Genomic DNA, 111,571 nt, shown 5'->3' with positions numbered 1-111,571 from the left:
GGTGTCGGACGATGCCAAGCAGGCCTTTAACCGCAAGCGGCCCTATCAGTCGCAGGTCGAGGGCCTGCCGCAGATCGTCGCCCTGCTGCCGACGGATAATCTGAAGCACAGCCCGTCCTATCCCAGCGGCCACACGGCCTTTGCCTATGAGACGGCGCTGGTGCTCACCGCTCTGGTGCCGGAAGAGCAGGACAGGATTTATGCGCGGGCGGCTGAATATAGCCACAACCGCCTCATCGTCGGCGTGCACTTTGCCAGCGATGTCGAACAGGGCCGCGTCAGCGGCGAGCTGATTGCGGCGGCTTTCATGCAGAAAGACGACTTCCGCGAAAAGCTCGACAAAGCGCGACCGGAAATCCGCAAGGCGCTCTGCCGCTGAAAAGACTGCGCGGCAGATCAAACCTCGAAATAATACGACGACTCCCAACTCTCACCCTTCCTAGCTGAAGGGGAGAGTTGGGTCGCCGCAAACCTATGCCTAGACAGGCACCGGCTCGCGACGGAAACGTCGGAACAGATTTGCGAAGAAACCGGATTGCTCGCTTCCACTATCGCGAGACGACGAGCCCGGTTGATCCGCAACTTTCGGCCCTGTCGCGCGCTCTGCAGCCGCGACAATGGCCTCGACAATCTGGCCGGCCAGCGCCACCGGCAGATCGTGGCCCATACCCGCAATGACGCGAAGCTGCGCATCGGGAATGACCTTGGCCGTATCCTCGCCCGCTGCAACCGGCACGTAGATATCCGCGCCGCCATGCAGAACGACCGTCGGCGCCTTGATCGTCGCCAGAGCCTCGCGACGATCGCCGCTCGCGATGACCGCCGCCATCTGGCGCAGCGTGCCTATCGGATAATAGGAGCGCAGCGCGTCACGCAATGCCCACTCCCTGAGCACCGCCTCGTCGGTCTTGTAGTCGGGGCTGCCGATCAACCGGCTAAGCTCCAGATCGCGCGCAACGATGCGTTCGATATCGCTCGCCATGGGCGCGGTGGCGAGAAGCAGACGCTGCACGTCTTCATTGGCAGGCGGCAAATCGGGATTGCCGGTCGTCGACATGATCGACGTGAGCGACAGCACGCGCGCCGGATGCTCGACGGCGATCGTTTGCGCGATCATGCCGCCCATCGCCGCACCGGCGATGTGAGCTTTCTCGATTTTCAGCGCATCGAGAAGACCGACCGCGTCCGACGCCATGTCGCTGAGCGTATAGGACACGAAATCGGATTTGCCTTCCGTCAATGCGGCCAGAGCATCGGCATAGCTTAGAATTTTCTCCGGGCTGACCTTGCTCGAATAACCCGCATCGCGGTTATCGAAGCGAATAACGCGGTATCCGCGTTTCGCGAGCTTTTTGCAAAGCTCGACCGGCCATTGCGTCAGCTGCGCACCGGCGCCAGCGATGAGAAGAATTGCCTCGTTCTTTGCAGAACCAAAGGTCTCATACTCGATCGTGATGGCATTTGTCTTGATACGGGGCATATCTTTCCTCCCTCCGCGTCGATACGTGCAACAGCCTATATCGGCACTGAGGGAGGAAAGTTGAACGGGGCATAAAGGCATAGCGCATGGCTTATAAGCAATGCGTCACTCGGCGGCGGCTTTTCTCTCCGCTGCGATTGCGTGATCCGCGATCAATTCGACAAAACGCGGGCAAAGCTCGGCGGGCAAATCGTGTCCCATGCCTTCGATCATCTCAAGTTTTGCACCGGGTACGGATTTTGCCGTATCGGTGCCGCCATCATGCGTGACCAGCGGATCGGCAAGCCCGTGAATGACCAGAAACGGCACACGCACGTTTTTCAGCCGTTCCACGCGGCTGCCATCGCCGACAATGGCGGCATATTGGCGCGACGCGCCTTCCGGATAGTACATATGGTCGAATTCAGCGGCGCAGCGCGCATAAAGCGCCTCGTCGCTCATGGGATAAGCGGGGCTCTGATAAACGCGCCGCCCTTTCATGCGATGACGAATGACCGTTTCGCGATCTTCCGATGCGGGCTGCTCCTGCAAGGCCACCATTGCAGCCTCGCTCGACTTGGGCAGATCGGGATTGCCCGTCGTCGACATGATCGAGGTGACGCTGATGAGGCGATCGGGATGATTGATCGCCATGGCCTGCACGATCATGCCGCCCATGGAAATGCCCATGACATGCGCGCGCTTGATGCCGAGTGCATCGAGAAGGCCGATACCGTCCGCCGCCATGCTGGAAAGCGTATAGGGAATTTCGGGCGTCTTTCCCTCGCGCACCGCCGCCGCAACAGCGCCGATGGAAGGAATGCCCTTCAGCTTCTCGCTTTTCCCGACATCGCGATTGTCATAACGGATGACGCGAAAGCCGCGCGCCTTCAATCCATCCATCAATTCCGGCGGCCAGCTCATCATCGTCGAGGTGTAGCCATTGACGAAAAGGATCGGCATGCCGTCGGCGGGCCCGCGATCCTCATAATTGATCGTGATGCCGTTCGCTTTTACCTGCTGTTGCGTCATGCGCTCACTCCGCCGCTTTGGATTTCGCGGCGCGTGACGTCGCCGTGGTGATCGCATCGGCGAATGTCTTGACGAGTGCGATGGGGAAGTCGTGGCCCATGCCGGGAACGACGATGAGTTCGGCGCCGGGAATATTGGCCGCCGTATCCTTGCCGCCATCGACGGGAACCAGCGGATCGTCGCCGCCATGCAGCACGACGGCGGGGACATTCAGCTTCTTCAGCTTTTCGCGCCGGTCGCCATTGGCAACGATGGCTGCCATCTGGCGCGCCGTGCCGACGGGATAGAGCGAACGCTTGACGTCACGCCCCACCCATTCGCGCAGGATTTTCTCGTCGGTCGGGAAACCGGGGCTGCCAATCACCTTCCAGGCATTGATGCCGCGCGCGATGGCCGCTTCGAGATCGCCCTCTGGCGCAGGCGTCATCAGCACGGCCATGGCTTCGGGCTTTGCCTGAGGCAGCGTCGGATTGCCGGTGGTCGACATGATCGAGGTGAGCGAGAGAACGCGGTCGGGATAGTTGATCGCGACGAGCTGCGCGATCATGCCGCCCATCGAGGCGCCTGCAATATGCGCGCGCTTGATGCCGAGCGCGTCGAGCAGGCCTATGGCGTCCGCCGCCATATCGTCGAGCGAATAGGGCGCCCTTGCGGGCTGGCCCGACATCAACGCGCCGAAAATCGCCGCCATGTCCGGCATTCCGGCCGCATCGAACTTCGTCGAAAGGCCGACATCGCGATTGTCGAAACGAATGACGCGATAGCCGCGATGAACAAGCTCGTTGCAAAGCTCCGTCGGCCACATGGTGAGCTGCCCACCGAGCCCCATGATCAGAAGCACGGTTTCGCGGTTAGCAGGGCCGAAGCTCTCATATTCGATGGTGATGCCGTTCGACTGAACCTGCGGCATGGATGCCTCCCTGATGGCTTTGTTGGATTTGCCCGAAACTCTAGCAGCGGACTTGCATTGGAGGCAGGTAAAACGCATTCTTAATGAACAACATTAAAAATCAGTCCGGGGGACGGCGGGATGACGGACGGCATCGCGGAAATGAAGGTCTATGGGCTCGATTTGTCCTATTTCACGGGCAAATTCGAAGCCTTCCTGAGGTACAAGGAGATTCCGCATCGCCGCGTCGAACTCTCCGCCTCGACCATGCGCCTCGTCGCGCGCAAGACGGGCCTTGCGCAGATGCCCGCCGTTGAAATGCCCGACGGCAGATGGATGAGCGACAGCTCGCCCATGATCGAATGGCTCGACGCGGCCTGGCCCGGCCCCGCCGTTCTGCCTGCCGATCCGGTGCAGCGGTTTTTCTCGCAGCTTCTTGAAGACTATGCGGATGAATGGCTCTGGCGACCGGCGCTTCATTATCGATGGAGCTATCAGCCGGACGCGCGACTGATGAGCCACCGCATCGCGACCGAAATGCTGCATGACGTGCCGGGCCCGCTCTGGCTGCGCCGATGGGGCATCTATCGACGCCAGCTTCACCGCTACATTCATGGTGACGGCGTCACGGCGGCGACGCGCGAACACATTGAAAGCATCTATTCCCGCAACCTGCGACAGCTCGACAAGATATTCGCCACGCGTCCCTATCTGCTCGGAGAGCGTCCGACGCTTGCCGATTTCGGTTTCTTCGCATCGATGTTCCGCCATTTCGGCCTCGATCCGACGCCTGCCCGCATCATGCGCGATGAAGCACCGCATGTTTACGAATGGCTGGCGCGCCTGTGGAACGCACGCGCGACGCGGGTCAACGGGCCGCTCCACCCGGCAGGTTCGATCCCTGAGGACTGGCGGCCCATCCTGACCGATATGGGGCAATGCTATCTGCCCTATCTCAATGCCAATGCGCTTGCATGGAGCAAGCGGCACAAGGCTTTCGACGTCGAGATCGAGGGGTGTCGCTATCACCTCCCCGTCCATCGCTATCGGGTCTGGTGCCTTGAAAGGCTGCAGGCGCTTTATCGCGACATACCGCCAGAGGCGGCATCGACCGTGACGGCGCTGCTTGCGGAAACCGGATGCCTCGCGCCGCTCATGCAGGTCGAACATCCTGCATCCGGCTTCGATCCCGATCGGCGCGCACCCTTTTTCGATCCCGCACGCGTCTGGTCGCCTGTATGAAATCCTTGCCATCGCGATGCGCGAAATGCACCCTAATGAAAATCATTAAGCCGCTGCCGCCGAGCCGGAAAGATCCAAAGGAATTACACGCATGACACTCGAATATGACCTCTTCTGGTCCTTCCGCTCGCCCTATTCCTACCTCGTCACGCCGCGCCTCATGGAGCTGGAACGCGACTATGACGTGCGCTGCAACGTGCGCCCCGTCTATCCGATCGCCGTGCGCCTCAAGGGCTTCTTCAAGCAGGTGAACCCGCTTTGGCCGCCTTATCTGATGAAGGACACGGTACGCATCGCCGAAATGGAAGGCCTCCCCTTCCGCTGGCCCTCGCCCGATCCGATCGTGATGGATATGGCCAAGGGCGAGGTGCCGGAAGAGCAGCCCTATATCCATCGCCTGACGCGCCTTGGCATCGCCGCCGCCGAAAAGGGCAAGGGCCTGCCATTCTTGCGCGAAGTGGGCGGCGTCATCTTCGGCGGCACACGGAATTGGCACGAGGGCGACCATTTGAAGGATGCGGCGGCCCGCGCCGGTCTCGACCTCGCAGAGCTTGATCGCGCCATCGAGGCCGATCCCGCGCGCTTTGAAGCCGTCATCACGGCCAATGAAGCCGCCCAGAAGGCCGCGGGCCATTGGGGCGTGCCGCTGATGGTTTTCGAGGGCGAACCCTTTTTCGGCCAGGATCGCGTCGATCATCTGACATGGCGCCTTGGGAAGCACGGGCTGAAGAAACGCGGCTGATGCATTGAGCTGCTCACTGGACCAATGACCCCCGGCCCGGTAGCCTCCGCCACAAGAAGGACCAAGCGGACGGACAAGATGCAGCGCGATCTGAAGAAAATGAGCGCCACCGAATATGATCTCGTGATCGTCGGTGGCGGCGTTACCGGCGCGACCACCGCATGGGATGCAAGCTTGCGCGGGCTGAAGGTGGCATTGCTCGAAAAAGACGATTTCGCTCACGCAACCACATCCGGCTCGTCAAAGCTGGTGCATGGCGGGCTTCGCTATCTCGTCAATGGCGAGCTGAAGCTTGTGCGCGAATCGCTCCGTGAACGGCGCATCTGGGAGAATATCGCACCGCATATGGTGCATCCACTGCCCTTCATCCTGCCGACCTATGGCTATGGCAAGAAGGGCGGGCTGGTGCTTTCCATCGGCCTCGCCTTCTACGATCTGCTTTCCTATGACCGCAATTTCGTCTCCGACGACGACAAGAAAATTCCCGGCTTCCGCTCGATCTCGCGCGATGAAGCATTGCGACTGATGCCGAGCCTGCGCGCGGAAGGCCTGACCGGCGCGAAAATCTATTACGACTGCCAGATGTTCGCGCCCGAACGCCTCTGCCTCGAATGCATCGAAGGCGCGGTCGAATATGGCGCGGATGCCGCCAACTATGCGGAAGTCACGGGCTTTGAAACGCAGGATTCGATCGGACGCGGCCATCGCGTCACCGGCGTCCATGTGAAGGATCACGTGACCGGCGAGATGCATACGATCAGGGGCAAGGTGACGGTGAATGCCGCCGGGCCCTGGGCCGACCGCATGATGAGCCTTGCCGAAGACGACAAGCCCTCGCGCGGGCTGATCCGCTCCAAGGGCATCCACATCATCACGCGCGAAATCTCCGGCAAGAATGCGCTGGCGATCCAGTCCGACATTGGCGGGCACTTCTTCGTGATCCCCTGGCGCGGCCACACGATCATCGGCACGACGGATACGGTCTTCAAGGATGACCCGGACCGCGTCGGCGTCACTGAAGACGACCTCCGCGATTTTCTGAGCGTCGTGAATGACGGACTGCCGGGGCTGAACCTGAAGCGCGAGGACGTGCTGCATTTCTATGTCGGCATCCGCCCGCTGATCGACAATGCGCCGGGCGATACCGGCCCCAAAGACAGCTACAAGGCAAGCCGCGAGGCGGAAGTCTGCGACCATGAGGAGCTGAACGGCGTCGATGGCTTCATCTCCGCGCTTGGCGGCAAATGGACGACCTCGCGCCACCTTGCCGAGCAGATCGTCGATATGGCGCTTGCAAAGCTTGGCCGTCAGGCCAAATGCGAAACCCATTGCACGCCCGTCTATGGCGGCGAAATCGGGCGGCTGAAAAGCTTCATCACGCGGACGCAAAAGCGCCACAGCGAATTGCCGAAGGAGGTCGTCGAAAACCTCTGCAATTTCTACGGCAGCCGCGTTGATGAAGTGCTCGCAACCGCCGATGAGCGGCCGGGCGAGCGCGCCGAACTCATGCGCCGCGTCGCAGCCGGAAACCCGGTGCTCTGCGTTCAGGTCGTGCATGCGATCCGCCATGAAATGGCGCGGCATCTGTCCGACGTTCTCTTCCGCCGCACGGGCCTTGGCACGCTTGGTCATCCCGGCGCTGCGGCGATCAACAGAGTGCTCGCCGTCATGGCGCGCGAGCTTGGCTGGGACGACACAAGAATGGCGAATGAAATTGCCGACGCCCTTCGCCTGTTCACGACGCAACCATCGACGCAACCCGGCGTGTTGAACGTCGCCACCATGGTCGAGGCACCGAAGGCGGCCCGCCCATGACCCCACACGTTGCCGCCATCGTCAATCCGCGCTCCGGCGGCGGACGAACGGGCCGCGGCTGGCGGCTGATCGCGGAGGCGCTTGAACGCGAATTGGGCCCTGTGCGCGCGCATTTCACGACATCGCATTCGACGCCGCGTTTCCTGCCTGCCGCCGAGCTTGCGCGCAAGGCGCTGAAGGAAGGCGCGCAACTCGTGATCGCAGTCGGCGGCGACGGCACGATCAGCGAAGTCGTGAACGGCTTTTTTGAAAATGGCGTGGCGATCAACCCGCACGCCCATCTTGCAATCCTGAACACCGGCACGGGCGGCGATTTCCGCAAGACCTTCGACCTGCCCGAAGATCTCGATGGCTGCATCAAGCGCATCGCCAGCGGGACGACGCGGCAGATCGACCTCGGCCGCCTCACCTTCACCAATGAGGATGGCGGCGAGGCGACGCGCTATTTCAACAATATCGCAAGCTTCGGCCTTTCCGGCGCCGTGGTGCGCGCGGTCAATCGCGCCCGCTTTTCAAAACTTTTCGGCGGCAGCTTCGCCTTTCTCTGGGCGACGCTCGTAACCGCCTGGCGCTACAAGTCGAAACCCGTGCGCCTCACCGCCGATACGGGCTTCGACCAGACCGTCAATGTCGGCGTCTGCGCCGTCGCCAATGGCAAATTCTTCGGCGGCGGCATGAAGATCGCGCCGGATGCTGTCCCCGACGATGGCAATTTCGATATCGTCATCATGCGCGACACGACATTCAAGGACATGCTGACCGGCGACAAGTCATTGCGCGACGGCACGCATCTCGAACACGAAAAAGTCATGCACTTCCGCGCCCGCTCGCTCACCGCGACGCAGACGGGCAACGATATGGTTCTTCTCGACGTGGATGGCGAAGCGCCCGGACGCCTGCCTGCCCGCTTCGACATTCTTCCCGCCGCATTAACGCTCCGCTGCTGAAAAGGCTCACCTATGACAATCGACCGCACAACGCTTCGCTGGAATGGTTGGGGCCTTTCAAATCAGCACAACCCCTTGCCCGAAGGCGCGTCGCAATGGGAATGGATACGCGAAACGCTCGGCATGTCGCGCCTGCCGACGACGACAGCAAAGCCGCTTTCCGAAATCAAACTTGCGCCCTGCCGGCTGGCCGAGGAGACGCTCGACAAATTGCGCCAGCTCGTCGGCGGCAATCAGGTGAAGATCGACGATTACGAGCGCGCCTTCCATGCGCGCGGCAAGAGCTATCACGACCTTCTTTATGTGCGCGCGGGCAAGCTCGACATGGCGCCCGATGCCATCGTCTATCCCCGCTCCGCCGATGAAGTGCTCGCCATCGTCAAGCTTGCAAGCGACGAAGACATCACGCTCATCCCCTATGGCGGCGGCTCGTCCGTTGTCGGCGGCATCAATGCGCTGGCGAAATCGCTGGGCGGCGCTGTCGTCACGCTCGACACGACGCTGATGACGCGCGTGATCCAGATCGACAAGGTCGCCATGACGGCAACCATCGAAGCGGGCATTTACGGCCCGGCGCTTGAGCAAGCCTTGCAGAAACATGGCGTGACGCTGGCGCATTATCCGCAAAGCTTTGAATATTCGACGCTTGGCGGCTGGATCGCGGCGCGCGGCGCGGGCCAGCAATCGAACCGCTATGGCAAAGCGGAAAAGTGGCTCGTCTCGGCAAAGCTCGCAACGCCCAAAGGCTTCTGGACCACCGAAGCGACGCCCGCTTCCGCGGCAGGGCCCAACCTCAACCAGCTCGTCGCAGGCTCGGAAGGCACGCTCGGCGTCATCTGCGAAGCGACCGTGAAGATCCACGAGATACCGGCGCTCAAGGATTATCGCGGCTATCTCTTCAAGGATTTTACCTCTGGCGTCGAAGCGGCGCGGCGCATCAACCACGCCGAAATTCCCGTCGCCATGGTGCGCCTCTCCGATGCGCCGGAAACGCATTTCTTTCAGGCCGCTTCCTCGACGACATCACCGACGAGCCTCAAGGCCCGCCTGCAGCAGGCCTATCTGCGCTTTCGCGGCTTCAACGATGCGCCCTGCCTGATGCTGATCGGCCATGAAGGCGATGGCGAGACGGTGGCCTGGGCGCAGGCACGCACGGAAGCAATCTGCAAATCGCTCGGCGCGATGAAGCTCGGCACAGGCCCCGGCCAACGCTGGTATCACGGCCGCTTCGGCTCGCCCCATATGCGCGATCCGATGCTCGATCATGGGCTCGGCCTCGACACGCTGGAAACATCGACGCGCTGGTCGAACATCGCAACGCTGAAAGATGCTGTGGCGAGCGCGATTGAAAAGGCGATTGAGGCAAACCTGCCCGAGCCCGGCGGGCGCGGCATCGTGATGACCCATGTGAGCCATTCCTATCCAGACGGGGCGAGCCTTTATTTCACTTTCATCTTTCCGCGCCAGCTCGACCGCGAGGTCGCGCAATGGCAGGCGATCAAGCGCGCGGCCTCCGATGCGATCCTCGAAAATCGCGGCACGATCAGCCATCACCACGGCGTCGGCATGGACCATGTGCCGTGGCTCGCGGAAGAAAAAGGCGCAATCGGCTTTGAGCTTATGAAAAGCATCAAGCGCGAGATGGACCCCAAGGGCGTGATGAACCCCGGCAAGCTGCTCGGTTGATCAGGCGACAAGCTCGCGCGATTTTGCCAGCGCTGTATCGAAGTCGGCGACGACCATGACATGCGGGTCGTCGAACATGCCCATATCGGTCAGAACCTTCTTCGGCTGCGCCTGAACGCCGCTGATGATGACCTGCGTGCCATTGCGATGACAACGCTCGAGCAAGGTCAGGATGGCGCTCGCGCCTGAGCCATCGACAAGCGGCACGTCGCGCAGGCTCAGAATGAAGACCTTCGAGACAGGCCCCGTCCGGTCGAGAACCTCGCCGAGGCGCATGGCGACGCCGAAGAAGAACGGCCCGTTGATGAAACTCGCAACGACGCCCGGCGGCAATTCATGTTCGCCAAACGGATCGACATCGCCGCGCGGCGCATCGTCGCTCACATCCTCGTCGATGAGTTTGAGATGCGCCTGCACCTCGACCGCTTCGGACATGCGATGCATGAAGAGAACGGCGGCGAGCATGACGCCGACCTCGATGGCCACGGTGAGATCGACGACGACGGTGAGCCCGAAGGTGATGAGCAGAACCATGCGGTCGCCGAATGGCGCCTTCATCAGATTCCGGAAGCGGTCGATCTCGCTCATGTTCCACGCAACGACGACAAGCACGGCGGCAAGCGCGGCGAGCGGGATGTAAGCCGTGAGCGGCCAGGCGACCAGCATGAAGGCGAGAAGGAATACGGCGTGAAGAATGCCTGCTATGGGGCTCTTCGCGCCGGAACGGATATTGGTCGCGGTGCGTGCAATCGCGCCGGTCGCAGGCAATCCGCCGACAAGAGCGGACGCGCAATTGGCAACACCCTGGGCGACAAGCTCGCAGTTCGAACGATGCCGCCGTCCCGTCATGCTGTCGGCAACAAGCGCGGAGAGGAGCGACTCTACGCCTGCCAGAAAGGCGATGGTGAAGGCGCTCGGGAAAAGCTCGGTGATGCGCGCGAAGCTGACTTCGGGAAAGGCGGGGAGCGCGAAGCTCGGCTCAAGACCGACGAAGCGCGAGCCGATGGTGTCGGTCGAAATCTGGAACAGCCACACGGCAACAGAGGCGAGTACGACCGCGATGAGAAAACCCGGCCAGCTCGGACGATAGCGCCGCAAAAGCAATATGACCGCAAGCGCCCCCGCGCCTACGCCAAGCGTGCCGAGGTGCAAACTGGGCAGGGCGAGGCCCAGCACCTCAAGCTTGGGAAAGAATTCAGCGGGAACATTCTCGACCGCCAGACCGAAGAAATCCTTGATCTGGCTCGACGCGATGATGACGGCGATGCCCGCGGTGAAACCCGTGATGACGGGCTGCGGCATATATTTGATGAAAGTGCCGACGCGGAAGAGCCCTGCAGCGATCAGCATCAAGCCTGCCATCAGCGTTGCGAGCACGAGCCCGTCATAGCCGTGTTTTGCAATGACGTTGAAGACGACGACGACGAAGGCGCCGGTCGGCCCGCCGATCTGAAACCGCGAGCCGCCAAGCGCCGAGATGAGAAAACCGGCGACAACGGCTGTGATGATGCCCTTGTCCGGTGTCGCGCCGCTCGCAATGGCCAGCGCCATGGCAAGCGGCAGCGCAACGATGGCGACCGTCAGGCCCGCAATGAAGTCGTGGCGAAACTCCTTCGGGCCATAGCCTTCACCAAGCACGGTGACGAGCTTCGGCACGAAGAGAGCCCAGGGACTGGTTTCAGTACGAGAGGCAAGAGACATGAGACGAACCCTCACTCCCGCCGCAACGGGAGCCTATTTGCCCTCGGCCTCTGCCTCGACGATCTTGCGAAGCTCAGCCTTGGCGATTTTTTCGAGTGTCGAACGCGGCAACTCCGCGACAATACGAATGTCGCGCGGACGCTTGAAATCAGCAAGGCCATTGCGACAGGCAGCCATCACCTGCTCCTTGAGGTCTTTCGCCGCAGCCGCTTCTCCGCCCGGAACGAGCAGGAAGGCGACAGGCACCTCGTCGAGCATCTTGTCCTTGCGCGCAACGACGGCGCATTCGGCAATGCCCGGCACCGTCATCACGACGCGCTCGATCTCGGATGCCGCAACATTCTCGCCGCCGACTTTCAGCATATCCTTGTCGCGATCGGCAAAGCGGATATAGCCGTCTGCGAGAAGCTGCACGCGGTCGCCAGTGATGAAGAAGCCTCTCTCATCAAAGCTCGACTCCGTCGCTTCCGGGTTATTGAGATATTCCTTGAAGAGCGAAAGGCCGGGAATGCCGCGAATGAGCAGACCGCCTGTTTCGCCGACCGCCGTCGGCGTGCCGTCATCATTGACGATTGCAATCTCGTAAGCAGGCGACGGCTTGCCGATGCTCATCGGCGGCGCAGGCACATTGACGTCGCTGACGATGCCATGCGTGATCGTCTCCGTCATGCCCCACCAGCCGATGGTGCGAACGCGGAAATGCGCGTCGGTCGGCAGGCTCGCAACGCCATTGCCCCAGAGGCGATAGAAATGCTTCTCCGGTACGGCGTGCTCCATCAGCGCCTTGAGGCAGAAGGGCACCATCGATGTCCATGTGCAGCGATGCTTCAGCGACACATCCCAGAAGCGCGAGGCGGAGAAACGCGGCTGCACGACAATCGTGCCGCCGACCCAGAGCGTTGAGAGAACGGAATAGGCCTGCGCATTGGTATGAAAAAGCGGCAGGTAGACGAGATGCACATCGTCGGGCCGCAGGTCTTCATGCATCGCGCAGAGCTTGGCCCCCCACAGCGCATTCGCATGCGTCCAGACGACGCCCTTCGGGCGCGACGTTGTGCCGGACGTATATTGAACGCCGACATTGGCGTCCGGATCGGCGGGGCGCATCGGCGCGGCGCTCGCATCGCCGTAAAGCGCGGCGAAGCTTTCCGAACCTTGCGGGCGCTCGGCGCTTTCGGCAGGCGCACCATTATCCGTCTCGGTAATCGCAAGCCACTTGATCGCCCTGCAGCTCGAAGCCACAAGCTCGGCAAATTTCGGCTGCGTGATCGCGCCAACGACAGCGGCATGATCCGAAAAATAAGTCAGCTCATCGGCAACGGATCGCGCATTGGTCGTGACCGCGACCGCGCCGAGACGCGCGCAGGCATACCAGGCGATGATCGTTTCGGGGCAATTGTCGAGATGAACGAGCACGCGCTCGCCCTGCTTCACGCCACGCGCCTTGAGGCCCGCCGCAACGCGCGCCGTGTCGTCGGCAAATTGCGCGTAGGACCAGGTGCGCGACGCGCCCTCGAATGGCTCCCAGATCAGGAACGGATGGTTCGGGCGCGCAGCAGCATGTGTTGCAAGGAGATGCGGCACGTCCATCCCTGAAAAGGGATGGACAGCCGGATTGCGAAGCGCAGGCCTCATGCCAGAGCTTCCTTCAGCGCCTTCGCTGCAGACTTCACCGCATCGCGGGCGACGTCGAATGCGCCACGCAGATTGAAGAAGCCGTGGATCATGCCTTCATAATTCACATGCTCGGTCGGAACGCCGGCGGCCTTCAGCGCATCGGCATAGGCACGGCCCTCGTCGCGCAGCGGATCGAAACCCGCCGTGATGACGTAAGCGCGCGGCAGACCGGCAAGCGACGCGGCCTTCAACGGCGCAATGCGCGGATCGTTGCGGTCGCCATCTCCGAGATAATGATCGAAGAACCAGTTCATGCCGTCGCGCTCAAGGAAATAGCCCGTGGCATTGTCGCGATAGGAAGCCGTGTCGGTATTCGTATCCGTGACCGGATAGATCAGAAGCTGGAAAGCGATCTGCGGGCCCTTCGCATCACGCGCGAGCTGGGACACGACGGCGGCGAGATTGCCGCCCGCGCTGTCTCCCGCAACCGCGATGCGCGTTGCATCGACACCGATCTCGGCGGCATTGGCCTCGACCCATTTGACCGCTGCGAATGAATCGTCCGCCGCCGCCGGAAACCTGTGCTCGGGCGCAAGGCGATAATCGACCGCGACGACCTTGCAGCCCGCTTCATTGGCAAAGGAGCGGCAAAGCGCGTCATGCGTTTCAAGATCGCCGATGACCCAGCCGCCGCCATGAAAATAGACGAGAACGGGAAGCGCATCGCCGCCCGCGGCGACCGGCGTATAGATGCGCACCGGAATTTCGCCGGCAGGCCCCGGAATCGTCCGGTCCTCGGTCTTGCCGATCGGCACGCCCTGCACGTCGAGCGTCGCCGCAATGCCGCGATACATTTCGCGACCCTGCTCCACGGGCAGGTCCATAATCCGGGGGGCCGGATTTGCGGCCATCGCGTCGAGAAGTCCTTTTGCCTGCGGATCGAGTGCCATTGGTCGTCATCTCCCTGATTTATTATTGGGGGAAGTATTACCGGCACAGCATGTAGAGGCAAAGCCGCAAATGAAAACGCCCCGCAAGCGGGGCGTTTCTGACTTGGCGTCAATGGGCAGATATTCAGTGCAGCACATTGCCCGCCTTGCTGCGGCGGCCCTCGACCATGTCGAGCACGACGCCGCGCAGAGAGCGCCACGCATCGGCCCGCAACCGCTCACCGATCTGCTCAAGCTCCTCCACCGCCGTATCCGCATAATGGAGCGCCTTGCGCCCATGCGTATCGACCATATAGGCGGCGAGCAGGTTGAGTTCGTTATCGGTCATCATCGGGTGCAGTCTCCAGCCAGAATGGGTCTGCACATGCCTTCGCAATGCCCGTGCCACTGCGAAAGCCAGATGATGCCGTTATAAATCAATGAGTTAGGGGGGGCGGGCATTAACGAGTGCGCGGTGAGGGCGGCAAAGCTTTCCCGATACTCAATCACACCGGCAGCCAAAATTTCCTAGTGATGCGGCTCGATCAGCCCGCAAACCCGCCCGCATCGAGAAAATTCTGCTCATCGGGCGTCGAACGCCGCCCGAGTATGGCGTTGCGATGCGGGTAGCGCCCGAAGCGGCGGATGATGTCGGCATGCTCCTCCGCCCATTTCAGCGTCTCGACCTCGTCGAGCCGCGTCGCGAAATAGGCAAGCCCCTCGGTCTGCGCTTCCATCTCCTCGGAATGCATGAAGGGCATGTAGAACCATTTGCGGATCGTCACCGGCACCTCGACATCGAAGCGGCGGCGGATCGCCTCGCGCGCCACGGCCAGCGCCTGCGCATCCTGCACCCAGGCGCGATGATCGTTGCGAAAGAGATTGCGCGAGAACTGGTCGAGGAGAATGACGAGCGCGAGCGCGCCTTGCGCATCGCGCAGCCATTCATCGAGCTTGCCCGACACCGCCTCGCCATGCGCGACGCTGAAACGACGCTTGATCTCGGCGTCGAAGGCGTCGTCCTTGGCAAACCATTTGTCGGGGCCCGCGCCGAACCAGAAATCGAGAATGTCGCGGGGGCGAGTGGTCATGGGAATCCTCGGCACTTAATGCGTCGTCCCGGGACTTGTTCCCGGGACCCATCTGAAACTCGAACCGTCGCAAGGCTGCATGGATCCCGGGAACAAGTCCCGGGATGACAATTGCAACTGGGGCTGATGCGTCAAACCACGATCACATCCGCAGGCGGATTTTCTTCATAGAGCCGTTCGACGAGGTGAGCGCGGCGCTCCATCGTCGCACGCTGGTTGACATAGCCCTTGTCGGTCATCTCGTGGCCGTCGATGGAGGGCGGCTCGGTCATCAGAATGATGCGCCCGATCCGCGACGACGATCCGCCGCCCGCCTTGTTATGGCGCGTGAGGCGATCCTTGACGAATTCGACGACCTTGGGATGCGCGACGATCTCGTCCGCTGTCGCGTCGTCGGCCAGACCGGCGATCTGTCGCGCAGCCGCGATATTCGGCCAGGCAAGAAGCGCGATGTAGGGCTTGTCGAGGCCGCAAACGACTGCGTCCTGCAGGAGCGGCGAGCAAGCGGCAACGACATCGGCGCGCAGCGTGCCGGTCGAAACCCATGTACCCGACGACAGCTTGAAGTCTTCCGTGACGCGACCATCGAAGACGAGGCCCTCTTCGGGACGATCGGGGTCGAGGAAACGCGCGGCGTCGCCCAGCGAGTAATAGCCCTCTTCGTCGAAGGCTTCCTGCGTCTTCTTCGGATCGTTGAGATAGCCGGGCGTCACGGTCGGACCCTTGACGCGCACTTCAAGCTTGGTGCCGTTGGGAACAAGCTTCAGCGTGATGCCGGGAAGCGGCAGGCCGATAAGGCCGACGCGCTCGGTGATCCAGTGAACCACGGTCACGCCCTGCGTCTCGGTCGCGCCATACATGGTCGTCAGCGGAATGCGATGACCCGTCTCGGCAATGGCAAGCGCCTGCATGCGATCATATAGATCGCTCGAAAGCGTCGCGCCGCCATAGCCCATCATTTCAAGCTTGCGGAAGAAGCTGCCGCGAAGCTCGACGTCCTTTTCCATCGCATCGGCCAGCATCGCGAAAGCGACAGGCGCGGAACCGAAAACGCGCGGGGAAATTTCGCGCAGGTTCCGGATCGTCTCGCCGAACAGCGCCGGAATCGGCTTGCCATTGTCGAGATGAATGGTACCGCCTGCATTGAGATTGCCGTTGAAGCCGATATTGCCCGCGGAGATGTGGTTCCACGGCATCCATTCGAGGCTTTCGGGAACGTCGTCGGGATCGGACTCTTCGGTGCGGAGCGCCTGCTGCGCCGCAACGACCGCCATGATCATGCGATGCGTCTGCAGCACGCCTTTCGGCATGCCGGTCGAGCCGGAGGTGAAGAGATATTTTGCGACCGTGTCATGCGTGATCTCGTCCATGACGCGAGCGACATCGGCGCTGATCGGCGTCTGGATCAGATCGGCATAGGCAAGCGTCGGAATGCCGGGCACTTCGCCTTCAACGGCGACAACCTCGACGCCCTTCAGGTCGAGCGCCTGAATGGCTTTGGCAAAGACCGCCGCCTTGTCGACAAAGATCATCTTGGGCTGCGTCAACGCGATGACGTGGCGCAGCTTCGAATAGTCGGAACTCATCAGCGAATAGGGAACGCTGACCGGCGCGACGGGGACGCCCGCCTTCAGCGCACCAAGCGTCATCACCGCATGCGGGATCGAATTGCCCGACAGGATGACGAGCGGCGTGTCCTGATTGAGCCCGCGCGCAAGAAGCGCGCTGGCGACGGCGCTCGCCGCGCGATTGGCCTCGCCATAGGTGATGTAGTTCCAGGCGCCCGATGCATCGCGCTCGCCGATGAAATTGCGCTCAGGATGCAGCGCCGCTTTCTCCTCGAGAAGATGAACCGTCGAGCGCTTCAATTCGCCGAGCGGATGGTCTGACGCGATATAGACCGTGCCGTCATCCTTGCGCGTCACCGTGATCTTGGGCGGCTTCTGTTTCAGCGGCTTGAACGGCGGCAATGTCTTGTCAACGGTCAGGTTCATGGCAGTCTTCTCCGGGGCTTTTCAATGCTGACATCCCTCGGAGCGCGACGCTGCGGCCCGCCCCGAAAGATGAGGTATTCAAAAGAAGGTGAACCTCAGTTCACCATGCGCGCGCGGCCTTCCCAGTAGGGAGAGCGCAATTCGCGACGCAGAATTTTTCCAGACGGATTGCGCGGCAAGGCGGCAACGAAGTCGATCGACTTCGGCACCTTGAAGCCTGCAATGCGCGTCTTTGCAAAGGCGATGATGTCGGCAGGTTCCGCCGTCATGCCGGGCTTCAGCACGACGCAGGCTTTCACCGCCTCGCCCCAGCGCTCGTCGGGCACGCCGATGACCGCGACATCGGCAATCGCCGGATGGCCGAACAGCGCGTTCTCGACTTCGGCGGGATAGACGTTTTCGCCGCCCGACACGATCATGTCCTTCACGCGGTCGTGAATATAGAGATAGCCGTCGGCGTCGAAATAACCGGCATCGCCCGAATGGAACCAGCCGTCCTTGATCGACTCCGTCGTCGCCTGCGGCTTGTTCCAGTAGCTCTTCATCACCGAGCCGCCCTTGATGAGAATTTCGCCGACGCCGCCTTGCGGCACGTCCTTGCCGTTTTCATCGACGATGCGGATCATTGTCTGCGGATTGGGAACGCCGCAGGAGCGCAGCTTGCCCAGCGCCACATCATGCGCATGCGGAGGAAGATGCGTCGCGCCGCCCGTGGTCTCGGTCAGCCCGTAGAGCTGCACGAATTCGCAGCCGAAGCGCGCCTGCGCCTGCTTCAGAACGTCTTCGGCAATGGGCGATGCGCCATAGAGAATCTGGCGGATGGAGGACACGTCCGTCGTGTTGATATTGGGCTGCTGCAGCAGGAACAGGATCACCGCCGGCACCATGAAGGCGATGTTGATCTTTTTCTGCTCGATGAGCCTCAGGATCACCTGCGGATCGACATCCTTGAGGATGATGTTCTTCGTGCCCTGCGCATGGCCGATGATACCGATATTGACGCCTGCCACATGGAAAAGCGGCATGCAGACCAGCACCACCTCGTCGCTGTTCCACTTGGCCCAACCCGAAAGCTGCCCCTCTTCGAGGATCGCCATGTAGTTCCGGTTGGTGAGCTGAACGCCCTTGGGATGGCCGGTCGTTCCGCTCGTATAGAGCTGGATGACATCGTCATCCATCGTGTCAGGGAAATGCGGATCGGTGGCCGGGAAACTGTCGCGCCAGTCGTCGAACGATGTCCATGTCTCGTGTCCGCCATCCAGCGCAATGACGCGCCGCACTGTGGGACACTCGCCAACGACCTGCGCCACGACGTCATAAAACTCCGCGCCGACAAAAATCATCTCGGCCTTTGCGTCATTCAACACATAGGCGATCTCGGGCGGTGCAAGACGCCAGTTGACGCCGACCACGACCGTCTTGGCCTTGAAGGCGCCATGCAGCATTTCGAAATAGCGGTCCGAGTTCTTGCCGATGAAGCCGATGCGCGCATCCGGCTTGCATCCTTCGGCGATGAAGCCCTGCGCCACCCGGTTCGACCGCTCGTCGAGCTGGCCATAGGTCGTCACCCGCCCCTCGAAAACCTGAGCGACGGCGTCCGGCTGCATGCGAGCCTGACGGCGCGTGATATCGGCAACGGAATTGATGTGCTCGCGATCGAACATCGGTCTTCCTCCCCCGGGAGTATCGCTTGTGCAACTGACGAACGTTGACCGTCCTGTTTCTGGACCGGAGTTTAGCGTCGAATTGGCCCGGAGCAAGCGCTCGCCGGGCTGGACGGGCGGCCCGCCGCCGCTAGACTGATCGCAACAAGAAAAACGCTACGGCAATCCACAGGGAGGACCAGCATGGCCCGCATACCGTATTTCGATCCGGCAAAGGCCGAAGGCCGCGCCAAGGAAGCCTACAAGAAACTTCCGCCGCTCAATATCTTCAAGATGATGGGCCATTCCGGCGACATGCTGGACAGCTTTACGAAGTTCGGCAATGCGATCCTGATGCATGCCAAGCTCGACCCGATCCTGCGCGAAATCGCCATCGTCCGCGTCGGCGTGCTGAAAAAGGCAAAATACGAGGTACACCAGCATGAGCGCATTTCGCGCCAGCTCGGCATGCCCGAAGAAACGATCAAGGCGATCCATGAAGGCCCGGACGCCAAGGCCTTCAACGAGCTGGAACGCCTCGTGATGCGCTTCACCGACGATGTGGTGGCAAACACCCGTGCGTCGGACGCCACCTTCAATCCGCTGCTCGAGAAGCTCTCCTACAAGGAGATGCAGGAACTGGTCATCACCATCGGCTTCTACACGACAGCCTGCTATTTCCTCGAAACCTTCGACGTCGATATCGAGGAAAAAGGCAAGGAGCCGAGCGTCAAATTGCCCGGCATGAAGGCCTGAGCATGGCACGCCTGCCCTATCCCGATCCGGCGACATTGCCGGAGGCGAACCGGAAACTTCTGGAAACGCTGCCCGCGCTCAACATCTTCAAGATGCTGGCGGGCAGCGGCCCCTCCTTCGCGCCCTTCATGTCGCTCATCAACGCCTATCTGAATGAGGGTGTTCTCGATGCGGAGCTGCGCGAGCTTGTCATCCTGCGTGTCGGCCATCTTTGCGGCTCGGCTTATGAGCTGCACCAGCATATCCGCGTGTCGCGCGTGCTGGGGCTTTCGCAAGCGCGCATCGAGGCGACAAGCGGCGATCTGCCATCGCCCGCATTCACGGCTGCCGAAAATGCGGCGCTCGCCCTTGCCGACGATCTCGTCGCAAATGTGAAGGCGGGCAAGGCGCTCTTCGATGTGGCGCGGCAACATCTGGGGGATACAGGCGTTCAGGAGCTTGTCATCGTGATCGGCGTCTACCTGCTCGTCTGCCGTTATCTCGAAACGCTTGAGATCGAGATCGAGGAAACGGACATCGCCGGAAGCGGCCTTGAAGAAATCAAGCGGAGCATGAGCAATGGCTGACGAAGAAACGCCCAGGGAACGCTATGTAAGGCCGCTCTCGGCTGAGTCGCGCGGCGAGGCGCCGGGACGCGGCCGATTGAAAGGCCGCAAGATCCTGATCGTCGGTGGCGGCCAGCGCGTCGTCGATGCGGCGACCGACCCCATCGGCAATGGCCGCGCCATGTCGGTGCTCTTTGCGCGCGAAGGCGCGTCCGTCGCTGTCGCCGATATCAACAAGGCGTCGGCGGAAGAAACCACCGCCACCATCGCCAGGGAAGGCGGCAAGGCCAGCGTCATCACCGCCGACATGGCAAAACCCGACGACATCACGCGCATGATCGCGGAAGCCGAAAAAGCGCTGGGCGGCCTCGACGGCATGGTGCTCAATGTCGGCATCGGCGTCGGCGCGCTCGGACTTGCGGGTGCAAATGCCGACGACTGGGACAAGGCGCTCGCCGTCAATCTGCGCGGGCCGATGCTCGCCTGCAAGGAAGCCCTGCCGAAACTCGCCGAGGGATCGTCGATCATCTTCATCTCGTCGATCGCCGGTCTCGTCGCCGGCTCGCGCCTCCCCTCCTATGACGCATCGAAAGCGGCGCTGGGCGGGCTCATGCGCCATGTCGCGCTTGAAGGCGCACGGCGCGGCATTCGCGCCAATATCATCGCTCCGGGCCTTGTCGATACGCCGCTCGGGCGCCTGGCCACGCAAGGCCGCCCCTCGCGCGGACGCTCGCCGACGCCTTTCGGACGGCAAGCCACGGGATGGGAAATCGCCTATGCGGCGCTCTTCTTCATGTCGGACGAAGCCGTTTACGTGAACGCGCAAATTCTGGCCGTGGACAGCGGCATGACGGGAATTTCATAACGCGACGGAGAACAAGATGAGCCTCGGTCTGAGCCGCTATCAATATACCAAGGGCCTGCACGACCTCGGAAATGGCGGCTATGCCTGGTTGCAGCCGGATGGCGGCTGGGGCTGGTCCAATGCGGGGCTGATCGTTGATCGGGGCGAGTCGCTTCTCGTCGATACGCTCTTCGACGTGCCGCTGACGCGCGAAATGCTCGCCGCGATGAAGAAGGCCGAGCCGAAAGCGGCGGCAACCATCGGCACCGTCGTCAACACGCATCACAATGGCGATCACTGCAACGGCAATGAATGCTGCGCGGGCGCGGAAATCATCGCGCACAAGCTCGCCGCCGAAGCCATGACGCATGAGCCGCCGCAGCTTCTCGCGGGCTTCCTCGACATGGCCCCGCAACTGGGCGATCTCGGCCGCTTCATCACCAAATGTTTCGGCGCCTTCGACTTCAAGGGCGTGACGCAAACCCTGCCGACAACGACATTCGAGACCGAAATCACCCGGCAGGTCGGGGACAAGACCGTGAAGATCATGCATGTCGGCCCGGCTCATACGCCGGGCGACGCGCTGGTCTATGTGCCAGCCGACAAGGTCGTTTTCACCGGCGACATACTTTTCATCGAAGGCCACCCAATCATGTGGGAAGGCCCGGTCGCAAACTGGATCGAGGCATGCGAGCGCATCATCGCCATGGATGTCGAAACGGTCGTGCCGGGCCACGGGCCGATCACCGACAAAAAAGGCGTGCGCGCGGTCCGCGACTATCTCGCCTATACGCGCGACGAGGCCAGAAAACGCTACGATGCCGGGCTTTCGGCCTTCGAGGCGACGCAGGACATAGACATGTCCGACTACGACAGCTGGGGCGACGGGGAGCGCATCGTCGTCAACGTCACGACGCTCTACAAGGAGTTTTCGGGCGAAAACACCCCCAATGACGCCGCCACCCTTTTCGGCCAGATGGCGGCCATCGCCAAGGCAAAAGGCCGCCTCTAGCCTTTGTTTCGGGCTGCGGGAACCTTTTGCGCTTCCATCTCGTCTCTCATATGCAACCCCTTCAGGAAGCGCGAGGATGACGGCAATGAACCTGGAAGAGCAAAAATCCCCCCTTCCGAGCCCGTCTTTGGTGGACCTCGACGATGCCTCGCTTGTCGCCGCCTTGCGGCATGGCGACAAGCGGGCATTCGAGCTCATCATGCGCCGCTACAATCAGCGCCTTTTCCGCGTCGCGCGCTCCATCCTGCGCAATGAAACGGAAGCCGAAGACGCCGTGCAGGAAAGCTGGCTGCGCGCCTTCACCCATCTGGAACGGCTGCAGGACCCCGCGCGGCTGGGAAGCTGGCTCGCCCGCATCGCCGCCAATGAAGCGCTCGACCGGCTGCGCCGCCGCGGCCCGCCGGTTCCCCAGAATTTCGATGAGGCAAACGAGCGCGAAAGCGCGCCGGGCGCCAACCCGCCTTTCCCGACCCCCGATGCCGAAAAGCGGCGCAGCGAAGCCCGCGCCTTGATCGAGCGCGCCGTCGATGGCCTGCCGGAAAATTTCCGCATCGTGTTTGTCCTGCGTTCGATTGAGGAACTCTCCGTGGAAGAAACGGCGCGCGTCCTCGACATTCCCGCCGACACGGTGAAGACGCGTCTTCACCGGGCGAACAAACTTCTGCGCGAAGAACTGAAAGACGCTTTGGATGCGGCGCTTCCCGACGCCTTCGGCTTCGACGGCGCACGTTGCGATCGCATTGTTGCGAATGTTTTGAGTCGCCTGCAAACGGCAAGCGGCCGTCTGCCGCAATTGCCGCCCGACTAGGCCGCAGGTTCAAAAAAGCGGCCACACCCGATCGATCGAGAAACGAACCGAAGAGCATCGCTCCTTCGAACGATGCCGCTTGGCCAATTCACCAAGGAGAGAAAAATGACAAATCCCGATAGAGACAATCATACCCATCCGGAGCTGAAGATGAGCCGGCGCAACGTCCTCGTCGCGGGCGGCGGCGCAACGCTGTCGGCTGCAGCGGTTGCCCTGCTCGCAGGCGGCGGCACGCTCGTTCGCGCAACATCGGCCTATGCCGCAAGCGCGACCGATATCGGCATTCTCAACACCGCTCTCGGTGCGGAGCTTCAGGCAATCGCCGCCTATCAGCTCGGCGCCGAAAGCGGCCTGCTGAAGCCTGACGTGAAGAAACTCGCCCTCACCTTCCAGGGCCATCACAAGAGCCATGCCGATGTGCTGCGCGAGACTGTCGGCAAGCTTGGCGGCAAGCCCGTCGAGGCGCTGAAGGATTACGGCTTCCCCGCGGAAACCCTGAAGTCGCAGACCGATGTTCTGCAGTTCGCCGCCGGTCTGGAGAAGGGCGCGATCAGCGCCTATCTGGGCGCAGTGCCGCAATTTGAGAACCGCGATCTTGCGAAGGCGGCCGCAAGCATCCTCGGCGACGAGGCGATGCATTGGGCCGTTCTGCGCTCCGCGCTTGGCGAGGTGCCGGTGCCCTCCGCCTTCATGGAATAGCACGTCCGAGCTGTGCAACTGGCGGGGCCTGAGAAATCGGGCTCCGTCCTTTTTCAGGAGCCAATATGCGCCTCGTCACATTGATCGCCGTAGCGGCGCTCTGGCCGCTTGCATCGGCAACCGCGCTGGAAACGGGCGATGCCGCACACGGCAAGACGCTCTATTCCCAATGCCGCGCCTGCCACATGCCGCAGGCAAACAGCGTCGGCTCCAAACATTGCGATCTTGTCGGTCGCAAAGCCGCAAGCGTGGCCGATTACAATTACTCACCCGCCATGCAGAAAAGCGGGCTCGTCTGGACGCCGGAAAACCTCGACCGATTTCTCACCAATCCGGCCAAGACCGTACCGGGAAACTTCATGCCTTTCGCAGGCATCGCCAAGGCACAGAACCGCAGCGACATCATCGCCTATCTCGGCACTCTGACCTGCCGCTAGGGAACCTCACGCCAGCGTGAACCCGAACCGTCAAGCAAGTCGTGGACAGGCATGCTGCGAGGCATGATGATCGCCCCAACCAGAAATTCAGATCGGGGAGATCCACATGGTCACGCTTTACGAGCATCCGCTGTCGCCCTATGCGCAGAAGGTGAAGATTTCTCTCCGCGAAAAGAACATCGCCTTCGATCTGAAAATGCCCGACGCCATCGGCTCCGGCCAGACGAGCGGCGAATTCATGACCGCGAACCCGCGCGGTGAAGTGCCTGCGCTGATCGACGGCGATGCGAGCATTTTCGATTCGACGATCATCCTTGAATATATCGAGGACAAATGGCCGACGCCGCCCATGCTGCCGCAATCGCCGGTAGACCGCGCCCGTGCCCGCATGCTCGAAGAAGTCTGCGACACCCATTACGAGGCGATCAACTGGGGCCTTGGCGAAATCGGCTGGTTCCGCCGTGCCGAGGGCGCACTCGGCGCGGTGCTGCGCGAGAAGGCCGACGAGCAGACGGACAAGATGCAGGCCTGGCTCGGCCGCCAGCTTGGAACCCGCGACTGGTTCAACGGCGCAAGCTTCGGCTGGGGCGATCTCTCCGTCGTGCCCTACGTCGCAGGCTCCGCCGGTTTCGGCAATGCGCCGGACGAAGGCACGGCGCTGGGCAAATGGTTTGCGCGTGCAAAGGCGCGCGAGAGCGTTACAAAGACGCTGAAGGAATCCGCAACCTCGATCTCGGCGATGGAAGTCGTTGCCGATATCGTGAAACAGGGCCTTTTCAAGCGCGAATATCGCGACCACCGCCTCGAATGGATGATCCGCTCGGGCGGTGTTCAGGTCGTACTCGACGGGCTTGAGAAAAAGAACATTCGCTTCAGCAACGATTTTCAATAAGAGGCCGAACCAATGCCCGCCGACGCGCAATCGATCATCCTGCATCAATATGACGTCTCGCCCTTTTCCGAAAAGGTGCGCGTCATACTCGGCATCAAAGGGCTTGAATGGCACGCCTGCGATGAGCCGGTCATCATGCCCAAGCCCGAACTCGTGGCGCTGACAGGCGGTTATCGCAAGATTCCCGTCATGCAGATCGGCGCCGATATTTATTGCGACAGCCAGGTCATCATTCGTGAGCTGGAACGCCGCTTCCCGGCGCCTTCCGTCTTCGTCCGCGGCGATAACGGCATCGGCTGGGGCCTCGGCATCTGGACCGACCGCTCGGTTTTCCTCAATACAGTCACGGTTGTCTTCGGCGGCATGGCCGATGGCGCGAACGAGCTTGCCAACGAAGCCTTCCGCAAGGATCGCGAAGCGCTGACCGGGCGCCCCTTCGACGCCGATGCTATGAAGATGGCGGCGCCCATGATGGCCGAACAATTGCGCGCGCAGCTCGACTGGATCGAACAACAACTCGGCGACGGCCGCCCCTATATCATGGGCGAGCAAGCGGGCATCGCAGACGCCAGCGCCTATTACAACCTCGCCTTCATTCGCTGGGTTTACCCGCCGGCCGCGAAACTGCTCGACACGCTCCCGCGTGTGACCACATGGGAAAACCGCGTGAAGGCCATCGGCCACGGCACGCGCCACGAAATCACGCGCGAGGATGCGCTCGACATCGCCAAGGCAGCGACCTCGACGGAAAAGGTGCAAACCGATCCGAACGAACCGAACGCCATCAAGGCTGGCGACCGCGTCACCGTCATGGCCGACGATTATGGCCGCGACCCGATCACCGGCGAAGTCGTGTCATCCTCGGCCCAGCACATCGCGATCAAACGCAGCGATCCACGCGTGGGCGACGTGGTCGTGCATTTCCCGCGTGTCGGCTTCTTCGTGATGAAGGCCTGAACACACCGATAAACGGGGAAATTCGACAAATTTAATGTTGCGGCCTCGACCGTTCCGGCCTGCTCAAGCGTATATTCATTGCAACGAATTTTCGCATGGAGGCAGTCATGAACATCATGCAGACCGCCCGCAAGGCAGGCTTGGCGCTTGTCGCCGCAAGCGCCCTTCTCGCAGTCGGCGCGATGGAAACACCCGCCCTTGCCCATGGCCGCGTCAGCATCGGCATAGGGTTGGGTTTCCCGCTCTTCCCTGCCTATGGGTACGGATATGGCAGCTACTATGGCGGCTATTATGGCGGCTATTATCCGCCCTATTACTACCGGCCTTATTACGCGCCGCCGGTCGTTTACGCACCGGCCTATGCGCCGCCGGTTGTCTATCAGCAGCCTGTTCAGGCGGTTCCGACATCGGACGTCTATCGCTCCGATAACGGGCAATATTGCCGCGAATATCAGTCGACGGTGCGCGTTGCCGGACGCTATCAAAACTCCTACGGCACCGCTTGCCAGGACGCCGATGGAACCTGGCGCATCGCCAACTGATCAGCAGCACAGGCAGACAAGACAAAGGCGGAGGCTTGCAGCCCCCGCCTTTTTGATTCAGCCGATAATCGATCAGCGCGCCGTGATGCCGCCATCGATGATGAGTTCCGTGCCCGTCATATAACGCGACTCGTCCGACGCCAGGAAAACGATGCCCGCCGCAATGTCAGACGGCAGCCCCGCATAGCCAAGCGGCGTCGTGGCCGCAATCACGTTCGGATCGATCGCATTGGCGCCAGGCTGCGCGCCCTCGATCTGCAGCGAGCTGACGCCGCCTTGCGGAATCTTCTGCCAGATCGCCGTGTCGATAATGCCGGGGTGAACCGAATTCACGCGGACATTCATTTTCGCCTGCGCGCATTCAAGCGCCACGGCCTTGGTGAAGAGGCGCACCGCACCCTTGCTCGCGCAATAGCCGGCAAGCCCGGCTGCGCCCTGAAGACCGGCAACGGATGAGATGTTGATGACCGAGCCGCCGCCGCTTTCCGCGATCAGCGGAATGCCGTGCTTCACGCCAAAGAAGACGCCATCGACGTTGATTGCCATCTGGCGCTGCCAGTCGGCGTAAGACATCTGAAAAATATCGGCGGAAATGCCGATGCCCGCATTGTTGACGAGAATATGGAGGCCCTTCTGGCTCTTCTTGATCTCGGCGACGACTTCCGCCCAGCGCGTCTCGCTCGTGACGTCCTGATGCAGCGCGACCGCCTTGCCGCCCGCCTTCACGATCAGCGCCACCGTCTCGGCATTGCCCTGATCGTCCACGTCCGTCGCAACGATGGTTGCCCCTTCAGCCGCAAGCGCCAGTGCCGCGCCGCGCCCGATGCCGCTGCCTGCGCCCGTGACCAGAGCGACTTTTCCGCTGACCCGTCCCATTGTTTTCTCCCTGTTTTGCAAGAATGCTTCTTCTTTGCCTTTGTCTTAGGGTATTGACCCTAGGGGCTGCAATGTCATTTCCGTAAGGAAAAGCCCTGCTGCCACCCGCCATTGAATGCACCGCGCAGGCGGCGTAACCAAGGGCGCCACGGCTTTAAAGAAATGGCCTTGGCGAAAACTGTACTTCGGTCTAGTTTTGGACCGATTGACCCTGAGGAGAGCGTCATTAGCGAGATCGAGCAGATTGACGAAGCGCCGAGCGGCACACGCCGCGCCCGCAAGAAAGAGCGAACGCGTCGCGAAATCTATCGCACCGCGATGCGCCTCTTTTCCGAACGCGGCTATGACGGCGTCACCATCGAAGACATTTGCGGCGGCGCAGGCGTCGCCAAGGCGACCTTCTTCCTGCATTTCGAAAACAAAGCCGCGCTGCTTCAGGACTTCAACGAAGAAATCACGCTGTCGCTGGTGGAGCGCCTCGCGGGCCATCAGGGCAATGCGGAAGAGCAGCTTCTCCTCCTCCTCTCGGCATTCCGGGAAGCCTGGGAGAGCAACGCGCCGGTCATGCAGAAGATGCTGCGCGAATTCATCGACCAGCCGACCATTCTTTCCAAGGCTGCCGCCGTCAATGAAAGCATCGTCGATCTCGTGACGCAGATCGTGCGCCGGGGACAGGAACGCGGCGAATTGCGCGACGGCATCGCGCCGGAGATTGCCGCGATTTCAATCGTCTCGACCTGGAGCGCCATCGCCGCATGGTGGCCCGAGCATCCCGATGCCGACACGAACGGCGCAAGCAGACAAATTCTCGATATCACGCTGAACGGCCTCAAAAAGAGGGCCTGAGCGAGAACGCAAACGACAGGGAGACCAAGATGACCGGAAAACTGCGCAGCGGCATTTTCCTCGCGCCGTTCCACCCCGTGGATGAAGACCCGACGCTCGCCATTCGCCGCGATCTGGAACTGATCGAATGGCTCGACAAACAGGGCTTCGAGGAAGCCTGGATCGGCGAGCATCATTCGGCGGGCTATGAAATCATTGCAAGCCCCGAACTCTTCATCGCCGCCGCCGCGGAACGCACGAGCCGCATCAAGCTCGGCACGGGCGTCATCTCGCTGCCCTATCACAACCCCCTGATGACCGCGAACCGCATCATCCAGCTCGACCACATGACGCGCGGCCGCGTGATGTTCGGCGCCGGTCCGGGCCTGCTGCCGTCCGACGCGCATATGCTCGGCATCGAAGTCGCCAAGCAGCGCGACCGCATGGTCGAATCGCTTGAAGTGATCCTGCGCCTCTTCAAGGGCGAAACCGTCAGTGTCGAGACGGAATGGTTCAAGCTCCAGGATGCAAAGCTCCAGCTCCGCCCCTTCAGCGATCCCTATCCCGAAGTCGCCGTCGCAAGCTCGGTCACGCCGTCAGGCGGCAAGCTCGCGGGCAAGCACCAGCTCGGCATGCTCTGCGTCGCGGCGACGAATACGGCAGGCTATGACGCGCTCGCCATCAACTGGGATGTCGCACAGCGCACAGCGGCCGAAAATGGCCGCGTCATGGACCCCTCCGCGCTTCGCCTCGTCGGCCCGATGCATCTTGCCGAAACGCGCGAGGAAGCGCGCGAGCAGGTGCGCTACGGCTTTGCGAAATGGCAGCACTATTTCGGCTCGATCAATCCGATGGGCCTTGAGGTGAAGGAAGGCAAGGACCCGATCGACACTATGATCGAAAGCGGTCAGGGCATCATCGGCACGCCAGACGACGCCATTGCGCAGATCGAACGCCTGCAGAAGAAGATCCCGGGCTTCGGCGCCTATCTGATGCTCGCGCACAACTGGGCGAATTTCGAGAACACGAAAAAGTCCTACGAGCTTTTCGCCCGTCACGTGAAGCCCAAGTTCCATCGGGCCAATGAAGCGCGCGAAGCCTCGCTGAAATGGGCGACGGACAATGCGGGCGAATTCATCGGTCAGGCCATGAACGCCGCCATGCAGACGATCGTCAAGCATCAGGCGGAAGAAGAAGCCAAGGCAAAGGCCAAAAGCGCCGCAGATTGACGGGCCGCTCGCCGCCAGCTTTTATGCATGCATAGACATTTTCAAAACCAAGGAAACGACACATGGCAGGACAGAAATTACGCTTTGGCGCATTCATCGCGCCGTTTCACCCCCTGAACGAAAACCCGACGCTCTCGCTCGAACGCGACATCGAGCTGATCCAGCACATGGATCGCCTCGGCTATGACGAGGCGTGGATCGGCGAACATCATTCGGCGGGTTACGAACTCATCGCCTCGCCTGAAGTCTTCATTGCAACGGTCGCCGAGCGCACCAAGCACATCAAGCTCGGCACCGGCGTTTCCTCGCTGCCCTATCATCACCCGCTGATGCTGGCCGACCGCATCAACCAGCTCGACCACATCACGCGTGGCCGCGTCATGTTCGGCGTCGGCCCCGGCGCGCTTCCCTCCGACGCCTTCATGATGGGCATCGAAGTCGCAAAGCAGCGCGACATGATGGACGAGGCGCTCGACGTGCTGGTGCCTCTGCTGCGCGGCGAAACCGTCACGAAAAAGACCGACTGGTTCACGCTGAACAATGCCCGCCTGCAGATGACGCCCTATTCGCGCCCGAGCGTCGAGATCGCAGTGGCAAGCCAGGTCTCGCCGACCGGCGCAAACGCGGCCGGCAAGCACGGCCTCGGCCTTCTCTCCATCGGCGCAACTTCTGCCGGCGGCTTCAACGCGCTGGCGACGAACTGGGCCATCAGCGAAGACACGGCCAAGGACAACGGCAAGACCGTCGACCGCAATGCCTGGCGTCTTGTCGGCCCGGTGCATATCGCCGAGACGCGCGAAAAGGCCCGCGAGAATGTGCGCTTCGGCCTTGAGAAGTGGCTCTTCTACTTCCGCGAAGTCGCCGCCCTCCCGCTCGCACCGACCGACGGCACCGATCCCGTCGATGCGCTCATCGCTTCGGGCATGGCCGTTGTCGGCACGCCGGACGATGCCATCGCCCAGATCGAACGCCTGCAGACGCAGTCGGGCGGCTTCGGCGCCTTCCTTCAGCTCGCCCATAACTGGGCCGACTTCGAAAACACGAAGAAGTCCTATGAGCTGATGGCGCGCTACGTCTTCCCGAAGTTCCAGGGCCTAAACGAAAATCGCGACGCCTCGCTCAACTGGGCAAAGGACAATCGCGAAACCTTCATGGGTCAGGCGATGATGGCGGTCGGCACGCGCGTCGCCCAGCACATCGAGAAGAAGGGCACCGAGAACATCCGCCCCGAAATCCTCGAAGCCATGGGCCTCGGCAAGAAGCCCGACGCCGCGCAGTAATCGCGCCGTCAAATCCAGATGCAGAAAGGGCGGCTCGATGAGCCGCCCTTTTTCGTGTCAGAGCTTGAAGGTGCCCGAACAGATCTGGTCGTGCAGTATCGGATCGAGCGGCACGAATTTCTTTTCGACCGGCGAATTGAAATAGATCGGCTCTTTCACCGCGGCGAGATCGAAACCTTCCTTCACGAGATCGACCTTGCGATGCTTGAAGGTGCCGGTCACTTCCATCTCGTGACTGAGGCGGATGAAAAGCGGCCGCGCATATTCCGGCAATTCCCGGTCTATATGCTTGCGGAACTTGTCGAGATCGAGCCCCTTGTCGGCGACGATGGAGGCCATGCCTGCGCGCCCATCCGTGCCGGGCACCGACACGCCATAGACGTTCGCTTCCTTGACACCGGGGAAAACGGAGATCGCCTCGGCAACTTCGTTCGTCGAGACGTTTTCGCCCTTCCAGCGGAACGTGTCGCCGATACGGTCGACGAAGTAGAAATAGCCAAGCTTGTCCTGACGCAGAAGATCGCCGGTACGGAACCAGGAATCGCCCTTCTCGAAAACGTCGCGCAGGATCTTCTTCTCTGTCTCTTCCTTTTTCGCATAGCCCTCAAAGCGGCCCGTCGGCGTATTGGGATCGTTTGAAATCTTGCCGATCGCCTCGCCCGCTTCGCCGGGCGAGCATTTGATGCAGAAGCCATCGGCCCCGCGCACCACCTGCTCCGTCTCGGTATTGAAGCGCACGATCTCGACGTTGAAACGCTTCTTCGCCCAACCGGGAATGCGGCCGACAGCGCCGACCGTGCCGTCGTAGTTCATCAGCGCAACGTTGCCCTCTGTCGCGCCGTAGAATTCGAGCACGCGGGGAATGTTGAAACGCTTCTGAAAGGCCGGCCAGATTTCCGGGCGCAAGCCATTGCCGATGGCGAGCCTGACCTTGTGCTTGCGGTCCTTCGGATTCGGCTCGCTATTGAGCAGATAGCGGCAAAGCTCGCCGATATACTGAACGAGCGTCGCCTTGTATTTGTAGCAATCGACGAAAAATTCGCGTGCGGAGAATTTGCGGCGAATGATGATCGCACCACCCACCGTCAATGTCGTGCCGACCGCGCAAACGCCGCCCGCCGAATGATAGAGCGGCATGGCGATATACATGCGGTCCTTCTCGGTCGCATTCGCCGCCGCCGAGAAACCGACCATCATGGTCAGAAGGCGGACATGCGGAATGCGCGCGGCCTTGGGATTTCCCGTGGTGCCGCTCGTGTAAATGTAGAGCGCATTGTCGTCGATGGTCACGCCCTTGCGCGTATCGGCGGGCAGCGTCTCGCCCGATTGCTGCGCAAGTGCCGCATCGAGGTTCTGCATGCCCTGCACCTGCCCGCCCGTCGCCCAGACCTGCATGGGCTTTTCGAGCTGATCGGCCGCAGTCGCATAGGCTTCCGCCAGTTCCGAGCCGAGAATGAGATGCTGCGCGCCCGAAATATTCAGGCAATGCGCAAGCGGCGCCTTGATGAGATTGGTGTTGATGAGCGCCGCCGACGCGCCCGCCTTCAGAACGCCGAGCCACGAAATGATATATTCGGGCCGGTTTTCCATCATCAGGGCAACCGTGTCGCCCCGGCCCATGCCTTGCGACTGCACCCAGCGCGCATAGCGGTTGGCCTCGGCATCAAGCTCGCGATAGGTGATCTTCCGATCTTCGTAATAGATCGCGATATTATTGGGCTTGTTCCTGGCCAGTCCTTCAATGAGATCGGGGAAGGTTTGATCGGGATGCTTGTAGATATCGCCGAGACGCCCAAGCGTACGCATGGCCGCCCGCAGATAGATAATCTCGTTACCAATCCGTTTGAACAAACCCATTGCTGCCTCCATTCCCCCATCCACCGCGTTTTACGCGTTCTATATGTTTTTATGCCCGGCCCGCGACCCGACCGTCAAGGAAACCACGCCAGACGTGACAGTTCGCGCGATTGCCGCCATCATCCGCGCGCGAAGGAGAAGCGAATGAGCGGGCATAATATGGAAGCGCGAGACAATGACACCGGAACGCCCGAGATCATTCTCGATGTCATGGGGCAACAATGCCCATTGCCCGTTCTGCGCGCACGAAAACGCCTGCTCAACCTCGAACCCGGCACGCTTCTGCGTGTATTCGTCACCGATCCCGTAGCGCGTATCGATATGCCGCATTTTTGCACGGAAGCAGGTCACGACCTCGTCGAAACGCGCGACCGGGGTGGCTGGATCGAATTTTTGATTAAGCGGGGCACGGATATTCGCGCCACCGACTAGCGAAACTCATCCGCCAGTATTGCGTAAAGATATTCATCGCGCCACCCGTTCTGAATGAGCTTCGAACTGCGAAAAGCGCCCTCGCGGCGCATTCCAAGCCGCTCCATGACGCGGGCCGAAGCCTTGTTGCGCTGATCGCAGACTGCAATGATCCGCCGCAGGCCAAGTTCGTTGAACCCCGCATCGAGAAGCGCGCGCGCCGCCTCGACCGCCAGACCATAGCCCCAGAATTCCGGATGCAGCGTATAGCCTATCTCGCCGGTGCGGTTGAACTGGTCGATGAAACGCAAACCCACGCCGCCGATCAGCGCCCGTTTCGGCTTCAGCGTGATCGCGAGATCGAAAATCACCCTGGGGCGCGCGCGCTGATCGTCGAGAAAGCCTTCGATCGCCTCCTTGCTCTGCGCCAGCGAATTCGGCCCCCAGATGAGGTAGCGCGACACTTCGTCAAGCGAGGCATAGGCATGCACGGCTTCGAGATCGTTTTTGCGGAAATCCCGCAGGATGAGGCGCGGCGTCTCGATCGGAAGCATGATCGAGGGCGCAGCCCGCGCGCGGCCTCTCATCGTCATTTGGACGCCGCTTTCAATGCCGCTTTTTCCGCGTCGCGAAAACCCGAGACGATCTTTGCGCCCATATCGAAGACGGGCCGCTTGATGAGCGTCGGATGCTCGACCATCAGCGCAATGGCAAGCGCTTCGTTGAGATCGGCCTTCACACCTTCATCAAGCTCTCGCCACGTCGTGCTCGCCTTGTTGAGCAGCTTCTCCCAGCCGACGGCCTTGGCAAAGCGCGTGACATCGGCCTTGGTGATCCCGTCCGCTCTCACATCGACAAAACGATGCGCGATCTTCTCGCCCTTGAGCCAGGCAAGCGCCTTGCGGCAAGTATCGCAAGTCTTCAATCCGTAAACCGTGATCACGTCGTCCTCGAAAGAAAAATGCCCCGGGGAAGCCCCGGAGCATTCAACATATCAGGATTGGCGATGCAGGCGAACGCTGGCTTATGCAGCCTTCTTTTGTTCGCTATACATCTGTCCCTCAAGCGCCGAAGCGATAGGCTCGATCTCGCGATAGACGGACGGAACGCCCATGCCAAGCTGCTGGCGCACTTCGGCAAGCGGCTTGTCGAGCAGCGCTTCCCAGTCGGCGGCAGGCAGCCACTTCGCGGCCTTGCCGAGGCGATAGCCCTCGCGCACGGCGCGCCAGACGCCGAGCTGCGGCGCTCTCTTGTGGGCATTCATTGCGCCGACCAGCACGATGAAGCCGATGCCGCGATTGCGCGTCTGTGCGTAATAAAACGCAAGCTGCGACAACTCGCCGAGAGCGTCGCGGCCATAGCTGGTCGTCACGTGCCACAAGTCATGCGAGTCGCGCATGCGGTCGCCGAAAATCATCGCGCCTTCGGGACGATCGTTGCGACGCGGCGCTTCTTCACTTGCAGCGACAAGGCCATCGGCGGTCAGGTTTTCTTCCGCCATGAATTCGTAATAGGTGCGGCCCAGCGTGCCTTCGGGAAGCTTCTTCAGACGCTCGCGATCATTGAGCAGCATAATCAGATCGCGCTTCTCGGCGACAACGCGCTGCCCGGTTTCCGTCGTCATGAAACGGCGATACATGCGATCATCGGCGCCGCCCGAAAGCGCGTCGACAATTTTGAATACCTGGCCCGTATCTTCCTTGTCGGCAATCAACGCCTTGATCGCGCGCCAGGCCTTCAACGGCTCAATCCGCTTGCGCTTGTATTTTTGAGGAGCGCCAGCAGAAAAGCCTGTGATATTGGTCGCACTCTGGACGGTCGTCATCGCCTGGATACCCTTGCTATGATGCCGGAAGACGGCTCTGGTCTGACATTAAGATGGTGCCTGCTGACACCATTGTCAATAGAGAATAAAGGATTAACGAACGTGAGTAGCGCGGCCAAAACGGGCCTGGACCCTGTCCTTGATGAGCCAGCCAGTCCGGTCGAGCGCAAGCGCGAGGGAAAGCGAATTCGCCGCTCCGCCGAAGAGGCGCGACGGCTGATCCTCGACGCAGCCGAAGAACGCCTCGCCGCTCAGGGGCCCGAAGGCATCAGGCTTCAGGATATCGCGCGAGACGTGGGTATTTCACACCCGGCAATCCTGCATCACTTCGAAAGCCGCGAAGGTCTGGTCAGGGCGCTGATCGCGCGCACCTCCGCCCAGTTGCGCGACAAGATGCTGGCGGCGCTGCAGAGCAAGAAGAACAGCGAACAGGCCATCGAGGCGAACGAGCTGATCGCCAATGTGTTCGAAACCCTGAGCGATCGCGGCACCGCGCGGCTTCTTTCATGGATGCTCCTCACCGGCCGTTCGGCTGACGGCAGCACCTCGGGCACATTGGTGACCGAGATCGCCTCCGAACTGCACCAGCGCCGCATCGAGGACGCCGCCAAATCCGGCAAACCCGTGCCCGAGCGCGAAGATACGCTGTTTATGGCCATGCTGACGGCGAATGCGGCTTTCGGCGATGCCATCATCGGTCGCCACCTCGCCGAAGATGCGGGCCTCGATCAGGCGGGCATCACGCGGTTTCGCGCCTGGTTTGCAAAGCTTTTGCACGACCACGCGGGCGATTTCAAAAAGAGCTGACGCTCTTTTCATCGCTGAGGGAGTAGCACTCCATAGGTGTTTACATCCGGCCCGCAACGGCAAACGATCTAACGACCATCACCACGATCTACAACTGACGTCGTCCTGACGACGGCTGTGATCAGGCATGCCCGACATGGTCACAAACTGGCCCTGAAAAAGATCGATTCCGTTCGCATTATGGCGACGGAATAAAGGCGAACCGCCGTTCGATTAATGATGACGTCGAAGCAAGGGGGCTCCGGCGTCGGCTGCTATGGAACATCATCGGTGTGGAAACGGCAGCAAGGGGAGAACATTTTGACCGCATGAATATTCAACTTCAGATCAATCTCAAACCGCTGAAGCTCCGAATTCGCTCCGGCAAGAGAAATCCGGCAGTAGGTCAGAAGGCAAGTCGCAAAGACGCCTTCATCTGCTCATATCCGAAGTCGGGAAATACCTGGCTGCGATTCCTGATTGCGAATCTCCTGCACCCCGGCGGCGATGTTTCCTTTTCGACCATCAACCAGCTCGTCCCCGACATTTACAGTCTGAACGTGGGCAAGATGGCGCAATTGCCAACGCCGCGCATTCTGAAAAGCCATGAAGCGTTTCGGCCGGACTATCGGCGCGTTCTCTACATATGCCGCGATCCGCGCGACGTGCTGCTGTCCTATTATCACTTCAGTCGCCGCGAAAGAACGATCGACGACGATTTGCCCATGAAGGATTTCGCCCGTCTGTTTCTCGACGGAGGCCTCCAGTGGCAAGAAATCGGCACTTGGGCGGAACATGTCGGAAGCTGGATGGGCGCCCGTCAGATTGACGACCGGTTTTGCTTCCTGCGCTACGAAAATCTCTATGCCGATCCGGTCGGCGAATTGCGCCGTATAGCCCATATTCTGAAAATTCCCGCGACCACGAAAATGCTGGAAGGCGCCGTCGAAGCATCGACCGCCAACCGCATGCGCTCGCTCGAGCAAAGCGATACCACCGCCGCACTGGGCAAGAACCCCCGCTCCGACATTCCATTTGTCCGCGTCGCCAGACCCGGCGGGTGGCGCGAGGAACTGGACCCGGAAATTGCCGCTGAGATGGAGACCCGTTGGGGCTCCTTGATGCAGCAGCTCGGCTATTTGGGCTGAGGTCCGCATTCGCACCGGACAGCGGACGCTGGCGTGGCTATGCTTGGCACTAGCACACCCCGGCCATCAGCAGGAGACTCATGCCGCACCACTCGCCGCTCATAGCTACAATCGTGGGCGGCATAGCGCTGGCCTTTATCCTCGGAACCATCGCCCAGCGTCTGCGCATCTCGCCGCTCGTTGGCTATCTGCTGGCCGGTGTACTCGCCGGACCCTTCACGCCGGGTTTCGTCGCCGATCAGGCGCTCGCACTTGAGCTTGCCGAAATCGGCGTCATCCTGCTGATGTTCGGCGTCGGCCTCCACTTCTCGATGAAGGACCTGCTCTCGGTGAAGGCGATCGCCATTCCCGGTGCGGTCGGCCAGATTGCCGTGGCGACGCTGCTCGGCATGGCGCTTTCCTGGGCTCTTGGTTGGGACATCGGGGCGGGCCTCGTCTTCGGCCTTGCGCTATCGACCGCGAGTACTGTCGTGCTGCTCCGCGCCCTTCAGGACCGCCGCATCGTTGACACCAGGCGGGGCCGCATCGCGGTCGGCTGGCTCATCGTCGAAGATCTGGCCATGGTTCTGACGCTGGTGATGCTGCCCGCACTCGCAGGCGTGTTGCGCGCGGGCGAGGACGCCGCCGTATCCGTCGACACTTATGTGGTCGTGAAGGCGCTCATTGTCACCATCGGCAAGGTCGGCGCGTTCGTCGCCGTCATGCTGATCATCGGGCGCCGCGTCATTCCATGGGTTCTGCAATACATCGCCCATACGGGATCGCGCGAACTCTTCCGTCTGGCGGTGCTGACCATTGCGCTCGGCGTCGCTTATGGCGCAGCCATGCTTTTCGATGTGTCCTTCGCGCTCGGCGCTTTCTTTGCGGGCATGATCCTTTCGGAATCGCCCCTCAGCCAGCGGGCCGCCGAGGAAACCCTGCCCTTGCGCGACGCTTTCGCGGTGCTGTTCTTCGTCTCCGTCGGCATGTTGTTCGATCCGCGCATTCTGCTCGAAGACCCGCTGCCGCTGCTGGCGACCTTCTTCATCATCGTCTTCGGCAAGTCAGCCGCCGCCTTCTTCATCGTGCGTGCCTTCGGCCACCCGACAGGCACCGCGCTCACCATTTCCGCAAGCCTTGCCCAAATCGGCGAATTCGCCTTCATCCTCGCCACGCTGAGCGTCAGCCTCGGCCTGATGCCCGAACGCGCCCGCGACCTCATTCTCGGCGGCGCGATCCTGTCCATCCTCGCCAATCCGCTCTTCTTCATGGTGATCGAACGCTTCAAGCCCTGGTTCGAGCGTTTCGACCGCATCGATCCCACCGAAATCCCGCCTGAAGAAACAATCGAGGATCTCGTCCCGACAAGCCTCACCGGCCACGCGATCATCATTGGCTATGGCCGGGTCGGCAGTCTTGTCGGCCGCAGACTTCAGCGTGCGAACAAACCCGTTCTCGTGATTGAAAATACGGAAGACCTTGCAGCCAAGCTGCAGGCTCAGGGCATCGAGACGATTTACGGCAACGCCGCAAAACCCGCGATCCTCGCCGCCGCCAATCTTGCCGGGGCGCGCTGGCTGTTCCTCGCCATCTCCAACGGCTTCGAGGCGGCGCAAGTAGTCGATCAGGCCCGCAAGGCGAACCCCGCGCTCGACATCGTCGCTCAGGCGCATTCGGATGCGGAAGTCGATTATCTGCGCAAGCGCGGCGCGAACTACATCATCATGGGCGAGCGCGAGATTGCGCGCGGCATGATCGAGCATGCGCTGGGCGACGAGGCGCCGGATGAGGGGGAGCCGGGCGCGCCCGGTGCCACGGCGGCATAGGAACTATGCCTCCCGCGCTTGGTGCCCCTGGCCGGACTTGAACCAGCACGCCCTTGCAGGCAACAGATTTTGAGTCTGCCGCGTCTACCATTCCACCACAGGGGCCCCTGCGCGAGGGCCGCATATTAGTCGGGCGCGCGTAGGGTTCAAACAAAAAGAACGGCGAGCGGGCAGACCGCGAAATTGGCGCCGGGCTTGATGGACATGGACCTTGCCCGCCTGCTACACCCGAGCCCAAGCGGAACAAGGGAAACGTCATGCTGCGCCGTCTCTACGACTGGACGATCAAGCTCTCGGGCAACAAGAATGCCCATTGGGCGCTGGCTGCCGTCTCCTTCGCGGAAAGCTCGTTTTTCCCGGTACCCCCTGATGTAATGCTGGTGCCGATGACCGTCGCCCGGCCCGAAAAGGCCTGGTTCTATGCCGGCGTCTGCACCATCGCCTCCGTGCTCGGCGCATTGGTCGGCTATGCCATCGGCGCGCTTCTCTACGATACGCTCGGCCATTGGCTGATCAGCCTTTACGGCTATGAACACGGGGTGGAGGAATTTCGTGCGCTCTATGCCGAATGGGGCGCCTGGATCATCCTCATCAAGGGCCTGACGCCCATCCCGTTCAAGATCGTAACCATCGCCTCGGGCTTTGCGGGCTACAATCTTTTCTGGTTCGTGCTGCTCTCGCTCATCACGCGCGGCGCCCGCTTCTTTATCGTCGCAGGCATCCTCAACCGCTATGGCGAGCCCCTGAAGGCGATCATCGAAGACAATCTCGGCCTGGTCGCGGGCGCCTTCGTTGCGCTCATTGTCGCAGGCTTTGTCGTGGCAAAATACGTGGTCTGACCTGCAACGATTGGACGCAAGCGACAAACCTGCCATCCCGTGCTTTGATATTGCCCATGCTGAACCGGATTCCGACCAATTTCATTCCCTGGATCGTTCTTGCTGCAAGCATGGCAACGCTGAGCGGCGCGTATTTCTTTCAATACGGGCTCGGCTATGTGCCCTGCCATCTCTGCCTTCAGGAACGCATCCCCTATATTTTCGCAATCGGCGCAGCGCTGATCGCCGGAATACTCTCGCGTGAGGCAAATCTCGGCATCGCTCCTGTGGTCTTCATCGGGCTTTGCGCCCTCGCATTTGCAATCGGCAGCGGGCTTTCGGGCTATCACGCGGGCGTCGAATATAAATGGTGGGCCGGTCCCGCCACCTGCACCGGCGGCGGCCTCCTTTCAAACTCGCTTCAGGATTTGCAGGCGCAACTGCAAGGCGGAACACATGCGCCGCGTTGCGACAGCGCCGCCTGGTCGCTTTTCGGCATTTCGCTGGCGGGGTTCAATCTTCTGATTTCGCTCGCGCTGTGCATTCTCTCCTCGCTGCCCGTGCTGCGCTATTTCCGCGAAGCGCAGGGGGAACGCGTATGAGCGACGTTCCCAAGGGCCAGCCGGGCCTTGCGCAGGAAAGCACCATCGAGGAAATGATCCGCGTCGATCATGCCGGTGAATATGGCGCGGTGCGCATCTATCAGGGCCAGCTTGCCGTCTTCAGGCATCTGCCGCACAAGCGCGAGACCGCCCGCTCGCTCGCGCGCATGGCAAAGGATGAAGAGGTCCACCTCGCCCGCTTCAACCAGCTCGTCAATGAACGCCGCGTGCGCCCGACAGTGCTGAACCCGATCTGGCATGTCGCCGGTTTCGCTCTCGGCGCGGCAACCGCGCTCCTTGGCGAAAAAGCCGCTCACGCCTGTACCGAAGCCGTCGAGAGCGTGATCGACGAGCATTATGCAGCGCAGGTCAGACGCCTCGACACGCTGGGCGATGCCGAACGCCCGCTGCGCGACACGATCGAACAATTCCGTCTGGAAGAACTTCAGCACCGTGACGAAGCGATAGAGAAAGGCGCGAAGGAAGCGCCCGCCTATCCGCTGCTCTCAGGCGCGATCAAGGCCGCCTGCCGCGTCGCGATCAAATTGTCGGAAAAGGCCTGAGACGGCATTCTCTGCCCCCGCCGTCATGGCGATCCAAAACCCCTTACGGCTCCAGCTCGCTATCCCAGTATAGATAGTCCTGCCAACTCTCATGCAGATAGTTCGGCGGGAAATGCCTGCCGTTCTTGTGCAGATCGGTGACGCTTGGCCGGTAAGGCTTTTGCAGCGGGAACATTTCAACCTGCTCGGGCATGCTTCCGCCCTTGCGCAGATTGCACGGCGCGCAGGCCGTGACGACATTCTCCCAGGTCGTCTGCCCACCGAGCGAACGCGGAATGACGTGATCGAAAGTGAGGTCGTGCCGCTCGCCGCAATATTGGCAAGTGAAGCAGTCGCGCAAGAAGAGATTGAACCGCGTGAAGGCGGGAAAGCGCGCGGGCTTCACGTAGGATTTGAGTGAGACGACGCTCGGCAAACGCATCTCGAAGCTCGGACTGCGCACACAGGTCTCGTAGCTCGATACGATATTCACGCGATCGAGAAACACCGCCTTGATTGCATCCTGCCAGGACCAGAGCGATAGCGGGTAGTAGCTGAGCGGGCGGTAATCCGCGTTCAGCACCAGCGCCGGACAACTCTCTGGGTTGGCAAACGAACCGTGCACGTCGCCCTCCTGGAGACACGCACCGGACATCGGCACGCGCCCCGAATAGTCACAGACGATACTATATATTGTGCAACGGCTTTGTGAAGCAGCCCGCTTTAGGTTTGTGTTCAGCCACCCGCCGCCGCATCGGCAAGCGCGCCCGCAAAGGCATCGCGAAGGAAGCGACCGCCAAGTTCGAGCCCCTCCGGGTCGATACCATGGCCGACGCCGGGGCTGACATGCCATTGCACATTGATGCCTGCCTCGCCCAGCACCCGCGCCGCGTCATGCATGCGCGAGACGGGAAGCATCTCATCAGCATCGCCATGAACCAGCAGCACGGGCGGACGCGACGTCAACTCGCCCTTGAGGCGTTCGCCGCCCGCCATCGCGCCCGAATAGCCGACAATGGCCGCCACTGAGCGCGAACGGCGAAGACCGACATGCAGGGACATGATCGTGCCCTGGCTGAAGCCGACAAGCGCGAGCTTGCTCTCATCCAGTCCGCGTTTTGCCAGTTCCTCATCGATGAATTCATTGAGGATGGGCGCGGCCCCCTCGACGCCGCGCAATAATTCCGCGGGATCGAGACGTGAAATCGGGAACCATTGATAGCCGAAACCCGCATCGCAACGCTGCGGCGCATTGGGCGAAATGAAATCGGCATTGGGCAGCAACTTCTGCCAGTGAGGCGCAAGCCCGATGAGGTCGTTTCCGTCCGCGCCATAGCCGTGACAGAGGATGACAAGCTGCTCGCTCTTGCCGCTTGCCGCCACTATCGACGGCCCCGTTATCTTCGCCATGCCTTGTTCCCGTTCAATTATATATAAGATGCCGAGTGTAGGGCGCTGGATGGAGCTTTCAATGCAAGAGGCCGCAGGAAGGCGTGAAGTCACTCGCTTTGCGCCGAGTCCCAATGGCTGGCTGCATCTGGGCCATGCCTATTCCGCAATCTTCGCCTTCGAGACAGCCAAAGCGCTTGGCGGCCGTTTCCTGCTGCGCATCGAGGACATCGATATAGGCCGCTGCCGTCCCGAATATGAGCAGGGCATATATGAAGACCTCGCCTGGCTCGGCCTCGACTGGGAACGCCCCGTGCGCCGCCAGTCTGAACATTTTGCAGATTACGAAGCGGCGCTGCGGCGGCTGCGCGAAATGGATCTGATCTATCCCTGCTTTGCGACCCGCAAGGAGATCACCGACGCAATCGAAGCGTCCGGTATCGGCCATGTCCGCTGGCCGGTTGATCCCGATGGCGCGCCGATCTATCCCGGCCTCTACAAGGGACTGCCCCGGCCCACGCTCAATGAGCTGATGTGGGATGGCCGCTCCTATGCCTGGCGTCTCGACATGGAAAAGGCGCTCGCCCGCGCCGAAGACATGAACGGCGGCCCGATCACTTTCCTTGAAGAGGCGAGCGGCCCGCATGGCGAGACGGGCATCCTTGCGATCGACCCGCTCGTCTTCGGCGATGTCGTCATCGCCCGCAAGGACGTGCCGACTAGCTACCACCTCGCCGTGACGGTCGACGACGCGCTGCAAGGCGTGACCGTGGTGCCGCGCGGACAGGACCTGTTTCCCGCGACCTATGTTCACCGCCTCCTACAGGTTCTCCTCGGCCTGCCCGAACCGCGCTACCGCCACCACCCGCTGGTGCGCGACGAGACGGGCCGCCGTCTTTCAAAAAGCGCCAAGGACATGGGCCTGCGCGAATTGCGCCTTGCAGGCGCAACCCCGGCGGAAGTGCGGCGGCTCGCCGGGCTTTAACCATAGCGGCCCGGCACTGGCCCGTTTTCTGCTTCCTTCCCCACAAAGCTGCGTTTTCGTCCCATGCGGGGACGATGCGGTTCATCTGAGGATTGAAGTAATGGCATCCGTCCAAAAGACCCGCGTTGACTGGATCGACGCCGTAAAAGGCCTGACGATCATCCTCGTCGTGATGAAGCACTCGACCTATGGCGATGCCATCGCGCTGCATCACATGCCGGTCGTCTTCAATACCTTCAGCGAATTCACCGCCTCTTTCCGCATGCCGCTGTTCTTTCTGGTCGCCGGTCTTTTCGCGCAAAAGGCGCTGCGCGCGCCGCTACGCAATTTCATGGACGGCAAGATCCTGCACTTCGCCTATTTCTACCTGCTCTGGTCGCTGATCCAGATCGGCCTCAAACTGGCGCTGCCGCATGAAGGCGGCTGGGCGATTTCCTACAAGGATCTGCTGCTGATCCCGCTGGAGCCTTTCGGCCTTCTCTGGTTCGTCTATGCGCTCGCTGTCTTCTTTGCGGTCATGCGCATCTTCCGCGACGTGCGTGCGCCCATAGTGATCGGCTTTGCGCTGGTGCTGTATTTCTCGAAGCTGAATACGGGCTGGACCATTCCCGACGAATTCGCCCGCCGCTTCATCTTCTTCGTCTGTGGCGTCTATGGCGCGCCCTATGTCTTCCGCCTCGCCGAATGGACCATCGCCGATACGCGTCGCGGCGTGGCGACGGGGCTTGCCCTTCTCACCACCGTCGGAGTTCTCGTATTCACCGGCCTTGTCGATATGCGCCCGGTCGAGCTGCTCGCAAGCTATCTGGGCGCTGCGGGCACCATCGCGCTGGTTGCGATCCTCTCGGCAAAAGGCTTTGCAAAGCCTCTGGCCTATGTCGGCTCGCGCTCGCTCTATATTTTCCTCGCCTTCTTCCTGCCAATGGCCGTGGCGCGCGTGGCCATGGTGAAGCTCGGCTTCCAGAACGGCGATCTCGTTACGCTCGTCGTTCTCACCATGGCGATCACCATGCCGCTTCTCGCCTTCAGGCTGACGGAAAACACGCCGCTCGCATTTCTCTTCGCGCGGCCCGACGCCTTCAAGCTGAAACCGAAGCGTGTGGCATCGAACGAAGTCAGCCCCGCCCCGGCGTCCTGATCGTCACTCGAGGAACAGCATCAGCAAAAGCGTCAGCGTGACGATGCTCAGGCCCGTTCCCATGACGACGACACTCGACGCAGCGCCCGGCGCGGCCTGATAGCGATTGGCAAGGATCGAGGAATAGACACCCGTCGGCATGCCCGCAAGCACGGTCGCCGTCGCGACCCAGAGCTTGTCGAGGCCGAAGACATAATGGGTGAGCACGAAAACAAGCGCCGGATGCACGAGGAGCTTGAACGACACCGCCATCGACGCCGCCGCGATGGAGCGGCGGATGTGATAGCGCGTCAGCGTACCGCCCAGCACGAAGAGCGCGCATGGAATGGCCGACAGGCTGACCATCTCGACCGTCTTGTCGAGCATCGAAGGCAAGGGCACGCCGATCTGGCCATAGATGATCCCCGCGCCAAGCCCGATGATGATCGGATTCTTCGCCGATGCCTTGAAGCCCTGCAGCAAAATGTGTCCCGCCCCGACCGGCGCACCCGCTTGCGCCCGCGTCATCTCAAGCAGCAGCGTCGCCAGCGTGATGAGGATGAGCCCGTGAAAGGCGAGCAGCAGGAAAAGCGGAACGCTCGCCTCTTCGCCAAAGCCGGTGAGCACGATCGGAATGCCGAGCATCACCACATTGCCCTGCCCGCCGCCGAAACCGAGGATCACCGCATCGCCCGGCGGACGGCGCATGACGAAGCGCGCGATCAGCGAGCCGACCGCCCAGATCGCCAGCATCGCCCCGTAATAGGAAATCCACAGGCCCCAGGGCAGCGACGAGGGCAGCTCCGTCTGCGAAAGATTGCGAAACAGCAATGCCGGAATGCCGAAGGTGAAGACATAGGCATCGAGCCCGTCTATCCCGGCATCGTTCATCAGCTTTGAACGCACGGCGAAATAGCCAAGCCCGATTATGCCGAAAATCGGGAGGACAAGACTGAGAGCGAATTCCATGAAAACTTCCGATATGGGCGGAGCCGGACCTTATGGCCGCCCGCAACGGAAGCGTCAAACCGTGGCTACCAGTCGAAGAGCCCGGTAAAGCGGCCAAAGCCCGCTTTTGTGGCATAGGCCTGCCACTCCTTGCGCAGATGCGCGGTCGCTGCAGGGCTGCCGCCGCCCTGACCAAGGCCGAGGATCATCAACTCGTCGCAGCCTTCGTAAGTCGCCGCGTCGGGCGCCGGCAGCTTGCCGCCGCGCCGCGTCAGCTTTGCATATTCGGAATCTTCAAACCCGTCCGTGACGAGGATCACGCGCGTATCGGATGCATGGCAATCGACGACTTGCGACATGGTGTCGAGAAAGGGAACTATATTGGTCATGCCCTGCGCCGTGAGTTTTCCCTCGCGCACGAGCTTCGGCACGCTGGCGACAAGTGCGGCAATGCCCTGCGCCACAGCTTCGGGCCGCGCATGGGCGGAAATCACCTGATCGACCTTGAGCCCATTGGCGCTCGCATCATAACTGCCGAAGGTGCGCAGCATGACGCGGCTCTTGAGCGGCAGCGCGACAAGCTCCTTGGCCGTGCGCGCCGCAACACGCGCGGCATAGGCGTCGTCCTTCACCAGTGGATTGCTCTTTGAAAGATCGAGGCCGATCACGATTGTCTTTGCGGACGTCGCCTCTGCCCGCGCCGCCGTGAACGACATGGCGACGAAGGCGGCAACCACAAGGCTCAGTGCGGAAAAGCGCATGGGCACTACTCGGCCGCCCGCTCTATGCGGATATGGCGCGGCATGGGCGGCAGCAATTCGGCGACGGGCTCGCGGATGCCGCCGAAGCTCGTCGGCCCGGCCTTCATCGCATTGCGCGAACGGCGCTCCCACCAATCGTCGAACAGCCGCTCATAACGCTTCACGTCGCGCGCGCTCTCGCAGGCCTTGAGCCTGTCGGAGCCGTTCGCCCCGGCAACCGGCGCATCGCGGCGACCGAGAAGCCTGCGCGACGATGCGGGCGTCTGTGCCAGGAAACCGCGCCGCGCTTCTTCAAGCCCCTGCTCATAGGAGCGGCATTCGCGCATCAATCCGGTCCAGAGAAGATGACGGCGATTTTCCGGCCCTTCCATTTCGGAGAGGCGATGACGGTTGGTGTCATATTCCGTCTCAAGCGCGGAAAGGCGCGCCATGTCGCGACGGCGATGCTTGAAATCGCGCGCGAGGAAAATACGCCGCAGCGATTGCGCGGCAAAGTGAATGCAGAGCGCGGCAACGCCTGTCACGACGAGAAAGACGATGCCGAGCGAACCGAGCCAGAGGATCGGCTGCCATGTCCGCACCGTTTCAAGCTCGGCGGACGTGCGCGCCGCCTCGCTCGTCGCCTGCGTCGTGATGCCAAGCCCGCTCATCGCCGAACTCAGCGAGTCGCCGACACCGCCGCCACCCGTCGCCGCCATGCCATTGGGAAGCGACATGGTTGCAAGCAGGAAGCCGACGCCGACCAGCATGACAAGCGCGAGCACGAAGACGATACGCACGAAAGCCGCGCGGCCGAACTTGCCCATATGCTCAAACAGGATATGCGCCGCAATGGTCGCAAACAGCACCTGCATCGACTTGAAGGCAACCGAGCTTGCAAGCGTGCCCGGCAGTTCGAGAAATTCATTGGCAAGCGCGCGCGTCCAGAACTCGCTGACGATCATGTAATCGACAAGGATCGCGGCAAGCGACACGACCACGAAAACCAGAAACGTGCCGAAGTGGAAAAGCGCGAACCGCGCCTCGCGTTCGCTGGCGACATAATTCTGCACAATCTGTGCGCGCACCGCTTCGGGGATGAGACTCGCGCTGGCCATGGCTCAGGCCCTCCGCGCATCGAGGGGAGATTTCGAACGCCCGAACCAGCGCCTGCCGCGCGCCTCGCCTTGCGGCACCGGCGCGCTTTCAAGCGGCGCCATCAGCCGCTTGGCAAGCTCGGCCACCTCGCGCTCGATCGTCTCCTGCCGGGCGCGCGCATTGGCCATTTCCTCGGCATAGGCTTCATCGAGTTCGGACAGGCGGGAGAAGACATGGAGATCGGGCAAAGGCTCCGCCGCGCGCCCATAGTCGCGCGCGCTTTGTCCATCAGTTGCAGGACGATCCTTCACACCAGCCATGGCCGCAGCCCCCGTTTGGTTAAGTCGGATTAACCTTAAACCAGAAATGTCAGCCGGGGGAACGTCGCCGCAAAATACTCGAACACGGAGGAAAAGGCGGCGGCAGAAACCCAAGACCACTCACACCGTTTCATCCTGATACGGATTTGCGGCGGAAACATTATGGGAATATGGCGGGATTGGGGCAGATGGCGTGTCGCGAAGATTAGAGCTTTACCAAGTCTCCATGCCCACGCTCAATTTCAGCTTCAATGTCCTCCAGAGAACGGACACTTTCGGGATTTGTCACTTGTTCAAGTTGAAAGAGCAACTCTCCAATGTTTTTCTCTAGAGTCGCTACTAATCCATTTGGATGCGAATAAGAGATGCTCAGCTTTTTTATCGTGCCGTTGCTGACCGCTGGAAGGTTTCCCAGCAGTCGATATATGAGCACGACTTGAGCAGCGAGTTTACCATCGAACAGGCCAATGGAAGAGGCTGCACTATCAAATACTTTATGGGCACCAATCGGTATTGATTGAGTGAGGTCAATGATCTGGTTGGAATCCGCATCCACAGCCGCCGCCGCGCTAAGCATTTTTTGACGCATTCGAACAATTTGCGCGGACATCAAAAGCTCGGCCTGGATTGCGCATGCATATGCCCTTGTATGCTGTTTGCGCAGCGCCTGCTGAAAAGCTCGTTCAGAATGATTCTGCCAAGCGGCAACGATAACCGCGACAAAGATGGCTAATACAGAACCGATCGCCTGAACCCAAGCCGCAGCATCAGCCGTAAGCATATTCAAGATGCTCGATCTCCTATCCTTTTGCGGGTAGCAGATTGTGAATGGGAATCTCGCTAAGCCGCCGCTTCCGTCTCCGGGTCCACCAGCCTCACCACGTCTTCCATGATGTCGGTGATCTGGAAATCCTTCGGTGTATAGACCGCAGAAACGCCTGCGGCTTTCAGGCGTTCGGCGTCTTCGGGCGGGATGATGCCGCCGACGATGACGGGGATGGTGATGCCTGCTTCCTTGAGGCGCGCCATCACATCTGCGACGAGCGCGACATGGCTGCCGGACAGGATCGAAAGGCCGAGCACATGGACTTCGCCATTGACGGCCGCATCGACGATTTCGGCGGGCGTCAAACGGATGCCCTCATAGACGACATCCATGCCGCTGTCGCGGGCACGAACCGCGATCTGCTCCGCGCCGTTTGAATGGCCGTCAAGGCCCGGCTTGCCGACGAGGAATTTCAGGCGGCGTCCGAGTTTCGCCGACACAGCATTGACCATGTCGCGCACATGATCGAGTTCCGGCGCGTCATTGCGCGCGGATTTCGACACGCCGGTCGGCGCGCGATACTCGCCGAAAATATTGCGCAGCGCCGTGCCCCATTCACCGGTCGTGACGCCTGCTTTCGCGCAGGCAATCGACGGCTCCATGATATTGCGGCCTTCCTTTGCCGCGCGGCGCAAATCCGCCAGTGCCGCCTCGACGGCTTTCGCGTCGCGCGCCGCGCGCCACGCAACGAGCCGTGCGATCTGTCCTTCCTCGACGCCGTCTTCGGCGACCATGATCGAGCCTTCGCCCGTGGTCAGCGGCGAGGGCGCCGTCTCGACATATTTATTGACGCCGATGACCGACTGCTCGCCCGTCTCGATGGCCTGAAGCCGCGCCGTGTTGGAACTGACAAGCTGCTCCTTCATATAGGCGCTTTCGATTGCCGAGATGGCCCCGCCCATATCCTCTATGCGCTTCAGCTCTTCGCGCGCTTCCGCCTTCAGGGCTTCGACCTTGGCGTCCATGACATGGCTGCCGTCGAAAATATCTTCATACTGAAGAAGATCGGTTTCGAAGGCGACGATCTGCTGCGCGCGAAGCGACCATTGCTGATCCCACGGGCGCGGCAAACCGAGCGCCTCGTTCCATGCGGGCAATTGCACGGCACGCGCACGCGCCTTCTTCGACAGCGTGACGGCCAGCATCTCGATCAGAATGCGATAGACGTTGTTTTCCGGCTGCTGCTCGGTGAGGCCGAGCGAATTCACCTGCACGCCATAGCGGAAGCGGCGCAGCTTCGCATCGGTCACGCCATAACGGTCGCGGCAAATCTCGTCCCAGAGATCGACAAAGGCGCGCATCTTGGCGATTTCGGTGATGAAGCGAACGCCCGCATTGACGAAAAAGGAAATGCGCCCGACGACCTGCGGAAAATCCGCTTCCGGCACCTGCCCGCTCGCCTTCACATGATCGAGAAGCGCGATGGCATTGGCGAGCGCGAAGGCAAGCTCCTGCACCGGCGTCGCGCCTGCTTCCTGCAAATGATAGGAGCAGACATTGGTCGGGTTCCACTTCGGCACTTCGCGGTAAGTATAGGCGACGACATCGGTGATGAGGCGCATCGACGGCTCGGGCGGGAATACATAAGTGCCGCGCGAGAGATATTCCTTGATGATGTCGTTCTGCACGGTGCCTTGCAGCTTCGCGCGGGAAACGCCCTGCTCATCCGCCACCGCGATGTAAAGCGCCAGCAGCCACGCCGCCGTCGCATTGATCGTCATCGAGGTGTTCATCTGGTCGAGCGGCAACTGCTCGAACAGCGCGCGCATGTCGCCGATATGGCTGACCGGCACGCCGACCTTGCCCACTTCGCCGCGCGCCAGAACATGGTCGCTGTCATAGCCCGTCTGCGTCGGCAAATCGAAAGCGACCGAAAGACCCGTCTGCCCGCGCGCCAGATTGGTGCGATAAAGCTCGTTCGAGGCACGCGCGGTCGAATGACCGGCATAGGTGCGGAAAATCCAGGGCTGGTCGCTCTTCACCGCCGCCTTGCCTGCTTCGTCCTTGCTCATTCCAGTTCCTGAACGCATGTCTGCCCACAAAGACCCATTATCACAGGCTTTGTTGCACCGCAAAAGAGCCAAGGCATCAAGACGCGCCGGATTAGGTTTCACATAGGCCGCCGAGGCATTACCCTGCCCGGATCGAAACTGAAAACTTATGGATGGATGAGAGTATGTCAGACCTCGACCAGGACCTGTTCCAGCTTGCCATGTCGGAGCAGGCGCGGCCCCTGATGGCCGCCGTGCAAAAGCACATCAAGGAAAACGTCGAACCGATCACCGAAGAGTTTTTCCGTCTCAACGACGAGAAGACGGACCGCTGGAGCTGGCATCCGCGCCAGCTTGAACTGCTGGAAGGCGCCAAGAACAAGGCCAAGGAATCGGGCCTTTGGAATTTCTTCCTGCCGGACTCCGAAATCGGCGCCGGCCTCAGCAATCTCGACTATGCCTATATCGCGGTCGAACTCGGCAAATCGCCGCTCGCGTCAGAATCGCTCAATTGCAGCGCGCCCGACACCGGCAACATGGAAGTGCTGGAGCGCGTCGGCACGCCCGCGCAAAAGAAGAAGTGGCTGGAGCCGCTCCTCAACGGCGACATCCGGTCTGCCTATGCGATGACCGAACCCGATGTGCCAAGCTCCGACGCCAAGAACGTGCGCACCAGCGCCGTGCTTGACGGCGATGACTGGGTCATCAATGGCGAGAAGTTCTACATTTCCGGCGCAGGCGACCCGCGCTGCAAGATCATGATCGTGATGGTGCGCACGAGCCCCAACGCCGCGCCGAGCAAGCAGCAGTCGCAGATCCTCGTGCCCATCGACACGCCCGGCGTTGAAATTCTCGGGCCGATGCATGTCTTCGGCAAGGACCACGCGCCGCATGGCCACATGCACATCCGCTTCACGAATGTGCGCGTGCCCAAGGAAAACATTCTGCTCGGCGAAGGCCGCGGTTTTGAAATCAGCCAGGTCCGCCTGGGGCCTGGCCGCATCCATCACTGCATGCGCTCGATCGGCAAGGCCGAAAAGGCGCTGGAACTGATGGTGAAGCGCTCCGCCACGCGCGAAGCCTTCGGCAAGCCGATTGCGAAGCTCGGCAAGAACCTTGAAGTCATTTCGCGCGCCCGTATTGAAATCACCGCGATGCGTCTCGCCGTGCTTCAGGCGGCCCGCGCCATGGACGTGCTGGGCAACAAGGAAGCCCGCGTCTATGTCAGCGCGGTCAAGGCGATGGTGCCGGAGAAAGTGTGCCTCATCATCGATCAGGCGATCCAGATGCATGGCGCCGCCGGCATCTCCCAGTGGACGCCGCTTGCCGACATGTACACCGACATGCGCCATCTGCGTTTCGCCGATGGTCCCGATGAGGTGCATCACATGGTCGTCGGTCGCGCCGAAGTGCAGAAATACGGTCTCTGGTAGGCCCTAACGACTAAACGAAATAAAGCCGTCGCAGGGAACACCCCGCGACGGCTTTTTATTTGCGCGCCTTTAAAGAGCCGCTAATGCCTCAGCGCGGCGGCATGCGGATTGCCCCGTCGAGCCTTATGGCCTGACCGTTGAAATAGCTGTTGCGGACCAGTTCAAGGACGAAGCTGCCAAACTCTTCCGGCTTGCCCAGACGCTTGGGGAACGGCACGGAAGCGGCGAGCGTGTTCAGCACTTTTTCAGGCGCGCCCATCATGGGCGGGGTCGCAAAAATGCCGGGCATGATGGAATTGACGCGAATGCCGAGGTCCATCAGATCGCGCGCCATGGGCAGCACGAGGCCGTTGACGCCTGCCTTGCCCGAACCATAGCCGATCTGGCCGACCTGCGCGTCCTGCGCGGCGGCGGATGAGGTGAGCGTGATGACGCCGCGCTCGCCGTCTTCAAGCGGATCAAGCGAGGCCATGCCCAGCGCGCAGAGCGAGGCCATGCGATAGCTCGCAACGAGGATGCCGCGAATGGAATACTCATATAGCTCGGTCGGGTAGCGGATGAAGCCGCCATTCTCCCTGTCGCGGCCGACGGTCTTCATGCGGCCCCGCGAGGTCTGGGCGCAATGAACGAGAATGCGCTCCTGACCGTGAGCTTTGCGGGCCTTGTCGAGACCGGCAATGACACTGTCTTCGTCTGTGATGTCCACCTTGCAGAACAGCGCACCGATCTCGCGGGCAACTTCCTCGCCCTTTTCCTCGTTGAGATCGAAGATCGCCACTTTGACACCGGCCTTCGCAAGCGCCGTGGCGCTGGCGCGGCCAAGACCCGAGGCCCCGCCTGTCACGACGGCCGATGTTGTCTTGTCGATAAGCATGTTGAATCTCCCTCTTTCATTTTCTTGTTTGACGACTGATGTTTTGGTGGGGCTAGAGAATGTACCCATCGCCCGTGGCCCGCACGGTGATGTCGCCCAACGACACGCCCCATGGTTGATTGATGGCCGTGATGACGGCATCCGCGATATAGGTGGGCTCAAGCGCCGCATATTGCGGATTATCGGGGTCGCGCAATTCCGGCGCGTTACTGCCCGCCGCAAGCGAAGCCATGACGCCGCCATAGGAGGCTGCATTCTGCCCGAGGATGCCGACGATCGCATCGGCATTGATGATGCCTGCGCCAAGGCCCGTTCCGGGTACGCCTGTCGGCTTGATGATTGTGACTTTGATCTTGCCTTGCGCTTCAACGCGCAGCGATTCCGACAGGAAATTCACCGCTGCCTTTGTTGCGCCATAGACGCCCGCGCCGACGACCGGAAAATTCCCATAGATCGAGGAGATGTTCACGACATGGCCGCGGCCCTGGCTCATCATCTGGTCAAAAACGCAGGAAATACCGTTCACCACGCCTTTGACGTTGACGTCGATGCAGCGCGACCACGCCTCGCCTGCGGCTGCGTGATCGGCGAAAAAGGCAAGCGGCATGATACCCGCATTGTTGACCATCACGTCGATGCGCCCATGTTGTTCAACAGCATGGGCAGCAAGCGCCTGCATCGCACCAAGGTCCGTGACGCTTGCAACGACATGGGAAGCAACGCCGCCTTGCGTGCTGATGCTTCTGACGGTTTCGATGAGACCTGTCTCGTCGATGTCGGCGCAGACGATCTTGCCGCCGAGCGCCGCCGCCTTTTGCGCAATCAGCCTGCCGAAACCACCACCGGCACCCGTGATGACGATGACCTTGTCCTTGATGAAATTTGTCATTCCGCCCAGCCTCCATGTTTCTCGACCGGGCTTACTATAACGATCTGCAACTTTGAGGCGACGGCTGAGGCGGGGGTTTCCTCAAAGCCCGGTGCGGACGGTAACTCGCATTGCCTTTGGCACAGAGGCGTTACCTTGCGTCAATCAAAAGCCGTCGCAGGGCGCTCCCCGCGACGGCTTTTTATTTGCGCGCCTTAATGGCTATGGACGATTACGGGCAGTTCCGTGATGCCGCGAATGAAGTTGGACCGCAGATATTTCGGCTCGCCCACAACTTCGACTTTCTTGAAACGCTTCTGGATTTCTTCCCAGAGAATGCGCAACTGCATTTCGCCGACGCGATTGCCGACGCAGCGATGGATTCCAAAGCCGAATGACAGATGATGGCGCGCGCCCTCGCGGTCGATCAGGAACTCATTGGCGCGGTGTATTTTTTCATCATCCCGATTGCCCGAGACGTACCACATCGCCACCTTGTCCCATTTCCTGATTTTCCGGCCACGGATTTCCGTGTCCTCAAGCGCCGTGCGGCACATATGCGCGACCGGGCTTTGATAGCGAATGATCTCGGACACCATGTTCGGAATGATGTCGGGATTGTCGTGAAGCTTTTTATATTCGCCCGGGTTCTGGTTGAGCGCGAGGACACCGCCCGTGATCGAGTTGCGAGTGGTGTCATTGCCGCCGACGATGAGGAGCAGCATGTTTCCGAGATATTCGTTCGGCGACATATCCTTGGTGGACGGGCTGTGAACCAGCATGGAAATGAGATCCGTGCCCGGCACCTTGCGCGACTGGCGCTCCTTCCAGACGGCGTCGAAATATTCCCAGCACTTCCAGAGTTCCATGAAACCGGCTTCGGGCGTTTCGAAATATTCAGGATCGCCGAGGCGCTCGACCGTATCGGACCAATGGATCAGCTCGTGCCGATCTTCCTGCGGCACATCGAACAGCGTGGCCAGCGTCCGGCCCGTTAGTTCGACGGAAACTTCACGCACCCAGTTGAACTCCTTGCCGCGCGGCAGCTCATCCAGAATGAGTCCTGCGCGCTCGCGGATCAGCGGTTCGAGGCTCAACAGATTTTGCGGCTGGAACATGGGCTGCACGGCCTTGCGCTGCTCATCATGTTTGGGCGGGTCTTCCATGATGAACATGGGCAGATGCGTCAGCGGATCGGGCTCGCTTTCAAGGCGCTGGCCACCAAGCCGGATGCCGCCATTGCGAATATCCGAAGAGAAGACTTTGTGGTTGGTGTCCACATGCATGATGTCGTCATATTTCGTGATCGACCAATAGCGGCCATAAGGCCCGCTTTCGGACAGATGCACGGGGTCTTCAGCGCGCAGACGCTCGAAATAAGGGAGCATCTTGTTAGCGGCGAAAAGATCGTCATGTCCGGGGTCAAGTTCGGCAAGCGGGATGTCATAGGGATCGCGGTTGACGTCGATCTTCCATTGCGCCGCCATTTCCGCATTGCTGCGCGTGTAATCCTGCCGCGTGGTCGGATTTTTATCCGTCATCGAAACTCTCCCGTCGTCAAATGACGCATTTCATCGCGGCGCTATTCTAGCGCCGGCGCCTCCCCCCACAAAACCGCCGTAGAGCGCGTCTCACTTTTTGGCGGCTTTTCACGGGTTTTCATTGAGGCTTTCAGGCCGGACCCCGACGCTCATAGTTTCCATTGCATTGCGCCCCAAGATCAGGACAATGAGAAAAAACAAACTGACAAATTATCAGAATGGGGAGGCTTAATGACAACGACCGAGAGCACCGAGGCAAACGGCGCCCGCTTCGACAAGGAAGCCCTGCTCGCCCGCTATCGCGCCGAGCGCGACAAGCGCCTGCGCGCCGACGGCAATGCCCAATATCTCCAGATCAAGGGCCAGCTCGCCCATTACCTGGATGATCCCTATACGCCGCGCGTCGAGCGCGAACCGAAAACGGACCACGTGACTTTCGCCTTTGTCGGCGGCGGCTTTGCCGGTCTCGTCACGGGTGCGCGTCTGGTCGAAGCGGGCATCACCGATGTGCGCATCATCGAGAAGGGCGGCGACTTCGGCGGCACCTGGTACTGGAACCGCTATCCGGGCGCACAATGCGATACGGCCTCGATGATCTACATGCCGCTGCTCGAAGAAACCGGCCATATGCCGAGCGAGAAATATGCTCACGCGCCGGAAATCCTCGCCCAGTGCCAGCGCATCGGCAATCAATACGGGCTTTATGAAAACGCGCTGTTCCATACCGAGGTTGAAAACCTGACATGGGACAATGAAAACGCGCGCTGGGTGATCGAAACCAATCGCGGCGATCGTTTCACGGCAGATTATATCGGCATGGGCACGGGGCCTTTGCATGTGCCCAAACTGCCGGGCATTCCGGGCATCGAGTCCTTCAAAGGTCACTCCTTCCATACGAGCCGCTGGGACTATGACTATACGGGCGGCGACCCGAAGGGCGCGCTGATGGAAAAGCTCAGCACGAAACGCGTCGCCATCATCGGCACGGGCGCGACCTCGGTTCAGGCCGTGCCGCATCTCGCCAAGGCCTGCGAGACGCTCTATGTGATCCAGCGCACGCCGTCGTCCGTGGACGTGCGCGCCAACAAGCCGCTCGATCCCGAATGGTTTGCCTCCATCGCAACGCCCGGCTGGCAGAAGCGCTGGCTGGAAAACTTCACCGCCAATCAGGGCGGCGATCTGGCCGAAGAAGACCTGGTGCAGGATGGCTGGACGGATCTCTCGCGCCGCATCCGCGCCAAGATCATGGAACTGCCGCGCGATAAGATGACGCCCGCCAATATGATGGCGGCCTTTGAAGACTCCGACTTCGAGAAGATGGAAGAAATCCGCGCGCGCGTGGACTCAATCGTCAAAGACAACGAGACGGCGCAGAACCTCAAAGCCTGGTATCGCCAGCTTTGCAAGCGCCCCTGCTTCCACGACGCCTATCTGCAATCCTTCAACACACCCGGCACGCATCTCATCGACACGGACGGCAAGGGCGTTGAAAAGATCACGGAAAAGGGCGTGGTCGTTGCAGGCGTCGAGTATGAAGTCGATTGCATCATCTATGCGTCAGGCTTTGAAGTCGGCACGGAATGGACGCGCCGCGCAGGCTTCGACCTCACGGGCCGCGACGGACTGAAACTGTCGCAAGCCTGGGCGGAGGGCATGCGCTCCAAGCACGGCATCCATGTTCATGGATTCCCCAACGCTTTCTTCGTGCAGCCGACGCAGGGCGCCAACCTCATTTCCAATGTGCCCCACAACCTCACCGAAGCAGGCGCGACCATCGCCGCGATCATTTCCCACGCGCAAAAGAATGGCGCGAAGGAAATCGAGGTGACGAAAGAAGCACAGGATGAATGGGTGGCGCTGCTTCTCACAGGCGTTGGCCGCATGATCGGCTCGCCCGACTGCACGCCCGGCTATTACAACAATGAAGGCCAGACGGCAGGCCCCGCCGCTAAATACAATGTCGGCTATCCGGCAGGCGCGACGGCCTATTTCAAATATCTCGAAGGCTGGCGGAACGCGGGAACATTCGACGGTCTCGCTTTCCGCTGAAGCGACCCGAAAAGACAAGCGCCGGAACCAGTTCAATGGTTCCGGCGCTCACGCAAGCACGGAAATCAGCCTATCCGATCACAACGCTCACTCGGCCGCAGCCGTCGCCCGCGCGGCAATCCGCTCGATATGCTTGCGGCGAGCATCGAACTCGCGCGCAATATTGTCATCATCGGACTGCATCTTGTCGACATCCTGATTGGCGTAGTCGAGCACGCCCATCTCTTCATATCCCTTGCGAATGCGCGAACCCCAAAGCCCGACATCCTTCACGATGGGAACGATGCGCTGGAAGAGCGAGTTGCGGAACTTCGTCATGAAGCCCGAATTATACATGTGCTCGCCGCAGGCCACCGGATCGAGACCGAGATTCTTCCAGACCTCGACGGCATCGAAACGGTCGCGCATCAGATAGCTCGCTTCGAGCAGAAACTCTTCGCGCTCGTCGCGTTCCTTTTCGGAAATCTTCGGATAATAGTCGCGCAGCGCAAGCCGCCCGAAAGCCACGTGGCGGGCTTCATCCTGCATGACGTAAGCATTGACGGCGGCGGCCAGCGGGTTCTGCGCATTGTCGCGGATCTGCGCAAATGACGCGAGCGCCAGCCCCTCGATGACGACCTGCATGCCGAGATAGGTCATATCCCATCGGCTATCGCGCAATGTCTGTTCGATCAGGTCCTGCAACGGCTTCGTCATCGGATAGACGATCTTGAATTTCTCCAGCAAGCGCTTGTAGCTCTCGACGTGACGCGCCTCGTCGATCACCTGCGTCGAGGCATAGAACTTCGAATCCATGTCCGGCACCTGCGTCACGATCTTCGCGGTGCAGATCAGCGCGCCCTGCTCGCCCTGCATGAATTGCGAGAGCTGCCAGGCCTGAAAATGTTTGCGCACATTCGCCTTTTCCTTGCGCGACATTTTCTCGAACTGCGCCATACCGTTGATCGGCAGCATTTCGTCGGGCAGTTGCTCGGGATTGTCCTCGTCGAGTTCCTGGGACCAGTCGAGGCGCGTATTCGCGTCCCACTGCATCTCGATGCCCTTGCGATAGAGCCCCATCATGGCCGTGCGCTCGGGGTCATATTCCCAGTTGAACGTTGCATCGAAACTTTGCGGCACAGACCAGTGACTGCCTTCAAGCTCGATCGCGTATTGCTTGCTGAAGCTCATGCGGTTCCTCCTCCCAAAAGCCCGCTTGCGGAGTGGCACTCCGCATTCTCAAGTAGCTTATACTGAGAAGAGGCATTTACGGAACGGCGAAAAAGGATGAATTTACCTCGCGTCCGCGCCTAGTTGATCTTTTGTTGCACCGCAAAAAATCCTTGCTTCCGGCATGGCCTGCGCTAATGATCTGGCCAATCGGTCGGGAGGACGAGCACATCACTGACCAGGGCACCGCGGAACCTTCCGGGAGGGAAGAAGCCGCAAATCCAGCCCCAAAAAGGCCCGCAGGCATCCCCTGCAAAGGGTTGAGGTAAGCAATGACAACGAACAAGAATACGACCGCCGCCGCGGGCGCGCCCCTGAAGGATCTCTATGAGGTCGGCGAAATTCCGCCGCTGGGCCATGTCCCGGCCAATATGTATGCATGGGCCATTCGCCGCGAACGCCAGGGCCCGCCTGAGCAGGCGATGCAGGTCGAGGTCGTGCCGACATGGGAACTCGACAGCCACGACGTGCTCGTTCTCGTGATGGCCGCCGGCGTCAACTACAACGGCGTCTGGGCGGCGCTCGGCACGCCCATTTCCGTCTTCGACGTGCATAAGGTGCCCTACCACATTGCAGGCTCCGACGCCGCGGGCATCGTCTATGCGGTCGGCTCGAGGGTGACGCGCTGGAAGGTCGGCGACGAGGTTGTCATCCATTGCAATCAGGACGACCACGACGACGAGGAATGCAACGGCGGCGATCCGATGCTCTCGCCCTCGCAGCGCATCTGGGGCTATGAAACGCCCGACGGCTCCTTCGCCCAATTCGCCCGCGTGCAGAGCCAGCAATTGATGCCGCGCCCGAAGCACCTGACATGGGAAGAAAGCGCCTGCTACACGCTGACGCTCGCCACCGCCTATCGCATGCTCTTCGGACATCGTCCGCATACGTTGGAACCGGGACAGAACGTGCTGGTCTGGGGCGCGAGCGGCGGCCTCGGCAGCTTTGCCGTGCAGCTTTGCGCAACCGCTGGCGCACATGCCATCGGCGTCATCTCGGATGAGAGCAAGCGCGACTATGTGATGTCGCTCGGCGCCAAGGGCGTCATCAACCGCAAGAACTTCGATTGCTGGGGCCAGCTCCCGAAAGTGAATTCGGCCGAGTTCAACGACTTCATGAAAGAAGCGCGCAAATTCGGCAAGGCGATCTGGGACATCACCGGCAAGGGCATCGACCCCGATATCGTTTTCGAGCATCCCGGCGAGGCGACCTTCCCCGTCTCCTGCATGGTCGCCAAGCGCGGCGGCATGGTCGTTTTCTGCGCCGGCACTTCAGGCTTCAACATCACCTTCGACGCGCGCTTCGTCTGGATGCGTCAGAAGCGCATTCAGGGCTCGCACTTCGCGCATCTGAAGCAGGCGTCCGCCGCAAACCAGCTCGTCATCGAACGCCGCATCGACCCCGGCCTTTCGGAAGTCTTCTCGTGGAACGACATTCCCAAGGCGCATATGAAGATGTGGCGGAACGAGCATCTGCCCGGCAACATGGCCGTGCTGGTGTCGGCAAAACGCCCCGGCCTGCGCAGCTACGAAGACGCGATCGAAGCGGGCAACAGCTAGAGCAGCGCGGCGATGCCGCGCCCGCTCACATAAAGCCCGACCAGAATGACAATGGCGGCAAATACCTGAACGAGCATCTGCTTGCGCGCAGCCAGCCTGCGCGCAAGCATCGTTCCGGCAAGCGCGCCGACGATGCCGCCGCCAAGTACAAGCGCCGCGACATGCCAGTCGACAAGGCCCGACAGCGCATAGCTTGATGCCGTGGCAAAACCGAAAGCCGCCACCGACACGAGCGACGAGCCGACGGCATAAAGGATCGGCATGTTCGTTGCGCCGATAAGACCGGGCACGATGAGAAACCCGCCGCCGATGCCGAAAAATCCCGACAACACACCAACGGCAAGTCCGTAACCGACAAGCGAGGGCAGCAGGTCGCGCGCCGACGCCTGATCGAGGCGAACATCGGGATTGCCGCCGTCGCTCCGGCGCAGCAACATCGAAACGCCGATGACGATCATCACAAGTCCGAACAGCGATAGCAGCAATTGCCCGTCAACCGCCTTGCCGAGCCGCGCGCCCGCAAAGGCGCCGAGGACGCCGGATGCAGCAAAGACAAGCGCGCAAGGCCATTTGACCGTTTTCGCGCGTGCATGGAGAAAAACGCCCGCCAACGCATTCGCTGCAACGGCCACCGCGCTCGTACCGATTGCGACATGCGTCGAGGAAATGCCGACGACATAGATCAGCAGCGGCACGGCAAGGATCGAACCGCCGCCGCCGATGAGCCCGAGCGTCAGGCCGACAAGGCCGCCGGAAGCAAGCGCAAGAAGATCGGCGAGCGGCATGTCTGTGTCTCTCTACGCGGCTGAACGCCTGTTCCATGGCATCAGCGCGAGAAACCGCGCCATGCCGCAAAAGCCGGTGACACCGGCAGTCACAAGCCCGATGCCGACAAAGGCCGACAGCGCATAAAAGGCCGGATGCAGACCCGCGCCGAGAATGACGCCAATCACGACCAGCGAACCCGCCGAGATCTGCACCTGCCGCATGATGTCTATCGGCTGGCTGGCATCGACCGCGACGGGAAGCCCCGCCTTCTTCCAGCCATCAAGCCCGCCTTCGAGAATATAGGCTTCGCATTTCGCGATGGAGGCGAGCCTTGCCGCATTGGCTTGCGTGCGCATGCCGGACTTGCAGTGATAGACGACAACTTCGCCTTCATGCGTCGCGACAGCGCCACCGGCCTTCGACAGAGGCGCGTTTTTCGCACCGGGAATATGTTCGCGTGCGAACTCGTCCGGCTCGCGGATATCGACGATGACAGCGCCGCGATCCTTCAGCACTTTCACCTCTGCGGGCGACAGGGTTTTCAATGTCATTTCTCCGCTCCTTGATATGCCGCAAAACGGCGAGGGCCGATTACGGGCAATAAATATCCTTCAGAACTCCGAGAATTTTCGCGGCGTCGGGATCGCTCACGCGATAGAAAACCGTCTGCGATTCCTTGCGCGCCTCGACGATCCCGTCATCGCGCAATTTGGCGAGGTGCTGGGAAAGCGCCGACATGCCAAGCTCGACCTCATTGGCGAGGTCGGAAACATTGACCTCTCCTCTCGCGGCCAGAGTGCACAGAATGAGAAGCCGCTTCTCGTTTGCCAGCAACCGCAGCATGCGCGCGGCATCGCCCGCGCTGGCCGCAAGGCTCGTCATATCGCTCTTCATCATTCTCATGGCTATACCTAATATTAGACATTGCTAATTTAGTAATCTCTAATATATATGTCAAGAACCGATCGGCATGAACCTTCAGGAGCCCGGCCATGGACAGCAGTGCAGCGCCAGAAATCAGAGCCTTTTTCGACGAGGCGACGAATACGGTGAGCTATCTCGTCACCGATCCCGCAACGCACGAAGCGGCGATCATCGACCCCGTACTCGACTTCGATCCCCGCTCGGGCAAGATCGAAACCGTGAGCGCCGACCGGATGCTCTCAGCGGCAGATGACGCGGGTGCGAGGATCGTCTGGATTCTCGAAACCCATGCCCATGCCGACCATCTCTCCTCCGCCCAATACCTGAAGGCCAAAACAGGCGCGCGCATCGGCATCGGCGCCAATATAGGCGACGTGCAAAGGATCTTCGGGCCGCTCTTCAACCAGAACCCTGCGCCGGTCGATGGCCGCGAGTTCGATGTGCTCTTCAAGGATGGGGAGACATTCAACCTCGGCAATCTCGCCATCGAGGTGCTGGCAACGCCCGGCCATACGCCTGCCTGCATTTCCTACAAGCTCGGCGACACGGTCTTTGTCGGCGACACGCTTTTCATGCCGGACTATGGAACCGCGCGCACCGATTTTCCCGGCGGCAATGCCCGCACGCTTTATCGCTCGATCCGCAAGCTGCTCGCGCTCCCGCCCGAAACGCGGCTTTTCATGTGCCACGACTACAAGGTGCCGGAACGCGACACCTACGCCTGGGAAACGACCGTGGCCGAACAGCGCGCCCATAACGTGCATATCCGCGAGGATATCGGCGAAGAGCAATTCGTCGCGATGCGCGAAGCCCGCGACGCAACGCTTGCCACGCCGGTTCTGCTGCTCCCCTCCATTCAGGTCAATATTCGCGCCGGGCACATCCCGCCAGCCGAGGAAAATGGAAAACGGTACCTGAAAATCCCTCTCACGATTGAGGGCAATGCCGGCGCAGGCCTCTGAGCGGCGACATGGCGCAGCTTCGATCCATGGCACTCTGACTGGTCGCTCGCCATGCTTCGGTCTATATAGGGCGGAGCGCACGAACCATCGTGTCGGCGTCGTTCGGCGCCCGCCCCCATCTGCCAAGTTGTCGAGAGCACCCCATGAGCGTTGCCGATACACCGCGTACCCCCGCCCATCACAATCTCGTTCTTGAGGGCTTCCTGCCGCTGGCCGCCAAGGCGCTGGCCGCTGCCGAAGCGCTGCTGGGCCGCGCGAAAATCTCGGTCGCGCAGAAGGTGAGCAAGGACGGTCGCATCTCGCCCGCCCTGCTGGAGCGCGAACAATATGCGGCGCACGGCCTTGCCTGGATGGCGACCTATGTGGAGGCGCTCCGCGAGCTTCTGGCCTATGCAAAGCGCATGGAAGGCGAAGGCCGCCTCGGCGAGATCGAAAAGCTGATCGTGCAGGCGGGTTTTGGCGAATATCTGGGGCAGCTTGGCAGCGGCATCCCGATGAGCCAGGGCGAGATCGTGCGCCCGCAGGATCTGGGCCTCAGCGAAAGCGACGAAGCCGCCTATTTCACTGTCGAAGTCAGCCGCCTGATCCGCGCCGGCAACACCTCGCTGGTGCGCGCGCGCCTTGCCGAACTCATTGCGGAAAAAGCAGGCACGGCAACATTCGGCGATGCCGGGCTTGAAGACACCTATGAGCAGATCCGCGAACAGATGCGCCGCTTCGCCGATGCCGAAGTCGTGCCTTACGCGCATGACTGGCATTTGAAGGACGACTACATCCCGCTTTCCGTCATCGACCAGATGGCAGAGCTTGGCGTCTTCGGCCTGACGATCCCCGAAGAGTTCGGCGGCCTCGGCCTCGGCAAGGAATCGATGTGCGTCGTTTCCGAAGAATTGAGCCGCGGCTATATCGGCGTCGGTTCGCTCGGCACACGTTCTGAAATCGCAGCCGAGCTTATCCTCGGCGGCGGCACGCCCGAGCAGAAGACGAAATGGCTGCCGAAGATCGCCTCGGGCGAGATTTTGCCGACCGCCGTTTTCACCGAGCCCAATACCGGCTCCGACCTTGCCAGCCTGAAAACGCGCGGCAAGCTCGACGGCGACGTCTACAAGATAACGGGCAACAAGACATGGATCACCCATGCCGCGCGCGCGGATGTGATGACGCTTCTCTGCCGCACCAGCGACGAGCCGGGCTATAAGGGCCTCTCGATGCTGCTGGCTGAAAAGCCCCGTGGCGACGACGAAAACCCCTTCCCCGCTGAAGGCATGACCGGCGGCGAGATCGAAGTCCTTGGCTATCGCGGCATGAAGGAATTCGAGATCGGCTTCGACAATTTCGAAGTGAAATCCGAAAACCTGCTGGGTCAGGTCGAAGGTCAGGGCTTCAAGCAGTTGATGCAGACCTTTGAGAGCGCCCGCATCCAGACGGCGGCCCGCGCCATCGGCGTCGCCCAGTCGGCGCTGGAACTCGGCCTCGCCTACGCGCAGGAGCGCATCCAGTTCGGCCAGCCGATCTTCAACTTCCCCCGCGTGTCGGGAAAGCTGGTGATGATGGCCGTCGAGATCATGATCGCCCGCCAGCTCACCTATCACGCCGCCCGCGAAAAAGATGGCGGTCGCCGCTGCGACCTTGAGGCAGGCATGGCAAAGCTTCTCGCCGCCCGCATCGCCTGGGCGGCTGCCGACAATGCGCTCCAGATTCACGGCGGCAACGGCTTTGCGCTGGAATACAAGATCAGCCGGGTGCTTTGCGACGCCCGTATCCTGAACATCTTCGAAGGCGCCGCCGAAATTCAGGCCCAGGTCATTGCCCGGCGCTTGCTCGAAGGCGGCAACTGACCCTCAGATTCGACGTAAAAGCGTCAATTCGCCGCTTTCACCGAGAAATAGATAGATTAGAGAAGGCGTATGGAAAAATTCATCGACTATCTCGGGCCTGTCGTGATGGCCACCGTCGCCATTGTGCTGCTGTTCGGCCTGCTCAACATGATGCGGGGCGGTTCAGCCTCGCGGTCGCAATCGCTGATGCGCTGGCGCGTGGGCCTGCAATTCATCGCCGTCGTGCTCCTGATGGCGGCTCTCTATATGGCGTCTCGCTAGCGACGTGGGCTGACAACCGGTCGCAAACGAAACCGACGACAAAACTGCATCAGTCCTGCTAAATTTCGAATCGGGCGGAAGGGAACGCCGCCAGACGCTGGATTTTGTGCGCCTGCCATGGTCTCGTGCAAGACAGCGCCGGAATGATACTCAAGAGGGGATAATCTTGTTCAAAAGCAAGCTGACACTCGCCGCGGCAGCAGCAACCGCCCTGCTGGGGCTTTCCGGCACGGCACTGGCCGCCGAAGCGCCCGGCAATGAATTCCGTATCGGCATCTACGACCACAACACAAATCTGTTTGCCACACGCCACGAGACGAGCAACCCCGACATCAACGCCGAGTTCCTCGTCAGCTCGCCCTCCTGGCTCGCATGGGCAGGCTCGCCGCGGCCGCATATCGGCGCGAACATCAATACCGGCAACGGCACCAGCATCGCCTATACGGGCCTGACCTGGGCCTACTATTTCACCGACGCCTTCTTCATCGAAGGCAGCTTCGGCGGCGCCATTCACAATGGCGAGACGAGCCACCAGACGGCCAGCAAGCTCGACCTCGGCTGCCGCGTCATGTTCCATGAGAACGCTTCGCTGGGTTATCACGTCACGGCAAATTCAAGCATCATGCTGACCCTCGACCACATGTCGAGTGCCAGCCTTTGCTCGCCCAATCCCGGCCTGACCGATATCGGCGTCCGCTACGGCTTCACTTTCTGAGCCATCGGGGCTGGCCGCAATTCAGGGGCGCTCTCGCGGGCGCCCCTTTTTATTGGAGCCTTGCGGGGCAATTGCCGGTTATCCTTGAAGCTCAGGCATGACCATGCGCGAATTCAGAAGGATCGACTATGACCGCCATCTCACCAGTCGAGCATCCCAAGAAGACCTGCAACATTTCCGGGCGCGAAATGGCCTATGTCGAAATGGGCGAAGGCGATCCAATTGTCTTCCTGCACGGAAACCCGACCTCGTCCTATCTCTGGCGCAATGTGATGCCGCATCTAGCCGATCAGGGACGCTGCATCGCGCCCGACCTCATCGGCATGGGCGATAGCGACAAGCTCGAACCATCAGGCCCCGAGCGCTACACCTATCGCGAGCATCGCCGCTTTCTTGATGCCTTTCTGGAAGCCGTCGGCGTCAAGAAGAACGTGACGCTGGTGATCCATGACTGGGGCTCCGCGCTCGGCTTCGACTGGGCGAACCGCAACCGCAATGCGGTGGCCGGCATCGCCTATATGGAAGCCATCGTCCGCCCCTTGACCTGGGACGAATGGAACCCGAACGCACGGCGCATATTCGAAGGCTTCCGCTCGCCCGAGGGTGAGAAGATGATCCTTGAGAAGAACCTCTTCATCGAAGCGGTGCTGCCGGGCTCGATCCTGCGCAAGCTGACGGAAGAGGAAATGAACGTCTATCGCCGCCCCTTCCTGGAAGCGGGCGAGAACAGACGCCCCACATTGAGCTGGCCAAGACAGATCCCGCTTGATGGCGAGCCCGCCGATGTCGTCGAGATCGTGCAGTCCTATGCCGACTGGATGGCGACGAGCGGCATCCCCAAGCTCTTCATCAATGCCGATCCCGGCGCGATCCTGATCGGCGCACAGCGCGAATTCTGCCGAAGCTGGAAAAACCAGACCGAGGTAACGGTAAAGGGCAATCACTTCCTGCAGGAAGACAGCCCGCATGAAATCGGCGAGGCCATTGCCGCCTGGCGCAAGTCCTGGGCGAAACCCTGAGCCTGTTTGAAACCTGCGGGACTTGATCGACACGGCTGGTCGGGCGAGTCTCCAATGACCACAGAAATTCCGGGAGCGGATATGCAACAGTCCTATAGCGGCATCGCCAAGTCATTCCATTGGGTGATCGTCGTCCTCATCGCATTGATGCTTTACGGCGGCTGGACCGCCGAAGACCTGCCGCGCGATGAACGTCTCACCGTCATGCAGCTTCACGCCGGTATCGGCCTCATCATTCTGATCCTCATGGCCTCGCGCCTAGCCTGGCGTATCGGCCATCCGGCCCCGGCACTCCCCGCCGACCTGCCGCGCTGGCAGGTGATCGCCTCCAAGGCCACCCATCACGGCCTTTATTTCTTCGTTATCCTGCAACCGCTTCTCGGCCTGCTGCTGACCACGACCTCAAAGGGCAATCTGAAGCCCTTCGGTCTCTTCGGTCTCCAGATCGCGCCGAACGCGCCGCTGCACAATCTTGGCGAAACCCTGCACGCCATCAACGCCTATCTGATCGCCACGCTGATCGGATTGCATATCGTCGCCGCGCTCTATCATCACTTCGTTCGTCGCGACAACGTGCTGAAGCGCATGCTGCCCTTCGTGAAAGCCTGAATGCCGCCATGGTCACGCTGAACAAGATCTACACACGCACAGGCGACAAGGGCACAACGGCTCTGGCGACCGGCGACCGTGTGGCCAAGCACGCACTCAGGATCGAGAGCTACGGCACGGTCGACGAGACGAATGCGACCGTCGGCCTTGCCCGGCTCCACACGAGCGACGACGCGGCCCTCGACGCGATGCTGGCGCGCATCCAGAACGACCTCTTCGATCTCGGCGCCGATCTGGCAACGCCCGGCAAGACCCGGGAAGAACTCGGCTACGAACCCCTGCGCATCGCCGAGGTGCAGGCGACGCGGCTTGAGCGCGAAATCGACGAATTGAACGCCCATCTGGCGCCGCTTCGCTCCTTCGTGCTGCCGGGCGGACGGCCCGCCGCCGCCCATCTCCACCTCGCCCGCACTGTCAGCCGCCGCGCCGAACGGCTGATGACGGCACTGGCCGAGGCCGAACCCGGCCTCGTCAGCGAACCGGCGCTCAAATACATCAATCGCCTCTCCGACTTCTTTTTTGTGGCCGCGCGCTACGCAAACTGGGCACCGGACGGCAAGGGTCCGGGCGACGTTCTATGGGTGCCGGGCGCGAACCGCTGACACCCGCTCAAATGCAGAAAAATACTAGGCTTTTTGCCTCTGCCGCGACCGCATGTCTCATCATCGGGCCGCTGCGCCCAATTCGTTGACAGGGGCCTATGTCGGTTCTAGGTTGCCGCACCGCAACAAGGGCCAAAACAACACCAGATCGGCGTTTTAGGCCCAAGTTAGAGCCAAAAAACGCCGCGCAGGGAGCTCACCTCGATGAAAGTCCTCGTCCCGATTAAGCGGGTGGTTGATTACAACGTGAAGATCCGGGTTAAGTCGGATCAGACCGGTGTCGACCTCGCCAATGTCAAAATGTCCATGAACCCGTTCGACGAAATCGCCATTGAAGAGGCGGTTCGTCTGAAGGAAGCTGGCAAAGCCACCGAAATCGTCGTCGTATCGATCGGACCGGCGCAAGCCACCGAAACGATCCGCACAGCACTCGCCATGGGTGCCGATCGCGGCATCCTCGTGAAGACCGACGAAACGGTTGAACCCCTCAACGTCGCCAAGATTCTGAAAGCGATCATCGAGGCTGAAAAGCCCGAGCTCGCCATTCTCGGCAAGCAGGCAATCGACGACGATTGCAACCAGACGGGCCAGATGCTTTCGGCCCTTCTCGGCTGGTCGCAGGGCACCTTCGCCTCGAAGCTCGAATTCGAAGGCGACAAGCTGCTCCTCACGCGCGAAATCGACGGCGGCCTTCAGACGCTGAAGCTGAACCTGCCCTCGATCGTCACCACCGACCTGCGCCTCAACGAGCCGCGCTACGCTTCGCTGCCCAACATCATGAAGGCGAAGAAGAAGCCGATCGAAGAGAAGACGCCCGCCGACTATGGCGTCGACGTCAAGGCGCGTCTTCAGGTCCTGAAAGTGACCGAGCCGCCGGTTCGTCAGGCTGGTATCAAGGTTGAATCGGTTGAGCAGCTTGTTGGCAAGCTCAAGGAAGCGGGAGTGATCGGATGACCACGCTGGTAATTGCTGAGCACAACAACGAAAAGCTCAACGACGCGACCGCCAAGACCGTCACCGCCGCCGCAAAGCTCGGCGCCGATGTCCATGTGCTCGTCGCCGGACAGAACCTCGACGCAGTGGCCGCAGCCGCTGCCAAGATCGACGGCGTGAAGAAGGTGCTTGTCGCCGACGACGCGCTTTATGCCCACCAGATCGCAGAACCGCTTGCCGCCCTCGTGGTCGGCCTTGCCGGTTCCTATGACGCGATCGTTTCGGCAGCCACCACGATCGGCAAGAACTTCATGCCGCGTGTCGCCGCCCTGCTCGACGTCGCCCAGATTTCCGAAATTCAGGAAGTCGACGGACCGGACACCTTCAAGCGTCCGATCTATGCCGGCAACGCGATCCAGACGGTGAAGTCGACCGATGCGAAGAAGGTCATCACTGTCCGCACCACGGCCTTCGCGGCCGCCGGTCAGGGTGGTTCCGCCGCCATCGAAAAGATTGCGACCGCCGCCAATCCGGGTCTCTCCGACTGGGTCAGCGAAAATCTGACGAAGTCGGATCGTCCGGAACTGACCTCTGCCAAGATCATCATCTCCGGTGGTCGCGGCATGCAGTCGGGCGACAATTTCCACATGCTGGAAAAGATCGCCGACCGTCTCAACGCCGCCGTCGGCGCTTCGCGCGCTGCCGTCGATGCGGGCTTCGTGCCGAACGACTACCAGGTCGGTCAGACCGGCAAGGTCGTCGCGCCTGATCTGTACATCGCCGTCGGCATCTCCGGCGCGATCCAGCATCTCGCGGGCATGAAGGACAGCAAGGTCATCGTCGCGATCAACAAGGACGAAGAAGCCCCGATCTTCCAGGTCGCGGATTACGGCCTTGTCGCGGATCTCTTCACGGCGATTCCCGAACTCGACAAAGAGCTCGAAAAAGCCGGTCTTTAAGACCGCCCGCCCTATGGGAATGGCAATATAGAAAACGGCGCTGCGGAAATGATCCTGCAGCGCCGTTTTTGTCTCTGAGGCATGATGGGCTATTGTAGCGATGCGCGGAAAATCTTCCGCATGAGGCTTGGGTGAAGGTTATGAACATTCGCAAGGTCGGCGTTATCGGCGCCGGTCAAATGGGCAACGGTATCGCGCATGTTTGCGCTCTCGCTGGCTATGACGTTCTGCTGCACGACGTCTCCGTCGAACGCATTCAGGCGGGCCTTGCGACCATCAACGGCAACATGACGCGCCAGGTCGGCAGTGGACGCATCAGCGCTGCAGAGCGCGACGCGGCTCTCGACCGCATCGGCATCGCCGAAGGGCTCGACGCTTTCGAGGCGACCGATCTCGTCATCGAATCGGCGACCGAGAACGAAGCCATCAAACGCAAGATTTTCGCCGATCTCTGCCCGCACCTGCGCGAAGACGCGCTGATCGCGACCAATACTTCCTCGATCTCGATCACAAGGCTTGCGGCATCCACCGATCGCCCCGAGAAGTTCATCGGCGTTCACTTCATGAACCCCGTGCCGGTCATGGAACTCGTCGAACTGGTGCGCGGCATCGCGACCGACGACGATACTTTCGATTCCGTGCGCGATCTCGCCAAGAAGCTCGGCAAGCAGATCGCCAATGCCGAAGATTTCCCCGCCTTCATCGTCAACCGCATCCTGCTGCCGATGATCAATGAAGCGGTCTACACGCTGTATGAAGGCGTCGGCTCGGTTGAAAGCATCGACAAGGCCATGCGCCTTGGCGCCAACCATCCGATGGGCCCGCTGCAACTGGCGGACTTCATCGGCCTCGATACATGCCTTTCGATCATGCAGGTGCTGCATGACGGCCTGTCGGATTCGAAATATCGCCCCTGCCCGCTCCTCGTGAAATATGTCGAAGCCGGCTGGCTCGGCCGCAAGACGCAGCGCGGCTTTTACGACTATCGCGGCGACAAGCCTGTGCCCACGCGATAACCCTGCAAAAATGCTCCCAAATTCGCCGCTATAGATAATTTCCGTTAACCACCTCGTGTCAAACTTGCCCGCAAACAGGCCCCTGCGGGGGCCTCAGGTGGGGAAGTTGTATGAGTCTGGACGAAGTGGCGCTGTCGAAAGAGGCGTCAACGCCGCCTGAGAAGCCGGTATTTCTCGATGCGCCCGAACATCCGCGCCTCGCGCAATTTGCTGCCTATATCGACAGGAAACGCGCAACCCGCCCGCTTGCCGACCGCAGCGACATCAATCCGGCCGAAATCCTGAGCTTCCTGCCGCATCTCGTCATTCTGGATGTCATAGATCAGGGCGAGGATTTCCGCGTCCGCGTCTTCGGAACGGCGCTCGTCGAACTGCTGCGCGAGGAGCGCACGGGCCAGCTCGTATCGCAATTCGGGCAATCATACAGAATTCCGACAGACCCGGTGGAACTGCGCTCACGCTGGCTGAAAATCTGCCAGATGACGATAGCGGGCGGCGAATCGCTATTCTTCAAGTCGCCGACCGTGTCGGCCGAGCGCGCCTATATGGTCTATCACGGCATGTTCGCCCCGCTGACCGCCGGCACCGCTGAAATCAGCCAGATTATCGGCATGATGATTCCGGTCAACGTGAAATAGCGCTACCGAGACTTCATTAACTCATTTCCACGACAATGCAGGCCGTCGCATGAGAAATGCGGCGGGAACAATGCAGGCGTGCGATGCATCGAGATTTCGATACGACCGGTCTCGCAGAAGACGACCTCAAATTTCTGGACGCGCCCGAGCATCCCGGGATCGCGGCCCTCGCGGCCTATTGGGAACAGAAACGCGGCGCCCGCCCCCTCGCCGACAGGGCAGACATCCAGCCCTCCGAAATCGTGCCGCTTCTCCCCCATATCACCATTTGCGAAGTCACGAATGGCGGCGCGGATTTTCGTGTCCGCATCTTCGGAACCGCGCTGGTCGAGCTTGTGGGCGAGGAACGAACCGGCAAATTCCTTTCCGAATTCGGCAAGAACTGCAATCCGCCGACAAAGGCCTCCCTCGTGCAAGGCCGCTGGCTGGAAGTTCATCAACGCGCCTGCCAGAGCCGCGGGCCGGTATTCGCCACCGGAAGAATGTCGAGCTCCGCGCGCCCCTACATCGTCTGGCACGCCGTCGCCTGCCCACTCACGACGGGCAATCACGAAATCACCCAGATGCTCGGCGCAATGATGATTGCGCGTTGAAATTGAACGGGTAAGGCTGAGCGTCCGTCTGTTCAGCTTCGCAACGTCCGCGGAGCGATCAAGGAAGCGCCGCCATGCCTGCCGATAAACAAGCGCCAGACCCCATCGAACAGAACCGCGCCCGCTGGGACGAGGTCGTCGATATTCATGTGAAATCGGATTTCTACCGCGTCGCCGAATTCAAGCGCGGCGAGACAAGCCTCGACCCGTTGGTGCTTTCCGAAATCGGCGATGTGGCAGGCCTGAAGCTTCTCCACCTGCAATGCCATTTCGGGCTCGATACGCTCTCTCTCGCAAGGCTTGGCGCCCGCGCGACGGGCCTCGACTTTTCATCCAAGGCGATTGCGGCCGCGCGCCACCTCGCGGATGAAACAGGCGTCGAGGCACGCTTTGTCGAAGGCCGCGTCGAACAGGCGCCGGAGATTGCGGGCACCGATTTCGACATGATCTTCACGAGCTGGGGCGTACTGGTCTGGCTTCCCGACATCACCGCCTGGGCACAGACGATTGCCAGATGCCTGAAACCGGGCGGGCGCTTCTACATTGCCGAAGGCCATCCGATCATATGGACGCTTGAAGACACGAAGGAGCGCTACCTCGACAATCTCCATGTCGTGCGTTCCTATTTCCTTGAAGGCCCGCAACACTGGGACGATCCGCGCGACTATGCTGACCCCTCCGTCTCGCTGAGCCATCACGTCTCGAACGAATGGCAGCACACGCTGGGCGAGGTGGTCACGGCGCTGGCGCAAGCGGGATTGCGCATCGACTTCCTGCATGAGCATGACAGGCTCGTCTGGCCGGGCATTCCGGGCATGGAGCGCACCGGCCCCGACTTCTTCGAGGCCCCGAAAGGCGCACCCCGCCTTCCCGTCGCCTATTCGATCAGCGCGCGGAAAGTTTGAGCGCCGCCTCGATCAGCGCCTTTGCCTCCGGCGCATGCCATTCCGCCGGGCCGATGAGACGGCCAAGCTCCTGACCCTCCGGCCCGATCAGGACAGTGGTCGGCAGCCCGTAACCCTTCATGGTGAAGTTCGCGCGCGAATGAGGGTCGTTATAAAGGGCGAGATGGTCGGCCTTGACCTCTTTCAGAAAGGCCCGGGCAAGCTCCAGCCCGTCCTTGTCGACGCTGAGCGCCAGAACCTGAAACTTGTCGCTGCCCAGCGCCTCTTCAAGCGCATTGAGGGCCGGCATTTCCTCCCGGCAAGGCACGCACCAGGTCGCCCAGAGGTTCAGGAGAACCGTCTTTCCCCTGAAGTCGGACAGGCGGACGGTCTTGCCCTCCCCGTCATGGAATTCAAGCTCGGGAGCAGGCGCGGGCGTCGCGGCAGCGCGGAAATTGGCGACCTCTCCCGTCGCATAGGCTGCGAGCGGCGAGGCACTAGCCCCGGAGCCATTGATTTGTGGTCCGGCGATCAAGTATACCGCCGCAACGACAACAAGGCCTATTGTAGTCAAAATCGCGATAAGCTTTGGCTGTAACTGAAACATCGGGTGTCCATGGGGCTCCCAGGGAATGACCCAGAGAACCCTAGATGAGCAATAAAATGTGGGGCGGCCGCTTCGGCGAAGGTCCCGACCGCATTATGGAGGAAATCAACGCCTCCATCGGCTTCGATCAGCGCTTCTTTGCCCAGGACATCCGGGGGTCGAAAGCGCATTGCGCCATGTTGGCCGAAACCGGAATTATCTCAAGAGCGGATGCGGACCAGATTGTCGCGGGTCTCGACGCCGTTCTGGCCGAAATAGAAAGCGGCAAATTCGTCTTCAAGCGCGAGCTTGAAGATATTCACATGAACGTCGAATCGCGCCTCGCCGATCTCATCGGTGCGGCTGCAGGACGCCTGCACACGGCGCGCTCGCGCAACGATCAGGTGGCGCTCGACTTCAAACTCTATATTCGCGACACCATCGACCATCTCGATGAGCAGCTTGCCGCCTTTCAATCGGCGTTGATCGACCGCGCCGAGGAACATGCGGCGACGATCATGCCGGGCTTCACCCATCTCCAGACGGCGCAGCCGGTGACCTTCGGTCATCACTGCCTTGCCTATGTCGAGATGGCGGCCCGCGACCGCAGCCGTTTGCGCGATGCGAGGAAGCGGCTGAACGAAAGCCCGCTCGGTGCGGCAGCACTTGCAGGCACGTCGTTCCCCATCGACCGCGAGCGCACGGCGAAGGAACTGGGCTTCGACCGCCCGACGCGCAATTCGCTCGACAGCGTGTCCGATCGCGACTTCGTGCTCGAAACATTGAGCGCGGCGGCAATCGCCGCGACGCATCTGTCGCGGCTTGCCGAAGAAATCGTGATCTGGTCGACGCCGGGCTTCAATTTCATTCGTCTGCCCGACGGCTACACGACCGGCTCGTCGATCATGCCGCAGAAGCGCAACCCCGACGCCGCCGAACTGGTGCGCGCCAAGACGGGCCGCGTCATCGGCGGCCTCACCACGCTTCTCATCGTGATGAAGGGCCTGCCGCTCGCCTATTCAAAGGACATGCAGGAAGACAAGGAAGCCGCCTTCGACGCGCTCGACGCGCTCTCCCTGTCGCTTGCCGCCATGACCGGAATGGTCGCGACGCTGACGGTGAATGAAACCGCAATGCGCGCCGCCGCCTCGCGCGGCTTTTCGACCGCGACCGATCTTGCCGACTGGCTCGTGAGAAGCCTTGGGCTTCCCTTCCGCCAGGCGCATCATGTGACCGGCGCGCTGGTCGCAAAGGCCGAGAAGAAAGGCGTCGATCTCGACGGCCTGAGCCTTGCCGAAATGCGTGAAGCCGAACCCGGCATCACGGATGAGGTATACTCGGTTCTGGGCGTCGACAATTCGGTTGCAAGCCGCACAAGCTTTGGCGGCACCGCGCCCGACAATGTCCGCGCCGCCGCCGCATGGTGGCGCAAGGAACTGGAACGCAACGCGACTTGAACGCATAAGCTATTGGCAGGAGAGACGGCATGAACAGGCGATTGACGATTGCGGCCACCGCCTTCGCGATTCTTCTTGCCGTCGGCGCCTGCGGCCGAAAAGGCGGGCTCGAACCGCCGCCCAGCGTCAGCCCCGACATGGCCTCGGCAAAAACCGCGCCCCATTGTGCCGAATCCGCGACAGAGCAGCGGCCGATCGATGCCCCCGGCGGGGGCGGAAGCTCCTCTGGCAATCCCAACCGCATGCCCGACATGACTATGCCGCCCTGCTAGCGGCGAGCGCGCACTGAAAGCCGACGGACAAATGAATCATTTTGAATATCGCGACGGCATTCTCCATGCCGAAGATGTCGCGATCACCGATATTGCCGAAAGCATCGGCACCCCCTTTTATTGCTATTCATCGGCAACGCTGAAGCGGCACGCCCGCGTCTTCATGGACGCCTTCAAGGGCCAGCCCGCGCGGCTCTGCTATTCGGTGAAGGCAAACTCGAACCTCGCCGTCGTCGCCACGCTGGCGCGCGAAGGCGCAGGCGCGGACGTCGTGTCGGAAGGCGAATTGCGCCGCGCGCTCGCGGTCGGCATTCCGGCAAGCAAGATCGTCTTTTCCGGCGTCGGCAAGACAGCCGCCGAAATGAGCTTCGCGCTTGAAACCGGCATCGACCAGTTCAACGTCGAATCCGAGCCCGAGCTTGAGCTTCTGTCACAGCTTGCATCCGCGCGCGGCCTCGTTGCGAAAATCGCCATCCGCGTCAATCCCGATGTTGACGCAAAGACCCATGAGAAGATCGCCACCGGCAAGGCCGAAAACAAGTTCGGCATTTCCTGGAAGCGCGCGCCCGCCGTCTATGCCCGCGCGGCGGAACTGCCCGGCATCAATGCCTGCGGCATCGACGTTCATATCGGCAGCCAGCTCACATCGCTTGAGCCTTTCGAGACGGCGTTCCGCCGCGTTGCGGGCATGGTCGAGACCTTGCGCGCGCAGGGCCACAAGATCACCCATATCGATCTCGGCGGCGGCCTCGGCATTCCCTATCGCGGCGATAACGATATTCCTCCGCATCCGGATGAATATGCCGCCATGGTCAAGCGCACCGTCGGTCACCTCGATTGCGAGCTGACCTTCGAGCCGGGCCGCCTCATCGTCGGCAATGCGGGCATTCTCGTCTCGCGCGTCATCTATGAAAAGGAAGGCGACGACCGCAAGTTCCTCATAATCGACGCGGCGATGAACGACCTCATCCGCCCAACGCTTTATGACGCCTACCACGAAATCCGCGCCGTCGTGGAGCCCGCAAGCGCCGAACGCGTGACCTATGATGTCGTCGGCCCGGTCTGCGAAACGGGGGACTTCCTCGCCAAGGGGCGCGACCTGCCGCAGCTCAAGGCGGGCGATCTCGTCGCCATCATGTCGGCGGGCGCCTATGGCGCGGTGCAGGCATCGACCTACAACACGCGCCCTCTGGTGCCCGAGGTTCTCGTCAATGACGGCAAATATGCAGTTATCCGTGCGCGCCCCGATTATGACGAAATCCTGAAGCAGGATAAGATTCCGGCCTGGCTTGAGCCGGAAAAATCATCCTCGCGCTAGCGGCTCCAAAAAGGGCAGGCTCGCGCGAACAAGTTTGAATGGCGCGATAAGTTGAGCGGCTTCGACGATCACGACCCGGACGCAAGCGAGACACGCCCCGAGCACGGGACGCCGCAAAAGCCTGCCCGCCATCTGCCGAAACGAATCGAACGGCGGATCGTCGCCGCCCGCGCCCTGCTCGTCTGGGAAATGCTCTGGCCGGGCCTTTGGCCTGCCGCCGCACTTTCCGGCCTCTTCATCGCCATGGCGCTTTTCGGCGTCTTTGCCGAACTTCCCATGGGCATCCATTGGGCCGTGCTGGCAGGCTTTGCCGTCATACTCGCCCTCGCCCTCTGGCGGGGACTCCGGGGCTTTCGCTGGCCGAGCCGGGACGCCGCCCTCCGCCATCTCGAACGCGCCTCCGGCCTCGTCCATCAGCCGCTGGGCGCTTATGAGGACACGCCCGCCGAAGGCACAGGCGACCGCGCGCTCTGGCTCGCCCATCAACGCTGGGTCAACGAACGCCTGAAAAAATTGAAACTGGGCTTTCCGGCGCCCGGCCTCACCGCGCTCGATCCTTACGGTTTGCGCGCCGTGGTCGTGCTGCTGCTGGTCATCGGCATCGCCGGAACCGGACCCGGCCGCATTTCCCGCATCGCAGGCGCCCTGCTGCCGGGCGTCAGCACCGCCAGAACGGTCGTCATCGAAGCCTGGATCACGCCGCCCTCCTATACCGGCATCGCGCCGATCTATCTCGAGCGCCGCGATCAGCCCGGCGAAGCGGGGCAGGAGAGCAATGCCGTGCTCAAGGTGCCGGTCGGCAGCACATTGTCGCTCCGCGTTCACGGCCTTCGCTCCGCCCCCGCTCTTGAAACAGGCAACGCGGACCGCGGCAGGCCGGAACAGTTGAAGGATCTCGGCGAGAATAATTATTCGCTCGACGCGCCCATCGAGGCATCGGCGGAATTCGTCCTGACGCAGGGCGGGCGGCTGATGCGCGGATGGAAAATTGAAATCATCCCCGACCACGCGCCGCATATCGCCTTTACCAAGCCGTTGCAGCGCACCGCCTCAGGGTCGCTCCGCTTTGCCTACAAGGTCGATGACGACTACGGCGTCACGGCGGCACAAGTCCGCGTCACGCTCGCCGAAGCCCCCGAAGCAAATGCCCCCGCCGCAAAAATACCGACGATGCGGCATGCCCGCGCGACGCCGCGCGTCAGCCCGCCCGTCATAACGCTGCCGCTGCCGACATCGCGGCCCAAAAGCGCCAGTGCCGAAACCTATGTCGATCTGACACCCCATCCCTGGGCCGGCCTTCCGGTAACGATCACGCTGGTTGCAAAGGACGATGCGGGCAATGAGGGGGCAAGCGACCCCATCGACCTCACGCTCCCCGCACGCGAATTCACCAAGCCGCTCGCCGCCGCAACCATCGAGCTGCGCCGCGCCCTTGCCTTCGATCCGACCTCAACGACGAGAGTGGCGCGAATTCTCGACGATCTCACCCTGGACGGTCAGCGCTACATTGAGGACAAGACCGTCTATCTCGCGCTGCGCGCCACATATTGGCGGCTCCTCGTCGCGCGGCGCGACAGCGACCTCACCGGCATTTTCGATCTCATGTGGTCCATCGCGCTGCGCATCGAGGATGGCGATATCTCGCTTGCCGAAAGCGATGTGCGCCGCGCCCGCGACGCGCTGACAGAGGCACTCGCAAAAGGCGCGGGCAATGACGAGATCGCCCGCCTGCTCGAGGAAATGAAACAGGCCTTCAAGCGCTACATGGACGCGCTCGTCGCCAAGAGCGGACAAACGCCCGACAAGAACCTGATGGATAAATTCGCACCGCGCGATGGCCAGACGGTCGACCGCGACCAGCTTGAAAAAATGCTGAGCGCCATCGGCGATCTCGCCCGCGCAGGCGCGCGCGATCAGGCGAAGGCCATGCTCGAACAGTTGCAAGCCATCATGGAAAACATGCAGGTGCCGCAGCAGAACGCGACCATGACGCAGGGCGAGCAGAAGATGGCCGATACCGTCGATCGCATGGGCAAGCTGATCGACAAGGAACGGCAACTGATGGATGAAACCTTCCGCCGCGGCGCGAAGGGCGAAGCAGGCGCCGGGGAACAGGGCGCAGGCGGCAAGCACGGATCGTTGCAGGCCTTGAAGGAAGCCCAGAAAGCCTTGCGCGGCGAGCTGGAAGCGATGATACGCGACCTCGAAAAATCCGACGTCAAGGTGCCCTCCCCGCTCGGCAAGGCGCGCGACCAGATGAAGAATGCCGAAGACCGCCTCGATGCAGGGCGCGCCGACCGCGCAACGACATCGCAAGGCCAGGCGATCGACGGACTACGCGAAGGCGCGCAAGGCCTCGCCGATCAATTGATGCAAAGCATGGCAGGCCGTCAGGGCAAGTCGGGCCGTGGCAATGGCAGCGCCCGCACCGATCCGTTCGGCAGACCGCTCCCCAATTCTGCGCCCGATCTCGGAACCGAAGTGGCCGTGCCCGACAAGATCGACATGCAGCGCGCACGCGCCATCATCGAGGAGTTGCGGCGGCGCGCCAGCGAACTCGGCCGCCCGAAAATCGAACTCGATTATCTCGACAGGCTGCTGGAAAGATTTTAGTCAGCGAAGCGGCGGCGTCTCCGCAAGCACCGCATCGATGCGCTCCACAAGCTCGTTCAGCGTGAAGGGCTTCAGCAGAATATCCTTGATGATCGCATCAAGCCCATGCGCGCGCTCGCGCTGATCGGAATAGCCCGTCATCAACACGACGGGCAGGCCCGGCGCATCGCGCGCCGCCGACAAGGCGAGCGAAATGCCATCCATGACAGGCATCAGAATGTCGGTCAGCAAAAGCTCATGCGGCAGGCCGATCGACCGCGCGCGCGTGAGCGCCGCCAGCGCGTCGCTGCCATCGACCACGGCTTCCACCTCATGGCCGACGCCCTTCAGCGCCCGCGTGATGAAATCGCGAACGCTCGGCTCGTCTTCGGCAATGAGAATGCGCGCCATGCCTAACCTTCCATCACGCCGACGAAAGGCAACTGGCGATAGGCATGCGCCACATCCATGCCATAGCCGATGACAAATTTATCGGGGCACTCGAAGCCGACGAAATCGGGCTCGATATTGACGGCGCGCTTGCCCGGCTTTTCGAGCAACACGCAGATCCTGACGGATTTCGCCCGCCGCGCCGTGATGAGGTCCTTGGCGAAGGCAAGCGTGCGGCCCGATTCCAGAATATCGTCGACGATCAGCACGTCGCGCCCCTCGATCGGTATTTCCGTGTCGCGCACAATCGTCACCTCGCCAAGCGACTGCGTGCCTTTGCCGTAGCTCGACAGGCCGATGAAATCCATATCGGGTTCGCCGCCCGCTTCGTGCAGAGCGCGCAGAAGATCGGCGGCGAATATGAAACTGCTTTTAAGCACCGGAACGACAAGAGGCTCGCGCCCCATATCAGCGACGATCTCATCGGCAAGGGCGCGCACGCGCGAGGCAAGCGTGGCTGCATCGTAGAGAACGGAAATATGCACGCCGGGGGCAAGTGTGCTCATGCTCTCACCTGCTAGTTCTGCGGCGCAGGCGACGCATTGCCTTGCGCGGCTGTGGAAGCTTCCGAATCTTCCCCCTTCACCACAAAACGAACCTCAAGATCGCGCGCCTCGACGGGCGGGCTCGACAGGCGCGTCGTGAAGGAGGCGGACTGCTTTGCCGCAAGCTCCTTCTCAGGCAGCGCAAAGGTCCAGTGATAAAGCTCGCGCTGCTTTGCATCGCGCAAGCCGACGCGAAGACGCGGAAGGGTCTTCACCTCGCCGCTCACATTCACCACGACACCCTTGACGGCGAGAACCGGCAAGCCGTTCTCGGTCTGCCGCTCATAGGAAATATCGCGGAACTCGAGACCGAGCAGATTGATCGGCGCGCCCGCCGCCTCGTAAAGCTTCGCGGTCGACGGCCAGAAGGCGGCAATGTCCTTGCGGAACTGCACGACGCCATAGATGGAACCCGCGACGAACAGCACCAGCACGACCCAGCCGACAATGCCAAGCACGCGGCCACGCCGCATCGATGCGACATCGTTGAGATAGGTGCGAAGCTTGCCGCCGGTCCCGGCTTGCTGCCCCGCCTCTTCGGCGAGGACAGGGTCGGCTTCACCCTCGACGGCGTCCGGCGCCTGCACCGGCTCGAGCGGCTCCCTTGCCGATACGGGCGGCTCGGAGCGGAACAGCGGCTTTTGCGGCGCGACAAATTCGGGCACCGGCTCGGGCATGGCGGCAGCGGAGACGCCCTCGCGCACCTCCTCCTGCGCCACGGCATCGTCACTCGACGCGCGCGGAAGGTCGGTAGGCGGCGCTTGATGCCATGTATGTCCGCATTTGGCGCAACGAACCTTGCGCCCGGCAGGCGCAAAAGACGCTGCATCCACCGGATAGCGCGCAGAACAGGACGGGCAGGTAATGATCATCCGGAACAATGCCGAGGTGAGAGGTGGCGCAGGCAATACCGCTCGCCGAAACAGACTGCGAGAGGCGGTTTCCAAGAGCCTATTGAAACGCGGCCCATGGTTAAAGCCCGGTTAAACAATATGACGCATACAACGCGCCATATATTCCAGACCCCGCCCCCTGATTTGTCTTCCATGATACCTTGCCCTGCATGATTCGTTTCGAGAATGTAGGCATGCGTTACGGGATGGGGCCCGAGGTCCTGCGCGATGTGAGTTTTCACCTCGCGCCGGGCTCGCTCCACTTTTTGACCGGCCCATCCGGCGCGGGCAAGACCTCGCTGCTCAAATTGATGTTCATGGCCTCGCGCCCCTCGCGCGGCCTCATCACCATGTTCGGGCGCGACATCGCAACCCTGAGCCGCGCCGAACTGCCGGACCTGCGCCGCCGCGTCGGCGTCGTCTTCCAGGAATTCCGCCTTCTCGACCATCTGACGACCTATGAGAACGTGGCGCTGCCGCTGAAGATTCAGGGCCGCGCGGAAGCAAGCTATCGTGCCGATGTGAAGGAATTGCTCGACTGGGTGGGCCTTGGCGAGCGCATGCAGGCAAAACCGCCAACGCTTTCAGGCGGCGAGAAGCAGCGCGCGGCCATTGCCCGCGCCGTCGTCGCCCAGCCCGACCTGCTGCTGGCCGACGAACCGACGGGCAATGTCGATCCGGAAATGGGCAAACGGCTCCTGCGCCTTTTCATGGAGCTGAACAGGCTCGGCACCTCGATCCTCATCGCCACGCATGATCACGCGCTGGTCGAGGAAGCGGGCGCGCCGGAACTGGTGCTGAAAAGCGGGAGATTGAGCATCCGTGGCTGATCCCATCGCCCCGCGCGACATGAAAGACGACCCGGCGCCCGAGCGCGCGCCCTTTGGCGCTGCGCTGAAAGCGCTGCTGGTCGAAACACGCAGCGTCATGCCTGCGGCTGGCGCGACGGGCCTCTCGCTCGTCCTCGTCATCGCCGCCATGTGCTTCCTTGCAAGCCTCGCGCTTGGCGCGGCCCTTTCGGTGAGCCGCGCCACGACAGACTGGACGCGCGACCTGTCCGGCGCGCTGACCGTCGAGATCAAGCCATCGCCCCTGATGAAGCCGGAAGATCAGACGCAAGCCGTCCTCGACCTGCTCCATTCAACCAAGGGCATCGTCTCCGCGCGCCTGCTCACCAATGCCGACACGACCGCATTGCTTGAGCCCTGGCTCGGCAAGGGCAATGTGACGGAAGACTTGCCGCTGCCGCGCCTCATCGATGTGCGCATCGATCCGGAAGCGCCGCCCCATTTCGACTCGCTCTCGCAAAACATCGCCGATGGCGTGCCGGGCGCCGAAGTCGATACACATCGCCAGTGGCAGACGGAATTGCTGCATGCCGCCCGCTCTGCCGAATGGCTGGCCTATGCTGTGCTTGCCGTGGTCGCGGCGACCATGATCGCCATCGTCACCTTCGCCACGCGCGCGGGCCTGTCGGCCAATCGCGAAGTCGTCGAGGTTCTGCATCTGACGGGCGCGCGCGACAAATTCATCGCCGCCGAAGTGCAGCGCCACTTTCTGCATCTGGGATTGCGCGGCGGCATCATCGGCCTGTTGTTGTCAGTCGCCACCTTTGTCGCGCTCGGCGCGCAAGGCGGCGCATCGGGCATCTTCATGGTGCCGATTTCCGGGCTGCGGCTCGAATATTATCCGGCCCTTGTCGGCGTGCCGCTTGCCGCCGCGCTTGTTGCGGTCGTCACCGCGCGCGTGACCGTATTGCGGACGCTGCACCGCCTGTTGTGAGGCATCCGCCCGCTGCAACCGACCGCGAATCTGCCCAATTTCCCTCCTATGCCTCACCATGGCACCTTATGTTATGGTCCTCCCCGGTTGGGATACGGCAGCGGTAAAACGTCAAACGCGAGAAGACATGGCGGCTGGAGAAACGGCTCTGGAGAGATTGAGAAAACGGCTCGTCCAGGCGATTGCCTTCACTGCCGGGCTGCTCGTAGCGCTCTACGTGGCAGGCTTCGTGCTGTTTGCAGCCAAGCTCGACAGACATCCGCCCGACGAAGTGCCTGTGGCCGACGCCATTGTCGCCCTGACGGGTGGCGAGGGTCGCATTGCCGAAGCCGTGAAGCTGCTCGATGACGGCAAGGGCGCGCGCCTGCTGATCACCGGCGTCCACCCGGAGGTGAAACTGGGCGCGCTGAAAAAGACCGTGCGCACCGCCTCCCCCAAATTCGACTGCTGCGTCGATCTCGGCCGTCAGGCGGAAGACACGATCGGCAATGCGAGCGAAACGGCCGCCTGGGTGCGTCGGCACAAATACCACTCGATCATCCTCGTGACCTCGACCTATCACATGCCGCGCGCTGCGCTGGAGCTTGGCCGCGCCATGCCCGGCGTCGCCATCACACCCTTCCCCGTCATTCAGGACACGCTTCATCTCGACGGCTGGTGGGATTTTCCCGGCACGACACGGCTTCTGATTTCCGAATACTCAAAATATCTGCTGACGCTCGCCCATGCGCGTCCGTTGCTGATGCGCGCCTGATCGCGAGATTGAAGGAAAATGGATTTGCTCTGGTTCCGATCGATCGCCTTCAATCTCGCCTTCTATGCGATGTCCGCTGTCGTCAATCTGGCTGCGACGCCCATGTTTTTTCTGCCCCGACGCGGCACCGTCTGGGCGATGCGCTGCTGGTCGCGCCTGACCATATGGCTGCTCGGTGCGATTGCCGGAACGCGTTATGAAATCCGCGGCACGATCCCCAAGGGTCCGTTTCTCGTCGCCTCGAAACACCAATCGATGTGGGACACGATCATCTTCACCGACATTCTCGACGACCCGGCCATGGTGCTGAAGCGCGAGCTGCTCTGGATTCCCTATTACGGCTGGTTCTCGAAAAAGGCGAAGATGATCGCGGTGGACCGCAGCGCGGGCGCCTCCGCCATTCGCCGCCTGATCGCGCAGGGCAAGGCCGCCATCGCGGCCAGGCGCCCCATCGTCATCTTCCCCGAAGGCACGCGCGCCGCGCCCGGCACGAAGCTCGACTACAAGCCGGGCGTCGCCGCTCTCTATCGTCAGCTCGGCGTGCCTTGCGTGCCGGTCGCGGTGAATTCCGGCCTCTACTGGCCGCGCCGCAAGATGCTGCGTCACCCCGGAACCATCGTACTCGAATTCCTGGAGCCGATCCCGGCGGGCCTCGACCGCCAGAGCTTCATGGCCGAGCTCGAGACCCGCATCGAGACCGCAACGGCAAAGCTGCTGGCGGAAGGTGGAATGAGGATTTCCGCCCCCTGATCTGTGGATAAATTCGCAGGCACCCCCTGTGGATAAAGGGGATAAGAGGAATTACATCGTAGACTCAGTCGATTGGCGGCCTGCTTCCCCCTGCTCTCTTTGTGGACAAAAAGAGAACGCATTTGTGCTAAGCTTCAGACTTCGCAATTCCGACCGTCTTTTTGAGTAACGCCATGCATCCGATCGCCGAACAAATCTGGGACATGAAATATCGTCTTCACGGTGAGGACGGCACGCCGCTGGATAAAACGGTGGAAGACACTTTCGCGCGTGTGGCCACAGCCCTTGCCCAAGCAGAAGCCCCAGAAGTTCGCGCCGAATGGACGACGCGCTTTGAGCGCGCCATGAGCGGTCATCGCTTCCTGCCCGCCGGCCGTATCCTCGCAGGCGCTGGCACGGGCCGCGACGTGACCCTTTTCAACTGCTTCGTCATGGGCACGATCCCCGACACCATGGCGGGCATCTTCGAGAACCTGAAGGAAGCCGCACTGACCATGCAGCAAGGCGGCGGCATCGGTTACGACTTCTCGACGCTGCGCCCCAAAGGCGCGCCGGTGAAGGGCGTCGGCGCGGACGCATCCGGCCCGCTCTCCTTCATGGATGTCTGGGACGCCATGTGCCGCACCATCATGTCGGCAGGCTCGCGCCGCGGCGCGATGATGGCCGTGATGCGCTGCGACCATCCCGACATTGAAGCCTTCATCGATGCCAAGCGCGAGCCGGGCAAGCTCACCATGTTCAACCTCTCGGTGCTGGCGACCGACGCCTTCATGGACGCCGTGAAGCACGACGCCGACTGGAAGCTCGTCTTCGGCGGCGAGACGTTCAGAACGGTGAAGGCCCGCGCGCTCTGGGACAAGATCATCGCCGCGACCTATGCCTATGCCGAACCCGGCGTGATCTTCATCGACCGCATCAATGCGCGGAACAATCTCTATTACTGCGAGACGATCCAGGCGACGAACCCCTGCGGCGAGCAACCCCTGCCGCCCTATGGCGCATGCCTTCTCGGCTCGATCAATCTCGCCGCGCTGGTGAAGGAGCCCTTCACCGACAAGGCGCATATCGACGAGGCGGAACTTGACGACCTCGTGCGCGTCGCCGTGCGCGCGATGGACAATGTGGTCGATGTCTCGCGATTCCCGCTGCCCGAACAGGAGCGGGAAGCAAAAGCCAAGCGCCGCATCGGCCTTGGCGTGACGGGTCTCGCCGATGCGCTCATCATGTGTCGCACACGTTACGGCTCCGACGCCTCGATCGCGCTGATCCGCAAATGGATGCACGCCCTGTCGCGCACCGCCTATCTCGCATCGGTGGACATCGCCAGGGAGAAGGGTCCGTTTCCGCTTTACGATCAGGACGCCTATTTGTCCGGCGCGACGATTGCCGCGCTTGATGAAGATGTGCGCGAGGCGATTGCCAGACACGGCATCCGCAATGCGCTGCTGACCTCCATCGCGCCGACCGGCACCATCTCGCTTTTCGCGGGCAACGTCTCATCCGGCATCGAGCCTGTTTTCGCCTATGGCTATACGCGCAAGGTGCTGATGCCCGACGGCACGCGCCGCGAAGAACGCGTGACCGATTATGCGGTAGCGAAGTTCTACAAGATGTTCGGCGAGACTGCGGCCCTGCCGGACTATTTCGTCAATGCGCAGGAGCTTGCTCCCGCCGAGCACATCGCCGTGCAGGCGGCCTGTCAGGATTTCATCGACAGCTCGATTTCGAAAACCATCAACGTGCCGGAGGATATTTCCTTCGAGGCGTTCAAGAACGTCTATGCGCAAGCCTTCGAACAGGGCCTCAAGGGCTGCACGACCTATCGCCCGAGCGATGTGCGCGGCTCCGTTCTCTCTATTGACGCCGCGCCGCAAACAGAAGCCGAAACCCAGCCCGCGCTCGCCCTCAATGCGCCGCACAAGGCGGCCCCTTACGAGAAGGACGGCGTCGTCTATATGTCGAAGCCGCTGGAGCGCGAAACCGTGCTGCCCGGCTTCACCTACAAGCTGCAATGGCCTGAAAGCGACCACGCGATCTACATCACCATCAACGACATCCTGCAGGCCGAGGGACAGGGCAATCGCCGTCGCCCCTTCGAGATCTTCATCAACTCCAAGAATATGGAGCACTACGCCTGGACCGTGGCGCTGACGCGCATGATCTCCGCCGTCTTCCGCCGCGGCGGCGACGTCACCTTCGTCGTCGAGGAACTGAAAGCAGTCTTCGATCCGCGCGGCGGCTCATGGATGAAGGGCCGCTACGTGCCGAGCCTGCTTGCCGCCATCGGCGAAGTGATCGAGCAGCACATGATCGACACGGGCTTCATCGCGCATGAAGACGGCAAGCCGTTGACTGAAGCCGTTCGCGCCATTGTCGGCGAACCGGTGCAACCGCCGCTCGGCGCCGTCAAGCTGAAGGGCTGCGACCGCTGCGGCGAGCGCGCCATGATCCGTCAGGAAGGCTGCGAAACCTGCACCTCCTGCGGCTTCTCGAAATGCAGTTGAGGACACCGTGAAGAAACTCGCCATCGCCGCAGCACTCTTCGTTCTCTTCTCTGTGCCCGCCCTTGCCGATGAACTTTATTGCGCGAGTACAACCTTCCGCATCATGGGCGCAAACGACAAGGTCTGCGTCTCCGGCTTCGACGATGAAAAAGTCGGCGGCGTTACCTGCTACATCAGTCAGGCTCGCACTGGCGGCATGAAGGGAATGGTTGGCGTTGCTGAAGACCCCTCGCGCTTCTCGCTCTCCTGCAATCAGACAGGCCCGATCACGACGGACCTGACAAAGCTGAAGACGCGCGAAGAAGTCTATTCCGAGCGGACATCGCTTTTCTTCAAAAGCACGCATGTCTATCGCATCGTCGATCCGGCACGCAAAACGCTGGTCTATCTGGCGATCAGCGACAAGATCGTTGAAGGCTCGCCCTACAACGCCGTGTCGAGCGTGCCTGTCATGCCCTGGAGCGGACGCTAGACAACGCCATGCGCGGCTTCATCCATCATCTCGATCTGACGGTGAAAGACCCGAAAGCCTCCGCGCCATTTTACGACGCGGTGCTGGGCCATATGGGCTATCGCCGCTGGTCGGAAGACGAAAACGGCATCGACTGGGAACACGCAACCTCGCGCGACCGTCTGCCGACCATCGGCATCTTCAAGGCGAAAGGCGACGGCGCATCGCGCCACCATGACCGCTATTCGCCGGGCCTCCACCATGTCGCCTGGCAGGCCGACAGCAGCGAGGATGTGGACGCGCTTTACGCTCTACTCATCAGCATCAAGGCAACCGTTCTCGATCCGCCCGCCGACTATCCCCAATATGGCAAGGGCTACTATGCCGTCATGTTCGCCGATCCCGACGGGCTGAAATTTGAATATGTTTTCGAGCCGCGCTGACCATGACCGGCTTGCAGATTTCCAACGCCGATGCGCGGCGGCTTTTCCTCGACCGCCACGCGCTTTCCGCACGGCCCGATCACGCGTTTGATGAAAGCGACGTGCTGGCGCTTGTTCGCAAGCTCGGCTTTGTGCAGCTCGATTCCGTGAACGCGGTCGAGCGCGCGCATCACATGATCCTTTTCTCGCGCGGGTCCGGCTATAACCGCGAACTGCTTCATGCGCTCCACCACAATCACGCCGCGCTTTTCGAGCACTGGACGCATGACGCCTCGCTGGTGCCAATGGAGTTTTATCCACACTGGCACCATCGTTTCCGCGCCGCCAAAGCCCGCCTGCAACATCCGCGCTGGCAGGAACGCATCGGGCCCGATGGCGACAAGGTGATCCGCCGCGTGCGCGCCCATATCCGCAAGCACGGCGCATCCATGGCGCGCGACTTCGAAGACAAGGGCGGCGGCGGATGGTGGGGCTGGGGCCCGTCGAAAACTGCGCTCGAATTTCTCTGGCGCACGGGCGAGCTTGCCATCGCGCGCCGCGACGGCTTTGAAAAAGTCTATGACATCGCCGAACGCGTCATCCCGGCGGGGCAACGCGAGCTTCGCCCGACGCGCAAGCAGACCGTGGACTGGGCCTGCCGCGCGGCGCTCGAACGGCTCGGCCTTGCAACGCCGCAAGAGCTTGCCGCCTTCTTCGACTTGATCGAAATTGCCGAGGCAAAAGACTGGGCAAAATCCGCGCTGAAGCGAAAGGAGATCATCGAGGTCGCACTCGCCTGCGCCGATGGCAGCCAGCGTCCCGCGCTGGCGCTGCCCGACATCGAAGCGCAGATCGCAACGCTCGGCGAGCCGCATGGCCCCGCGCGTTTCCTCTCGCCCTTCGACCCGGCAATCCGCGACCGAAAGCGCACCATGCGTCTTTTCGGTTTCGACTACACGATCGAGATTTTCGTGCCGGAAAAGAAACGCCGCTATGGCTACTACGTGCTGCCGATCCTCGAAGGCGACCGCTTCATCGGCCGCGCTGATCTGAAAGCGCATCGCGCCGATGACCGCCTGGAGGTGAAAGGTCTCTGGACGGAATCCGGCATCAAGCTCGACAAGACGCGCAAGGCCGCAATCGAGGATGCGCTGAACGAACTCGGCCGCTTTACCGGGACGACGCGGATTGACGCAGGCGCTCCTCTACGGCGCACCAAAGCCGATTGAGTTCGGCATCCGCAATGCCCGCCCCTTCAAGATGCCGCACCGTGCTTTCGAGATATTCGGGATTCTTGCCCGACTGTCCTTCACCCGCGGCGATCATTTCCACCTGCCGCTCAAAGGCAAGCGCACCGGCATATTGGGGATGCTTGCGGTCGACGACGAAGCAAAGCGCCTCGATGCGCTGCTTGCTGTCCACAAGCTCGACCGCCTTCGTCGTCTCGACATAAACCGATGTCACCTGCTCACGCTCCTGCAGATAACGCCGTGTCGCTTCGGCTCGCGCCGCCTCGACCCGAAACGCAACGCCACGGCAGGCGCCGCCCGAATCCAGCCCGAAAACAAGGCCGGGACGCTCTGGCGTTCCCCGGTGAACATGACTGAAAACGCAAAACCCGCGATGATATCCGCGCAACAAGGCGGGGCGGCGCTCTTCAAACTCGAAGCCCGGACGCCACATCAGCGAGCCGTATCCAAAAACCCATAAATCCTGCATCTTATGCCCCGATGAACAAGGCCACTCTAGCGAGACCATGACCGACACACCACCATCTGCGCTGGCGGCAAAGCCCCGCACACCCTGGCGAATTTTCCTGCCGGCGATCGCCATTGGCATCACCTTCGGCATCTATTCGACCTATTGGTATGTGGTCACGGAAAAGCTGCGCGGCTCGATCGAGGCTTTTGCCGAGAAAGCCCATCCCGGCGACATTGCCGTCGGCTGGAACGAGCTTTCAATGTCCGGCTTTCCCTATCGCATCGCCGCGAGTTTCGTTGCCCCTGTCGCCACCGCGCCGCAAGCGCCCGAAGACTGGTCCTGGCAGGCCGAAAGTCTGGAGGCCGATTTCCTCCCCTACAATCTGCGCCATGTCGTCCTGAAGATCGGCGGCGAGCAGGTGCTGCAATATCGCGATGTGAGCGGACCAAAGCCGCGTCGCCACACGATACGGGCGAACGCCGAGGGCACATGGGCAAGCTATGTCGATGTCAAAAACGCGCCCTTCGGACGGCTGGCCATCGACATCGACAATCTTGTCGCCCTGCGCGACGAAGACGGCGCGGCGCGCGGGCGCCAATCCGGCGAACGCCTCGCCGCCAAGCGGCTACAGCTTCACATACGCCCCTCCGAAGACACGGCTCCTGACGGAAAGGCCGCGGTCCTCGCGACCGATGCCGGCAGCTACGATTTCGCCCTGCAGGGCGATGACATGGAAATCGAGCAAGCGGCGGCGATGCCGGTACTCGGCTCGCAGATCAGCCTCTTCGCCGTTCAGGCGCGCCTGCGCAATGTGCCTGCAAACAGGCGCGCAAGCCTTGTCGAACTGTCGCGCGACTGGCTGCAGCAAGGCGGCACGCTTGCCGTGTCCGATCTCAGGATCAAATGGGGTCCGCTCGATCTGTGGGCGCAAGGCGAGCTGACGCTGGACGATCAGGCGCGGCCCAAGGGCAACTTCGATGCCGAGTTTGTGGATTATGCGGGCCTGCTCGCGGCGCTCGTCAAGGCGAAGGTCGTCAGCGAACGCGACGCGAAACTCGCTCTTGTCGGCCTCGGCCTCGTCGCACAGCTTCAGGGTAATGGCGAAGGGCGCCTGCGCGTGCCCGTCATCATGAACGAGGGCAAGCTCTATCTCGGGCCGCTCGTCGTCGCGAAACTCGATCCGGTTTACTGATCTTTCTTGTCGTCCGCCGCATGGGTCGGATTGCGACCGAAGTTCGGTGCCGGATTTTCCTGACCTGCATCGATGATGGAGCGGCGGATCGCGCGTGTGCGCGTGAACAGCTCAAACAGCCCGTCGCCATCGCCCCAGCGGATCAGACGCTGAAGCGCGGCAAGGTCTTCCGAAAAGCGACCGAGCATTTCCAGAATGGCGTCCTTGTTGCTCAGACAGACGTCGCGCCACATTGTCGGATCGGATGCCGCAAGACGCGTGAAGTCGCGAAAGCCACCGGCTGAATATTTGATGACTTCAGACCGCGTCACCGTTTCCATGTCATCCGCCGTGCCGACGATGTTATAGGCGATGAGATGCGGCAGATGACTGGTGATCGCCAGCACAAGATCGTGATGCTTGGGCTCCATGAAATCGACCCTGGAGCCGCACGCTTCCCAGAAGGCGGTGAGCCTGGCGACGGCATCGCGATCGACGCCGGGCAATGGCGTCAGGATGCACCAGCGGTCGTCAAACAGTTCGGCAAACCCCGCATCGGGGCCGGACTCCTCGGTGCCCGCGATGGGATGGCCCGGAATGAAGTGAACGCCATCTGGAACATGCGGCCCGACATCGCGAAAGATCGCGACCTTGACCGAGCCCACATCGGTGAGGATGGCGCCCTTCTTCAGCACCGGTTCGATCTCTGCGGCAACCTCGCCGACGGAACCGACCGGCGTGCAGAGAATGACGAGATCGGCGTCTTTCACCGCGTCTGCAGCGCTCGAATGCACGGAATCGACAAAGCCGATTTCCATCGCTCGTTTGCGCGTGGCGTCGGAGCGCGCGTAGCCCGCAATGTGACCGGCAAGCTTGCCGCGCCGCATCGCATGGCCGAGCGATCCGCCGATCAGCCCAAGGCCGATCAGCGCGACGCGCTTGAAATGTGGGTCGGCTGCATCGGTCATTTCTTTGCGCCCATGAACTCGCGCAGCGCGTCGACAACGAGACGGTTTGCTTCTTCCGTGCCGACGGTCAGGCGCAAATAGGCAGGCAGGCCATATGACGCGACCTGACGCAGAATAAGACCGCGCTCCACCAGGAACTGATCGGCGTCCCTGGCCGTGCGACCCGCTTCATCGGGAAAGCGGATGAGCAGGAAATTCGCAACGCTCGGTGCAACGTCAAGGCCGAGCTTCGCGATCTCCGCGGTGAGCCATTCCAGCCACTTGTCGTTATGTGCGCGCGCCTTGTCGAAATGCTCGACATCGCGGATCGACGCGACGCCCGCTTCCATGGCGGCGACCGACACGTTGAACGGCCCGCGAATGCGATTGATGACGTCGATCACATGGGCAGGCGCATACATCCAGCCGAGACGCAGCGCCGCCAGCCCGTAAATCTTCGAGAAGGTCCGCGTCATCACGACATTGTCGGAGGTTGCGACAAGCTCGATGCCGCTCTCATAATCGTTGCGCGTCACATATTCCGAATAGGCGGCATCGATCACGAAGAGAATGTCGGGACGCAGGCCCGCATGCAGACGCTTCACTTCGTCGAGCGGCAGATAGCTGCCCGTCGGATTGTTCGGATTGGCGAGGAAAACCACTTTCGTCTTTGGCGTGACGGCCGCGAGGATCGCGTCGACATCGGCCCTGAGGTTCTTTTCCTTCACCGCGACAAGCGTGGCGCCAGCCGCCCTCGTCACCACCGGATAGATGAGAAAGCCGTGCTCGGTCGCAATCGCTTCGTCGCCGTCGCCGAGATAGGCCTGCGCCAGCAAATGCAGAAGCTCGTCGGAACCCGATCCGCAAACGATGCGCTCGGCGCTCAGGCCATAGCGCTCGCCAATAGCCGAACGCAATGCCGACGACGACCCTTCAGGATAACGCTCAAGCTCGGCGGCGGCTGCGAGATAGGCTTCCTTCGCACGCGGCGACGGCCCGAGCGGCGTCTCGTTAGACGACAGCTTGAACACGCGTATGCCGCTATCCGCGCCGCTGCGTCCGGGAACATAAGGCTCGATTGCGAGAATGCCCGGCTGCGGTATGGGACGTGTCTTGCTCATTCGCCGTCTCTCGCTCGCTTGATGGGATTGGCGTAGCCGCCGATGATCGCCGCATTTTCCGCCGGACCTTCAGCGGTCAGCGCCGCGATGCGCGCGTCGTCAGGCTGGACATATCCCTTGATCGCAAAAAGATTGTGCCGCGACGCGCCGCCATCCTTCGTCAGCGCCACGCTGATGCGCTCGGCATCGAAGCCGACGGCCTTGACGCGCGCGGCAAGCGCGGCGTCGCTCACCTTGTCGGCGGCGGAGACAACCAGAAGGCTCGTATCGTCATCCGTGGGCTCGAAAGGCGCCTGCGTGACGACCAGCGCAACCGGCGCATCGTTCTCGCTCGCAATATCGAGGAACGGCAGACGCGCAACCACGCGAGGCCCGTCCTTGCCGGAAATCGCCAGAGACGGCCACCAGTCGCCGCCTGCGTAATTGCCGGGCTCGGGCAAGATGCCGACGACGGAGCGGTCATGGCCAAGGCGGCGCAGCACTTCGCGCGCATTGTCGTGCAGTTCCATCTCGGTCGAGGAGCCGTAATAGCTCCGGGCGAGATCCCAGTAAGCGAGCTTCTTTTCCGCCCCGAAAACATCGACGCGGAACGGCCCCTGAATGCGGGTCATGGTCGAAATAATTTCGCGGAACAGGCGGAACACGACCTTGAGCGGAAAAGGCCCCTTCTGGCGACCGGCAAGACGGCGCAGCACGTTCGCCTCGCGACCCGGTCGGAAGGCGATGAAACTTCCCTGGCCTGCCGCGCTCGCGGTGCGCGCCTTGGCTTCCGCAACCTCGACGACAAGCTCCGTCCGCTTCATCAGGAGGTCCTGAATCGCGTCGTCTATCGTATCGATCTCGCGCCGGACATCCTGAAGATCCCGGGCGGGGGCTTGGCTCTTGGTCGACATGCGCAAATCTCGTCGCCGGACGGGGGAACGAACGTTCCGAATGCTGGACAGGACAAGGGGCCGAACGCTCCCGGAGCCCGGCCCGCAAGAGCGGTATTCATAAGGGTCTACCCCGCTAAAATCAAAGAAAACATTGACATTTAACAGGGTGCATCCCTAGCTAGGCACGAGCTGCGAGGGGGGCTATCCGGGCCTCGTCAAGGCGCGACCACCCCTCCGAGTGAACTGAATGATGAGCGAAAAGCGAGAGCTCAAGGCTGGACTGGATGCCGATTCTGACGTCTTGCGCGTCAATGCGGTCAGCGCCGTTGCGACCTTTGGCCCCGAGGCGCCGCTGGCGCTCGACAGCGGGGTCAGCCTTTCGCCCTTCAATATTGCCTATCAGACCTATGGCCGGCTCAATGCCGACAAATCCAACGCCATTCTCGTCTGTCATGCCCTGACGGGCGACCAGCATGTCGCAAGCCGCCACCCGATCACGGGCAAGGCGGGCGGATGGTGGCCGCTGATGGTCGGGCCGGGCCTGCCGATCGATACCGACCGCTTCTTCGTCATCTGCCAGAACGTGATCGGCGGCTGCATGGGAACGACGGGCCCCAAGGACATCGACCCGAAAACCGGCAAGCCTTACGGCCTGTCCTTTCCGGTCATCACCATCGGCGACATGGTGCGCGCCCAGGCCATGCTGCTTGACCGTCTCGGCATCAAGGACCTGTTCTGCGTCATCGGCGGATCGATGGGCGGCATGCAGGTGTTGCAATGGGCAGCCGCTTACCCCGAGCGCGTCTTCTGCGCGATCCCGCTTGCGACCGCCGCGCGTCACTCTGCTCAGAACATCGCCTTTCACGAGGTAGGCCGTCAGGCCATCATGGCCGACCCCGACTGGCAGGGCGGCGACTATCTGGGCGAGGACAAGAACCCCTCAAAGGGCCTTGCCGTCGCGCGCATGGCCGCGCACATCACCTATCTCTCGGAAGCGGCGCTGCATCGCAAATTCGGTCGCAACCTTCAGAACCGCGAGAAGGTGACCTATGGCTTCGACGCCGACTTCCAGATCGAAAGCTATCTCCGCCATCAGGGCATGACCTTCGTCGACCGCTTCGACGCCAATTCCTATCTCTACATCACCCGCGCGATGGATTATTTCGATCTCGCGGCAGAGCATGGCGGCGTGCTGGCCAAGGCTTTCAAGAATACGAAGACGCGCTTCTGCGTCGTCTCCTTCACCAGCGACTGGCTTTTCCCCACATCGGACAATCGACAGATCGTCCATGCGCTGAATGCCGCCGCCGCCAATGTGAGCTTTGTCGAAATCGACACCGACAAGGGACACGATGCCTTCCTGCTCGATGAACCGGAAATGTTCGCGACGCTGACCGGCTTCATCGCATCGGCCGCCGAACGACGGGGACTTGGCCGATGACGTCACATGACGGCGTGGCGAATTTCGGCTACGTGCAAAACCGTGTCGACCTCGCCCTCATTGCCGAGATGATTGCGCCCGGCAGCCGTGTGCTCGATGTCGGCTGCGGCGACGGGCAATTGCTGGCGCTGCTGGCGCGGACGAAAAACGTGGACGGACGCGGCGTCGAACTTTCGCAGGAGGGCGTGAATGCCTGCGTGACGCGCGGCCTCTCCGTCATTCAGGGCGACGCCGATGCAGACCTGCACGACTATCCCAAAGATGCCTTCGACTATGTGATCCTGAGCCAGACGATACAAGCGACGCGCAATCCGCGCGAAGTGCTGAGCCAGATGAAACGCATCGGCCGCCGCGCCATCGTCTCGATCCCGAATTTCGGCAATTGGCGCGTGCGCCTTCAGCTTCTCCTGTCAGGCCGCATGCCGGTGACGCGCTCGCTCGACTATGAGTGGTACGACACGCCCAATATCCACCTTTGCACCATTCGCGATTTCGTCGAGCTCTGCGAAACGCTCGGCTTCCAGATCGACGACGCGGTCAGCGTCATCGGCAATCGGGCAAGGCGCGTCGGCAGGCCGGGGCTCTGGGACAATCTGACGGCGGAAACCGCTGTCCTGCTGCTCTCGCGCAAAGACTGAGTTTCAATCCGCCTCGCGGGGACTCTCGCTGTTCGTCAGCCCACGCCGCATCGGCGCAATGACGCGCACGCGCCGCACCGCGCCCACGCGCCGCGCCTCGGGAATGGGCGTCGCGGCATAAATCTGCTTTGTCGCCTCGACCAGAATGACGCCGGAAAAACGCGGCCACAAAAATCCGCCGACACGCTCCCACGCATTGGCCGAGCGCATGAGTGGCCGCAGATCGAAAGGCGGCACGAAGAGCGCCATTTCCCAACCCGCCGGACTGAACATGGATTCGCGCAGCGCCTGCGTGATCTGCGCGCGCGAGAATGGCTGCCCCTGACCGAAAGGCGTCGCCTCACGCCGCGCCCATAGTCCGCGCCGGTTCGGCACGACGATGATGACCTTGCCGCCCGGCGCAAGAACGCGCCAGATCTGCCGCAAATGCGCACGCAAGCTCTCGCTCGCCTCGACGCCATGAATGACGAGAACGCGATCTATGCATTCGTCATCCAGCGGAAGTTCCTTTTCATCGGCAAGACCCGTGAGACAGCGGCCTTCCGCGGGCCAGCGCAACACGCCCTGCTGCGCGGGCATGAGCCCGAGCACGCGCTCCGCCTCGCCGAGAAACTGGCCGAGATAAGGCGTCGCAAAGCCGAGGCCGAGAACGGAAAGCCCTTTCACATCAGGCCACAAGACACGAATGTGACGGCCGATCAGCGCGCGCGCCACGCGCCCCATGGGCCTTCCGTAAAAATCTCTGAGATCGATCACGTCCATAATCAAAGCCTAGCAGATTTTTCTTAATCGATTCTCGGGGTTCAAACCTGAAGACACAGGCATTAGGTTGTTGTCACACCAGAAAAGGCGGGCCGGCCATGAGTAAACTCGAAATCCATCAATTCGAAGCCCTGAAGGACAATTACGGCTACCTCGTGCATGAGCCGTCCACGGGCGCGACCGCCGCCATCGATACGCCCGAAGTCGCCCCGATCCTGAAGGCGCTCGACGCCAAGGGCTGGAAGCTTACGCATATTCTCAACACGCATCATCATTTCGACCATGCGGGCGGCAATGCGGAGCTGAAGGCAAAAACCGGCTGCATGATCGTCGGCCCGAAAGGCGAGCGCGATCTGATCCCCGATATCGACCGTGCGGTCGGCGAAGGCGACATTATCGAACTCGGCGCGGCGCGCGCTCGCGTCATCGAGGTCCCCGGACATACGCGCGGCCATATCGCCTATTCCTTTGGCGAGGATCATGTCGTCTTTGTCGGCGACACGCTTTTTGCGCTGGGTTGCGGACGTCTCTTTGAGGGCACGGCGGAGCAGATGTGGACATCGCTCGGCAAGCTGATGGCGCTGCCCGACGACACCACCGTCTATTGCGCCCATGAATATACGCAATCCAATGCGCGCTTTGCGCTCAGCGTCGAGCCGCAAAATGCAGCACTTGTGAGTCGCGCGAAAGATATCGATGCAAAACGCGCGCGCGGCGAATGGACCGTACCGACAACCATCGGCCTCGAGAAAGCGACAAACCCGTTCCTGCGCGCCGCAAGCCCCGACCTGCGCGAAACCATCGGCCTCATCAACGCAACAGACGTCGATGTTTTCGCCGAGACAAGAGCGCGCAAGGACAAGTTTTAAACATGACGGCACCGCTCGGCGCGGACGACATCATCCGCCTGCTTGATCTCGCACCCCATCCCGAAGGCGGTTGGTTCAAGGAAACCTTCCGCGACATGGGCACGGCCAATGGCCGCGCGCATGGCACGGCGATCTATTATCTGCTGAAGGCAGGCGAACGCTCGCATTGGCACCGCGTCGATGCCGCCGAAATCTGGCACTGGCATGCAGGCGGCCCGCTGGCGCTGAAGCTCTCGCCCGATGGCCGCACAAGCAAAACGCTCCACCTCGGCCCCAACCTCGCAGCAGGCGAGCGCCCGCAACTTGTGGTGCCCAAAGGCGCCTGGCAGGCCGCGGAACCGCTCGGGGCCTTCACACTGGTCGGCTGCACCGTGGCCCCCGGCTTCGACTTCGCGGGCTTTGAAATGGCGCCGAAGGACTGGCAACCCGGCGTGTGAGCCATAGCGATTCCCGCTTTTCCCATTATGGAACAGTGATAGTCTCGCAGACGCGGCTTTCGGGGCATGGGGCGTCTTCGCGTGAACCTTCTCAGGGCTATCTCAATCTGCTCGCTGGCAGCGCTTCTGCTCGCGCCCGCAATCGCCAATGCCCAGACCACGACGCCCGCTGCCGATCAGACCTGCCCGACCGATGCTCTGGCCCCAGCCCACACGCCCACCGTGGCGCTCGACACGAGCGGCGGCCCGACCTACGGCACCATGCAATACAGAAACGGCGCGACGCTCGGCCGCAAGGAAATCGCCCTCACATTTGACGATGGCCCGAACCCGGACACAACGCCGCGCATTCTCGACATTCTCGACCGACACTGCATCAAGGCGACCTTCTTCATGGTCGGCATCTATGCGCAGGCACGGCCTGATCTCGTGCGCGAGGTCGCAGCGCGCGGCCACTATATCGGCACCCATACATGGACGCATCGCAACCTTCGCCACCTCTCGCTTGCCGAGGCCAAACGCGAAATCACGAGAGCCTTCAACGCCGTCGAAACGGCGCTTGCAAGCGCACCGCCGGAATCTCAAGACCGCCTCGCGCCCTTCTTCCGCTTCCCCGGCCTTAACGACAAGAAGGCGCTGATCTCGTGGCTCGCCACGCATGACATCGCGACCGTCTCGTGCGAATTCGGAGCCGATGACTGGTTGCGGATCGGCAAGGCGGAAGTCTATCGGCGTGGCCTGCGCAACATTGCCGAAGTCGGAAGCGGCATCCTGATCCTCCACGACACGAAGCCCCACACGGCGGACATGCTGTCCGACTTCATCGTGACACTGGAAAAGCGCGGCTATCGCTTCGTGCAGATCGTGCCGGACCGCAAGGCGCGCGAGCTTGCCGCCGCAGCCCCCGGCAGTCTCATAGACATGAAAAAGTCCGTGCAATGAACAGGAAAACAATCACGCGCCGCGCCGCGCTGACGCTCGCCACCGGAGCCGCCGCCCTTGTTGCCGCGCCATCGATCCTGCGTGCCGATGCGTCCTATAAGCGCCGCCTCAACATGCAGAGCCTCAACTCAGGCGAGAAGCTCGACGTCGTCTACTGGGCCGATGGCGACTATATCCCCGACGCGCTGAAACGCATCGACTGGTTCATGCGCGATTTGCGAACCAATGAAAAAACGAAAATGAGCGTGCGCCTGCTCGATCTGCTTCACGAGATCGACACGCTCACCCCGTCAAAAAATCCGCTCTACACAATGTCCGGCTATCGCTCGCCGAAAACCAATGCGCTGCTCGCCTCGGTGTCGGAAGGCGTCGACCCGGCGAGCTTTCACATGCGCGGCATGGCGATGGACCTGACGCAGGATTTCGCCGACCCCGGCATGATCTATCGCGTGGCGAAAAAATTGGGTCGTGGCGGCGCGGGCTTTTATCCGACAAGCAAACCATTCGTGCATGTCGATGTTGGCCCGCCCGACACATGGGTCTATCCGCAGAAAGGCCGTCCCGACCGAGCCGCGGAATATGACCGCGACCAGGCCGGAAAGCGAAAGACCTAGCCTGAAATATACTGCGCGCCGTTGCAGGTGAGCGTCGTGCCGGTGATGAAGGCAGACTTCTCATCGGCAAGGAACACGACGCAATGCGCGATCTCGTCGGCCTGTCCGAGACGACCCACAGGGATCGTCGCAATGATGCTCTCGAGAACCTTCGGCGGCACCGCTTGCACCATCTCGGTGTCGATGTAGCCCGGCGCAATCACATTGACCGTGATGCCCTTCTTGGCGACTTCCTGCGCAAGCGCTTTCGTGAAGCCGACCATGCCCGCCTTCGCCGCCGAATAATTCGTCTGGCCCATCTGGCCCTTCTGGCCGTTGATCGACGAAATATTGATGATGCGTCCGAAACCGCGGTCGCGCATCGGGCCGATCAGCGGCTGCGTCATATTGAAGAGCGAGTCGAGGTCGGTCGAGATAACCTCGCGCCAAAGCTGCGGCGTCATCTTGTGCAGCATCGCGTCGCGCGTGATGCCCGCATTGTTGACGACGACGTCGATGGGCCCGAGCTTTGCTTCGACAGCGGCGATGCCTTTCACGCAGGCGTCGTAATCGCTCACATCCCACTTGAAGACGGGAATGCCGTGCTCTTTGGAAAATGCTTCGGCAGCCGCTTCATTGCCCGCGTAATTCGCCGCGACATTGTAGCCGGCCGCCTTCAGGGCGACGGAGATGGCCGCGCCGATGCCGCGCGTACCGCCGGTAACGATCGCAACTTTGGACATACTCAAGTTCTCTCCACGCAAAGGGCAATGCCCATGCCGCCACCGATGCAAAGAGTCGCGAGACCCTTTTTGGCATCGCGCTTTTCCATTTCATGCAGCAAGGTCACGAGAACGCGCGCGCCCGACGCACCGATCGGATGACCGATGGCAATCGCGCCGCCATTCACATTGACCTTGTCCGTATCCCAGCCGAGATCCTTGTTGACCGCGAGCGCCTGCGCCGCAAAGGCTTCATTGGCTTCGACGAGATCGAGATCGCCGACAGACCAGCCCGCCTTTTTCAACGCCGCGCGCGATGCAGGGATCGGACCTGTGCCCATCACAGCCGGATCGACGCCGGCCTGCGCCCAGGACACGATGCGCGCGAGAACCTTGCGGCCTTCCTTTTTCGCACGTTCCGCGCTCATCAGCACGAGAGCGGCAGCGCCGTCATTGATGCCGCTCGCATTCGCGGCCGTGACCGAACCGTTTTCTTTCTGGAAGGCAGGCTTCAAGCCCTTGATGCCGTCAAGCGTGGTACCCGGCTTGATATATTCGTCTTCTGAAACGACCGTATCACCCTTGCGGCCCTTGATCGTGACCGGCACGATCTCGTCCTTGAAGCGACCGGACTTCTGCGCCGCTTCCGCCTTGTTTTGCGAAGCGACGGCAAACCTGTCCTGCTCCTCGCGCGTGATCTGCCAACGCGCGGCGACGTTCTCCGCCGTCTGGCCCATGTGATAGCCGTGAAAGGCGTCCCACAAACCGTCCTTGATCATCGTGTCGACAAACTGCATGTCGCCCATCTTGACGCCCGAGCGCAGATAGGCGGCATGCGGCGCCATGCTCATGCTTTCCTGACCGCCGGCGACGACGACATCGCTGTCGCCATTCACGATGGCCTGATAGCCAAGCGCGACGGCGCGAAGACCTGAACCGCAAAGCTGATTGACGCCCCATGCGGGCACTTCGACAGGCAGACCTGCATTGATCGAGGCCTGACGCGCGGGGTTTTGTCCCTGCCCCGCTTGCAAAATCTGCCCCATGATGACTTCGGATACCTGGTCTTTCGCAACGCCCGCGCGCTCCAAGGCTGCGCTGATTGCAATTCTTCCAAGTTCGTGCGCGGGAACGCTCGAAAAGGCGCCATTGAAGGAACCGACAGGCGTACGCGCTGCGCCGACAATTACGACTTCGATATCGGATTTGGTCATGGTTGCATCCCTGGAATGTTGATCGCCGGGCCGTTCACGCTACACGAAGAGCCGTTGCGATCCACATGACAATGCCCCAGCGACAAAAGACGGTAAATGGAATTCTGTGCGATGCAACGCAGGGCTTGCGCATTGCAACAATACCGCGTCAGAATGCGGCCCGATAATGGGGAAAACCCGAGGGCAACGAGGCTGCAATGCAAAGCGGCCCGACAAAACTCTCGGATGGGCGCATAGCCTTCAGTGGAGATTGACCAGCCGTGGCCAAAAAAACCGCATCCACGGGTGATGATGTCATCGTCATCAAGAAATACGCGAACCGTCGCCTCTATAACACGGCGACGTCGAGCTACGTCACGCTCGACCATCTATGCGAGATGGTGAAGCAGGGACAGGATTTCACCGTTCACGACGCAAAGACCAACGAAGACATCACGCGCTCGGTACTTGCGCAGATCATCTTCGAAGAGGAAGGAAAGAGCGGGCAGAACCTGCTGCCCATCAAGTTCCTCCGCCAGCTCATTCGTTTTTACGGCGACAGCCTGCAGGGATTCATTCCCTCCTATCTCGAACTCAGCATGGACAGTTTCTCGCGCGAGCAGGAAAAACTGCGCACACGGATCGCCAGCGCCTTCACAGGCGGCCCGCGTCTTGGCCAGTTCGAAGATCAGATCCGCCAGAATTTCGCGATGTTCGACAGCGCCATGCGCATGTTTTCGCCCTTCGCAAACCGCTCACGCAATGGCGGCGAACCCGCAGACGAAACCGGCAAGGCGACGGACGAAAAGGCAACGGCAGCGCCCGCCGATGGCGGTTCGCGCGACAATGAGCTGGAAGAACTAAAGCGTCAGCTTGCCGCCATGCAGGCACAGCTTGAATCGCTCGCCAAGAAATAAGCGCTCAGGCGCGCTTGTTCGCCAGAGCGCCGCGCATATTCGCCGCCGGTAGCTGCAGAACCGGCTCTCCGAGAAAGAAGCCCTGCAAATATTCGACGCCGAAGTCGCGCAGCATGGCGACTTCCTCGGCATTGCCGACCCATTCCGCCACGATCGGCAGATTGAAGTTATGCGCAAGCTCGACAAGGGTGCGGACGAAAAACTGGTTGTCCTTGTTCGTCACAAGATCCTGCACGAAAGAGCCGTCGATCTTCACGAGATCGACCTCGATCGTCTTCAGGTTTCGGAACGACGTATAGCCCGCACCGAAATCGTCGATTGCGACCTGGCATCCGAGATCGCGCAGCGTCGTCACGAATTCCGCCGAGCCCGCAATCTCGTGCAGCGCGACCGTCTCGGTGATCTCGACGATGAGGCGCGAGGCAAGCGTGCGGTCGGCGCGCAACTGCGCCACAAGCGTATCGAGCCACATGTGATCGCTGGTCGTGCGCCCTGACACGTTGAGCGACAGGGTGACATCGGGACGGTTCCGCAATGTCTCCATCGTCAATTCCATCGCGCGGAAATCGAGCAGGCCGATAAGGCCGAGCTTCTCGGCAATGGGAACGAAATTCCCGGCCGCGGCAATCGACCCGTCAGGCTGTTCGAGCCTGATGAGGCATTCATGCATCATCACATCGCCCGTGACCGACGAGACGATGGGCTGATAGGCAAGGCAGATGCGCCGCTGGTTCAATGCCGCCACCAGTTCGTCGGCGACGTTCAGATTGTGTCGCCGCATCTGTTCACGTTCGCGCGACGGCGTGTACATGACATAGCTGTCACGATACATCTGCTTGGCGGCCGTCAGCGCCTCTTCGGCATGTGAAAGCGCATGCTCGACAGTTTGCGCATGTGCAGGCAGCGAAACGCAGCCCGCCGAAACAGTCGTCGCCACCGGGCCGCGCGATGTCTGGATGACCTGATCGCGCACGGAGGCAAGCAGGCGCTCCGTCACCGCGATCAACCGCTCCTTGCTGCAATTGCGCAGCACGAGGCCGAACTTGTTGCCGGAATAGCGCCCCACGGCATCGGTGCGCCGCGCAAGACCGCGCAGGCGTTTGCCGATACCGACGATCACTTCATCGGCAACATCGAACCCGTGGGCATCGTTGATGAGTGTCAGATTATCGACGGCGAGCAACAGGAATGCACCGGACGACTTTGTCCGAACCGTATGGCCCAGCGTCTCTTCGATGGCGCCCATGAGATGCTTGCGATTGAGAAGGCCGGTCAATTCGTCGAACGTCTTGAGCCGTTCGATACGCTCGGCCTGCCCGCGCCGCTCGTCGATCGAACGCAGAACGCCGATGGCGATTTCGGGCTTGCCGTCCGCACCGGCATACCACCGGCCACGATCTTCGTACCAGCGAAGCGCGCCCGTATCGTCTTTCAACTGATATTCGAGTTCGTAAGGGACACCGGCCCCATTGTCGGCAACGGTCGCGCCGGTGAATGCGTCAAGGCGGCTGGAGCCGTTCTGGCACAACACGCGCGAGCGAAGCGCACTGTCGGACGACATGTCCTCGGCCTTGTGGACGCCGAGCATGGCTTGTGCGCCCTCTGCCCAATGAATGTGATCGGAGTTGATGTTCCAGCGATACGCGACATCGCCGACGGCATTGGCCGCCGTTGAAAAGAGATCGTCGCGACGGCCTGGAGACAAGTCATGCGAAGCGGGCAATACGCGCTCGCTTCCATTATCTTCGGCGGCGGTCTTATCGACCGGTTTTTGCGCTTCCCCGTTCACCACAAGCCTCACTCGCTCCATTGACCCGGCATTCGGCGCCGACCCGCCCGTCCTGGGCGGCCTTTCGAGCGATATGCAGTCTGCTTGACAGTTCTTAAGATTCCGCCAAACCATATGGCGACTAAAGTTTTAATAAGATTGGTTAATTCGCGCGACGACCTACAATGGGTCATTCTCCACTGGCAGGCTTTTTGCTCTTACTGAGCTGATATGACCAGCATTCGACGCATAGGTTCAACGCAAAATCTGCCCTCGCCACACGCGCGCGGCAGTCAGGAAGCGGTCGCGTCTTCCGGTGCGACGAATGCAACGCAAGCACAGCCTCCGCACACAAATGCCGGCCTCGGCAGCACCAGCGCGAGTTTCCGTCCCGTCGCGAGTTTCCTTGCGCAATATGTCGATCAGCATTTCCCCTGGCCGCGCGCGCCCCATCGCAAGGATCGGCAACGACAGCGCGCGACAAGCGCCTATATCACCGCCGACATGCTGCCCGATCTCCTCGCCGAGACATTGCGCATGCGGCCCATCGACCAGAAGCTATAGACGCTCAACCGCCTTGCGCCCGCGTCGCGAAAATCAGCGACTGGAGATCGGCAATCGCCCGCTCGATACGCACAAGGCGCTGGTCCATCTCTTCGAGCTTCGCCAACACATGTGAATTACCGCCAGCGCCCGCAGCCTCTCGCGGCGCAGGCGTCGCAATGCCGGCCCGCGTCACCACTTCCGCCGCCGGCGTTGCAATGAGGCGCGCAAGCATCGCCACTTCATTGGGCGACAGCTCGCGCTGATCCTTCCATATCTCATCCACCTCTTCGCGCGAGACGCGCAAGGCCGAGGCGACATCGTCTCGCGTCAGCCCCTGAGCCTTGAGCTTCTGGTTGAACCAGTCCTGATCGAAAAACAGCGCCATATCATTTACCCGTGAAAACCGGGGCGCGCTTTTCCAGAAAACTCTTCACACCCTCGCGGTGATCTTCCGTCTGGAAAAGCCGTCCGAGCGTGCCGGATACCCAACTGCCGATCTCGCGCAAATCACCGTAAGACGTGCGGCGCAGGCCTTCCTTCATATAGCGAAGCGCCAGCGGCGGATTGACGGCAATGCGCGTTGCCATGGCCAGCGCGCGATCCATCAATTGCGCATGCGGCGCGACTTCGCTGACAAGCCCGATGCGCAAGGCTTCCTGCGCATCGATGATGTCGCCGGTGAAAAGAAGCTCGGCCGCTTTCGCCGGACCGACAATCGCCGGCAGACGCCAAAGGCCGCCGACATCAGAAACGAGACCGCGCTTGATGAAGATTTCCCCGAACTTCGCCTGATCGGACGCAATGCGGATATCGGCGAAAAGCGAAAGCTCCGTGCCCCAGCCGACTGCCGCGCCATTGACCGCGGCAATGACCGGCTTGTCGCATTCAAGCGCCGCGACGGCGGCAGGCGTCGGCTCGGGCCTGACGCGCGTCAGGCTCGCGACGCTGACGTCGCGCTGCTCGCCCGTCATCATCTCCTTCACATCCTCGCCCGAACAAAAGGCGGGATCGACGCCGGAAACGATGACGCAGCGAACTTCTGGATCGGCAGCCGCCGCGCGAAAGCCCCACTCGATCTCGTCATAGGCGCGCCGGTTGAGCGCATTGCGCCGGTCGGGCCTGTTGATCTTCATCGTCGCGATGTGATCGCGGACGTCATAGAGAAGGCAGGTGAACTCTTCCGGTGCGATGCGAGCGGCCATAGAACGTCTCCCCTTTTGAATTGCTTTGTCCACAGCCTAACGAGAGCTTCAGCCGGGTCAAAGCCTGTTCAGCAGGGGAAACGCCCTCTATCGCCTTACTTGAAGTTGCCGAGCGCGTCCGCCCCTGCGTCACCAAGCTTCGAGCCGCCATCGCAATCGATGATCGAGCCGGTGATATATTTGGCATTGTCGGTCGACAGGAAAAGCGCCGTATCGGCAATATCCGTCTTGGTGCCGTAGTCGCGAAGCGCGATGCGCGACTTGATCGCCTTTTCCATCTCCGCCGTCGGCGCAAGGCGCAGCATGCCTTCCGTCTCCGAAATGGGTCCGGGCGAGATCGCATTGACGCGAACGCCTGCCGGGCCCCATTCCATGGCAAGGCACTTCGTCAGCATGTTGATGCCAGCCTTGGCGGCGCAGACATGCGCCTGGAACATCGTCGCATTCACAGCCTGCGGCGCGGTGATCGAAATAAGCGAGGCGCCCGGCCGATTGAGATACTGGAACGAGGCGCGCAGCACATGGAACGTGCCGACGAGATCGATATCGACGACCGTCTTGAAGCCGTTCGACGAAATGCCCAGCGCCGGGGCGACGAAATTGCCCGCCGCGCCGGAAATCACGATATCGATCTTGCCGAACTGGTCATGCACCGTCTTGAACGCCGCATCGACGGCATCGAAATCGCGCACGTCGGCCGCGATACCGATGGCGGGAAAGCCCTCATCCGTCATGGTCTTTACCGCTGCCGCGATCTTTTCGGCGCTACGGCTGATGATCGCAACCTTTGCGCCCGCCCGCGCGAAATGTTGGGCGATACCCAGATTGATGCCGCTAGATGCGCCGGCGATAAATGCAACCTTGCCCGCGAGCACCTGGTCTTTAAAAGCATTCTGCATTGGGTCGCTCCCTTGATATATGGTCCGTCCCATAGGGGCTCGGTACTGATGATATGTCGTTTCAGCGCATCAAGCCTCCATTCCATCGATGCTGCAAGTCCGCTCGCCTGAACGTATTTGTCGCTTCGCATGTGAAGCTTTAGACTGCCGCAGGGTCGGCAGCGGTTTTGCGAGGCTGCGTTGGGGGAGATCGAGTTAATGGCGGTCCTGAAGGCCGCGACCGTCATCACGGTCGCGTTTCTGCTGATATTGCTGATGAGCTATTGGGCGGCGGGCCGGGCACGTCCGGTGCTCGACGTAGCCACGCGCACTCTCCTCGTCAAAAAAGGCCTCGCCCATGCTTTCATCGAGCTTGGCGACGGCACCGTCCATTACCGCCTCGAAGGCCAGCCCGGTGCGCCGCTGGTGGTGCTGATCCACGGCTTTTCGACGCCATCCTTCGTCTGGGACAATTATTTCGCGCCATTGCGCGGCGCCGGTTACCGCGTGCTGTCTTTCGACAATTACGGACGCGGCTTTTCCGACCGCCCGGACACGATCTATGACGCCAATCTCACCGACCGGCTGGTCGGCGAACTGCTGGACAAGCTCGCCCCGAACGAACCTGCGCATATCGTCGGCTATTCGATGGGCGGCGCCACCGCGACCATCTTCGCGGCCCGCCATCCCGAACGCGTGCGCAGCCTCACGCTCATCGCGCCCGCAGGCCTCGGCGTTTCGACAAACGAGAATGTCGAACTGCTGAAGCGCCGCTTTGTCGGCGACTGGATCGTGCGCATGTTCGGCCTGAAAATATTCCACGCCGAAGCCGCCGAGCAGTCGAAATACGCGCCGACCCCCGCCCGCTTCCTCGCCGACTTCGACCGGCAGATGGATTATCGTGGCTATGGCGATGCGCTGCTTTCAACGCTCCGCAATTATCCCCTGACCGGGGCCGACGCCGCCTACGCCGAGGCCGGGCAATCGCGCCGCCCGGTATTGGTGATCTGGGGCGAAAAGGACGAGACGGTGCCTTTCGCCAATGCGAGCAGGCTGATGACGATGATGCCGAGGGCAAAGCTCTATTCCTACGCAAAGCTCGGCCACGAAATCACTTTCTCGCAAAGCCCCATGGTCTCCGGGCTGATCGCGCAGTTCCTGAATTCTCAGAGTGACGCATCTGCGGGCGCAACGGCACCTGCAATGCGGCTGAAAGCGCGGCCCGACGCCGTGCCCGCAGCCTTGCCGGCCACAGAACAGGCCCAATAGGGCGAACCTCTCGCCACACCCATATGAGAGCGCTAGACTGGCGGCGGAAGCTGTTGCGCTCCCCTTCCCGGCGAGGCCCGGTACCCGTGTCAGAATTGCATATCGAAGAATTGGCCTGGTTTGAGCCACATGAATTGTTTCATGCTTTCGCGCATGAACCCTATGCCCTGCTGCTCGACAGCGCGACGGCGGGTCCGGGCCGCGATGTCGCGCTGCATGGCCGCTGGAGCTTCATCGCCCTTGATCCCTTCGACACGCTGACCGCGCAAGGCGGCGATCGGACGAACCCCTTCGACGCGCTGAAAACAAAACTCGCCGCCGCGCGCCCGATAAAAAGCACGTCAGCGCTCCCCCCTTTCATCGGCGGTGCTGCGGGCTTCTGGGGCTACGATCTCGCGCGCTGGCTTGAGCGCCTGCCACCGGCAGAGCGACCCAACGCCATCGACGACCAGAACCTGCCGGACATGGCGCTCGGGTTTTACGATGTCGTTCTCGCCTTCGACATGGCCTGCCACCGCACCGTTCTCCTGTCGAGCGGCGAGCCTGAACGCGACCCTCGCCGCAGAACGGATCGCGCCCGCTCGCGCGCCGCGCAACTGCGCGCGAGCATCGAGGCGGCCCAGCCGCCACAGCGCAGCGCGCCTTCGCACACGGTTGCAGTTACGTCGAACTTCACACGCACCGCCTATGAGAACGCGGTGACACGCGTCATCGACTATATTCGCGCCGGGGATATTTTTCAGGCGAACCTGACGCAGCGCTTTGAAGCGCGCCTCGACAAGAACGATACGGCCTACGATCTTTATCTGCGGCTCCGCGCGCAAAGCCCCGCGCCCTTTGCTTCTTTCTTCAACTTCGGCGCGGGCGCGCTCATTTCATCATCGCCCGAACGCTTCCTCTTCTGCCGCAATGGCGAGGTCGAGACGAAGCCGATCAAAGGCACGCGCCCGCGCGGCTCCACGCCGAAGGAAGACAAACACCTCGCCGCCGAACTTCTCGCATCAGAAAAGGATCGCGCTGAAAATGTGATGATCGTCGATCTGTTGCGCAACGATCTGTCGCGCGTCTGCGCGGATCATTCGGTAGTGGTGGACAAGCTCTGCGCGCTGGAAAGCTTTGCCAATGTGCATCACCTCGTCTCCACCGTGCGCGGAAAGCTTCGCGAGGGGCTGACGAATGTCGATCTTCTCACCGCCGCCTTTCCCGGCGGCTCGATCACAGGCGCACCCAAGCTGCGCGCCATGGAGATCATCGCCGAACTGGAGCCCACGACGCGCGGACCCTATTGCGGCGCAATCGGCTATCTCGGTTTCGATGGCGCGATGGATACGTCAATTGCGATCCGCACCATGACGCTCAAGGGCGATCGCATCACCTTTCAGGCAGGCGGCGGCATCACGGCTGAAAGCGACCCGGCCGCCGAATATGAAGAAACGCTGGCAAAGGCCAGGGCGATGATCCACGCGCTGGATGCGAACAATCATACAAGCGCGGTCGAAACCGAGGAGGCATCGGCATGATCCTCCTCATCGATAATTACGACAGCTTCGTCCACAACCTCGCCCGCTATGTCGGCGAACTTGGATATGCGCGCCGCGTCGTGCGGAACGACGCCATCGCCATCGACGAGGTACTGGCGAGCGCACCCGATGCGATCATTCTGTCGCCCGGCCCCTGCGGCCCCGACGAAGCGGGAATTTCTGTCGCGCTTGCAAGGGCGGCAGCGGAAGCGCGGATTCCGCTTCTCGGCGTCTGCCTCGGGCATCAATGCATCGCCGCCGCTTTCGGTGGCGCCATCCATCGCACCGCGCCTGTTCACGGCAAGCCTGCGCGGATCACGCATGACGGCAGCGGCATTTTCATGGGCATACCCAGCCCTTTCATTGCGGCGCGCTATCACTCGCTTGTCGCCGAGCTGGCACCGGGCGGACCCTTGCGCGCAACCGCGCATGTCGAGGACGGCACCTTGATGGCGCTGGAGCATCAAGACGCGCCCGTCTTCGGCGTGCAGTTTCACCCTGAATCCGTATTGACCGAGCATGGCCATCGCCTGCTTAGAAACTTCCTCGACCTCGCATCTCGTCCTCACGCTCCTCAATCGATAAGGGCAAGCGCATGATCATCTGGATCAACGGCGAACTGATGGATGAACGCGACGCCCGCATCGCGCCAAACGATCGTGGATTTCTTCTCGGCGACGGCCTCTTTGAAACATTGCTTGCAAGGCAAGGCCGCATCGCTTTCCTCGACGCCCATGTCGTGCGCCTTGCGGCAGGCGGCAATATTCTCGGCATTCCGTTGCCCGCCTCGACGCGCCATCTCGGCGTGGCTTGCGGCATGCTGCTTGAAGCAAACGGGCTGACGAAATCTGCCCGCACCGCGCTTCGCATCACCGTGACGCGCGGACCCGGCCCGCGCGGCCTTCTGCCTCCTGCGAAGCCAAATCCGACGCTTATGATCACGGCAAGCGAAAGCCCGCAGCCTGCACCGTCGCAAAGCGCCGTCCTTGCAACGACGCGCCGCAATGCGCTCTCGCCCGTGTCGCGCCTGAAGGCACTTCCCTATCTCGACAATCTTCTGGCGCGCGAGGAAGCACGCTCGCGCGGCGCGGATGAAGCGCTGATGCTCGACACGTCGGGCCATCTGGCTTGCGCAAGCGTCGCCAATATTTTTCTCTGGGAGGGCGACAAGCTCGTCACGCCTGCCGAGGAATGCGGCATCCTGCCGGGCGTCACGCGCGCAGCCGTCATCGAACTGGCAGAGCGCCTGAAGATCAGCGTCACGGAAGACATGATCGCGCCGCAGCGCATCGCGCTCGCCGATGGCGCATTTCTCACCAACAGCCTGATCGGCCTGATGCCCCTGTCGCGCATCGAACGCCGCGATGTCCCCATGCACCGGCTGACCGGCAGGCTTCAGGCAGCCTATGAACTGCTGCTTGAAGCCGACGAGGAAGAAAGCGACGCCTGAGGCGACCGCGCCCTATTCCGTAACGGTGAAGTCGCGACGCGCCGCCGTGATCGTCACCGTGAAGCCGGCGATCACATCGAGAAGGTTGAGCAGCACGATCAGGAAGAACACCGAGGTGCCGAACTGCGGCAGAACGATGAACTGCACGAGAGCCACCAGCAGCACCAGCATCGACAAAGCATGATTGATGATCGTCGCCGATCCGGTCCGCGTCGAATTGATCAGCTCGAGAAAGAGCATGATCAGACCGAAGACGAGGAGAGCGTCCCCGATGGTGACGGTCCACGCGGTTCCCGAGACGAGGGCGACCGTAAACACGCCGGTTTCCATCGTGAAGCCTGTCAGGAAGACGATGATGTTGTAGGCAATGACGACCAGCGCCAGAAGCGGAAGCGAACCGAACATATTGATCCCCCGTTTGAGCCTGCGGCCCCCAGAAACCCGAATTCGTGTCAATCTAGCACAAAACTCCGTCCCCGGCGTAGTCTGGGGATATGAAATCAGGGCCACGCCTTGCGGCGAGGCAATAGTGCCAGCCCGAGGGGCGGCCGGTAAACGATTGAGGTAATGAGGATATGACGGCAACGGCGCAATATTTTTCCGGCACCTATGCGCAGGCGCGTGCCCGCTTCCTCGATGCCGCAAAAACGGCTGGCGCAACGGTCGCGCACAATCTCCACCCCCTCAAAGGCCCGGACGGCGGCGAGATCGCAACCGATGTGGCGCGGGTCGGACCGGCAAACGCCCGCAACATACTGGGCATCGGATCGGGCACGCATGGCGTCGAAGGCTTCTGCGGCTCGGGCATATCGACCGCCCTTCTCGCCTCGGGCTTTGCGGGCAAGCTGCCCGCCGATACGGCGCTCATCTTCATCCATGCAATCAACCCCTGGGGATTTGCCTGGGGCCGCCGCGTCAATGAGGACAATGTCGATCTCAACCGCAATTTCCTCGACCACGACAAGGCGCACCCGGAAAATCCCGGCTATGACGCGATCTATGACGCGGTGAACCCGAAGGAGCTTTCCGAAGAAGCCCTCGCAGACGGTCGCGCGAAGATGAAGGCCTATGCGGAAGCCCACGGCCCGGCGGCACTGCAACATGCGCTGACCGCTGGCCAATACATCTATCCCGAAGGCGTGCAGTTCGGCGGGCAGAAACCCGTCTGGTCGAACACGACACTACGCGACATCATCCGCCGCGAAATGGGGGCGGCTGAGCGCATCGTCTATATCGACATTCACTCAGGTCTCGGCGCACGCGGACATGGCGAGGTCATCAGCACCGCGCCGGAAACGAACGACGCTTTCAAACGCATGCATGGCTGGTGGGGCGATATCGTTCACTCGACGCGCGCGCAAGGCTCCGTATCGTCGGACGTGCCGGGCTCCATCACCGAGGCCTTTGCGCAGGAATTGACCGGCCGCGAAGTGACGCCATGCGGGCTGGAATTTGGAACGATCGCGATGAATGCGGTTGCCGCCGCCCTCGTTGCGGATAATTGGCTGCATCGCAATGGCGGCTTCGACAATGCCCGCGCGCCTGCGATCAAGCGCCAGATCCGCGATGCCTTCTACGTCGATGAAGACGACTGGAAGGAAGACGTCACGCGCCAGACAAGGCAGATGGCAACGCGGGCCCTCGAAGATTTCTGAGACCAAAAACAAAAGCGCCGGCATGAAAGCCGGCGCTTGAAATCTTCATCGAACGCAAAGGTTCAGATGCCGCCCTTGGGCTTCAGGATCTGACGGCCGCGATACATGCCGCTCTTCAGATCGACGTGATGGGGACGATGCAGCTCGCCCGAATCCGGGTTCTCGACATAGGTCGGCTGCTTCAGCGCATCGGCCGAGCGACGCATGCCACGCTTGGAGGGCGAAGT

The 111,571-nt window shown here is 61.5% G+C and carries 117 protein-coding genes and 1 tRNA gene (1 of these 118 cut by a window edge); 70 read left to right on the top strand and 48 right to left on the bottom strand.

Features of this window, described 5'->3' with window-relative positions; genetic code table 11:
* A protein-coding gene (locus WA943_RS14305; RefSeq protein ID WP_424470564.1) for a phosphatase PAP2 family protein crosses the window boundary here: on the top strand, positions 1-379 show its end. 428 nt of this gene lie to the left of the window's left edge; the window shows 379 of its 807 coding nt (coding positions 429-807); its start codon lies beyond the left edge, outside the window; it ends in the stop codon at positions 377-379.
* A gap of 99 nt (positions 380-478) precedes the next feature.
* Here the strand turns inward: WA943_RS14305 and WA943_RS14300 are convergent, their stop codons facing one another.
* The 3 genes from WA943_RS14300 to WA943_RS14290 form a co-directional block, all read right to left on the bottom strand.
* Positions 479-1,480, bottom strand: coding sequence for an alpha/beta fold hydrolase (locus WA943_RS14300; RefSeq protein WP_424470563.1), 1,002 nt, complete (start codon positions 1,478-1,480; stop codon positions 479-481).
* A gap of 105 nt (positions 1,481-1,585) precedes the next feature.
* The gene (locus WA943_RS14295) at positions 1,586-2,491 is read right to left on the bottom strand and encodes an alpha/beta fold hydrolase (RefSeq protein WP_424470562.1); all 906 of its coding nucleotides are present in this window, start codon (positions 2,489-2,491) and stop codon (positions 1,586-1,588) included.
* A 4-nt stretch (positions 2,492-2,495) separates the two neighbouring features.
* Positions 2,496-3,401, bottom strand: a complete 906-nt coding sequence (locus WA943_RS14290) for an alpha/beta fold hydrolase (RefSeq protein WP_424470561.1) — start codon at positions 3,399-3,401, stop codon at positions 2,496-2,498.
* A 120-nt stretch (positions 3,402-3,521) separates the two neighbouring features.
* Between WA943_RS14290 and WA943_RS14285 the strand changes: the two genes are divergently transcribed.
* From WA943_RS14285 to WA943_RS14265, 5 genes are all read left to right on the top strand, one after another.
* Positions 3,522-4,622: a glutathione S-transferase family protein gene (locus WA943_RS14285; protein WP_424470560.1), complete on the top strand. Its 1,101-nt coding sequence runs from the start codon at positions 3,522-3,524 to the stop codon at positions 4,620-4,622.
* A 91-nt stretch (positions 4,623-4,713) separates the two neighbouring features.
* Positions 4,714-5,364 (top strand): 2-hydroxychromene-2-carboxylate isomerase, encoded by a 651-nt coding sequence (locus WA943_RS14280; RefSeq protein ID WP_424470559.1) that lies wholly within the window; start codon positions 4,714-4,716, stop codon positions 5,362-5,364.
* 78 nt (positions 5,365-5,442) lie between these two features.
* Entirely contained in the window at positions 5,443-7,179 is a 1,737-nt protein-coding gene (locus tag WA943_RS14275; protein ID WP_424470558.1) for an FAD-dependent oxidoreductase, read from the top strand.
* The gene (locus WA943_RS14270) at positions 7,176-8,126 is read left to right on the top strand and encodes a diacylglycerol/lipid kinase family protein (RefSeq protein ID WP_424470557.1); all 951 of its coding nucleotides are present in this window, start codon (positions 7,176-7,178) and stop codon (positions 8,124-8,126) included. Before WA943_RS14275 ends, WA943_RS14270 begins: the two co-directional genes overlap by 4 nt.
* Positions 8,127-8,138: 12 nt before the next feature.
* Entirely contained in the window at positions 8,139-9,812 is a 1,674-nt protein-coding gene (locus WA943_RS14265) for an FAD-binding oxidoreductase (RefSeq protein ID WP_424470556.1), read from the top strand.
* Here WA943_RS14265 and WA943_RS14260 read toward each other — a convergent pair whose 3' ends face one another.
* The 7 genes from WA943_RS14260 to WA943_RS14230 all read right to left on the bottom strand — a co-directional run bounded on the left by WA943_RS14260 (position 9,813) and on the right by WA943_RS14230 (position 18,808).
* Positions 9,813-11,513: a SulP family inorganic anion transporter gene (locus tag WA943_RS14260; protein WP_424470555.1), complete on the bottom strand. Its 1,701-nt coding sequence runs from the start codon at positions 11,511-11,513 to the stop codon at positions 9,813-9,815.
* A 33-nt stretch (positions 11,514-11,546) separates the two neighbouring features.
* Positions 11,547-13,148 (bottom strand): AMP-binding protein, encoded by a 1,602-nt coding sequence (locus WA943_RS14255; RefSeq protein WP_424470554.1) that lies wholly within the window; start codon positions 13,146-13,148, stop codon positions 11,547-11,549.
* Positions 13,145-14,080: an alpha/beta hydrolase gene (locus WA943_RS14250; protein WP_424470553.1), complete on the bottom strand. Its 936-nt coding sequence runs from the start codon at positions 14,078-14,080 to the stop codon at positions 13,145-13,147. Before WA943_RS14250 ends, WA943_RS14255 begins: the two co-directional genes overlap by 4 nt.
* A 124-nt stretch (positions 14,081-14,204) precedes the next feature.
* The gene (locus WA943_RS14245) at positions 14,205-14,411 is read right to left on the bottom strand and encodes a hypothetical protein (RefSeq protein ID WP_424470552.1); all 207 of its coding nucleotides are present in this window, start codon (positions 14,409-14,411) and stop codon (positions 14,205-14,207) included.
* Positions 14,412-14,604: 193 nt separating this feature from the next.
* Positions 14,605-15,150 (bottom strand): DUF924 family protein, encoded by a 546-nt coding sequence (locus WA943_RS14240; protein WP_424470551.1) that lies wholly within the window; start codon positions 15,148-15,150, stop codon positions 14,605-14,607.
* Between the two features lie 131 nt (positions 15,151-15,281).
* A complete protein-coding gene (locus WA943_RS14235) occupies positions 15,282-17,144 on the bottom strand; it encodes an AMP-binding protein (RefSeq protein ID WP_424470550.1) in 1,863 nt (620 codons plus the stop codon).
* A 95-nt stretch (positions 17,145-17,239) separates the two neighbouring features.
* Entirely contained in the window at positions 17,240-18,808 is a 1,569-nt protein-coding gene (locus tag WA943_RS14230; RefSeq protein ID WP_424470549.1) for a fatty acid--CoA ligase, read from the bottom strand.
* A gap of 183 nt (positions 18,809-18,991) precedes the next feature.
* Between WA943_RS14230 and WA943_RS14225 the strand changes: the two genes are divergently transcribed.
* The 10 genes from WA943_RS14225 to WA943_RS14180 all read left to right on the top strand — a co-directional run bounded on the left by WA943_RS14225 (position 18,992) and on the right by WA943_RS14180 (position 26,279).
* Positions 18,992-19,543, top strand: coding sequence for a carboxymuconolactone decarboxylase family protein (locus WA943_RS14225; protein WP_424470548.1), 552 nt, complete (start codon positions 18,992-18,994; stop codon positions 19,541-19,543).
* A 2-nt stretch (positions 19,544-19,545) separates the two neighbouring features.
* A complete protein-coding gene (locus tag WA943_RS14220; RefSeq protein ID WP_424470547.1) occupies positions 19,546-20,109 on the top strand; it encodes a carboxymuconolactone decarboxylase family protein in 564 nt (187 codons plus the stop codon).
* Positions 20,102-20,953: an SDR family NAD(P)-dependent oxidoreductase gene (locus WA943_RS14215; RefSeq protein WP_424470546.1), complete on the top strand. Its 852-nt coding sequence runs from the start codon at positions 20,102-20,104 to the stop codon at positions 20,951-20,953. Before WA943_RS14220 ends, WA943_RS14215 begins: the two co-directional genes overlap by 8 nt.
* A gap of 16 nt (positions 20,954-20,969) precedes the next feature.
* Positions 20,970-21,944 (top strand): MBL fold metallo-hydrolase, encoded by a 975-nt coding sequence (locus WA943_RS14210; RefSeq protein WP_424470545.1) that lies wholly within the window; start codon positions 20,970-20,972, stop codon positions 21,942-21,944.
* Positions 21,945-22,020: 76 nt separating this feature from the next.
* Positions 22,021-22,752 carry an RNA polymerase sigma factor gene (locus tag WA943_RS14205; RefSeq protein WP_424470544.1) on the top strand — a complete coding sequence of 244 codons (732 nt, stop codon included), beginning with the start codon at positions 22,021-22,023 and terminating at the stop codon, positions 22,750-22,752.
* A gap of 105 nt (positions 22,753-22,857) precedes the next feature.
* Positions 22,858-23,451, top strand: coding sequence for a ferritin-like domain-containing protein (locus tag WA943_RS14200; protein WP_424470543.1), 594 nt, complete (start codon positions 22,858-22,860; stop codon positions 23,449-23,451).
* A 65-nt stretch (positions 23,452-23,516) separates the two neighbouring features.
* The gene (locus tag WA943_RS14195) at positions 23,517-23,888 is read left to right on the top strand and encodes a c-type cytochrome (protein WP_424470542.1); all 372 of its coding nucleotides are present in this window, start codon (positions 23,517-23,519) and stop codon (positions 23,886-23,888) included.
* Positions 23,889-23,994: 106 nt separating this feature from the next.
* The gene (locus tag WA943_RS14190) at positions 23,995-24,780 is read left to right on the top strand and encodes a glutathione S-transferase family protein (protein WP_424470541.1); all 786 of its coding nucleotides are present in this window, start codon (positions 23,995-23,997) and stop codon (positions 24,778-24,780) included.
* Between the two features lie 12 nt (positions 24,781-24,792).
* Positions 24,793-25,737, top strand: coding sequence for a glutathione S-transferase family protein (locus WA943_RS14185; RefSeq protein ID WP_424470540.1), 945 nt, complete (start codon positions 24,793-24,795; stop codon positions 25,735-25,737).
* Positions 25,738-25,844: 107 nt separating this feature from the next.
* The gene (locus WA943_RS14180; protein ID WP_424470539.1) at positions 25,845-26,279 is read left to right on the top strand and encodes a hypothetical protein; all 435 of its coding nucleotides are present in this window, start codon (positions 25,845-25,847) and stop codon (positions 26,277-26,279) included.
* Positions 26,280-26,351: 72 nt separating this feature from the next.
* Here WA943_RS14180 and WA943_RS14175 read toward each other — a convergent pair whose 3' ends face one another.
* Positions 26,352-27,155, bottom strand: a complete 804-nt coding sequence (locus WA943_RS14175) for an SDR family NAD(P)-dependent oxidoreductase (RefSeq protein ID WP_424470538.1) — start codon at positions 27,153-27,155, stop codon at positions 26,352-26,354.
* Between the two features lie 168 nt (positions 27,156-27,323).
* Here WA943_RS14175 and WA943_RS14170 point away from each other — a divergent pair, with 168 nt between their 5' ends.
* From WA943_RS14170 to WA943_RS14160, 3 genes are all read left to right on the top strand, one after another.
* Positions 27,324-28,001, top strand: coding sequence for a TetR/AcrR family transcriptional regulator (locus tag WA943_RS14170; protein WP_424470537.1), 678 nt, complete (start codon positions 27,324-27,326; stop codon positions 27,999-28,001).
* A 29-nt stretch (positions 28,002-28,030) separates the two neighbouring features.
* Positions 28,031-29,209: an LLM class flavin-dependent oxidoreductase gene (locus WA943_RS14165; protein ID WP_424470536.1), complete on the top strand. Its 1,179-nt coding sequence runs from the start codon at positions 28,031-28,033 to the stop codon at positions 29,207-29,209.
* 62 nt (positions 29,210-29,271) lie between these two features.
* Entirely contained in the window at positions 29,272-30,489 is a 1,218-nt protein-coding gene (locus WA943_RS14160; RefSeq protein WP_424470535.1) for an LLM class flavin-dependent oxidoreductase, read from the top strand.
* A 57-nt stretch (positions 30,490-30,546) separates the two neighbouring features.
* Here the strand turns inward: WA943_RS14160 and WA943_RS14155 are convergent, their stop codons facing one another.
* Positions 30,547-32,346, bottom strand: coding sequence for a long-chain-acyl-CoA synthetase (locus tag WA943_RS14155; protein WP_424470534.1), 1,800 nt, complete (start codon positions 32,344-32,346; stop codon positions 30,547-30,549).
* A gap of 144 nt (positions 32,347-32,490) precedes the next feature.
* Between WA943_RS14155 and WA943_RS14150 the strand changes: the two genes are divergently transcribed.
* On the top strand, positions 32,491-32,778 hold the full coding sequence (locus WA943_RS14150) for a sulfurtransferase TusA family protein (protein ID WP_424470533.1): 288 nt from the start codon (positions 32,491-32,493) through the stop codon (positions 32,776-32,778).
* On the opposite strand, the gene WA943_RS14145 is transcribed toward WA943_RS14150, so the two are convergent.
* The 3 genes from WA943_RS14145 to WA943_RS14135 all read right to left on the bottom strand — a co-directional run bounded on the left by WA943_RS14145 (position 32,775) and on the right by WA943_RS14135 (position 34,582).
* A complete protein-coding gene (locus tag WA943_RS14145) occupies positions 32,775-33,350 on the bottom strand; it encodes a GNAT family N-acetyltransferase (protein WP_424470532.1) in 576 nt (191 codons plus the stop codon). The genes WA943_RS14150 and WA943_RS14145 overlap by 4 nt on opposite strands.
* On the bottom strand, positions 33,347-33,700 hold the full coding sequence (locus WA943_RS14140; protein ID WP_424470531.1) for a Spx/MgsR family RNA polymerase-binding regulatory protein: 354 nt from the start codon (positions 33,698-33,700) through the stop codon (positions 33,347-33,349). The genes WA943_RS14145 and WA943_RS14140 overlap by 4 nt, the downstream gene beginning before the upstream one ends.
* Before the next feature lie 81 nt (positions 33,701-33,781).
* On the bottom strand, positions 33,782-34,582 hold the full coding sequence (locus WA943_RS14135; protein ID WP_424470530.1) for a Coq4 family protein: 801 nt from the start codon (positions 34,580-34,582) through the stop codon (positions 33,782-33,784).
* Positions 34,583-34,684: 102 nt separating this feature from the next.
* Here WA943_RS14135 and WA943_RS14130 point away from each other — a divergent pair, with 102 nt between their 5' ends.
* The 3 genes from WA943_RS14130 (at position 34,685) to ybaL (ending at position 38,321) form a co-directional block, all read left to right on the top strand.
* Positions 34,685-35,389 carry a TetR/AcrR family transcriptional regulator gene (locus tag WA943_RS14130; protein ID WP_424470529.1) on the top strand — a complete coding sequence of 235 codons (705 nt, stop codon included), beginning with the start codon at positions 34,685-34,687 and terminating at the stop codon, positions 35,387-35,389.
* Positions 35,390-35,661: 272 nt separating this feature from the next.
* Positions 35,662-36,516, top strand: a complete 855-nt coding sequence (locus WA943_RS14125; RefSeq protein ID WP_424470528.1) for a sulfotransferase domain-containing protein — start codon at positions 35,662-35,664, stop codon at positions 36,514-36,516.
* A gap of 80 nt (positions 36,517-36,596) precedes the next feature.
* Positions 36,597-38,321, top strand: coding sequence for a YbaL family putative K(+) efflux transporter (gene ybaL / locus WA943_RS14120; RefSeq protein WP_424470527.1), 1,725 nt, complete (start codon positions 36,597-36,599; stop codon positions 38,319-38,321).
* Between the two features lie 19 nt (positions 38,322-38,340).
* On the opposite strand, the gene WA943_RS14115 is transcribed toward ybaL, so the two are convergent.
* Positions 38,341-38,426: transfer RNA gene (locus WA943_RS14115), tRNA-Leu, on the bottom strand.
* Between the two features lie 152 nt (positions 38,427-38,578).
* Here WA943_RS14115 and WA943_RS14110 point away from each other — a divergent pair.
* Genes WA943_RS14110 through WA943_RS14100 form a run of 3 tightly spaced genes read left to right on the top strand, consistent with a single transcriptional unit; the run spans position 38,579 to position 40,304 of the window.
* Entirely contained in the window at positions 38,579-39,160 is a 582-nt protein-coding gene (locus WA943_RS14110) for a YqaA family protein (protein ID WP_424470526.1), read from the top strand.
* A gap of 56 nt (positions 39,161-39,216) precedes the next feature.
* Entirely contained in the window at positions 39,217-39,741 is a 525-nt protein-coding gene (locus WA943_RS14105) for a disulfide bond formation protein B (RefSeq protein ID WP_424470525.1), read from the top strand.
* Entirely contained in the window at positions 39,738-40,304 is a 567-nt protein-coding gene (locus tag WA943_RS14100) for a demethoxyubiquinone hydroxylase family protein (RefSeq protein WP_424470524.1), read from the top strand. Before WA943_RS14105 ends, WA943_RS14100 begins: the two co-directional genes overlap by 4 nt.
* A 43-nt stretch (positions 40,305-40,347) precedes the next feature.
* Here WA943_RS14100 and WA943_RS14095 read toward each other — a convergent pair whose 3' ends face one another.
* Complete coding sequence (locus WA943_RS14095) at positions 40,348-40,938, bottom strand: HNH endonuclease (RefSeq protein ID WP_424470523.1); 591 nt, start codon at positions 40,936-40,938, stop codon at positions 40,348-40,350.
* Between the two features lie 80 nt (positions 40,939-41,018).
* Entirely contained in the window at positions 41,019-41,693 is a 675-nt protein-coding gene (locus WA943_RS14090) for an alpha/beta hydrolase (RefSeq protein WP_424470522.1), read from the bottom strand.
* Positions 41,694-41,754: 61 nt separating this feature from the next.
* On the opposite strand from WA943_RS14090, the gene gluQRS reads away from it, so the two are divergent.
* Both gluQRS and WA943_RS14080 read left to right on the top strand, forming a co-directional pair.
* Positions 41,755-42,657, top strand: a complete 903-nt coding sequence (gene gluQRS / locus WA943_RS14085; RefSeq protein ID WP_424470521.1) for a tRNA glutamyl-Q(34) synthetase GluQRS — start codon at positions 41,755-41,757, stop codon at positions 42,655-42,657.
* A gap of 100 nt (positions 42,658-42,757) precedes the next feature.
* Positions 42,758-43,795, top strand: a complete 1,038-nt coding sequence (locus WA943_RS14080; RefSeq protein ID WP_424470520.1) for an acyltransferase family protein — start codon at positions 42,758-42,760, stop codon at positions 43,793-43,795.
* Positions 43,796-43,798: 3 nt separating this feature from the next.
* Here WA943_RS14080 and WA943_RS14075 read toward each other — a convergent pair whose 3' ends face one another.
* The 6 genes from WA943_RS14075 to WA943_RS14050 form a co-directional block, all read right to left on the bottom strand.
* The gene (locus tag WA943_RS14075; RefSeq protein ID WP_424470519.1) at positions 43,799-44,743 is read right to left on the bottom strand and encodes an AEC family transporter; all 945 of its coding nucleotides are present in this window, start codon (positions 44,741-44,743) and stop codon (positions 43,799-43,801) included.
* Positions 44,744-44,808: 65 nt separating this feature from the next.
* Positions 44,809-45,483 (bottom strand): hypothetical protein, encoded by a 675-nt coding sequence (locus WA943_RS14070; protein WP_424470518.1) that lies wholly within the window; start codon positions 45,481-45,483, stop codon positions 44,809-44,811.
* A 5-nt stretch (positions 45,484-45,488) separates the two neighbouring features.
* Positions 45,489-46,580, bottom strand: coding sequence for a hypothetical protein (locus tag WA943_RS14065; protein ID WP_424470517.1), 1,092 nt, complete (start codon positions 46,578-46,580; stop codon positions 45,489-45,491).
* A 3-nt stretch (positions 46,581-46,583) separates the two neighbouring features.
* The gene (locus WA943_RS14060; protein WP_424470516.1) at positions 46,584-46,880 is read right to left on the bottom strand and encodes a hypothetical protein; all 297 of its coding nucleotides are present in this window, start codon (positions 46,878-46,880) and stop codon (positions 46,584-46,586) included.
* A 205-nt stretch (positions 46,881-47,085) separates the two neighbouring features.
* Positions 47,086-47,667 carry a hypothetical protein gene (locus WA943_RS14055; protein WP_424470515.1) on the bottom strand — a complete coding sequence of 194 codons (582 nt, stop codon included), beginning with the start codon at positions 47,665-47,667 and terminating at the stop codon, positions 47,086-47,088.
* A 53-nt stretch (positions 47,668-47,720) separates the two neighbouring features.
* Positions 47,721-49,718, bottom strand: a complete 1,998-nt coding sequence (locus tag WA943_RS14050) for a methylmalonyl-CoA mutase family protein (RefSeq protein ID WP_424470514.1) — start codon at positions 49,716-49,718, stop codon at positions 47,721-47,723.
* A 164-nt stretch (positions 49,719-49,882) separates the two neighbouring features.
* Between WA943_RS14050 and WA943_RS14045 the strand changes: the two genes are divergently transcribed.
* Complete coding sequence (locus tag WA943_RS14045) at positions 49,883-51,130, top strand: acyl-CoA dehydrogenase family protein (RefSeq protein ID WP_424470513.1); 1,248 nt, start codon at positions 49,883-49,885, stop codon at positions 51,128-51,130.
* Between the two features lie 88 nt (positions 51,131-51,218).
* Here the strand turns inward: WA943_RS14045 and WA943_RS14040 are convergent, their stop codons facing one another.
* From WA943_RS14040 to WA943_RS14030, 3 genes are all read right to left on the bottom strand, one after another.
* Positions 51,219-52,004, bottom strand: a complete 786-nt coding sequence (locus WA943_RS14040; RefSeq protein WP_424470512.1) for an SDR family NAD(P)-dependent oxidoreductase — start codon at positions 52,002-52,004, stop codon at positions 51,219-51,221.
* 52 nt (positions 52,005-52,056) lie between these two features.
* Positions 52,057-52,893: an SDR family oxidoreductase gene (locus WA943_RS14035; protein ID WP_424470511.1), complete on the bottom strand. Its 837-nt coding sequence runs from the start codon at positions 52,891-52,893 to the stop codon at positions 52,057-52,059.
* A 194-nt stretch (positions 52,894-53,087) separates the two neighbouring features.
* A complete protein-coding gene (locus WA943_RS14030) occupies positions 53,088-54,359 on the bottom strand; it encodes a cytochrome P450 (RefSeq protein ID WP_424470607.1) in 1,272 nt (423 codons plus the stop codon).
* Positions 54,360-54,644: 285 nt separating this feature from the next.
* Between WA943_RS14030 and WA943_RS14025 the strand changes: the two genes are divergently transcribed.
* Complete coding sequence (locus WA943_RS14025; RefSeq protein WP_424470510.1) at positions 54,645-56,462, top strand: flavin-containing monooxygenase; 1,818 nt, start codon at positions 54,645-54,647, stop codon at positions 56,460-56,462.
* A gap of 87 nt (positions 56,463-56,549) precedes the next feature.
* On the opposite strand, the gene WA943_RS14020 is transcribed toward WA943_RS14025, so the two are convergent.
* Complete coding sequence (locus WA943_RS14020; RefSeq protein ID WP_424470509.1) at positions 56,550-57,632, bottom strand: ferritin-like domain-containing protein; 1,083 nt, start codon at positions 57,630-57,632, stop codon at positions 56,550-56,552.
* A 311-nt stretch (positions 57,633-57,943) separates the two neighbouring features.
* Here WA943_RS14020 and ccrA point away from each other — a divergent pair, with 311 nt between their 5' ends.
* Complete coding sequence (ccrA, locus tag WA943_RS14015; RefSeq protein WP_424470508.1) at positions 57,944-59,230, top strand: crotonyl-CoA carboxylase/reductase; 1,287 nt, start codon at positions 57,944-57,946, stop codon at positions 59,228-59,230.
* Here ccrA and WA943_RS14010 read toward each other — a convergent pair.
* The 3 genes from WA943_RS14010 to WA943_RS14000 are packed head-to-tail and all read right to left on the bottom strand — an operon-like array spanning position 59,227 to position 60,901.
* Complete coding sequence (locus WA943_RS14010) at positions 59,227-60,015, bottom strand: sulfite exporter TauE/SafE family protein (protein WP_424470507.1); 789 nt, start codon at positions 60,013-60,015, stop codon at positions 59,227-59,229. The genes ccrA and WA943_RS14010 overlap by 4 nt on opposite strands.
* Before the next feature lie 12 nt (positions 60,016-60,027).
* Positions 60,028-60,549, bottom strand: coding sequence for a rhodanese family protein (locus WA943_RS14005; protein WP_424470506.1), 522 nt, complete (start codon positions 60,547-60,549; stop codon positions 60,028-60,030).
* A 40-nt stretch (positions 60,550-60,589) separates the two neighbouring features.
* Positions 60,590-60,901: an ArsR/SmtB family transcription factor gene (locus WA943_RS14000; RefSeq protein ID WP_424470505.1), complete on the bottom strand. Its 312-nt coding sequence runs from the start codon at positions 60,899-60,901 to the stop codon at positions 60,590-60,592.
* 89 nt (positions 60,902-60,990) lie between these two features.
* Between WA943_RS14000 and WA943_RS13995 the strand changes: the two genes are divergently transcribed.
* From WA943_RS13995 to WA943_RS13935, 13 genes are all read left to right on the top strand, one after another.
* Positions 60,991-61,884 carry an MBL fold metallo-hydrolase gene (locus WA943_RS13995; RefSeq protein WP_424470504.1) on the top strand — a complete coding sequence of 298 codons (894 nt, stop codon included), beginning with the start codon at positions 60,991-60,993 and terminating at the stop codon, positions 61,882-61,884.
* Between the two features lie 143 nt (positions 61,885-62,027).
* The gene (locus WA943_RS13990) at positions 62,028-63,722 is read left to right on the top strand and encodes an acyl-CoA dehydrogenase family protein (protein ID WP_424470503.1); all 1,695 of its coding nucleotides are present in this window, start codon (positions 62,028-62,030) and stop codon (positions 63,720-63,722) included.
* Positions 63,723-63,791: 69 nt separating this feature from the next.
* Positions 63,792-63,983, top strand: coding sequence for a twin transmembrane helix small protein (locus WA943_RS13985; RefSeq protein WP_424470502.1), 192 nt, complete (start codon positions 63,792-63,794; stop codon positions 63,981-63,983).
* 166 nt (positions 63,984-64,149) lie between these two features.
* Positions 64,150-64,698 (top strand): acyloxyacyl hydrolase, encoded by a 549-nt coding sequence (locus WA943_RS13980; protein WP_424470501.1) that lies wholly within the window; start codon positions 64,150-64,152, stop codon positions 64,696-64,698.
* A 128-nt stretch (positions 64,699-64,826) separates the two neighbouring features.
* A complete protein-coding gene (locus WA943_RS13975; protein WP_424470500.1) occupies positions 64,827-65,717 on the top strand; it encodes a haloalkane dehalogenase in 891 nt (296 codons plus the stop codon).
* Between the two features lie 81 nt (positions 65,718-65,798).
* Positions 65,799-66,326 carry a cytochrome b gene (locus tag WA943_RS13970; protein ID WP_424470499.1) on the top strand — a complete coding sequence of 176 codons (528 nt, stop codon included), beginning with the start codon at positions 65,799-65,801 and terminating at the stop codon, positions 66,324-66,326.
* An 8-nt stretch (positions 66,327-66,334) separates the two neighbouring features.
* Positions 66,335-66,928: a cob(I)yrinic acid a,c-diamide adenosyltransferase gene (locus WA943_RS13965; RefSeq protein ID WP_424470498.1), complete on the top strand. Its 594-nt coding sequence runs from the start codon at positions 66,335-66,337 to the stop codon at positions 66,926-66,928.
* 204 nt (positions 66,929-67,132) lie between these two features.
* On the top strand, positions 67,133-67,882 hold the full coding sequence (locus tag WA943_RS13960) for an electron transfer flavoprotein subunit beta/FixA family protein (protein ID WP_424470497.1): 750 nt from the start codon (positions 67,133-67,135) through the stop codon (positions 67,880-67,882).
* Positions 67,879-68,820, top strand: coding sequence for an electron transfer flavoprotein subunit alpha/FixB family protein (locus WA943_RS13955; RefSeq protein ID WP_424470496.1), 942 nt, complete (start codon positions 67,879-67,881; stop codon positions 68,818-68,820). Before WA943_RS13960 ends, WA943_RS13955 begins: the two co-directional genes overlap by 4 nt.
* A gap of 140 nt (positions 68,821-68,960) precedes the next feature.
* On the top strand, positions 68,961-69,836 hold the full coding sequence (locus WA943_RS13950) for a 3-hydroxybutyryl-CoA dehydrogenase (RefSeq protein WP_424470495.1): 876 nt from the start codon (positions 68,961-68,963) through the stop codon (positions 69,834-69,836).
* Positions 69,837-69,946: 110 nt separating this feature from the next.
* Positions 69,947-70,474 (top strand): PAS domain-containing protein, encoded by a 528-nt coding sequence (locus WA943_RS13945; protein ID WP_424470494.1) that lies wholly within the window; start codon positions 69,947-69,949, stop codon positions 70,472-70,474.
* A gap of 83 nt (positions 70,475-70,557) precedes the next feature.
* Positions 70,558-71,067: a PAS domain-containing protein gene (locus WA943_RS13940; RefSeq protein ID WP_424470493.1), complete on the top strand. Its 510-nt coding sequence runs from the start codon at positions 70,558-70,560 to the stop codon at positions 71,065-71,067.
* A gap of 74 nt (positions 71,068-71,141) precedes the next feature.
* Positions 71,142-71,972, top strand: a complete 831-nt coding sequence (locus WA943_RS13935; RefSeq protein ID WP_424470492.1) for a class I SAM-dependent methyltransferase — start codon at positions 71,142-71,144, stop codon at positions 71,970-71,972.
* Here WA943_RS13935 and WA943_RS13930 read toward each other — a convergent pair.
* Positions 71,953-72,486: a TlpA disulfide reductase family protein gene (locus WA943_RS13930; protein WP_424470491.1), complete on the bottom strand. Its 534-nt coding sequence runs from the start codon at positions 72,484-72,486 to the stop codon at positions 71,953-71,955. The genes WA943_RS13935 and WA943_RS13930 overlap by 20 nt on opposite strands.
* A 116-nt stretch (positions 72,487-72,602) precedes the next feature.
* Between WA943_RS13930 and argH the strand changes: the two genes are divergently transcribed.
* From argH to WA943_RS13910, 4 genes are read left to right on the top strand one after another with little or no spacing between them, the layout of a single operon-like run.
* Positions 72,603-73,994, top strand: a complete 1,392-nt coding sequence (gene argH / locus WA943_RS13925; RefSeq protein ID WP_424470490.1) for an argininosuccinate lyase — start codon at positions 72,603-72,605, stop codon at positions 73,992-73,994.
* A gap of 29 nt (positions 73,995-74,023) precedes the next feature.
* A complete protein-coding gene (gene lptM / locus WA943_RS13920; RefSeq protein WP_424470489.1) occupies positions 74,024-74,266 on the top strand; it encodes an LPS translocon maturation chaperone LptM in 243 nt (80 codons plus the stop codon).
* A gap of 31 nt (positions 74,267-74,297) precedes the next feature.
* Positions 74,298-75,584 (top strand): diaminopimelate decarboxylase, encoded by a 1,287-nt coding sequence (lysA, locus tag WA943_RS13915; protein WP_424470488.1) that lies wholly within the window; start codon positions 74,298-74,300, stop codon positions 75,582-75,584.
* 51 nt (positions 75,585-75,635) lie between these two features.
* Positions 75,636-78,197 (top strand): TIGR02302 family protein, encoded by a 2,562-nt coding sequence (locus WA943_RS13910; protein WP_424470487.1) that lies wholly within the window; start codon positions 75,636-75,638, stop codon positions 78,195-78,197.
* Here WA943_RS13910 and WA943_RS13905 read toward each other — a convergent pair whose 3' ends face one another.
* From WA943_RS13905 to WA943_RS13895, 3 genes are read right to left on the bottom strand one after another with little or no spacing between them, the layout of a single operon-like run.
* On the bottom strand, positions 78,198-78,587 hold the full coding sequence (locus WA943_RS13905; RefSeq protein ID WP_424470486.1) for a response regulator: 390 nt from the start codon (positions 78,585-78,587) through the stop codon (positions 78,198-78,200).
* A gap of 2 nt (positions 78,588-78,589) precedes the next feature.
* A complete protein-coding gene (gene hpt, locus WA943_RS13900) occupies positions 78,590-79,132 on the bottom strand; it encodes a hypoxanthine phosphoribosyltransferase (protein WP_424470485.1) in 543 nt (180 codons plus the stop codon).
* An 11-nt stretch (positions 79,133-79,143) separates the two neighbouring features.
* Positions 79,144-80,079, bottom strand: a complete 936-nt coding sequence (locus tag WA943_RS13895) for an MJ0042-type zinc finger domain-containing protein (protein WP_424470484.1) — start codon at positions 80,077-80,079, stop codon at positions 79,144-79,146.
* Between the two features lie 155 nt (positions 80,080-80,234).
* Between WA943_RS13895 and ftsE the strand changes: the two genes are divergently transcribed.
* The 8 genes from ftsE to WA943_RS13855 all read left to right on the top strand — a co-directional run bounded on the left by ftsE (position 80,235) and on the right by WA943_RS13855 (position 87,956).
* Positions 80,235-80,894: a cell division ATP-binding protein FtsE gene (gene ftsE, locus WA943_RS13890; protein WP_424470483.1), complete on the top strand. Its 660-nt coding sequence runs from the start codon at positions 80,235-80,237 to the stop codon at positions 80,892-80,894.
* A complete protein-coding gene (locus tag WA943_RS13885; protein ID WP_424470482.1) occupies positions 80,887-81,846 on the top strand; it encodes a cell division protein FtsX in 960 nt (319 codons plus the stop codon). The genes ftsE and WA943_RS13885 overlap by 8 nt, the downstream gene beginning before the upstream one ends.
* A 127-nt stretch (positions 81,847-81,973) precedes the next feature.
* Complete coding sequence (locus WA943_RS13880; RefSeq protein ID WP_424470481.1) at positions 81,974-82,600, top strand: YdcF family protein; 627 nt, start codon at positions 81,974-81,976, stop codon at positions 82,598-82,600.
* 24 nt (positions 82,601-82,624) lie between these two features.
* Positions 82,625-83,350, top strand: a complete 726-nt coding sequence (locus WA943_RS13875; RefSeq protein ID WP_424470480.1) for a lysophospholipid acyltransferase family protein — start codon at positions 82,625-82,627, stop codon at positions 83,348-83,350.
* Positions 83,351-83,523: 173 nt separating this feature from the next.
* Positions 83,524-85,854 (top strand): adenosylcobalamin-dependent ribonucleoside-diphosphate reductase, encoded by a 2,331-nt coding sequence (locus tag WA943_RS13870; protein WP_424470479.1) that lies wholly within the window; start codon positions 83,524-83,526, stop codon positions 85,852-85,854.
* A 7-nt stretch (positions 85,855-85,861) separates the two neighbouring features.
* The gene (locus tag WA943_RS13865; protein WP_424470478.1) at positions 85,862-86,326 is read left to right on the top strand and encodes a CreA family protein; all 465 of its coding nucleotides are present in this window, start codon (positions 85,862-85,864) and stop codon (positions 86,324-86,326) included.
* Positions 86,327-86,334: 8 nt separating this feature from the next.
* Complete coding sequence (locus tag WA943_RS13860; RefSeq protein WP_424470477.1) at positions 86,335-86,748, top strand: VOC family protein; 414 nt, start codon at positions 86,335-86,337, stop codon at positions 86,746-86,748.
* A 2-nt stretch (positions 86,749-86,750) separates the two neighbouring features.
* Complete coding sequence (locus WA943_RS13855) at positions 86,751-87,956, top strand: winged helix-turn-helix domain-containing protein (RefSeq protein ID WP_424470476.1); 1,206 nt, start codon at positions 86,751-86,753, stop codon at positions 87,954-87,956.
* Here WA943_RS13855 and WA943_RS13850 read toward each other — a convergent pair.
* Positions 87,898-88,446 (bottom strand): gamma-glutamylcyclotransferase, encoded by a 549-nt coding sequence (locus tag WA943_RS13850; protein ID WP_424470475.1) that lies wholly within the window; start codon positions 88,444-88,446, stop codon positions 87,898-87,900. The genes WA943_RS13855 and WA943_RS13850 overlap by 59 nt on opposite strands.
* A 37-nt stretch (positions 88,447-88,483) precedes the next feature.
* Here WA943_RS13850 and WA943_RS13845 point away from each other — a divergent pair, with 37 nt between their 5' ends.
* On the top strand, positions 88,484-89,620 hold the full coding sequence (locus tag WA943_RS13845; RefSeq protein ID WP_424470474.1) for a DUF2125 domain-containing protein: 1,137 nt from the start codon (positions 88,484-88,486) through the stop codon (positions 89,618-89,620).
* Here the strand turns inward: WA943_RS13845 and WA943_RS13840 are convergent.
* The 3 genes from WA943_RS13840 to WA943_RS13830 are packed head-to-tail and all read right to left on the bottom strand — an operon-like array spanning position 89,614 to position 92,560.
* On the bottom strand, positions 89,614-90,567 hold the full coding sequence (locus tag WA943_RS13840; RefSeq protein ID WP_424470473.1) for a prephenate/arogenate dehydrogenase family protein: 954 nt from the start codon (positions 90,565-90,567) through the stop codon (positions 89,614-89,616). The two genes, WA943_RS13845 and WA943_RS13840, sit on opposite strands and share 7 nt — an antisense overlap.
* Positions 90,564-91,667: a histidinol-phosphate transaminase gene (gene hisC / locus WA943_RS13835; protein ID WP_424470472.1), complete on the bottom strand. Its 1,104-nt coding sequence runs from the start codon at positions 91,665-91,667 to the stop codon at positions 90,564-90,566. The genes WA943_RS13840 and hisC overlap by 4 nt, the downstream gene beginning before the upstream one ends.
* The gene (locus WA943_RS13830) at positions 91,664-92,560 is read right to left on the bottom strand and encodes a chorismate mutase (protein WP_424470471.1); all 897 of its coding nucleotides are present in this window, start codon (positions 92,558-92,560) and stop codon (positions 91,664-91,666) included. Before WA943_RS13830 ends, hisC begins: the two co-directional genes overlap by 4 nt.
* Positions 92,561-92,789: 229 nt before the next feature.
* Between WA943_RS13830 and metX the strand changes: the two genes are divergently transcribed.
* Positions 92,790-93,983, top strand: a complete 1,194-nt coding sequence (metX, locus tag WA943_RS13825; protein ID WP_424470470.1) for a homoserine O-acetyltransferase MetX — start codon at positions 92,790-92,792, stop codon at positions 93,981-93,983.
* A complete protein-coding gene (gene metW, locus WA943_RS13820; RefSeq protein ID WP_424470469.1) occupies positions 93,980-94,621 on the top strand; it encodes a methionine biosynthesis protein MetW in 642 nt (213 codons plus the stop codon). The genes metX and metW overlap by 4 nt, the downstream gene beginning before the upstream one ends.
* A gap of 3 nt (positions 94,622-94,624) precedes the next feature.
* Here the strand turns inward: metW and WA943_RS13815 are convergent, their stop codons facing one another.
* Positions 94,625-95,383: a class I SAM-dependent methyltransferase gene (locus tag WA943_RS13815; protein WP_424470468.1), complete on the bottom strand. Its 759-nt coding sequence runs from the start codon at positions 95,381-95,383 to the stop codon at positions 94,625-94,627.
* 98 nt (positions 95,384-95,481) lie between these two features.
* Here WA943_RS13815 and gloB point away from each other — a divergent pair, with 98 nt between their 5' ends.
* The 4 genes from gloB (at position 95,482) to WA943_RS13795 (ending at position 98,245) form a co-directional block, all read left to right on the top strand.
* Positions 95,482-96,252: a hydroxyacylglutathione hydrolase gene (gene gloB, locus WA943_RS13810; protein WP_424470467.1), complete on the top strand. Its 771-nt coding sequence runs from the start codon at positions 95,482-95,484 to the stop codon at positions 96,250-96,252.
* 2 nt (positions 96,253-96,254) lie between these two features.
* Positions 96,255-96,689: a cupin domain-containing protein gene (locus WA943_RS13805; RefSeq protein WP_424470466.1), complete on the top strand. Its 435-nt coding sequence runs from the start codon at positions 96,255-96,257 to the stop codon at positions 96,687-96,689.
* A gap of 81 nt (positions 96,690-96,770) precedes the next feature.
* Positions 96,771-97,631, top strand: a complete 861-nt coding sequence (locus WA943_RS13800; protein ID WP_424470465.1) for a polysaccharide deacetylase family protein — start codon at positions 96,771-96,773, stop codon at positions 97,629-97,631.
* Entirely contained in the window at positions 97,628-98,245 is a 618-nt protein-coding gene (locus tag WA943_RS13795) for a DUF882 domain-containing protein (protein ID WP_424470464.1), read from the top strand. Before WA943_RS13800 ends, WA943_RS13795 begins: the two co-directional genes overlap by 4 nt.
* Here WA943_RS13795 and phbB read toward each other — a convergent pair.
* Together phbB and WA943_RS13785 are read right to left on the bottom strand one after the other, a co-directional pair.
* On the bottom strand, positions 98,242-98,967 hold the full coding sequence (gene phbB / locus WA943_RS13790; RefSeq protein WP_424470463.1) for an acetoacetyl-CoA reductase: 726 nt from the start codon (positions 98,965-98,967) through the stop codon (positions 98,242-98,244). The genes WA943_RS13795 and phbB overlap by 4 nt on opposite strands.
* Positions 98,968-98,969: 2 nt before the next feature.
* The gene (locus WA943_RS13785) at positions 98,970-100,160 is read right to left on the bottom strand and encodes an acetyl-CoA C-acetyltransferase (protein WP_424470462.1); all 1,191 of its coding nucleotides are present in this window, start codon (positions 100,158-100,160) and stop codon (positions 98,970-98,972) included.
* Positions 100,161-100,420: 260 nt separating this feature from the next.
* Here WA943_RS13785 and phaR point away from each other — a divergent pair, with 260 nt between their 5' ends.
* Positions 100,421-101,056, top strand: a complete 636-nt coding sequence (gene phaR / locus WA943_RS13780) for a polyhydroxyalkanoate synthesis repressor PhaR (protein ID WP_424470461.1) — start codon at positions 100,421-100,423, stop codon at positions 101,054-101,056.
* Positions 101,057-101,060: 4 nt separating this feature from the next.
* On the opposite strand, the gene WA943_RS13775 is transcribed toward phaR, so the two are convergent.
* On the bottom strand, positions 101,061-102,845 hold the full coding sequence (locus tag WA943_RS13775) for a putative bifunctional diguanylate cyclase/phosphodiesterase (protein ID WP_424470460.1): 1,785 nt from the start codon (positions 102,843-102,845) through the stop codon (positions 101,061-101,063).
* 210 nt (positions 102,846-103,055) lie between these two features.
* On the opposite strand from WA943_RS13775, the gene WA943_RS13770 reads away from it, so the two are divergent.
* Positions 103,056-103,388: a hypothetical protein gene (locus WA943_RS13770; protein WP_424470459.1), complete on the top strand. Its 333-nt coding sequence runs from the start codon at positions 103,056-103,058 to the stop codon at positions 103,386-103,388.
* Positions 103,389-103,392: 4 nt separating this feature from the next.
* Here the strand turns inward: WA943_RS13770 and WA943_RS13765 are convergent, their stop codons facing one another.
* The 3 genes from WA943_RS13765 to WA943_RS13755 form a co-directional block, all read right to left on the bottom strand.
* Positions 103,393-103,755 carry a helix-turn-helix domain-containing protein gene (locus WA943_RS13765; protein WP_424470458.1) on the bottom strand — a complete coding sequence of 121 codons (363 nt, stop codon included), beginning with the start codon at positions 103,753-103,755 and terminating at the stop codon, positions 103,393-103,395.
* A gap of 1 nt (position 103,756) precedes the next feature.
* A complete protein-coding gene (locus tag WA943_RS13760; RefSeq protein ID WP_424470457.1) occupies positions 103,757-104,572 on the bottom strand; it encodes an enoyl-CoA hydratase/isomerase family protein in 816 nt (271 codons plus the stop codon).
* A gap of 95 nt (positions 104,573-104,667) precedes the next feature.
* Positions 104,668-105,471 (bottom strand): SDR family oxidoreductase, encoded by an 804-nt coding sequence (locus WA943_RS13755; RefSeq protein ID WP_424470456.1) that lies wholly within the window; start codon positions 105,469-105,471, stop codon positions 104,668-104,670.
* A 198-nt stretch (positions 105,472-105,669) separates the two neighbouring features.
* On the opposite strand from WA943_RS13755, the gene WA943_RS13750 reads away from it, so the two are divergent.
* From WA943_RS13750 to WA943_RS13735, 4 genes are all read left to right on the top strand, one after another.
* Entirely contained in the window at positions 105,670-106,719 is a 1,050-nt protein-coding gene (locus tag WA943_RS13750; RefSeq protein WP_424470455.1) for an alpha/beta fold hydrolase, read from the top strand.
* 86 nt (positions 106,720-106,805) lie between these two features.
* A complete protein-coding gene (pabB, locus tag WA943_RS13745) occupies positions 106,806-108,239 on the top strand; it encodes an aminodeoxychorismate synthase component I (protein ID WP_424470454.1) in 1,434 nt (477 codons plus the stop codon).
* Positions 108,236-108,838, top strand: coding sequence for an anthranilate synthase component II (locus WA943_RS13740; RefSeq protein WP_424470453.1), 603 nt, complete (start codon positions 108,236-108,238; stop codon positions 108,836-108,838). The genes pabB and WA943_RS13740 overlap by 4 nt, the downstream gene beginning before the upstream one ends.
* Positions 108,835-109,689 carry an aminotransferase class IV gene (locus tag WA943_RS13735; protein WP_424470452.1) on the top strand — a complete coding sequence of 285 codons (855 nt, stop codon included), beginning with the start codon at positions 108,835-108,837 and terminating at the stop codon, positions 109,687-109,689. The genes WA943_RS13740 and WA943_RS13735 overlap by 4 nt, the downstream gene beginning before the upstream one ends.
* 12 nt (positions 109,690-109,701) lie before the next feature.
* Here the strand turns inward: WA943_RS13735 and WA943_RS13730 are convergent, their stop codons facing one another.
* A complete protein-coding gene (locus WA943_RS13730; protein WP_424470451.1) occupies positions 109,702-110,094 on the bottom strand; it encodes a hypothetical protein in 393 nt (130 codons plus the stop codon).
* Positions 110,095-110,264: 170 nt separating this feature from the next.
* Here WA943_RS13730 and WA943_RS13725 point away from each other — a divergent pair, with 170 nt between their 5' ends.
* The gene (locus WA943_RS13725) at positions 110,265-111,344 is read left to right on the top strand and encodes a M14 family metallopeptidase (protein ID WP_424470450.1); all 1,080 of its coding nucleotides are present in this window, start codon (positions 110,265-110,267) and stop codon (positions 111,342-111,344) included.
* 62 nt (positions 111,345-111,406) lie between these two features.
* Here the strand turns inward: WA943_RS13725 and rpmF are convergent.
* A partial coding sequence (gene rpmF, locus WA943_RS13720) for a 50S ribosomal protein L32 (protein ID WP_424470606.1) occupies positions 111,407-111,571 on the bottom strand: 165 nt, incomplete at its 5' end.

Source organism: Parvibaculum sp. (genome assembly GCF_049651025.1).
GTDB lineage: Bacteria > Pseudomonadota > Alphaproteobacteria > Parvibaculales > Parvibaculaceae > Parvibaculum.
Note: the sequence above shows the minus strand (reverse complement) of the source record. Positions and strands in the feature narration are given on the sequence as shown.

What these genes read in the sequence shown, in the direction of transcription:
- WA943_RS13870 (WP_424470479.1), top strand. Translation starts at nt 83,524, where the DNA reads ATGCATCCGATCGCCGAACAAATCTGGGACATGAAATATCGTCTTCAC.
- WA943_RS14275 (WP_424470558.1), top strand. Translation starts at nt 5,443, where the DNA reads ATGCAGCGCGATCTGAAGAAAATGAGCGCCACCGAATATGATCTCGTG.
- phbB (WP_424470463.1), bottom strand. Translation starts at nt 98,967, where the DNA reads ATGTCCAAAGTTGCGATCGTTACCGGCGGTACGCGCGGCATCGGCGCG.
- lysA (WP_424470488.1), top strand. Translation starts at nt 74,298, where the DNA reads ATGAATCATTTTGAATATCGCGACGGCATTCTCCATGCCGAAGATGTC.
- WA943_RS14220 (WP_424470547.1), top strand. Translation starts at nt 19,546, where the DNA reads ATGGCACGCCTGCCCTATCCCGATCCGGCGACATTGCCGGAGGCGAAC.
- WA943_RS13735 (WP_424470452.1), top strand. Translation starts at nt 108,835, where the DNA reads ATGATCATCTGGATCAACGGCGAACTGATGGATGAACGCGACGCCCGC.
- WA943_RS14010 (WP_424470507.1), bottom strand. Translation starts at nt 60,015, where the DNA reads ATGCCGCTCGCCGATCTTCTTGCGCTTGCTTCCGGCGGCCTTGTCGGC.
- ybaL (WP_424470527.1), top strand. Translation starts at nt 36,597, where the DNA reads ATGCCGCACCACTCGCCGCTCATAGCTACAATCGTGGGCGGCATAGCG.
- ccrA (WP_424470508.1), top strand. Translation starts at nt 57,944, where the DNA reads ATGACAACGAACAAGAATACGACCGCCGCCGCGGGCGCGCCCCTGAAG.
- WA943_RS14205 (WP_424470544.1), top strand. Translation starts at nt 22,021, where the DNA reads ATGACGGCAATGAACCTGGAAGAGCAAAAATCCCCCCTTCCGAGCCCG.
- WA943_RS14145 (WP_424470532.1), bottom strand. Translation starts at nt 33,350, where the DNA reads ATGACGATGAGAGGCCGCGCGCGGGCTGCGCCCTCGATCATGCTTCCG.
- gluQRS (WP_424470521.1), top strand. Translation starts at nt 41,755, where the DNA reads ATGCAAGAGGCCGCAGGAAGGCGTGAAGTCACTCGCTTTGCGCCGAGT.
- WA943_RS14245 (WP_424470552.1), bottom strand. Translation starts at nt 14,411, where the DNA reads ATGATGACCGATAACGAACTCAACCTGCTCGCCGCCTATATGGTCGAT.
- argH (WP_424470490.1), top strand. Translation starts at nt 72,603, where the DNA reads ATGAGCAATAAAATGTGGGGCGGCCGCTTCGGCGAAGGTCCCGACCGC.
- WA943_RS14225 (WP_424470548.1), top strand. Translation starts at nt 18,992, where the DNA reads ATGGCCCGCATACCGTATTTCGATCCGGCAAAGGCCGAAGGCCGCGCC.
- WA943_RS14095 (WP_424470523.1), bottom strand. Translation starts at nt 40,938, where the DNA reads ATGTCCGGTGCGTGTCTCCAGGAGGGCGACGTGCACGGTTCGTTTGCC.
- WA943_RS14300 (WP_424470563.1), bottom strand. Translation starts at nt 1,480, where the DNA reads ATGCCCCGTATCAAGACAAATGCCATCACGATCGAGTATGAGACCTTT.
- WA943_RS14000 (WP_424470505.1), bottom strand. Translation starts at nt 60,901, where the DNA reads ATGAGAATGATGAAGAGCGATATGACGAGCCTTGCGGCCAGCGCGGGC.
- WA943_RS13765 (WP_424470458.1), bottom strand. Translation starts at nt 103,755, where the DNA reads ATGGCGCTGTTTTTCGATCAGGACTGGTTCAACCAGAAGCTCAAGGCT.
- WA943_RS13985 (WP_424470502.1), top strand. Translation starts at nt 63,792, where the DNA reads ATGGAAAAATTCATCGACTATCTCGGGCCTGTCGTGATGGCCACCGTC.
- WA943_RS14050 (WP_424470514.1), bottom strand. Translation starts at nt 49,718, where the DNA reads ATGAGCAAGGACGAAGCAGGCAAGGCGGCGGTGAAGAGCGACCAGCCC.
- metX (WP_424470470.1), top strand. Translation starts at nt 92,790, where the DNA reads ATGATGAGCGAAAAGCGAGAGCTCAAGGCTGGACTGGATGCCGATTCT.
- WA943_RS14250 (WP_424470553.1), bottom strand. Translation starts at nt 14,080, where the DNA reads ATGGCACTCGATCCGCAGGCAAAAGGACTTCTCGACGCGATGGCCGCA.
- WA943_RS14185 (WP_424470540.1), top strand. Translation starts at nt 24,793, where the DNA reads ATGCCCGCCGACGCGCAATCGATCATCCTGCATCAATATGACGTCTCG.
- WA943_RS13815 (WP_424470468.1), bottom strand. Translation starts at nt 95,383, where the DNA reads ATGGACGTGATCGATCTCAGAGATTTTTACGGAAGGCCCATGGGGCGC.
- WA943_RS14155 (WP_424470534.1), bottom strand. Translation starts at nt 32,346, where the DNA reads ATGGGTTTGTTCAAACGGATTGGTAACGAGATTATCTATCTGCGGGCG.
- WA943_RS14135 (WP_424470530.1), bottom strand. Translation starts at nt 34,582, where the DNA reads ATGACGACCGTCCAGAGTGCGACCAATATCACAGGCTTTTCTGCTGGC.
- WA943_RS14260 (WP_424470555.1), bottom strand. Translation starts at nt 11,513, where the DNA reads ATGTCTCTTGCCTCTCGTACTGAAACCAGTCCCTGGGCTCTCTTCGTG.
- WA943_RS13740 (WP_424470453.1), top strand. Translation starts at nt 108,236, where the DNA reads ATGATCCTCCTCATCGATAATTACGACAGCTTCGTCCACAACCTCGCC.
- WA943_RS14285 (WP_424470560.1), top strand. Translation starts at nt 3,522, where the DNA reads ATGACGGACGGCATCGCGGAAATGAAGGTCTATGGGCTCGATTTGTCC.
- WA943_RS14215 (WP_424470546.1), top strand. Translation starts at nt 20,102, where the DNA reads ATGGCTGACGAAGAAACGCCCAGGGAACGCTATGTAAGGCCGCTCTCG.
- WA943_RS14045 (WP_424470513.1), top strand. Translation starts at nt 49,883, where the DNA reads ATGTCAGACCTCGACCAGGACCTGTTCCAGCTTGCCATGTCGGAGCAG.
- WA943_RS13755 (WP_424470456.1), bottom strand. Translation starts at nt 105,471, where the DNA reads ATGCAGAATGCTTTTAAAGACCAGGTGCTCGCGGGCAAGGTTGCATTT.
- WA943_RS14160 (WP_424470535.1), top strand. Translation starts at nt 29,272, where the DNA reads ATGGCAGGACAGAAATTACGCTTTGGCGCATTCATCGCGCCGTTTCAC.
- WA943_RS14290 (WP_424470561.1), bottom strand. Translation starts at nt 3,401, where the DNA reads ATGCCGCAGGTTCAGTCGAACGGCATCACCATCGAATATGAGAGCTTC.
- hpt (WP_424470485.1), bottom strand. Translation starts at nt 79,132, where the DNA reads ATGAGCACACTTGCCCCCGGCGTGCATATTTCCGTTCTCTACGATGCA.
- WA943_RS13860 (WP_424470477.1), top strand. Translation starts at nt 86,335, where the DNA reads ATGCGCGGCTTCATCCATCATCTCGATCTGACGGTGAAAGACCCGAAA.
- WA943_RS13730 (WP_424470451.1), bottom strand. Translation starts at nt 110,094, where the DNA reads ATGTTCGGTTCGCTTCCGCTTCTGGCGCTGGTCGTCATTGCCTACAAC.
- WA943_RS14075 (WP_424470519.1), bottom strand. Translation starts at nt 44,743, where the DNA reads ATGGAATTCGCTCTCAGTCTTGTCCTCCCGATTTTCGGCATAATCGGG.
- WA943_RS13955 (WP_424470496.1), top strand. Translation starts at nt 67,879, where the DNA reads ATGACCACGCTGGTAATTGCTGAGCACAACAACGAAAAGCTCAACGAC.
- WA943_RS14110 (WP_424470526.1), top strand. Translation starts at nt 38,579, where the DNA reads ATGCTGCGCCGTCTCTACGACTGGACGATCAAGCTCTCGGGCAACAAG.
- WA943_RS14030 (WP_424470607.1), bottom strand. Translation starts at nt 54,359, where the DNA reads ATGGCGGCGCAATGGAAGATCGACGTCAACCGCGATCCCTATGACATC.
- WA943_RS13990 (WP_424470503.1), top strand. Translation starts at nt 62,028, where the DNA reads ATGAGCGTTGCCGATACACCGCGTACCCCCGCCCATCACAATCTCGTT.
- WA943_RS13960 (WP_424470497.1), top strand. Translation starts at nt 67,133, where the DNA reads ATGAAAGTCCTCGTCCCGATTAAGCGGGTGGTTGATTACAACGTGAAG.
- WA943_RS13850 (WP_424470475.1), bottom strand. Translation starts at nt 88,446, where the DNA reads ATGCAGGATTTATGGGTTTTTGGATACGGCTCGCTGATGTGGCGTCCG.
- WA943_RS14195 (WP_424470542.1), top strand. Translation starts at nt 23,517, where the DNA reads ATGCGCCTCGTCACATTGATCGCCGTAGCGGCGCTCTGGCCGCTTGCA.
- WA943_RS14090 (WP_424470522.1), bottom strand. Translation starts at nt 41,693, where the DNA reads ATGGCGAAGATAACGGGGCCGTCGATAGTGGCGGCAAGCGGCAAGAGC.
- WA943_RS14165 (WP_424470536.1), top strand. Translation starts at nt 28,031, where the DNA reads ATGACCGGAAAACTGCGCAGCGGCATTTTCCTCGCGCCGTTCCACCCC.
- WA943_RS14105 (WP_424470525.1), top strand. Translation starts at nt 39,217, where the DNA reads ATGCTGAACCGGATTCCGACCAATTTCATTCCCTGGATCGTTCTTGCT.
- WA943_RS14065 (WP_424470517.1), bottom strand. Translation starts at nt 46,580, where the DNA reads ATGGCCAGCGCGAGTCTCATCCCCGAAGCGGTGCGCGCACAGATTGTG.
- WA943_RS13770 (WP_424470459.1), top strand. Translation starts at nt 103,056, where the DNA reads ATGACCAGCATTCGACGCATAGGTTCAACGCAAAATCTGCCCTCGCCA.
- WA943_RS14060 (WP_424470516.1), bottom strand. Translation starts at nt 46,880, where the DNA reads ATGGCTGGTGTGAAGGATCGTCCTGCAACTGATGGACAAAGCGCGCGC.
- WA943_RS13785 (WP_424470462.1), bottom strand. Translation starts at nt 100,160, where the DNA reads ATGACCAAATCCGATATCGAAGTCGTAATTGTCGGCGCAGCGCGTACG.
- metW (WP_424470469.1), top strand. Translation starts at nt 93,980, where the DNA reads ATGACGTCACATGACGGCGTGGCGAATTTCGGCTACGTGCAAAACCGT.
- ftsE (WP_424470483.1), top strand. Translation starts at nt 80,235, where the DNA reads ATGATTCGTTTCGAGAATGTAGGCATGCGTTACGGGATGGGGCCCGAG.
- WA943_RS13805 (WP_424470466.1), top strand. Translation starts at nt 96,255, where the DNA reads ATGACGGCACCGCTCGGCGCGGACGACATCATCCGCCTGCTTGATCTC.
- WA943_RS13935 (WP_424470492.1), top strand. Translation starts at nt 71,142, where the DNA reads ATGCCTGCCGATAAACAAGCGCCAGACCCCATCGAACAGAACCGCGCC.
- WA943_RS13905 (WP_424470486.1), bottom strand. Translation starts at nt 78,587, where the DNA reads ATGGCGCGCATTCTCATTGCCGAAGACGAGCCGAGCGTTCGCGATTTC.
- WA943_RS14005 (WP_424470506.1), bottom strand. Translation starts at nt 60,549, where the DNA reads ATGACATTGAAAACCCTGTCGCCCGCAGAGGTGAAAGTGCTGAAGGAT.
- WA943_RS13995 (WP_424470504.1), top strand. Translation starts at nt 60,991, where the DNA reads ATGGACAGCAGTGCAGCGCCAGAAATCAGAGCCTTTTTCGACGAGGCG.
- WA943_RS13965 (WP_424470498.1), top strand. Translation starts at nt 66,335, where the DNA reads ATGGTCACGCTGAACAAGATCTACACACGCACAGGCGACAAGGGCACA.
- WA943_RS13970 (WP_424470499.1), top strand. Translation starts at nt 65,799, where the DNA reads ATGCAACAGTCCTATAGCGGCATCGCCAAGTCATTCCATTGGGTGATC.
- hisC (WP_424470472.1), bottom strand. Translation starts at nt 91,667, where the DNA reads ATGAGCAAGACACGTCCCATACCGCAGCCGGGCATTCTCGCAATCGAG.
- WA943_RS14200 (WP_424470543.1), top strand. Translation starts at nt 22,858, where the DNA reads ATGACAAATCCCGATAGAGACAATCATACCCATCCGGAGCTGAAGATG.
- WA943_RS14150 (WP_424470533.1), top strand. Translation starts at nt 32,491, where the DNA reads ATGAGCGGGCATAATATGGAAGCGCGAGACAATGACACCGGAACGCCC.
- WA943_RS13750 (WP_424470455.1), top strand. Translation starts at nt 105,670, where the DNA reads ATGGCGGTCCTGAAGGCCGCGACCGTCATCACGGTCGCGTTTCTGCTG.
- WA943_RS13950 (WP_424470495.1), top strand. Translation starts at nt 68,961, where the DNA reads ATGAACATTCGCAAGGTCGGCGTTATCGGCGCCGGTCAAATGGGCAAC.
- WA943_RS13975 (WP_424470500.1), top strand. Translation starts at nt 64,827, where the DNA reads ATGACCGCCATCTCACCAGTCGAGCATCCCAAGAAGACCTGCAACATT.
- WA943_RS14295 (WP_424470562.1), bottom strand. Translation starts at nt 2,491, where the DNA reads ATGACGCAACAGCAGGTAAAAGCGAACGGCATCACGATCAATTATGAG.
- WA943_RS14265 (WP_424470556.1), top strand. Translation starts at nt 8,139, where the DNA reads ATGACAATCGACCGCACAACGCTTCGCTGGAATGGTTGGGGCCTTTCA.
- WA943_RS13795 (WP_424470464.1), top strand. Translation starts at nt 97,628, where the DNA reads ATGAACAGGAAAACAATCACGCGCCGCGCCGCGCTGACGCTCGCCACC.
- WA943_RS13940 (WP_424470493.1), top strand. Translation starts at nt 70,558, where the DNA reads ATGCATCGAGATTTCGATACGACCGGTCTCGCAGAAGACGACCTCAAA.
- WA943_RS14235 (WP_424470550.1), bottom strand. Translation starts at nt 17,144, where the DNA reads ATGAACCTGACCGTTGACAAGACATTGCCGCCGTTCAAGCCGCTGAAA.
- gloB (WP_424470467.1), top strand. Translation starts at nt 95,482, where the DNA reads ATGAGTAAACTCGAAATCCATCAATTCGAAGCCCTGAAGGACAATTAC.
- WA943_RS13760 (WP_424470457.1), bottom strand. Translation starts at nt 104,572, where the DNA reads ATGGCCGCTCGCATCGCACCGGAAGAGTTCACCTGCCTTCTCTATGAC.
- WA943_RS14035 (WP_424470511.1), bottom strand. Translation starts at nt 52,893, where the DNA reads ATGACAAATTTCATCAAGGACAAGGTCATCGTCATCACGGGTGCCGGT.
- WA943_RS13840 (WP_424470473.1), bottom strand. Translation starts at nt 90,567, where the DNA reads ATGACCGATGCAGCCGACCCACATTTCAAGCGCGTCGCGCTGATCGGC.
- WA943_RS14020 (WP_424470509.1), bottom strand. Translation starts at nt 57,632, where the DNA reads ATGAGCTTCAGCAAGCAATACGCGATCGAGCTTGAAGGCAGTCACTGG.
- WA943_RS14040 (WP_424470512.1), bottom strand. Translation starts at nt 52,004, where the DNA reads ATGCTTATCGACAAGACAACATCGGCCGTCGTGACAGGCGGGGCCTCG.
- WA943_RS14255 (WP_424470554.1), bottom strand. Translation starts at nt 13,148, where the DNA reads ATGAGGCCTGCGCTTCGCAATCCGGCTGTCCATCCCTTTTCAGGGATG.
- WA943_RS13855 (WP_424470476.1), top strand. Translation starts at nt 86,751, where the DNA reads ATGACCGGCTTGCAGATTTCCAACGCCGATGCGCGGCGGCTTTTCCTC.
- WA943_RS14070 (WP_424470518.1), bottom strand. Translation starts at nt 45,483, where the DNA reads ATGCGCTTTTCCGCACTGAGCCTTGTGGTTGCCGCCTTCGTCGCCATG.
- WA943_RS14210 (WP_424470545.1), top strand. Translation starts at nt 20,970, where the DNA reads ATGAGCCTCGGTCTGAGCCGCTATCAATATACCAAGGGCCTGCACGAC.
- WA943_RS13945 (WP_424470494.1), top strand. Translation starts at nt 69,947, where the DNA reads ATGAGTCTGGACGAAGTGGCGCTGTCGAAAGAGGCGTCAACGCCGCCT.
- WA943_RS14280 (WP_424470559.1), top strand. Translation starts at nt 4,714, where the DNA reads ATGACACTCGAATATGACCTCTTCTGGTCCTTCCGCTCGCCCTATTCC.
- WA943_RS14190 (WP_424470541.1), top strand. Translation starts at nt 23,995, where the DNA reads ATGGTCACGCTTTACGAGCATCCGCTGTCGCCCTATGCGCAGAAGGTG.
- WA943_RS13845 (WP_424470474.1), top strand. Translation starts at nt 88,484, where the DNA reads ATGACCGACACACCACCATCTGCGCTGGCGGCAAAGCCCCGCACACCC.
- WA943_RS13880 (WP_424470481.1), top strand. Translation starts at nt 81,974, where the DNA reads ATGGCGGCTGGAGAAACGGCTCTGGAGAGATTGAGAAAACGGCTCGTC.
- WA943_RS14175 (WP_424470538.1), bottom strand. Translation starts at nt 27,155, where the DNA reads ATGGGACGGGTCAGCGGAAAAGTCGCTCTGGTCACGGGCGCAGGCAGC.
- WA943_RS13725 (WP_424470450.1), top strand. Translation starts at nt 110,265, where the DNA reads ATGACGGCAACGGCGCAATATTTTTCCGGCACCTATGCGCAGGCGCGT.
- WA943_RS14240 (WP_424470551.1), bottom strand. Translation starts at nt 15,150, where the DNA reads ATGACCACTCGCCCCCGCGACATTCTCGATTTCTGGTTCGGCGCGGGC.
- WA943_RS14230 (WP_424470549.1), bottom strand. Translation starts at nt 18,808, where the DNA reads ATGTTCGATCGCGAGCACATCAATTCCGTTGCCGATATCACGCGCCGT.
- WA943_RS14270 (WP_424470557.1), top strand. Translation starts at nt 7,176, where the DNA reads ATGACCCCACACGTTGCCGCCATCGTCAATCCGCGCTCCGGCGGCGGA.
- WA943_RS14080 (WP_424470520.1), top strand. Translation starts at nt 42,758, where the DNA reads ATGGCATCCGTCCAAAAGACCCGCGTTGACTGGATCGACGCCGTAAAA.
- WA943_RS14100 (WP_424470524.1), top strand. Translation starts at nt 39,738, where the DNA reads ATGAGCGACGTTCCCAAGGGCCAGCCGGGCCTTGCGCAGGAAAGCACC.
- WA943_RS13830 (WP_424470471.1), bottom strand. Translation starts at nt 92,560, where the DNA reads ATGTCGACCAAGAGCCAAGCCCCCGCCCGGGATCTTCAGGATGTCCGG.
- WA943_RS14180 (WP_424470539.1), top strand. Translation starts at nt 25,845, where the DNA reads ATGAACATCATGCAGACCGCCCGCAAGGCAGGCTTGGCGCTTGTCGCC.
- WA943_RS14025 (WP_424470510.1), top strand. Translation starts at nt 54,645, where the DNA reads ATGACAACGACCGAGAGCACCGAGGCAAACGGCGCCCGCTTCGACAAG.
- lptM (WP_424470489.1), top strand. Translation starts at nt 74,024, where the DNA reads ATGAACAGGCGATTGACGATTGCGGCCACCGCCTTCGCGATTCTTCTT.